Annotated in this window: 112 protein-coding genes and 2 tRNA genes (2 of these 114 running past the window's edge); 81 read left to right on the top strand and 33 right to left on the bottom strand. The window is 42.0% G+C overall.

Annotated features, from left to right (window positions below; translation table 11 throughout):
* From cmk to KFK88_RS06560, 7 genes are all read left to right on the top strand, one after another.
* Positions 1-477, top strand: the 3' portion of a protein-coding gene (gene cmk, locus KFK88_RS06590) for a (d)CMP kinase (RefSeq protein ID WP_223577982.1). 210 nt of this gene lie to the left of the window's left edge; only the last 477 of its 687 coding nucleotides appear in the window; its start codon lies beyond the left edge, outside the window; its stop codon occupies positions 475-477.
* A 132-nt stretch (positions 478-609) separates the two neighbouring features.
* Positions 610-2,283 (top strand): 30S ribosomal protein S1, encoded by a 1,674-nt coding sequence (gene rpsA / locus KFK88_RS06585; RefSeq protein ID WP_223577981.1) that lies wholly within the window; start codon positions 610-612, stop codon positions 2,281-2,283.
* 174 nt (positions 2,284-2,457) lie between these two features.
* Positions 2,458-2,760: an integration host factor subunit beta gene (locus KFK88_RS06580; protein WP_223577980.1), complete on the top strand. Its 303-nt coding sequence runs from the start codon at positions 2,458-2,460 to the stop codon at positions 2,758-2,760.
* 75 nt (positions 2,761-2,835) lie between these two features.
* Entirely contained in the window at positions 2,836-3,135 is a 300-nt protein-coding gene (locus tag KFK88_RS06575; protein WP_223577979.1) for a LapA family protein, read from the top strand.
* A complete protein-coding gene (gene lapB, locus KFK88_RS06570; RefSeq protein ID WP_223577978.1) occupies positions 3,136-4,305 on the top strand; it encodes a lipopolysaccharide assembly protein LapB in 1,170 nt (389 codons plus the stop codon).
* Between the two features lie 14 nt (positions 4,306-4,319).
* On the top strand, positions 4,320-5,021 hold the full coding sequence (gene pyrF, locus KFK88_RS06565; RefSeq protein WP_223577977.1) for an orotidine-5'-phosphate decarboxylase: 702 nt from the start codon (positions 4,320-4,322) through the stop codon (positions 5,019-5,021).
* A 78-nt stretch (positions 5,022-5,099) separates the two neighbouring features.
* A complete protein-coding gene (locus KFK88_RS06560; RefSeq protein ID WP_223577975.1) occupies positions 5,100-5,405 on the top strand; it encodes a ComEA family DNA-binding protein in 306 nt (101 codons plus the stop codon).
* Here KFK88_RS06560 and rrtA read toward each other — a convergent pair.
* Positions 5,402-6,022, bottom strand: coding sequence for a rhombosortase (rrtA, locus tag KFK88_RS06555; protein WP_223577973.1), 621 nt, complete (start codon positions 6,020-6,022; stop codon positions 5,402-5,404). The two genes, KFK88_RS06560 and rrtA, sit on opposite strands and share 4 nt — an antisense overlap.
* A 224-nt stretch (positions 6,023-6,246) precedes the next feature.
* On the opposite strand from rrtA, the gene KFK88_RS06550 reads away from it, so the two are divergent.
* The 4 genes from KFK88_RS06550 (at position 6,247) to KFK88_RS06535 (ending at position 8,563) form a co-directional block, all read left to right on the top strand.
* A complete protein-coding gene (locus KFK88_RS06550) occupies positions 6,247-6,405 on the top strand; it encodes a hypothetical protein (RefSeq protein WP_223577972.1) in 159 nt (52 codons plus the stop codon).
* 120 nt (positions 6,406-6,525) lie between these two features.
* Complete coding sequence (locus KFK88_RS06545) at positions 6,526-7,008, top strand: hypothetical protein (RefSeq protein WP_223577970.1); 483 nt, start codon at positions 6,526-6,528, stop codon at positions 7,006-7,008.
* Between the two features lie 677 nt (positions 7,009-7,685).
* A complete protein-coding gene (locus KFK88_RS06540; RefSeq protein WP_223577968.1) occupies positions 7,686-7,844 on the top strand; it encodes a hypothetical protein in 159 nt (52 codons plus the stop codon).
* A gap of 125 nt (positions 7,845-7,969) precedes the next feature.
* The gene (locus tag KFK88_RS06535) at positions 7,970-8,563 is read left to right on the top strand and encodes a hypothetical protein (protein WP_223577966.1); all 594 of its coding nucleotides are present in this window, start codon (positions 7,970-7,972) and stop codon (positions 8,561-8,563) included.
* Positions 8,564-8,912: 349 nt separating this feature from the next.
* Here the strand turns inward: KFK88_RS06535 and KFK88_RS06530 are convergent, their stop codons facing one another.
* From KFK88_RS06530 to KFK88_RS06515, 4 genes are all read right to left on the bottom strand, one after another.
* Positions 8,913-9,302 carry a helix-turn-helix domain-containing protein gene (locus KFK88_RS06530; protein WP_223577964.1) on the bottom strand — a complete coding sequence of 130 codons (390 nt, stop codon included), beginning with the start codon at positions 9,300-9,302 and terminating at the stop codon, positions 8,913-8,915.
* Positions 9,303-9,541: 239 nt separating this feature from the next.
* On the bottom strand, positions 9,542-10,306 hold the full coding sequence (locus tag KFK88_RS06525) for a hypothetical protein (RefSeq protein ID WP_223577963.1): 765 nt from the start codon (positions 10,304-10,306) through the stop codon (positions 9,542-9,544).
* 80 nt (positions 10,307-10,386) lie between these two features.
* Positions 10,387-10,462, bottom strand: a tRNA-Asn gene (locus KFK88_RS06520).
* 85 nt (positions 10,463-10,547) lie between these two features.
* Entirely contained in the window at positions 10,548-11,729 is a 1,182-nt protein-coding gene (locus tag KFK88_RS06515; RefSeq protein ID WP_223577962.1) for a pyridoxal phosphate-dependent aminotransferase, read from the bottom strand.
* Positions 11,730-11,853: 124 nt separating this feature from the next.
* Here KFK88_RS06515 and uvrB point away from each other — a divergent pair, with 124 nt between their 5' ends.
* The 32 genes from uvrB (at position 11,854) to KFK88_RS06355 (ending at position 48,441) form a co-directional block, all read left to right on the top strand.
* A complete protein-coding gene (gene uvrB / locus KFK88_RS06510; protein ID WP_223577961.1) occupies positions 11,854-13,842 on the top strand; it encodes an excinuclease ABC subunit UvrB in 1,989 nt (662 codons plus the stop codon).
* A gap of 170 nt (positions 13,843-14,012) precedes the next feature.
* Positions 14,013-14,648, top strand: coding sequence for an MlaC/ttg2D family ABC transporter substrate-binding protein (locus KFK88_RS06505; protein WP_223577960.1), 636 nt, complete (start codon positions 14,013-14,015; stop codon positions 14,646-14,648).
* Positions 14,641-15,147, top strand: a complete 507-nt coding sequence (gene rfaH, locus KFK88_RS06500; protein ID WP_223577959.1) for a transcription/translation regulatory transformer protein RfaH — start codon at positions 14,641-14,643, stop codon at positions 15,145-15,147. Before KFK88_RS06505 ends, rfaH begins: the two co-directional genes overlap by 8 nt.
* A 217-nt stretch (positions 15,148-15,364) precedes the next feature.
* Positions 15,365-16,147 (top strand): 3'(2'),5'-bisphosphate nucleotidase CysQ, encoded by a 783-nt coding sequence (gene cysQ / locus KFK88_RS06495; RefSeq protein ID WP_223577958.1) that lies wholly within the window; start codon positions 15,365-15,367, stop codon positions 16,145-16,147.
* A complete protein-coding gene (locus KFK88_RS06490; protein ID WP_223577957.1) occupies positions 16,144-18,855 on the top strand; it encodes an SLBB domain-containing protein in 2,712 nt (903 codons plus the stop codon). The genes cysQ and KFK88_RS06490 overlap by 4 nt, the downstream gene beginning before the upstream one ends.
* Positions 18,855-20,324, top strand: a complete 1,470-nt coding sequence (locus KFK88_RS06485; RefSeq protein ID WP_223577955.1) for a capsule assembly Wzi family protein — start codon at positions 18,855-18,857, stop codon at positions 20,322-20,324. The genes KFK88_RS06490 and KFK88_RS06485 overlap by 1 nt, the downstream gene beginning before the upstream one ends.
* A 75-nt stretch (positions 20,325-20,399) precedes the next feature.
* Positions 20,400-21,353 carry a Wzz/FepE/Etk N-terminal domain-containing protein gene (locus tag KFK88_RS06480; protein WP_223577953.1) on the top strand — a complete coding sequence of 318 codons (954 nt, stop codon included), beginning with the start codon at positions 20,400-20,402 and terminating at the stop codon, positions 21,351-21,353.
* A gap of 10 nt (positions 21,354-21,363) precedes the next feature.
* Positions 21,364-22,389: a UDP-N-acetylglucosamine--undecaprenyl-phosphate N-acetylglucosaminephosphotransferase gene (gene wecA, locus KFK88_RS06475; protein WP_223577951.1), complete on the top strand. Its 1,026-nt coding sequence runs from the start codon at positions 21,364-21,366 to the stop codon at positions 22,387-22,389.
* 8 nt (positions 22,390-22,397) lie between these two features.
* Positions 22,398-23,696, top strand: a complete 1,299-nt coding sequence (gene tviB, locus KFK88_RS06470; protein ID WP_223577949.1) for a Vi polysaccharide biosynthesis UDP-N-acetylglucosamine C-6 dehydrogenase TviB — start codon at positions 22,398-22,400, stop codon at positions 23,694-23,696.
* 39 nt (positions 23,697-23,735) lie between these two features.
* Positions 23,736-24,761: an NAD-dependent epimerase/dehydratase family protein gene (locus KFK88_RS06465; protein ID WP_223577947.1), complete on the top strand. Its 1,026-nt coding sequence runs from the start codon at positions 23,736-23,738 to the stop codon at positions 24,759-24,761.
* A gap of 155 nt (positions 24,762-24,916) precedes the next feature.
* A complete protein-coding gene (locus KFK88_RS06460; RefSeq protein WP_223577945.1) occupies positions 24,917-25,369 on the top strand; it encodes an acyltransferase in 453 nt (150 codons plus the stop codon).
* Positions 25,366-27,066: an N-acetylneuraminate synthase family protein gene (locus tag KFK88_RS12020; RefSeq protein ID WP_223577943.1), complete on the top strand. Its 1,701-nt coding sequence runs from the start codon at positions 25,366-25,368 to the stop codon at positions 27,064-27,066. The genes KFK88_RS06460 and KFK88_RS12020 overlap by 4 nt, the downstream gene beginning before the upstream one ends.
* An 11-nt stretch (positions 27,067-27,077) precedes the next feature.
* Positions 27,078-27,671, top strand: a complete 594-nt coding sequence (locus KFK88_RS06450) for an acyltransferase (protein ID WP_223577941.1) — start codon at positions 27,078-27,080, stop codon at positions 27,669-27,671.
* Between the two features lie 172 nt (positions 27,672-27,843).
* Positions 27,844-29,223 (top strand): glycosyltransferase family 2 protein, encoded by a 1,380-nt coding sequence (locus KFK88_RS06445; RefSeq protein WP_223577939.1) that lies wholly within the window; start codon positions 27,844-27,846, stop codon positions 29,221-29,223.
* A 9-nt stretch (positions 29,224-29,232) separates the two neighbouring features.
* Complete coding sequence (locus KFK88_RS06440; protein WP_223577938.1) at positions 29,233-30,504, top strand: lipopolysaccharide biosynthesis protein; 1,272 nt, start codon at positions 29,233-29,235, stop codon at positions 30,502-30,504.
* The gene (locus KFK88_RS06435; RefSeq protein WP_223577936.1) at positions 30,486-31,448 is read left to right on the top strand and encodes a polysialyltransferase family glycosyltransferase; all 963 of its coding nucleotides are present in this window, start codon (positions 30,486-30,488) and stop codon (positions 31,446-31,448) included. Before KFK88_RS06440 ends, KFK88_RS06435 begins: the two co-directional genes overlap by 19 nt.
* A gap of 290 nt (positions 31,449-31,738) precedes the next feature.
* The gene (locus tag KFK88_RS06430; RefSeq protein ID WP_223577934.1) at positions 31,739-32,926 is read left to right on the top strand and encodes an O-antigen ligase family protein; all 1,188 of its coding nucleotides are present in this window, start codon (positions 31,739-31,741) and stop codon (positions 32,924-32,926) included.
* Positions 32,927-33,032: 106 nt separating this feature from the next.
* Entirely contained in the window at positions 33,033-34,136 is a 1,104-nt protein-coding gene (locus tag KFK88_RS12015) for a DUF1972 domain-containing protein (RefSeq protein ID WP_223577933.1), read from the top strand.
* Positions 34,133-34,894 (top strand): methionyl-tRNA formyltransferase, encoded by a 762-nt coding sequence (locus KFK88_RS06420; protein WP_223577931.1) that lies wholly within the window; start codon positions 34,133-34,135, stop codon positions 34,892-34,894. Before KFK88_RS12015 ends, KFK88_RS06420 begins: the two co-directional genes overlap by 4 nt.
* The gene (locus KFK88_RS06415) at positions 34,894-35,745 is read left to right on the top strand and encodes a polysaccharide deacetylase family protein (RefSeq protein WP_223577920.1); all 852 of its coding nucleotides are present in this window, start codon (positions 34,894-34,896) and stop codon (positions 35,743-35,745) included. The genes KFK88_RS06420 and KFK88_RS06415 overlap by 1 nt, the downstream gene beginning before the upstream one ends.
* A 9-nt stretch (positions 35,746-35,754) precedes the next feature.
* On the top strand, positions 35,755-36,819 hold the full coding sequence (rfbB, locus tag KFK88_RS06410; RefSeq protein WP_223577918.1) for a dTDP-glucose 4,6-dehydratase: 1,065 nt from the start codon (positions 35,755-35,757) through the stop codon (positions 36,817-36,819).
* A complete protein-coding gene (rfbA, locus tag KFK88_RS06405; protein WP_223577916.1) occupies positions 36,816-37,688 on the top strand; it encodes a glucose-1-phosphate thymidylyltransferase RfbA in 873 nt (290 codons plus the stop codon). The genes rfbB and rfbA overlap by 4 nt, the downstream gene beginning before the upstream one ends.
* A 3-nt stretch (positions 37,689-37,691) precedes the next feature.
* Entirely contained in the window at positions 37,692-38,231 is a 540-nt protein-coding gene (gene rfbC, locus KFK88_RS06400) for a dTDP-4-dehydrorhamnose 3,5-epimerase (RefSeq protein WP_223577914.1), read from the top strand.
* Positions 38,228-39,127, top strand: coding sequence for a dTDP-4-dehydrorhamnose reductase (gene rfbD, locus KFK88_RS06395; protein WP_223577912.1), 900 nt, complete (start codon positions 38,228-38,230; stop codon positions 39,125-39,127). The genes rfbC and rfbD overlap by 4 nt, the downstream gene beginning before the upstream one ends.
* A 1-nt stretch (position 39,128) precedes the next feature.
* Entirely contained in the window at positions 39,129-40,775 is a 1,647-nt protein-coding gene (gene pgi, locus KFK88_RS06390) for a glucose-6-phosphate isomerase (protein WP_223577910.1), read from the top strand.
* A complete protein-coding gene (locus KFK88_RS06385) occupies positions 40,759-42,078 on the top strand; it encodes a UDP binding domain-containing protein (protein ID WP_223577908.1) in 1,320 nt (439 codons plus the stop codon). The genes pgi and KFK88_RS06385 overlap by 17 nt, the downstream gene beginning before the upstream one ends.
* A gap of 10 nt (positions 42,079-42,088) precedes the next feature.
* The gene (locus tag KFK88_RS06380) at positions 42,089-43,447 is read left to right on the top strand and encodes a phosphohexomutase domain-containing protein (RefSeq protein WP_223577906.1); all 1,359 of its coding nucleotides are present in this window, start codon (positions 42,089-42,091) and stop codon (positions 43,445-43,447) included.
* Positions 43,448-43,597: 150 nt separating this feature from the next.
* Positions 43,598-44,503, top strand: coding sequence for a sulfate adenylyltransferase subunit CysD (cysD, locus tag KFK88_RS06375; RefSeq protein WP_223577904.1), 906 nt, complete (start codon positions 43,598-43,600; stop codon positions 44,501-44,503).
* Positions 44,503-45,921 carry a sulfate adenylyltransferase subunit CysN gene (gene cysN / locus KFK88_RS06370; RefSeq protein ID WP_223577902.1) on the top strand — a complete coding sequence of 473 codons (1,419 nt, stop codon included), beginning with the start codon at positions 44,503-44,505 and terminating at the stop codon, positions 45,919-45,921. The genes cysD and cysN overlap by 1 nt, the downstream gene beginning before the upstream one ends.
* 3 nt (positions 45,922-45,924) lie before the next feature.
* Positions 45,925-47,673, top strand: a complete 1,749-nt coding sequence (locus KFK88_RS06365) for an SLC13 family permease (RefSeq protein WP_223577900.1) — start codon at positions 45,925-45,927, stop codon at positions 47,671-47,673.
* A gap of 19 nt (positions 47,674-47,692) precedes the next feature.
* Positions 47,693-48,289: an adenylyl-sulfate kinase gene (cysC, locus tag KFK88_RS06360; protein ID WP_223577898.1), complete on the top strand. Its 597-nt coding sequence runs from the start codon at positions 47,693-47,695 to the stop codon at positions 48,287-48,289.
* Between the two features lie 75 nt (positions 48,290-48,364).
* Positions 48,365-48,441: transfer RNA gene (locus tag KFK88_RS06355), tRNA-Val, on the top strand.
* Positions 48,442-48,666: 225 nt separating this feature from the next.
* On the opposite strand, the gene KFK88_RS06350 is transcribed toward KFK88_RS06355, so the two are convergent.
* From KFK88_RS06350 to rsxA, 8 genes are all read right to left on the bottom strand, one after another.
* Entirely contained in the window at positions 48,667-50,556 is a 1,890-nt protein-coding gene (locus KFK88_RS06350; RefSeq protein WP_223577896.1) for a M6 family metalloprotease domain-containing protein, read from the bottom strand.
* A gap of 216 nt (positions 50,557-50,772) precedes the next feature.
* Positions 50,773-51,408 (bottom strand): endonuclease III, encoded by a 636-nt coding sequence (gene nth / locus KFK88_RS06345; RefSeq protein WP_223577894.1) that lies wholly within the window; start codon positions 51,406-51,408, stop codon positions 50,773-50,775.
* Positions 51,401-52,102, bottom strand: a complete 702-nt coding sequence (locus KFK88_RS06340) for an electron transport complex subunit E (protein WP_223577892.1) — start codon at positions 52,100-52,102, stop codon at positions 51,401-51,403. Before KFK88_RS06340 ends, nth begins: the two co-directional genes overlap by 8 nt.
* Positions 52,099-52,758, bottom strand: coding sequence for an electron transport complex subunit RsxG (gene rsxG / locus KFK88_RS06335; RefSeq protein ID WP_223577891.1), 660 nt, complete (start codon positions 52,756-52,758; stop codon positions 52,099-52,101). Before rsxG ends, KFK88_RS06340 begins: the two co-directional genes overlap by 4 nt.
* Positions 52,758-53,834, bottom strand: coding sequence for an electron transport complex subunit RsxD (gene rsxD, locus KFK88_RS06330; RefSeq protein ID WP_223577890.1), 1,077 nt, complete (start codon positions 53,832-53,834; stop codon positions 52,758-52,760). The genes rsxG and rsxD overlap by 1 nt, the downstream gene beginning before the upstream one ends.
* A complete protein-coding gene (gene rsxC, locus KFK88_RS06325; RefSeq protein ID WP_223577889.1) occupies positions 53,834-55,444 on the bottom strand; it encodes an electron transport complex subunit RsxC in 1,611 nt (536 codons plus the stop codon). The genes rsxD and rsxC overlap by 1 nt, the downstream gene beginning before the upstream one ends.
* The gene (gene rsxB / locus KFK88_RS06320) at positions 55,444-56,010 is read right to left on the bottom strand and encodes an electron transport complex subunit RsxB (protein ID WP_223577888.1); all 567 of its coding nucleotides are present in this window, start codon (positions 56,008-56,010) and stop codon (positions 55,444-55,446) included. The genes rsxC and rsxB overlap by 1 nt, the downstream gene beginning before the upstream one ends.
* Positions 56,011-56,018: 8 nt before the next feature.
* The gene (gene rsxA / locus KFK88_RS06315) at positions 56,019-56,600 is read right to left on the bottom strand and encodes an electron transport complex subunit RsxA (protein ID WP_223577887.1); all 582 of its coding nucleotides are present in this window, start codon (positions 56,598-56,600) and stop codon (positions 56,019-56,021) included.
* Positions 56,601-56,814: 214 nt separating this feature from the next.
* Here rsxA and ggt point away from each other — a divergent pair, with 214 nt between their 5' ends.
* Positions 56,815-58,539 carry a gamma-glutamyltransferase gene (gene ggt / locus KFK88_RS06310; RefSeq protein ID WP_223577886.1) on the top strand — a complete coding sequence of 575 codons (1,725 nt, stop codon included), beginning with the start codon at positions 56,815-56,817 and terminating at the stop codon, positions 58,537-58,539.
* A gap of 3 nt (positions 58,540-58,542) precedes the next feature.
* Here ggt and KFK88_RS06305 read toward each other — a convergent pair whose 3' ends face one another.
* Together KFK88_RS06305 and metG are read right to left on the bottom strand one after the other, a co-directional pair.
* Positions 58,543-59,061 (bottom strand): signal peptidase II, encoded by a 519-nt coding sequence (locus tag KFK88_RS06305; protein WP_223577885.1) that lies wholly within the window; start codon positions 59,059-59,061, stop codon positions 58,543-58,545.
* Positions 59,062-59,109: 48 nt separating this feature from the next.
* Positions 59,110-61,182, bottom strand: a complete 2,073-nt coding sequence (gene metG, locus KFK88_RS06300; protein ID WP_223577884.1) for a methionine--tRNA ligase — start codon at positions 61,180-61,182, stop codon at positions 59,110-59,112.
* Positions 61,183-61,593: 411 nt separating this feature from the next.
* Between metG and apbC the strand changes: the two genes are divergently transcribed.
* From apbC to KFK88_RS06285, 3 genes are all read left to right on the top strand, one after another.
* A complete protein-coding gene (gene apbC / locus KFK88_RS06295) occupies positions 61,594-62,682 on the top strand; it encodes an iron-sulfur cluster carrier protein ApbC (RefSeq protein WP_223577883.1) in 1,089 nt (362 codons plus the stop codon).
* Between the two features lie 168 nt (positions 62,683-62,850).
* On the top strand, positions 62,851-63,417 hold the full coding sequence (gene dcd, locus KFK88_RS06290; RefSeq protein ID WP_223577881.1) for a dCTP deaminase: 567 nt from the start codon (positions 62,851-62,853) through the stop codon (positions 63,415-63,417).
* An 88-nt stretch (positions 63,418-63,505) separates the two neighbouring features.
* Positions 63,506-64,093: an outer membrane beta-barrel protein gene (locus KFK88_RS06285; protein WP_223577879.1), complete on the top strand. Its 588-nt coding sequence runs from the start codon at positions 63,506-63,508 to the stop codon at positions 64,091-64,093.
* Between the two features lie 72 nt (positions 64,094-64,165).
* Here KFK88_RS06285 and KFK88_RS06280 read toward each other — a convergent pair whose 3' ends face one another.
* The 8 genes from KFK88_RS06280 to KFK88_RS06245 form a co-directional block, all read right to left on the bottom strand.
* Entirely contained in the window at positions 64,166-65,917 is a 1,752-nt protein-coding gene (locus KFK88_RS06280) for a DUF2207 domain-containing protein (protein WP_223577877.1), read from the bottom strand.
* On the bottom strand, positions 65,910-66,458 hold the full coding sequence (locus KFK88_RS06275) for a LemA family protein (RefSeq protein WP_223577875.1): 549 nt from the start codon (positions 66,456-66,458) through the stop codon (positions 65,910-65,912). The genes KFK88_RS06280 and KFK88_RS06275 overlap by 8 nt, the downstream gene beginning before the upstream one ends.
* Before the next feature lie 86 nt (positions 66,459-66,544).
* On the bottom strand, positions 66,545-66,955 hold the full coding sequence (locus tag KFK88_RS06270; protein ID WP_223577873.1) for a hypothetical protein: 411 nt from the start codon (positions 66,953-66,955) through the stop codon (positions 66,545-66,547).
* 26 nt (positions 66,956-66,981) lie between these two features.
* A complete protein-coding gene (locus KFK88_RS06265; protein ID WP_223577871.1) occupies positions 66,982-67,770 on the bottom strand; it encodes a DUF3108 domain-containing protein in 789 nt (262 codons plus the stop codon).
* The gene (gene purN, locus KFK88_RS06260) at positions 67,712-68,359 is read right to left on the bottom strand and encodes a phosphoribosylglycinamide formyltransferase (protein ID WP_223577869.1); all 648 of its coding nucleotides are present in this window, start codon (positions 68,357-68,359) and stop codon (positions 67,712-67,714) included. Before purN ends, KFK88_RS06265 begins: the two co-directional genes overlap by 59 nt.
* A 14-nt stretch (positions 68,360-68,373) precedes the next feature.
* On the bottom strand, positions 68,374-69,411 hold the full coding sequence (purM, locus tag KFK88_RS06255; RefSeq protein ID WP_223577867.1) for a phosphoribosylformylglycinamidine cyclo-ligase: 1,038 nt from the start codon (positions 69,409-69,411) through the stop codon (positions 68,374-68,376).
* Positions 69,412-69,600: 189 nt separating this feature from the next.
* On the bottom strand, positions 69,601-70,266 hold the full coding sequence (locus tag KFK88_RS06250) for an OmpA family protein (protein ID WP_223577865.1): 666 nt from the start codon (positions 70,264-70,266) through the stop codon (positions 69,601-69,603).
* A 172-nt stretch (positions 70,267-70,438) separates the two neighbouring features.
* Positions 70,439-71,011, bottom strand: a complete 573-nt coding sequence (locus KFK88_RS06245) for a hypoxanthine-guanine phosphoribosyltransferase (protein ID WP_223577863.1) — start codon at positions 71,009-71,011, stop codon at positions 70,439-70,441.
* Positions 71,012-71,251: 240 nt separating this feature from the next.
* On the opposite strand from KFK88_RS06245, the gene KFK88_RS06240 reads away from it, so the two are divergent.
* From KFK88_RS06240 to hda, 3 genes are read left to right on the top strand one after another with little or no spacing between them, the layout of a single operon-like run.
* The gene (locus tag KFK88_RS06240; RefSeq protein ID WP_223577861.1) at positions 71,252-72,355 is read left to right on the top strand and encodes a DUF2066 domain-containing protein; all 1,104 of its coding nucleotides are present in this window, start codon (positions 71,252-71,254) and stop codon (positions 72,353-72,355) included.
* Positions 72,356-72,373: 18 nt separating this feature from the next.
* Positions 72,374-72,988 carry a CDP-alcohol phosphatidyltransferase family protein gene (locus tag KFK88_RS06235; RefSeq protein WP_223577859.1) on the top strand — a complete coding sequence of 205 codons (615 nt, stop codon included), beginning with the start codon at positions 72,374-72,376 and terminating at the stop codon, positions 72,986-72,988.
* 9 nt (positions 72,989-72,997) lie between these two features.
* On the top strand, positions 72,998-73,693 hold the full coding sequence (gene hda, locus KFK88_RS06230) for a DnaA regulatory inactivator Hda (RefSeq protein WP_223577857.1): 696 nt from the start codon (positions 72,998-73,000) through the stop codon (positions 73,691-73,693).
* Here hda and KFK88_RS06225 read toward each other — a convergent pair.
* A complete protein-coding gene (locus KFK88_RS06225; protein ID WP_223577856.1) occupies positions 73,690-74,064 on the bottom strand; it encodes a carboxymuconolactone decarboxylase family protein in 375 nt (124 codons plus the stop codon). The genes hda and KFK88_RS06225 overlap by 4 nt on opposite strands.
* A gap of 144 nt (positions 74,065-74,208) precedes the next feature.
* On the opposite strand from KFK88_RS06225, the gene KFK88_RS06220 reads away from it, so the two are divergent.
* Together KFK88_RS06220 and KFK88_RS06215 are read left to right on the top strand one after the other, a co-directional pair.
* Positions 74,209-75,939 carry a pentapeptide repeat-containing protein gene (locus KFK88_RS06220; RefSeq protein ID WP_223577855.1) on the top strand — a complete coding sequence of 577 codons (1,731 nt, stop codon included), beginning with the start codon at positions 74,209-74,211 and terminating at the stop codon, positions 75,937-75,939.
* Between the two features lie 2 nt (positions 75,940-75,941).
* Positions 75,942-76,850, top strand: a complete 909-nt coding sequence (locus KFK88_RS06215) for a TolB family protein (RefSeq protein ID WP_223577854.1) — start codon at positions 75,942-75,944, stop codon at positions 76,848-76,850.
* Between the two features lie 83 nt (positions 76,851-76,933).
* On the opposite strand, the gene pckA is transcribed toward KFK88_RS06215, so the two are convergent.
* On the bottom strand, positions 76,934-78,535 hold the full coding sequence (gene pckA / locus KFK88_RS06210; RefSeq protein ID WP_223577853.1) for a phosphoenolpyruvate carboxykinase (ATP): 1,602 nt from the start codon (positions 78,533-78,535) through the stop codon (positions 76,934-76,936).
* 286 nt (positions 78,536-78,821) lie between these two features.
* Positions 78,822-79,790: a polyprenyl synthetase family protein gene (locus KFK88_RS06205; RefSeq protein WP_223577852.1), complete on the bottom strand. Its 969-nt coding sequence runs from the start codon at positions 79,788-79,790 to the stop codon at positions 78,822-78,824.
* 370 nt (positions 79,791-80,160) lie between these two features.
* On the opposite strand from KFK88_RS06205, the gene rplU reads away from it, so the two are divergent.
* From rplU to cgtA, 3 genes are all read left to right on the top strand, one after another.
* Positions 80,161-80,745 (top strand): 50S ribosomal protein L21, encoded by a 585-nt coding sequence (gene rplU, locus KFK88_RS12060; protein ID WP_046561389.1) that lies wholly within the window; start codon positions 80,161-80,163, stop codon positions 80,743-80,745.
* Positions 80,746-80,748: 3 nt separating this feature from the next.
* The gene (rpmA, locus tag KFK88_RS06195) at positions 80,749-81,003 is read left to right on the top strand and encodes a 50S ribosomal protein L27 (protein ID WP_223577851.1); all 255 of its coding nucleotides are present in this window, start codon (positions 80,749-80,751) and stop codon (positions 81,001-81,003) included.
* A 106-nt stretch (positions 81,004-81,109) separates the two neighbouring features.
* A complete protein-coding gene (gene cgtA, locus KFK88_RS06190) occupies positions 81,110-82,315 on the top strand; it encodes an Obg family GTPase CgtA (RefSeq protein ID WP_223577849.1) in 1,206 nt (401 codons plus the stop codon).
* A 72-nt stretch (positions 82,316-82,387) separates the two neighbouring features.
* On the opposite strand, the gene KFK88_RS06185 is transcribed toward cgtA, so the two are convergent.
* A complete protein-coding gene (locus KFK88_RS06185; protein ID WP_345252437.1) occupies positions 82,388-83,734 on the bottom strand; it encodes a DUF1329 domain-containing protein in 1,347 nt (448 codons plus the stop codon).
* A 203-nt stretch (positions 83,735-83,937) separates the two neighbouring features.
* Between KFK88_RS06185 and KFK88_RS06180 the strand changes: the two genes are divergently transcribed.
* Positions 83,938-84,345, top strand: coding sequence for a MarR family winged helix-turn-helix transcriptional regulator (locus KFK88_RS06180; protein ID WP_223577847.1), 408 nt, complete (start codon positions 83,938-83,940; stop codon positions 84,343-84,345).
* A 114-nt stretch (positions 84,346-84,459) separates the two neighbouring features.
* Here KFK88_RS06180 and rpsT read toward each other — a convergent pair whose 3' ends face one another.
* Complete coding sequence (rpsT, locus tag KFK88_RS06175) at positions 84,460-84,720, bottom strand: 30S ribosomal protein S20 (protein ID WP_223577845.1); 261 nt, start codon at positions 84,718-84,720, stop codon at positions 84,460-84,462.
* Positions 84,721-84,943: 223 nt separating this feature from the next.
* Between rpsT and murJ the strand changes: the two genes are divergently transcribed.
* On the top strand, positions 84,944-86,479 hold the full coding sequence (gene murJ / locus KFK88_RS06170; protein ID WP_223577843.1) for a murein biosynthesis integral membrane protein MurJ: 1,536 nt from the start codon (positions 84,944-84,946) through the stop codon (positions 86,477-86,479).
* 8 nt (positions 86,480-86,487) lie between these two features.
* Here murJ and KFK88_RS06165 read toward each other — a convergent pair whose 3' ends face one another.
* Complete coding sequence (locus KFK88_RS06165; protein ID WP_223577841.1) at positions 86,488-87,075, bottom strand: hypothetical protein; 588 nt, start codon at positions 87,073-87,075, stop codon at positions 86,488-86,490.
* 210 nt (positions 87,076-87,285) lie between these two features.
* On the opposite strand from KFK88_RS06165, the gene ribF reads away from it, so the two are divergent.
* The 22 genes from ribF to aroC all read left to right on the top strand — a co-directional run bounded on the left by ribF (position 87,286) and on the right by aroC (position 110,883).
* On the top strand, positions 87,286-88,260 hold the full coding sequence (ribF, locus tag KFK88_RS06160) for a bifunctional riboflavin kinase/FAD synthetase (RefSeq protein WP_223577839.1): 975 nt from the start codon (positions 87,286-87,288) through the stop codon (positions 88,258-88,260).
* Positions 88,261-88,287: 27 nt separating this feature from the next.
* Positions 88,288-91,095 carry an isoleucine--tRNA ligase gene (ileS, locus tag KFK88_RS06155; RefSeq protein WP_223577837.1) on the top strand — a complete coding sequence of 936 codons (2,808 nt, stop codon included), beginning with the start codon at positions 88,288-88,290 and terminating at the stop codon, positions 91,093-91,095.
* Between the two features lie 53 nt (positions 91,096-91,148).
* Entirely contained in the window at positions 91,149-91,673 is a 525-nt protein-coding gene (gene lspA, locus KFK88_RS06150; protein ID WP_223577835.1) for a signal peptidase II, read from the top strand.
* 25 nt (positions 91,674-91,698) lie between these two features.
* Positions 91,699-92,142: an FKBP-type peptidyl-prolyl cis-trans isomerase gene (gene fkpB / locus KFK88_RS06145; protein ID WP_223577833.1), complete on the top strand. Its 444-nt coding sequence runs from the start codon at positions 91,699-91,701 to the stop codon at positions 92,140-92,142.
* A 61-nt stretch (positions 92,143-92,203) separates the two neighbouring features.
* Complete coding sequence (ispH, locus tag KFK88_RS06140; RefSeq protein ID WP_223577831.1) at positions 92,204-93,139, top strand: 4-hydroxy-3-methylbut-2-enyl diphosphate reductase; 936 nt, start codon at positions 92,204-92,206, stop codon at positions 93,137-93,139.
* 154 nt (positions 93,140-93,293) lie between these two features.
* The gene (locus tag KFK88_RS06135; RefSeq protein WP_223577829.1) at positions 93,294-93,773 is read left to right on the top strand and encodes a GspH/FimT family pseudopilin; all 480 of its coding nucleotides are present in this window, start codon (positions 93,294-93,296) and stop codon (positions 93,771-93,773) included.
* Between the two features lie 2 nt (positions 93,774-93,775).
* Positions 93,776-94,378 (top strand): type IV pilus modification protein PilV, encoded by a 603-nt coding sequence (gene pilV / locus KFK88_RS06130; RefSeq protein WP_223577827.1) that lies wholly within the window; start codon positions 93,776-93,778, stop codon positions 94,376-94,378.
* A 13-nt stretch (positions 94,379-94,391) separates the two neighbouring features.
* Complete coding sequence (locus KFK88_RS06125; RefSeq protein ID WP_223577825.1) at positions 94,392-95,126, top strand: PilW family protein; 735 nt, start codon at positions 94,392-94,394, stop codon at positions 95,124-95,126.
* Between the two features lies 1 nt (position 95,127).
* The gene (locus tag KFK88_RS06120) at positions 95,128-95,673 is read left to right on the top strand and encodes a pilus assembly PilX family protein (protein ID WP_223577823.1); all 546 of its coding nucleotides are present in this window, start codon (positions 95,128-95,130) and stop codon (positions 95,671-95,673) included.
* A gap of 15 nt (positions 95,674-95,688) precedes the next feature.
* Entirely contained in the window at positions 95,689-98,820 is a 3,132-nt protein-coding gene (locus tag KFK88_RS12010) for a PilC/PilY family type IV pilus protein (RefSeq protein WP_223577821.1), read from the top strand.
* Positions 98,821-98,823: 3 nt separating this feature from the next.
* Positions 98,824-99,243: a type IV pilin protein gene (locus tag KFK88_RS06105; RefSeq protein ID WP_317851546.1), complete on the top strand. Its 420-nt coding sequence runs from the start codon at positions 98,824-98,826 to the stop codon at positions 99,241-99,243.
* Between the two features lie 124 nt (positions 99,244-99,367).
* Positions 99,368-100,078, top strand: coding sequence for a ParA family protein (locus tag KFK88_RS06100; protein WP_223577819.1), 711 nt, complete (start codon positions 99,368-99,370; stop codon positions 100,076-100,078).
* 393 nt (positions 100,079-100,471) lie between these two features.
* Positions 100,472-101,506 (top strand): 3-deoxy-7-phosphoheptulonate synthase, encoded by a 1,035-nt coding sequence (aroF, locus tag KFK88_RS06095; RefSeq protein ID WP_223577817.1) that lies wholly within the window; start codon positions 100,472-100,474, stop codon positions 101,504-101,506.
* On the top strand, positions 101,496-103,064 hold the full coding sequence (locus KFK88_RS06090) for an anthranilate synthase component 1 (protein ID WP_263296380.1): 1,569 nt from the start codon (positions 101,496-101,498) through the stop codon (positions 103,062-103,064). Before aroF ends, KFK88_RS06090 begins: the two co-directional genes overlap by 11 nt.
* Complete coding sequence (locus tag KFK88_RS06085; protein ID WP_223577813.1) at positions 103,061-103,675, top strand: anthranilate synthase component II; 615 nt, start codon at positions 103,061-103,063, stop codon at positions 103,673-103,675. Before KFK88_RS06090 ends, KFK88_RS06085 begins: the two co-directional genes overlap by 4 nt.
* Positions 103,659-104,666, top strand: coding sequence for an anthranilate phosphoribosyltransferase (gene trpD, locus KFK88_RS06080; RefSeq protein WP_223577811.1), 1,008 nt, complete (start codon positions 103,659-103,661; stop codon positions 104,664-104,666). Before KFK88_RS06085 ends, trpD begins: the two co-directional genes overlap by 17 nt.
* A complete protein-coding gene (trpCF, locus tag KFK88_RS06075) occupies positions 104,659-106,020 on the top strand; it encodes a bifunctional indole-3-glycerol-phosphate synthase TrpC/phosphoribosylanthranilate isomerase TrpF (RefSeq protein ID WP_223577809.1) in 1,362 nt (453 codons plus the stop codon). Before trpD ends, trpCF begins: the two co-directional genes overlap by 8 nt.
* A 22-nt stretch (positions 106,021-106,042) precedes the next feature.
* Positions 106,043-107,281: a tryptophan synthase subunit beta gene (gene trpB, locus KFK88_RS06070; RefSeq protein WP_223577808.1), complete on the top strand. Its 1,239-nt coding sequence runs from the start codon at positions 106,043-106,045 to the stop codon at positions 107,279-107,281.
* Position 107,282: 1 nt separating this feature from the next.
* Positions 107,283-108,116 (top strand): tryptophan synthase subunit alpha, encoded by an 834-nt coding sequence (trpA, locus tag KFK88_RS06065; protein WP_223577807.1) that lies wholly within the window; start codon positions 107,283-107,285, stop codon positions 108,114-108,116.
* A 39-nt stretch (positions 108,117-108,155) separates the two neighbouring features.
* Positions 108,156-108,434 (top strand): hypothetical protein, encoded by a 279-nt coding sequence (locus KFK88_RS06060; protein WP_223577806.1) that lies wholly within the window; start codon positions 108,156-108,158, stop codon positions 108,432-108,434.
* Between the two features lie 45 nt (positions 108,435-108,479).
* Positions 108,480-109,757: a 3-phosphoshikimate 1-carboxyvinyltransferase gene (gene aroA, locus KFK88_RS06055; protein ID WP_223577805.1), complete on the top strand. Its 1,278-nt coding sequence runs from the start codon at positions 108,480-108,482 to the stop codon at positions 109,755-109,757.
* A gap of 31 nt (positions 109,758-109,788) precedes the next feature.
* Positions 109,789-110,883, top strand: coding sequence for a chorismate synthase (aroC, locus tag KFK88_RS06050; protein WP_223577804.1), 1,095 nt, complete (start codon positions 109,789-109,791; stop codon positions 110,881-110,883).
* 69 nt (positions 110,884-110,952) lie between these two features.
* Here aroC and KFK88_RS06045 read toward each other — a convergent pair whose 3' ends face one another.
* From KFK88_RS06045 to arsC, 3 genes are read right to left on the bottom strand one after another with little or no spacing between them, the layout of a single operon-like run.
* A complete protein-coding gene (locus tag KFK88_RS06045; RefSeq protein WP_223577803.1) occupies positions 110,953-111,354 on the bottom strand; it encodes a DUF2069 domain-containing protein in 402 nt (133 codons plus the stop codon).
* 9 nt (positions 111,355-111,363) lie between these two features.
* Positions 111,364-111,966, bottom strand: a complete 603-nt coding sequence (wrbA, locus tag KFK88_RS06040) for an NAD(P)H:quinone oxidoreductase (protein WP_223577802.1) — start codon at positions 111,964-111,966, stop codon at positions 111,364-111,366.
* A gap of 5 nt (positions 111,967-111,971) precedes the next feature.
* On the bottom strand, positions 111,972-112,325 hold the full coding sequence (gene arsC, locus KFK88_RS06035) for an arsenate reductase (glutaredoxin) (RefSeq protein ID WP_223577800.1): 354 nt from the start codon (positions 112,323-112,325) through the stop codon (positions 111,972-111,974).
* A gap of 46 nt (positions 112,326-112,371) precedes the next feature.
* On the opposite strand from arsC, the gene KFK88_RS06030 reads away from it, so the two are divergent.
* The gene (locus KFK88_RS06030) at positions 112,372-113,577 is read left to right on the top strand and encodes a YihY family inner membrane protein (RefSeq protein WP_223577799.1); all 1,206 of its coding nucleotides are present in this window, start codon (positions 112,372-112,374) and stop codon (positions 113,575-113,577) included.
* Here the strand turns inward: KFK88_RS06030 and KFK88_RS06025 are convergent.
* Positions 113,545-115,125 (bottom strand): hypothetical protein, encoded by a 1,581-nt coding sequence (locus tag KFK88_RS06025; protein WP_223577798.1) that lies wholly within the window; start codon positions 115,123-115,125, stop codon positions 113,545-113,547. The genes KFK88_RS06030 and KFK88_RS06025 overlap by 33 nt on opposite strands.
* Positions 115,126-115,267: 142 nt before the next feature.
* Between KFK88_RS06025 and KFK88_RS06020 the strand changes: the two genes are divergently transcribed.
* Positions 115,268-115,343: the 5' end (the start) of a TlpA family protein disulfide reductase gene (locus KFK88_RS06020; RefSeq protein ID WP_223577797.1), read on the top strand. The gene runs 398 nt beyond the window's last position; the window shows 76 of its 474 coding nt (coding positions 1-76); the start codon lies at positions 115,268-115,270; its stop codon lies beyond the right edge, outside the window.

The following is a 115,343-nucleotide window of genomic DNA, read 5'->3' as shown; positions in this document are numbered from 1 at the left end:
GTGGTATTTGATCCGCAACCCGATGGTGAGCAAAAAGTGCTACTAAATGGTGAAGATGTTGGCGTTCAATTGCGCTTAGACGAAACCAGCGCCATGGCCTCACAAGTGGCGGCGATTCCTGAAGTTCGTGAGGCGCTGCTGATACGTCAGAAACAATTCAGGCAGAAGCCTGGTCTTGTTGCCGATGGTCGTGACATGGGGACGGTGGTTTTTCCTGATGCCGAGCACAAGGTGTTTTTGACTGCAAGCCCCGAAATACGGGCAGAAAGACGCCATAAACAGTTGATCGAAAAGGGCGTAGATGCTAATATTTCGCACCTTCTAAAAAGCATCATCGATAGAGATGAGCGTGATCGCACTCGTACTGTGGCCCCATTGGTGCCAGCAGAGGGTGCTTTTGTTATTGATAGCTCAGATTTAACGATTGATGAAGTGGTTCAGCAAATCCTTGATTTTATAGGCTTTTCTGAACAGTGATTGGAAAAGTTAGTTCGCACGGATGATGAACTAATAAAACTCATTGACCCATGGCAACGGGAAAGTCGCATGGTGATTTTAACTAAGTCTCTGTCTAAGAAAGTCTTAGCAGAGTGTATCAGGTACTAACGAATGAGCGAAAATTTCGCAGAACTATTTGAACAGAGCCTACAGAACGTAGAAATGCGTCCAGGCGCTATCATCACCGGTACGGTTGTTGATATTGATAATGAAGTTGTTGTTGTTAACGCTGGCTTAAAGTCAGAAGGCGTTATCCCTCGTAGCCAATTCATGAGCGACAAGGGTGAGCTAGAAGTTAACGTTGGCGACGAAGTCGAAGTAGCATTAGACGCAGTAGAAGACGGTTTCGGTGAAACTCGTCTATCACGTGAGCGTGCTAAGCGTATCGCTGCTTGGGGTGTGCTTGAAGCTGCACATGAAGCAGACGAAACAGTTACAGGTGTTATCACGGGTAAAGTTAAAGGTGGTTTCACTGTTGAAGTTAAGTCAATTCGTGCTTTCCTTCCTGGTTCATTGGTTGACGTTCGTCCAGTACGTGATACTTCACACCTTGAAGGTGTTGATCTTGAATTTAAAGTTATCAAACTTGACCAAAAACGTAACAACGTAGTGGTTTCTCGTCGTGCTGTTATCGAGTCTGAAAACAGTGCAGAGCGTGAAGAGCTTCTTGCTAACCTTGAGGAAGGTGCAGAGCTTAAAGGTATCGTTAAGAACCTTACTGATTACGGTGCATTCGTTGATTTGGGTGGTGTTGACGGTCTTCTACACATTACAGATATGGCGTGGAAGCGTATTAAGCACCCAAGCGAAGTGGTACAAGTTGGTGACGAAATCGACGTTAAAGTATTGAAGTTTGACCGTGAGCGTAACCGTGTTTCTCTAGGTATCAAGCAGCTTGGTTCTGACCCATGGGTTGATATCAATGACCGTTACCCAGAAGGCGCACGTCTACAAGGTCGTGTAACTAACCTAACTGATTATGGTTGTTTCGTAGAGATTGAAGACGGTGTTGAAGGTCTAGTACACGTTTCTGAAATGGATTGGACTAACAAAAACATCCACCCATCTAAAGTTGTTAACTTAGGTGACGAAGTGGAAGTTATGGTTCTTGACATTGATGAAGAGCGTCGTCGTATTTCTCTAGGTATTAAGCAATGTGTGCCTAATCCTTGGAACGAATTCGCTGCAACTCACAACAAGAACGACAAAGTGACTGGTAAAATCAAATCAATCACTGACTTCGGTATCTTCATCGGTCTTGACGGTGGTATCGACGGTCTTGTACACCTTTCTGATATTTCATGGACAGTTTCTGGTGAAGAAGCGGTACGTGACTTCAAGAAAGGCGACGAAGTTGAAGCAGTTGTATTGTCTGTAGACGCAGAGCGTGAGCGTATCTCTCTAGGTATTAAGCAAGTTGATTCAGATCCATTTGCTGAGTACTTAAGCGAGCACCCTAAAGGTTCTGTAGTTAAAGGTAAAATCATCGATGTTGACGCTAAAGGCGCAACAGTTGAGCTAGCAGAGAACATTGAAGGTTATGTTCGTGCTTCTGATATCGCTCCTGAGCGTATTGAAGATGCAAGCAAGCACCTAAGCATTGGTGATGACATCGAAGCGAAATTCGTTGGCGTAGACAAGAAAAACCGTAACTTAACCTTGTCTATCAAAGCGAAAGACGCTGCAGAAGAAGCTGAAGCAATCAAAGAATTCAGCAACGAGCAGAGCTCTTCTCCTGCAACTCTAGGTGATTTATTGAAAGAGCAGCTAGGTGATGACGAGTAATCTCACTGCTGATTTTTCTTAAAATCATGAAAGCCCAGCGTTTGCTGGGCTTTTTTTTGCCTGTTGCTAATGTGGAAATTTGTAAAAAATACCATATAATTAAAATAGTTAGATGATTTTTGCAGTGAAATACCCCATACTAATGGGTATTCAATTAAATGGAGGTCTAGACCAATGACAAAATCACAATTGATTGAGTGTCTAGTGGATAAAAATCCTCAGCTATCGGTTCGTGATGTGGAACTGGTAGTGAAGTCACTGATTGACCAGATGTCTGAAACGCTATCAGATGGTGGGCGAATTGAGATCCGTGGCTTTGGAAGCTTTTCGCTTCATTACCGAGCTCCTCGTGTCGGCAGAAACCCGAAAACAGGTGAGTCAGTCACTTTACAAGGGAAGCATGTACCTCACTTCAAGCCTGGTAAAGAGTTGCGCGAGAGAGTTGATGAGGGTAAGGACAAGCCCATTAAACCATAGAAATACACCCAAAATACTGTCCGTGTCCTTATTTGATAAGGCACGTACAAGCACAATGAACAGCTTGGAGCGAGTTTGCGTAAGATTATAGCCATTATTCTATTTGTGGTTGTGTTAGTGATCAGCACAGTGTTTGCACTAAATAATGACCAAGCGATTACCGTTAATTATCTGTTTGGTACCACTGAACTTGCTTTATCGTTGGTCGTTTTCTGGTCAGGGCTTTGTGGTCTGGTGCTTGGTATTCTTGGTATGCTCTTTGCTGTTTATAAGTATAGACATCGTTTCAGCCGAACCAAAAAGAAACTTGAAAAGGCAGAGAAGGAATTACAGCAACTCCGTCAACAATCTATTGCTGCGAAGGATCCATTTTAAATGAACCAGTGGTTACTGTATGGGGTGTTAGCGTTACTACCCCTTGCTGCACTGTCTGGTTTCCTCATGGGGCGTAAAAGTCGCAAAGGCAAGCAAGGTAACAGTCTCTCCAGTAACTATATCAAAGGCCTCAATTACTTATTGAACGAGCAACCCGATAAGGCTGTCGATACATTTATTGACCTGCTCAAAGTTGACACTGATACTGTAGAAACCCACTTGGCTTTGGGTAATTTGTTTCGAAAGCGGGGTGAGGTTGATCGAGCGATTCGATTGCACCAAAATCTCATCGCACGCCCTCAATTGTCATCAAAAGATCGAAATACAGCCTTATTCCAGCTTGGTTTAGATTACAATGCGGTTGGTATGTATGACCGTTCGGAAAAGCTGTTTAATGAATTGCTGGCTGATCCGGTGCATAAAAATGAGTCTTTGGTTCAATTACTAAATATTCACCAGCTCACACGCGACTGGGATGATGCTGCGAAAATCGCTGAGCAGTTACAATCAAGTATTGGTGTGGAACAAACCAAGCCCATTGCACACTTTTATTGTGAGCTAGCAAGCCAAAAGCGCCAAGAAGGTGATATCAAGGCTGCTTTAGCGAACGTTAAGAAAGCTCTTAGCATCAATTCAGATTCCGTTCGCGCCAGTCTGTTGCAAGGTGATATTCATTTGCAGCAAAAAAATTATAAGCAAGCCATTAAGTCTTACCAACGGATATTGCAACAAGATATTGCGTTCTTACCAGAAGCTTTACCCAGTATTTCTGAAGCGTACCACCACACTAAAGACCGCACAGGTTATAAGAATTTTTTAGATAAGAGCCTTGAGCTGGGTGCTGGCGTTTCTGTTCTAGTGGAGCTATCTAAAATTATTCAGCACGACAAAGATGATAGAGCAGCTGCCGAGTTAATCGGTGGGTTTTTACAAGACCGGCCGTCGTTAAAAGGTCTTCAACGACTGATTGCATTGCATATCGAGCATGCACAAGATTCAGCCAAACCCAGCCTGCAGTTGTTGGATGATATTGTAGAGAAGTTAATTGCTCGTAAACCACGTTATGCCTGCCATAATTGTGGTTTTGAGACAAAAGCCATTTATTGGCAGTGTCCGAGCTGTAAAGAGTGGAGTTCCGTCAAGCCAATCAAGGGCATTGAGGGTGAATAGTAAATAGGTAAGTCATGTCTGAACCAAAAATTTTAGTCGCACTTGATTATAATGATAAAAAGGAAGCTCTCGCGCTTGTAGAGCAGTTAAATCCAAAGCTTTGCGGACTTAAAGTCGGCAAAGAAATGTTTACGTTATTTGGTCCTGATTTTGTCAAAGAGTTGGTAGCCAAAGGCTATAATGTGTTTCTTGATTTAAAGTTTCACGATATCCCGAACACGGTTGCCAAAGCTTGCCAAGCAGCAGCAAAGCTTGGGGTATGGATGATTAATGTCCATGCGTCGGGTGGCAGAGTGATGATGGAAAAGGCAAGAGAAGCACTTGAGCACGAAGAAAACAAACCGCTATTAATTGCAGTAACCATGTTAACAAGCATGAATGAACAAGTTTTTAGCGAGTTAGGTTATCAACGTGGCTTAGCGGAGCAAGTTGCGCACCTGGCCCAAATGAGCAGAGATTCAGGTCTGGATGGAGTGGTGTGTTCCTCATGGGAAGCTAAGCAACTCAAGCAGCAATGCGGGAAAGATTTTAAGTTGATAACGCCAGGCATTCGTCCAGAGGGAAGTGATAAGGGCGATCAGAGCCGTATCATGACACCGTCACAAGCATTAAATGCAGGTTCTGATTACTTAGTTATCGGCCGCCCCATCACCCAAGCAAACAATCCTTACCAAGCCTTGTGCGATATCTCTGATTCTATCGTAAGCCACTTGTAACAGTTATCCGTCTCGATTAATCTCCCCTTGTTGGCGGTTGTCGCCAACAAGGGATTGTTCTAATAAGGAGATTAAAGAATGAAATTTTTTGCATCACTTGCAATCGTACTTACCTGTTTGTTCAGTCAAAACCTAGTAGCTCAAGATAAGGTTGAGAGAACTCCAAAAAGTCAAAGCCAGCAGAAACTGTCTCAGGTCAATATTAATACGGCGAGTTCTAGTCAGCTTGCAGCTGTGTTAAAAGGTGTTGGTCTGAAAAAAGCTCAGGCAATCATTGACTACCGACAAAAGTTCGGTCCATTTAAGTCGATTGACGAATTAACAGCGGTTAAGGGTATTGGTGCTAAAACACTTGAAAAAAACCGTGCCAAGATAAGCATTTAGGCGGGTTTATTATCATTGTTTAGTTTGGCCTTTATTGAGTTCGGTTTGTTAAGGCGACTCTTTGGCCAAACTAAACCCAATATTAAACCTTGAATAAAGCCTATGATATGGGCTTCCTCAATAACATTGCCACCCAACCACTCGTTGTAGCTACTTTCCTCACCAATAAATTGAGGAATGAAAATCTTCAAGCCAACTATGATCAGTAAAAGGCCGCTCAGTTTTATTCCTAGACGCAACTCAGCTACAGCTGCGCCAGCGATTAAGCCATAAAGGGCTCCTGACATTCCAACATATTGCTCTAATGAGGGAACCCACAAATGCAGCCCAAGGATATTCCCAACAAAAAGAAGAGTGAACCAAATTAACCAATCAGTATTCTTGAGCAAGTTTATAAATAGCGCCATGGTAAACCACAACCCGGCTAAATTGAGAAGAGTATGACGGACTCCTAAATGAACAAAGTTGGGTGTCACCAAGCGCCAAAATTCACCTGAGTTTACTGCCGAGCGATTGTACTCCATCCATGAATTTAACTGGGGTAATGCAAATATGAGAATAATGCAAATATGACTTAAAATCAAAGGGATAGCGTATCTATAAAAAAAATTTCTCATAACTATTATTTATCAAATGTAAAATTTACTTCACGTTTTTATTAAACTATATTGATTAATATTTATACAAAGAAACCCATAACGCCCGTTCTTTAAAATAATAATATCGTTAAAAAGCAATAAGTTATGGTAACGACTAGGCGGATGCGCATTTTGCTATCCATTATTAATTTTGTTTTATATCGTATTTTTTCCTAAATAACTACTGTTAGAGGTACTTAATTATGTTTGAATCTATCGCAATGATCTGCTATTTATCTATGGTACAACCTCAAGAAATTCAACAACCTTTGTTTGAACCGAAGGAAGTTGCGCTTGAAGTATACACAGGAGGCTCTGGTGGAGAGCCAGAAGAAGATCCTACGACAAGTAAGAAGGATTGATATTTGATCACAAACTTCGTAAATGAATTAAACTTAACTGGCTTCATTACAAACACTTTTACTTTATGTTTGGTTGGATGCTTGTTTTTGCATTTACTCTTCACCAAGCGGAAACGCTTGGTGAGCTTTTGTGCATTCTTGGTAGTGGTTCAATTCCTCAATTGGAATTTGTCCCCGTGGCTGATGGAGCATGGAGAGGGTAAGTACATTTGGTATATTACTTGGATGATTACAGACATATTGATTTTACTGTATGTCGCATTTCAGGCTGTAGTAACCAACAAAATTACAAAAGAAGAAATGGCGGTGAGTATATTCACAACGATAGCCATTGCATTTTATATAGGTCGCTTTGTAGAGAGACACTTTACAGAGTTTAGCCTGATTAAAGGTTTGCAAGCGTATGCGTTACCGGCGGTAAACATCTGTATTATTATTGTTCTTACTGCCCCAGTGATTAAACAACTAGTATTATTAGCAGGGAAACACCTAAATGGCATTACTATTTTTGGCCTACGGTTTAGTGTTAGCAGCGTTCGCAGTAGCGTTGTTCTGGCTGATTCTAAAGGCTTATCGAAACAAAAACGCCGAATCCCTAGATAGCGGATTTTCAGGCGAGTCACTCTTCAGTGGTGAAGAGAACATTGTTGATCTGTCTGCATATCGTAGAGCAGATATAACCGCTTTGCGTCTACTCCAAGAGTACTCACAAATTGAAACCAGCAACCTTTCAGAAAAGGATAAACTCAGAGAAATACTTGTCTGGAACCAAAAACTGGAGGAGTTCGAGCGCAAAAACAGAAAAATTATACAGTCCAGAGGCTTCCTACGCCCCGTGCAAGGCAAAGTAAGCCCCTCTAGCGTTTCCCCCTTGACACGCATTTAGCACCCCCCCACACACTGGCAATGAAAAGGCGCTTACTAAAGGCGCTTTTTTTTGTTTCTTAAAAAAACTTATTAAAGATAATACTTTTAAGGGGTTTGCGCATTGCGGGTAATGCATAAATGACTATTTATTTCAATGGGTTAGCTAAATACAAAATCGAAATATAATAATAAGTAACATTTATCAAATGTAAAATTTACTTCACGCTTTTATTTAATTATATTGATTAATATTTAATCAGCAAAACCCATAACACTTGTTCTTTATCATAATAATAGTGTTACAAACCAATAAGTTATGGTAACCAAATCTGGATAACGCCTTTCGTGATCCATGAATTATTTTATTTCAAATCACTTTTTATTGATGTAACTACTGTTGGAGGCATTTAATTATGTTTGAATCTATCGCAATGATCTGTTATTTATCTATGGTACAACCTCAAGAAATTCAACAACCTATACTTTTTGAGCAAGAAGTTGCGCTTGAAGTCTACACTGGTAACGGTGGAGGGGAGCCGGAAGAGGATCCTGACAAAACTAAGCGTGACTAACGATGTAGAGACCAGTTAAACAGTTAGATATTGTACAAATTGCTGTTTCCTCTTTTGTTTAAAACTTTGTGTTTGTTAGGATTTGTTGAAGACTAAACCTACGTAGAGTAGAGGAACACAGGTAATTGTTTAACTTTGTCTTAGACCTAAATCTTTGGCAGCCACTGAAGGATATTTTTACTTTATCTTTGGTGGGGTGTTTATTTATGCACTTAATGCTCACTAAGCAGAAGCGCTTAGTGAGCTTTTGCATGTTTTTAGTGATCGTTCAGTTTGTTAACTGGGCGATCAGTCCAGCATTAAGGTCTCATGAAATTGCTATCTATATCTGGTACATCACCTGGATGATTACAGATATTTTAATTTTGTTATATGTGGCAACTAGGGCCGTGATTTCAGGGAGAGTATTAAAAGAAGAATTTGCCATTTGTGTTTTAACGCTCGTAGCAATTTCTTTCAGTTTAGGCCGTTATGTTGAGCGGCATTTTACTGAATTCAATCTCGTCGGCAATACTCAAGCCTATGCCTTACAGGCGGTAAACTTTTGTATTGTGATGGTTCTTTTAATACCGATTTTAAAACAACTTGTCTTTCTTATAGGTAAGCAGCTCAATGGCATCACTATTTTTGGCCTACGGTTTAGTGTTAGCAGCGTTCGCAGCAGCGCTGTTTTGGCTAATTCTAAAGGCTTATCGAAACAAAAGCGAAGAACTCTCTAGTTCAGAGTTTTCTAGTAGTTCCCTTTTTGAAGAAGAGGGGAATATAGTGGACCTGTCTGCTTTTCGTAGAGCGGACATTATGGCTTTGCGTTTGTTGCAAGAGTACTCACAGATTGAGACAAGTAATTTAAGCGAGAAAGATAAACTGCGAGAAATTCTAGTTTGGAATCAGAAACTAGAAGAGTTCGAGCGTAAGAATAGAAAGATTATACAGTCTAAAGGCTTTTTGAGGCCTGTACGCGCTAAAAGCTCAGGGAGTAGTGATATTACGTCGCTAACAAGAATTTAGCGGTATACAAAAAAATAGCGCCATTCAGGCGCTATTTTTTAATACTAAGAGTTTAACTCTTTACTTCAAGTTAACTATCCGCATCCCAAGCTCTTCTTTTGAACTATTGGCTTGATAGTTGGATAAAATCATTTCAGCTTTTTCTTCTGGCGTCAGTTCAATACCACGTGCATTTGCTAGAGACTCCACCAGAGTAATGATACGCTTTAAAGTGTCTACCTCAGATGAATAGTCTATTTGGCTTGTGGTTTCATTAATTGGTACGAGCGACAGTCTGAAGCCTAAAGCCCTTGCTAGTGTATCGATCTTGTGAACACCGGGGTCGGTCGTCTTTCGCTCTAAAATTCTGTATATCGTCGATTGACTTATATTGGATTTACGCTGCATCGAATAATCAGTTTCACCAAAATTATTCATAAGTTGCTTAAGTTGATCAATTATTTCACTCATATTGTATCCCAGCAATGCAATTTTGACTTGATTTCAATGCATTCATGCATTAATATATATCCAAGATGAACTTTAATCTAGTAACTTATTTTTACCACAGTCTTGCCAACAAATAAAGCAAACTTGAAAAAATAGGTAAACTCTTAAGATTAAAGTGAAAATCAGATACGTTCTGATACAGTTTTCCTTCAGCTATATGGTGGGATTTGGCCGAGAATCATTTCTCGGCTTTTTTTTGCCTAATGATAAAGAATTGTACGATTTTCAATCACATAGCCACTTTTATCAGACATCATCAACTTTCTCTTGAGCCAGTTACCCTCCGAGTCACTTTTGAGGTATTCATAAGTTAATACTGACTTGTCATCATTGATATTATGAGTTTCTGACTTAATCCAGCTCTCAGAGTTATATACCTTGGTTGTGGTCGAGTGGTAAGTTTCCCCGAATAAACGCTTTGCTTCTACGAGTTGATCGTCTGAATTGTATGTGGCGTAGTATTCAGACTTAGCCTCAGTATCGCTTGAAATGGTGATTGCAGAGATTAAATTACCACGCTCATCATATTTTAGGTTGGTCATTTGACCTTGGCTGCCATCATGAGTTGTTGAGGCGTAGGGTAAAACTTCTGTGTCTTTATATAAAAAATTGATAACACTTGGGTGTTCGCTATCAAACCTTTCGTATTGGGTGATGAGCCTATGACTGTCATCGTACAAGTATTGGCTTGCGATTACTGTAGGAGCACTCTCTGGATTCGTTTGATCAACATAGTGACTAACCATTTCAGTTAACATTCCTTGTTCATTAAAGACTGCGCGCATTGATTGATTTGCGAATATATTGCTTTGGTCGTCGAGTTCACTATAGTCGAACACATGATGGACTGATTTAACGTCTCCTAGCAAATTATAGAAGCTGGTATCTTGCTTTTTATTGGGGCGGTCTTGACAGGCTAGTAGTGAAAGCAGAGCGACAAAAATTAGAACAGACATGCGTATCATGATTAAAAATCCCTTTAGTGTTATATCAATTATATTTAAGCACAAAAAAGGCCTTGTATCGCTACAAGGCCTCTAAAATATGGCTCCCCCTGCTGGATTCGAACCAGCGACATATGGATTAACAGTCCACCGTTCTACCGACTGAACTAAGGGGGAATTGTGTGTTCAACGTTGTGCGTTGAACGGGGCGAGATAATAGACATATTTCGCCCCTTGGTCAACACCTAAATCGAAAAAAGTTTTAATTTGCTATTTTTTTAAGCCTTTCAATCGCTTTTTCTAACGTTTCCATACTGGCTGCATAGGATAAACGCATGTGGCCTGGCGCGCCGAAAGCGGAGCCTGGAACCAGTGCTAAATCAACTTTTTCGATTAGCAATTCTGCTAAGTCTAAATCTGACTCGCAACCATGCTTGTTGATGAGTCCTTGAACATTAGGGAAGGCATAAAATGTACCGTCGCTTGGTAGGCAAGTGATACCTTCAATGGCGTTGAGTTCATTAAGAAGATAGTCGTGACGCTTTTTAAAGGCATCCAGCATCGGTTTAATACAACTTTGGTCACCATTGAGCGCTTCGGTCGCGGCAGCTTGGCTCGGTGCTGCTGGGTTCGATGTGCTCTGCGATTGAATTTTTTTCATCGCTGCAATCAAGTTTGCAGGACCTCCGGCATAACCGATACGCCAGCCAGTCATGGAGTAAGCTTTTGAGACGCCGTTGAGAACAATCGTGCGATCATAAAGCTCAGGGCATGCATTTAAAATATTGCAGAATGAACCTTCTTCCCAAAGTATATGCTCGTACATATCATCAGTGGCGATCACGATGTTCGGATGTTTTTTAAGAACATCGCCTAGGGCTTTGAGTTCGTCTTTAGAGTAGGCGACACCAGTAGGGTTACTCGGGCTGTTAATGACGAACAAGCGTGTACGCTCAGAAATAGCGTTTTGTAGTTGCTCTGGGGTGATTTTTAAGTGCTGCTCAATATCGGTCTCAATGATGACAGGTTGAGCTTCCGCTAATAATGCCATGTCAGGATATGAAACCCAGTAGGGGGCTGGAATAATGACTTCATCGCCTGGGTTTAATAGTGCTTGGCATAAATTATAAAAGCTTTGTTTGCCGCCTGAAGAAACCAAGATTTGGTTCGGCTCATAGTCCAGGCCATTGTCTCGCTTGAATTTGTTGATGACCGCTTCTTTCAGTTCAGGCGTACCATCGACAGCTGTATATTTAGTCGCGCCTTCGTTAATCGCCTTAATAGCCGCTTGCTTAATGTGGTCAGGCGTGTCGAAGTCTGGCTCGCCTGTGCCAAGGCCGACGATGTCACGACCTTGTGCTTTCAGTTCTTTGGCTTTCGCGGCTACGGCCAGCGTTGGTGATGGTTGAATCAGCTGTACTCTTTTAGATAATTCGATTGTCACGTGTTCCCTCGATTTTTTTGCAAAGTATGAGACAATAAGCGTCAATCATACTCCAAGTTATATCGCTACCCAAGCAGTTCTGGCGATCTGGAAACCAACTTATCTAACTAAATGATATAAGTGCATGAGCCAAATATTTGATTTGAAATCTCAGTTTCAACCTGCCGGAGATCAACCCAAAGCCATCCAAGGACTGTTAGAGGGGCTTGATGATGGTTTGTCACACCAAACGTTGCTCGGTGTGACCGGTTCTGGAAAAACCTACACCATGGCAAATGTTATTGCTCAAAGCGGTAGACCAGCAATCATCATGGCGCACAATAAAACGTTGGCAGCTCAGCTCTACGGAGAGATGAAAGAGTTCTTCCCGAATAATTCAGTTGAATACTTTGTGTCGTATTACGACTACTATCAGCCCGAAGCCTACGTCCCTGCGTCTGATACTTTTATCGAAAAAGACGCCTCGATTAATGAGCACATTGAGCAGATGAGGCTGTCTGCAACACGGGCATTGTTAGAGCGTCGTGATGCTATTATCGTTGCGTCGGTTTCGGCAATCTATGGTTTGGGTGACCCCAAAGCGTTTCATAGCATGGTGATGCATCTCAAAGTTGGTGATGCGATTGACCAGCGTTATATTTTAAGGCGTCTGGCTGAACTTCAATATACCCGCAACGATATGGAACTTCAGCGTGCGACCTACCGAGTTCGCGGAGACCTGATTGATATTTATCCTGCTGAATCTGATAAAAATGCTATCCGCATTGAATTATTTGATGATGAAGTGGAGACGATTCAGACATTCGACCCTCTTACTGGCGAGGTGATTAAAAATCTCACGAGGGCGACTATCTTCCCTAAAAGTCACTATGTTACATCGCGTCAGACGATTCTTGATGCCATTGAGCAGATAAAAGAAGAGTTGAAGGAGCGACTGGCGCAGTTGTATGAGATGAATAAGCTGGTTGAAGCACAACGTCTTGAGCAGCGAGTCAAGTTTGATATCGAAATGATGCAGGAGCTGGGTTATTGCTCAGGCATTGAAAATTATTCGCGTTACTTATCAGGGGCACAACCTGGCGAGCCGCCTCCTTGTTTATTAGACTATTTGCCGCCTGATGCATTGATGATCATTGACGAATCACACGTTACTGTGTCGCAAATCGGCGCTATGTACAAAGGTGACCGTTCGAGGAAAGAAACGTTAGTAGAGTTTGGTTTCCGCCTACCGTCGGCGCTTGATAACAGACCTTTAAAGTTTGATGAATTCGAACGTATTCAGCCGCAAACGATCTTTATTTCTGCAACTCCTGGTAATTATGAAGAAGAACATTCTGGGCAAGTGGTAGAGCAGGTGGTTCGCCCAACCGGCTTAGTGGACCCCGAGATTGAAGTGCGCCCAGTCGGGACGCAGGTTGATGATTTGTTGTCTGAGATCAATAAGCGGGTAGCTGTTAACGAGAGGGTATTGGTTACTACTTTAACTAAGAAAATGTCCGAAGACTTAACTGACTACCTCGCCGAGCATGGTATACGGGTTAGGTATCTTCACTCGGATATTGATACGGTTGAAAGAATGGAGATTATTCGTGATTTGCGACTAGGTGAGTTTGATGTCCTGGTGGGCATTAACTTGTTAAGAGAAGGGCTGGATATGCCAGAAGTTTCTTTAGTTGCTATTTTAGATGCAGATAAAGAAGGGTTTTTACGATCGGAGCGCTCTTTGATTCAAACCATTGGCCGTGCTGCGCGTAACCTCAATGGTAAAGCGATTCTTTATGGTGACCGAATAACGGGTTCAATGAAGCGTGCGATTGATGAGACTGAGCGACGCCGCGCTATCCAGCAAGCGTTTAATAAAGAGCATGGTATTACACCACAAGGGATTAAGAAGAAAATTAGTGATGTTATGGATACAGGAGGTTCAAGTCGGGGTAAGAAGCGTATTGCTGAGAAGAAAGGCAAATATGAAGTCCGTAGCTTAGCCGATAGTGTTGAAATGATTGAAACACTAGAAAAAGAAATGCTAGACCATGCAAAAAATTTAGAATTTGAAAAAGCAGCAGAAGTTCGCGACAGAATTGAAAAAATTCGTGAGCAAAGTATTGCTTAGGTCACAAAATTAACAAAACTGTGGAATTTATTGGTTAGTGGTCGCTCTGATGGTAAAATTCGGTGGTCTCTAGCCAATCAGGCTCCTTAGAACCACCGGTAAACATTAAGTTTGTATTAAGCTGATTCACTTATGATGTGGTTTTATCGAGGAGCGGAGTAAAAATAATAATGACATATTGTGTTAGACCTTTCATCACAGTCTTTTTGCTATGCCTATCGTCTGCCACTCTGGCTGATGTCTCTATTTCTCAATATTTCGGCAAGAAACTCAATAAAATCAACAGCTTTTTAGAGCAAAACCATGAAAAAGCTCATCAAGAACCTAAACTACTGATGGATTTTGTGGATAGTGAGTTATTGCAGGTCTGGTCCGCAAAAAATACGCTCAGAGCAATGTTAGGTAGTCAGCGCTGGAGTCAGTTGTCTAAAGGCGATACTCAGCGGCTTATTTTGGCTTATGAAGATACTATACGACGATATTTGTTTGAGATTTTGGATCAATACCAAGATCAAGTCGCAACAGTAGAAGATGTGAGACTTAACTCTAAAGGCAACAAAGGCTGGTTAAGAGTTAATTTGAAGAGCCAATCTTTTCCCGATTTTAATATTGACCTCAAGATTTACAAGGATGTTGCTCAATGGTCAGTATATGATTTTAGCTTCCAAGGCATTAGCTTTGTGAAAATGAAACGAGCTTTCTTTAGGCAAACTTATGATTCGAAGGGTGTTGAAGGTGTGATCGAGATACTTAACCAAAAAAATCAAAAGTTTAAGCAAGTGGTCATGGAAGCTAGTGATGAGTAAAGAGCAGGTCGCATGGTACCTAGTGCACTGTAAGCCCAAACAAGAAGTACGGGCGCAGGAAAACTTGAATAATCAGCTGATTAATAGCTTTTTACCGACTATTTCTGTCGAGAAGGTTATTCGCGGTAAGCGCCAGAGTGTCGAAGAGGTTATGTTCCCCGGCTACTTATTCGTTGAGTTGGCGATAACAGGCGAGTATTGGTCTAAAATTCGCTCTACTAGAGGGGTACGAGATTTTGTGCGGTTTGGTGGCGTTCCAGCGAAGATTTCACTTGAGTTGTTAGAGCAGCTTAAAGTGATTGATAGCAATCTTGTCACAAATGTTGCTGCTGAGACGCCTAAAGCTGGTGACCGGGTTCGTATCATGTCAGGTCCTTTTAAAGATCTTGAGGGCGTATTCCAAATGCCAGACGGTGAGCAGCGTTCTATCGTTTTGCTTAACATCCTTGGTAAAGAAAGCAAATTGGAAGTGATGAATAGAGATATTGAAAAGTTATGAGTTAACGGCTGTCAAATGCTTAGGACGATTTTCCTAAATATTACAAGTAGAGGCTTTCGATAGTCTGGTGGAATCTATATAATAGCGCTCGCTCAAGCGGGCATTAATATAAAGAAATTATAATAAAAACAGTAAAGTAGGCACTTTGGGAGCCAAAACCCAAGGGCGGTAGCATACCTAGCCTATAATTTCATAATAGCGTTAGATGGAAACTTTAATGGATAAGAAACTACTAACGGAAGAATTCGTTAGCAAAATCAATAATATAGCTGTAGATGCAGGCCACAAGATCATGGCAATTTATGAACAAGACTTTGATATCCAAGAGAAGTCTGACAGCTCACCTTTAACTGAAGCCGATCTGGCTTCGCATCGCTGTATTGTCGATGCTTTATCCTCGCTAACCCCTGAAATACCAATTCTTTCTGAGGAATCAGCCGATATCCCATGGTCACAAAGGTCGCAGTGGCAAACTTATTGGTTGATTGATCCTTTAGATGGCACCAAAGAATTCATCAAAAGAAATGGTGAGTTCACTATTAACATCGCCTTAATTAATGAAGGCAAGCCAGTATTTGGCAGTGTCTACGCGCCAGTTCTTGAGCAGCTTTATTTTGGAGGAGAAGGTCTTGGTGCTTGGAAGCAATCTAAATCTGGTAAAAACAATATCGGAGTTTCAAGTTCTCCAGAGGAGCCAATCCGAGTTGTTGGCAGCCGCTCACACCAGTCAGACGATATGAAAGGTTACTTGGAGCAGTTTTCCTCCTTTGAGTTAGTGCCAATGGGTAGCTCGCTCAAAATTTGTCTTGTCGCAGAGGGCTCCGCTGATATCTACCCTCGTTTAGGGCCCACATCAGAGTGGGACACTGCTGCTGCTCATGCTGTATTGACTGCGGCAGGTGGTAGTTGCTTTATTTATGAGAACGATGAAGAATTAATGTATAACACTAAAGAGTCGTTGTTAAATCCTTATTTTATAGCACAAGGTCCACAATTATGATGAAAAAATCTCTTGGCTTGCTTCTCGGAGCTTTAACTTTAGCTCTTTCTACTAAGCTTCTAGCTGCAACTGATATGTCGCAGGCAAAGCAATTATGTCAAAATGCCACAGAACAACAGAGACAGATGGCGAGAGCTGCAGGTTATGATGTGGATTCCATGTGTACTTCTCTGCAGCAGCAAGGCAGTGCTTCATCTTCGGAGCAACCATCAGGCTCCTCAGTTTTACCAAGAGAACTAGCTGGCTTCCCAATGCAAAGGGAACAGAAAGTGGAGCAGGAAAAAGAATCAGAACAAGAAAAGCTACCGAGAGTTGAGCGTGAGCTTAAAAAGTTTGGCTATGACCTATTTGCTGGAGTTCCTACAACCTATACTCCAGTAAATAATATTCCTGTCCCTTCTAATTATATTGTTGGACCTGGCGACACCATTAAAGTACAGCTTTACGGTAAAGAGAATAAGAGCCATGAGCTGACCGTTGAGCGTGACGGCACAATACAGTTTCCTGAGTTGGGCCCAATCAACGTTTCAGGCTTGTCTTATACAGAGTTAAAAGAATCGTTATCACAAAGGATTAGTGAGCAGTATATAGGTGTTCAATCTAATGTTAGTTTAGGAGAGCTTCGCTCTATTCAAGTTTTTGTGCTCGGGGAGTCATTTAAACCTGGGGCTTACACTGTGTCTTCTTTATCGACTGTTATGAATGCACTTTATGTCAGTGGTGGCTTAACTGATATCGGTTCATTGAGAAATATTCAGTTGAAACGTAATGGAGAATTGGTTTCTACGATTGACCTGTATGACCTTTTGCTAAAAGGTGATACGAGTGATGACCAGCGTCTCCGTTCTGGGGATGTCATTTATATACCATCAGCTAAGAAAACAGCTTCGATTGCTGGAGAGGTAGTTCGTCCTGCTATTTATGAACTTAAAAATGAAAATACGATTAATGAAGTAATAGAACTCGCAGGAGGCTTATTACCAAGCGCTTATAAAAGTGATGTTCGAATTGAGCGTTATAGTGACTCAGGGCAGCAGACTGTAGTTGATGTTGATCTTAAAACGGCAGCAGGCCTGAAATCTAAAATTCAAAATGGCGATATGGTTAAAGTTTACCCTGCTGTAGAGCGAAAAGAAAATGTCGTTGAGTTGCTAGGGCATGTGTATCGCCCAGGTTTGGTAAAATGGGAAAAAAGCTTGAGCTTAACGGATGTTATTAAAAGCCAAGTTCATCTTAAACCTCATGCAAATATTGATGCGGTACTAGTCTTTAGGGAGACAGATGACTTAGGTAGTATTAAGCCTTATATTGTGAATCTAAGAAAATTATGGTCGTCGAATAATATTTTTGAGTTAGAGCCTCGAGATAAGTTACTTGTTTTGTCTAATCAAGTGTCAGATGAGGATGTTGAAGATTTTATTGCTGTTGAACAAGAGCAGTATGTGCAGCGATTAAAGGAACGTATAGAGTTTGAGAGCTTAACTAAAGATGTGAAGGATTCAAACAATATTTATCAGTTTTCAGATTTGTCTAACAAAATTAAAAAGCGTCAGCAGGAAGAGGTTTTGAAAAGTCGTGTTTTAGATAGAGAGTCTGAAGAATACGATATCTTAAAGTTCCAGCAAATAAAACAAGAGATCCGTAATGCTGAGTTGCAACCATTCATCAAGCAGTTAGAAGCTCAAGCATCCAATAATAAAGTTGCTCAACTCGTTAAAATTAGTGGTGGTGTTAAGTATCCAGGTGAATATCCATATCAATCCGGAATGAAGCCCAGCGAGTTAATCCACTTGGCAGGAGGTTTAACTGAAACTGCCTATATGACAAATGCCGAAATCACGTCGAGGACTTTTACCGTTGACGGTGGGGTTAATATCAGACACAGAGACCTAAATCTACAAGAAGTGTTTTTAGGAAGTGAAGATTTATCTTTATCCCCTTTTGATGAAGTTAACATTAAAGTTTCTCCAAATAGTGCTGAAGAAATTTATGTAGAAGTCCAGGGTGAGGTTAAGTTTCCTGGGCGGTACAAAGTGGCAAAAGGTGAAACATTGTCACAACTTGTCCAGCGAGTGGGTGGGTTTAGTAAATACGCCCACCCCAAAGCAAGTGTTTTTTCAAGAAAAGCATTAAGGGAGCATGAGCAGAAGAAGTTAGATGAGTTGCAATCAAGGCTTCGTCAGGATATCGCTATTTCAGAGTTAGAGGATGCGAATATAGGTAAAATGGCAGATGTTTCATCTGCCAAGTCACTTCTTGAAGTTTTAGATACTACTGAAGCGACAGGTAGGTTGGTGATTAATATAAACTCGATTTTAAGTGGGGACTCACAAGACGTTATTTTAAAAGCAGGCGATCGGTTGATTGTACCGAGTTTCCGTCAAGAGGTGACGGTTGTAGGAGAAGTGCAAGTAGCAACATCTCATCTCTATAGTGAAAACTTTGACTACCAAGATTACATTGATAGAAGTGGTGGTAAAAAAGACACTGCAAATGAAGGTGCGATTTATATAGTTAAAGCTGACGGTTCAGTAGTATTACCAAATGAATCTTCTTGGTTGACTCATAATGCAAACAACATAGAGCCGGGCGACACTATTGTTGTGCCGCTTGATACAACTCGTGTTGATGGCTTAGAGCTTTGGACGAAAGTGAGTCAGATAGTCTATCAGTTAGCACTTGGTGCCGCAGCGGTTAATAGTTTCTAATGAGACAATCAGTTGCTTTAATTTTCGGCTGTTACCTTGCGGTTGGTGCACTCACAACTCAAGCAGAACCATGGCTAGACACAAGAGATGCTTGGTTAAGAGCGGATGTGGAGGCTTTATCGGGACATGGCATTATTAACACGCCTATAACTACTTGGCCACTTCCTTGGGCTAGGATAGTTAAAGACATAGATAAGGCCAGCTTGATAGATGTGCCTGATGAGCTCATGCCTGCTTTGATGCGTTTAAAAAGAAAAGCTCGGATTGAAACGTCAAAAGGCTCGCGCAGCGAACTAGCTTTACGAGCAGGAACCCAAGGCAGAGTTTTACGTGATTTTGGAGATTCTAGAAGAGAAAAGGCTGAGATAACCTCTCGAAATATGGGAGTGACTCAAAGTCTCGCATGGAATATTGAAGCAACAAAAGCTTTTGACCCCCTTGATGGTGAAGAGGAGCGTTTAGACAATAGTTACGTTGCGGCTGTTTGGGATAACTGGATATTCTCAGCAGGAGCTCAAGAACGTTGGTATGGACCTGGTTGGGATAGCTCTCTAATTCTTAGCAATAATGCTCGACCAATTCCCGCTTTATCCGTGCAACGTAATTATGCAGATCCCTTTGAAAGTGATTGGCTTTCTTGGATTGGTCCGTGGTCAGTTTCAGCATTTGCAGGACAGTTAGAAAGTGACCGCTTTATCCCTCACGCAAAACTTCTAGGAATGTCCGTGACGTTTAAGCCCTTCCAGTCACTAGAGATTGGTTTAAGACGAACCGCACAATGGGGCGGAGAAGGAAGACCGGAGTCCTTATCGAGTTTAATAGATTTGGCAATTGGTCGGACTAACTGTGATGAGATAGAAGATGGCTGTGAAGACCGGTTAAACTCCAATGAGGCGGGTAACCAATTGGCAGCTATAGACTTTAATTGGCGTTTACCGACAGAGCGATATGTTGGTTCACTATATGGACAAATGGTTGGTGAAGATGAGGCCGGGTATGCTCCGTCGAGAAAGTTTTACCAGTTAGGATATAAAAATAGTTTTAGTTACGGTGATAGCTTAATAACTAGTTATATTGAATATGCAGACACCGAAAATGAATTTGCTAAAAACTTAACGTATGAACATTCAATATATCAAACGGGTTATAGAACCGAAGGCCGAAGTATCGGTTCGACTTACGATGCAGATACCGAAAGTATTACTATAGGTCTGCTTGCCTCCACAAAAGGCGGGCAACGCTATAAAGTATCAGTATCTAGTGTTGATATGAATAAATATGGTACTGGAGATAATCACAGTATTTCTAGCAACCAAACTAGCTTCTATAAAGCCGAAATTAGTTTCGAAAAACCGTTAAGCCAAGGTCTATTGTCATTGAATATGACCTATCAAGACAAGGCTTTTGAAGGCTTATTAGGAGCAGAAGATAAACTTAATGTAGGTTTATCATGGAAAATGGAACTATAAGTCTAAGAAAGAGGTGCATAATGACTGCAAAAAAACTCTCGTTAGACATGAATTCTTAACAAAAGCATAGAAACTATGAATACTCAAAATACACAAGAAAATGAGACAACCTATAGAGAAGACGAAATTGATCTGCGTGAATTGTTCTCTATTTTATGGAAAGGCAAGTGGATCATTATTGGAGTAACTTTTTTGTTTGCTATTGCTTCAGTTGCTTACGCCTTGTATTTACCGAATGAATACAAGGCTACAGCAGTAGTGCAGCCAAATGAAAGTGGAAGTGGTGGAAAGTTAAGTCAATTAGCTGGTCAGTTTGGTGGCCTAGCATCGCTTGCTGGTATCAACATAGGTGGAGGTGAGTCCTCTGATGCTATCATTGCTATGGAAGTAATGAAGAGCTGGGGTTTTGCAGAAATATTCATAGAAAGATACAACCTGGCTGTACCAATATTCGCCGCGAAAGGGTGGAGACAAAGCTCAAATGAACTAGTTATTGATGAAGACCTTTACGATACACATACAAAAAAATGGGTTCGCGAGGCCCCTAAAGGTAAGACGGTAGAGCCAACTAGCTGGGAGCTTTATGAAAAATTTAAAGAACATGTTTCGGTTAGCCAGGATAAAGAAACTGGTTTAGTGACAGTCTCAGTGACTTACTTCTCTCCAGAAATGTCAAAACAGTGGGCTGAGTGGTTAGTTGAGGATATTAACCAATATATGAAAGAACGTGCCTTAAAAGAAGCTAATGAAAGTATTAAGTATCTCGAAGAACAAATACGGCAAACCTCAGTAGCTGATATTAGAACTGTATTCAGTGAGCTAATTCAAGAACAACATAAGACAAAAATGTTGGCTCAGGTTTCAGAAGAATATATTTTTAAAAAAATTAGCCAAGTTAAACAGCCAGAAGAAAAAGATAAGCCCAAAAGAGCGTTAATTGTCATACTTGGCTCAATATTAGGTGGAATAATCTCGATATTTTTAGTTTTAGTTGGCTTCTTCTTTAGAAAGGATAGCGAAAAACAATAGGAACTTGGTTATGCATATTAGTTGGATGGTCGCATTCTTTGTCTGTTTTGCCGCAGTTCTGGTTTTAAAACCAGCTGCGGTTAATTGGGGGCTAGTTGATACTCCTGATAAGCGAAAGAGGCATATAGGTAGTATCCCATTAGTTGGGGGGTTAGCAATTTATTTATCAACGCTGACTTCGGTCAGTTTATTTGTAGAAAATAGCCATCAAATCAATTTAATTTTAGTTTCTATTTCTTTGATCGTTTTTATAGGTGCTTTAGATGATCGTTATGATTTGAGTGCTAAATTGCGTTTAATTGCACAGATACTGACAGCTTCTGTTTTAACATTTGGAACGGATATTCATATATATAGTTTAGGTAATCTTTTAGGAGCTGGAGAGGTGGTGACTGGCTCTTTTTCTGGCGTGGTGACAGTTTTAGCGATTGTAGCAGGCATCAATGCATTTAATATGGTTGATGGAATTGATGGGCTAGCAGGAACTCTTGCATTATTAAGCTTGTTAGCAATTGGTTATTTGGTTGCTGGAGCAGACCTTCAGTTATTAATAGGTGTATTTTCTGCATCGCTTATAGTTTTCTTATTGTTTAACTTGGGGCTCTTCTCAAAAAAGAACAAAATCTTTATGGGTGATGCAGGAAGTATGATGCTGGGGTTGGTAGTGTCCTGGTTATTGATTGTCAGTAGTCAAGCTGAGAATGCTAGAGTTGCTCCAGTAAATGTCTTATGGTTTATTGCTGTCCCATTAATAGATATGGTTGCAGTGATGTACAGAAGGGTTAGAAGAGGGCAGTCCCCATTAGTAGCTGATAGAGAGCATCTACATCATGTATTTATGGATGTTGGGTTGAGCTCTCGACTTGCCCTGCTATTTATAACGTGCATTAGTGTATTTTTTTCATGTATTGGTCTAATTTTTACTATCTATAATGGTAGTGAGTTTTATTCATTATTACTATTTGTCTTCATGTTTTGTATTTATAATACATTATTGGATAAAAGGCATAAGTTAAAAGAATGGTTGAATAGATAGGATTATAAATGAGTTTTAAAACCATTAATCAGTTTGACAAAACGCAAAAAAAAATAGCTGTAATTGGGTTAGGCTACGTGGGCTTACCTCTTGCAGTAGAGTTTGGGAAAAAATATCCAGTACTTGGCTTTGACATTGATAAAGATAGAGTTAAAGAGCTGAATAGCGGGGTTGACTCGACATTAGAAGTCGGAGCTGAAGAGCTTAAGAGTACTGAGCAATTAAGATACTCTTCAGAGGTTGAAGAACTTAGGGACTGTAACGTCTTTGTTGTCACCGTGCCGACACCTATTGACGAGCATCGCCAACCTGATTTAACTCCTTTGATAAAAGCGAGTGAAATGCTTGGGTCACTACTAAAAAAAGGCGATATTATTATTTATGAATCAACGGTTTACCCTGGAGCTACAGAGGAAAACTGTGTACCTGTCATTGAGAGAGTATCAGGCTTAACTTTTAACTCTGATTTCTATGTAGGTTATTCTCCAGAGCGCATTAATCCTGGAGATAAAAAGCATAGATTAACTGGTATAGTAAAAGTTACATCTGGCTCTACTTCCGAGGTTGCAGAGTTTGTTGATCAGCTTTATGGTTCTATAATTACAGCAGGAACCCATAAAGCAAGTTCCATCAAAGTGGCAGAGGCGGCTAAGGTAATTGAAAATACGCAGAGAGATGTGAATATTGCACTGATTAATGAGCTTTCTATTATTTTTAATAAACTGGGTATTGATACTCTAGATGTTTTAGAAGCCGCTGGGACGAAGTGGAACTTTTTACCATTCCGCCCTGGGTTAGTAGGAGGTCATTGTATCGGTGTTGATCCTTATTATCTAACCCATAAAGCACAGTCTGTTGGGTATCATCCTGAAATGATTTTAGCTGGTCGCCGTCTTAACGATGCTATGGGGCAGTATGTCGTAGCTCAATTGGTAAAAACTATGCTGAAAAAACGTATCCATGTTGAAGGTGCGAATGTTCTTGTTATGGGGTTAACTTTCAAAGAGAACTGCCCAGATCTGCGAAATACTAAAGTTGTCGATATGATTAGGGAGCTTGAGGAGTATAACATTAATGTGGATGTTGTAGACCCCTGGGTTTCTAGAGATGAGGCGTTAAATGATTACAGACTTACTGTAAAAACTGAGGTAAAGCATCAATATTATGATGCAATTATACTAGCTGTAGCGCATGAGGAATTTAGGGCTATGGGCGCTGAAGCTATTCGTGCATATGGTAAAACTAATCATGTTTTATATGATCTCAAGTTTATTTTACCTAAAAATGATTCTGATATTAGATTATAGCTGAGCAACTATTATAAAGAATAATGTAAAGGCTGACTTATGACGCTATACGATAATGTAAAAAAAGACTTACAAACATCTCCAAAAAAATGGTTAATAACTGGCTGCGCTGGTTTTATAGGCTCAAACCTTTTGGAACATCTACTAAGGTTAGACCAACAAGTAGTGGGTTTAGATAACTTTTCGACTGGCTTTCAGCACAACCTTGATGAAGTAAGAAGTTTAGTTTCGGCGGAGCAGTGGAGTAGATTTAGTTTTATAGAAGGGGATATCTGTAATCTGAATGATTGTGCAAAAGCTTCTGAAGAAGTTGATTATGTTCTTCATCAAGCTGCTCTGGGCTCAGTCCCCAGATCTATAGATGACCCTATAAGTACTAATAACACTAATGTTAGTGGCTTTCTTAATATGTTAGTTGCTGCGAGAGACGCGGGAGTCGATAGTTTTACTTATGCCGCTTCAAGTTCGACCTATGGTGATCATCCCGCATTACCAAAACGAGAAGAGTGTATAGGAAAACCTCTTTCACCATATGCAGTTACTAAATATGTTAATGAATTATATGCAGATGTATTCGCTAAAAGTTACAACTTTAGATCTATAGGGCTCAGGTATTTTAATGTATTTGGAAAACGGCAGAACCCAAATGGAGCTTATGCTGCTGTAATTCCCAAGTGGGTATCTGCGATGATCAAAGGAGATGATGTTTATATTAATGGTGATGGTGAGACGAGTCGTGATTTCTGTTATATAGAAAATACAGTACAAATGAATATTTTGGCTGCAGTTGCGCCAAACGAAGCTCGGAATGAGGTTTATAATGTTGCTGTTGGTGATAGAACATCTTTAAAAGAACTTTTTAATAACATTAAAGCCTCTTTAATTGCTAATAGTATTGATATAAATGTAGAGCCAAAATATCGTGATTTTAGGATTGGTGATGTTAAACATTCACAAGCTAGTATTGATAAAGCAACGAGTAAATTAGGTTATAAACCTGCCTATAAAATAGGTGCGGGAATAGATGAGGCAATGTCTTGGTATGTGAAACTGCTCAGTAAATAAATTCTATTATGAACTTTAAAGTTTAACTAAACCTTGAGTAATCAATTGAGTAGCATATAAGTATGAGTCAATTCAGAAAAAATAATAAAAGAAGTCTTATTTCTAAGCTTATGACACTGTACTATCGAAGGAGAGTAGGTAAATGTGGCGCAGCAGTGAACTTTGATAGTATTGTTTATTTGATGCGATTTCCACGAAATATTCAGTTTGGAGATGGTGTTTATGTCAAGAGTGGAGCTAAGCTTTGCCCATGTAATGAGAAAGCTAAAATTACGGTTGGGGAAAATACTACGATAGGATACAACACACTGATCTTTTCATCCGTAAATATTCAAATTGGTGCTAACTGCATGATTGCACCAAATGTGTACGTTGTAGATAGTGACCACGGTACGGATAGGTCGTTACAGATGAATCTACAGGAAAATACGGTATCTAAGGTCTATATTGGGGATGACGTTTGGTTAGCGACAGGGGTTGTTGTACTCAAAGGGGCGGTTATACCAGAGGGGTGTATTGTTGCAGCTAATTCTGTAGTTAAAGGTGAGTTAGAGGCTTATGGTATTTACGCTGGAGTGCCAGCTAGAAAAGTCGGTGAGCGAAAGTGAGGTTTGGAGCTATAATTCTTGCTCGCCTAACGTCCTCAAGGCTCCCTGGTAAGGGGCTAAAAAAAATTGCTGGCAAGGAAGTATTGTTAAGGATAGTTGAGCTTTTGAATCTTTCAGAAAAAATAGATGAAATAGTCATTGCTACATCTAACTTACCATCTGATGATCCAATTGAGGCTTTCTGCCATAAATATAATATAAAAATTTATCGAGGTGACTTAGATAATGTCGCTCAACGATTTTTGAACGCTGCTGTTTTCTACAATTTAGATGCGGTAATAAGAGTGAATGGTGACAACTTATTCGTAAATACAGAGCTTGTAGACGATGCTTGTGAACAAATAGAAAAAGGCTTTGACTTTGTGTCTAATGTAGCCGGTAGGACTTTCCCTAAAGGAATGAGTGTCGAGGGTATAAGGACAAAAATTTATCAAGAATATTATGAAGAATTCAATTCCGCTGAAGATTATGAGCATGTGATGTCTTTCTTTTACAAGAATAAACAAAACTTAAAAACAAAATTTATAAAAAATATTAGTTGCCCAGAAGCAGAAGGAAAACAAATTGCTATAGACACACAAAGAGATTTTTTGATAGCTAGTAAAGTTTTTGAGAATTATGGTTGGAACGATTATTCGATCGATTTAAGTAGACTGATGACAGAGTATAACTTACAGGAGACACAGATGAGTTTTGTCGGACAGCATGGTCCATTATTGATAGCTGAAATTGGTGGTAATCACGAAGGTGATTTTGAGTATGCAAAAAAACTAACGCGATTAGCTATAGAAAGTGATGCTGACTATATAAAATTTCAAATGTATTCAGGAGATACACTTGTTAATCCAGTTGAATCACCTGATAGGTTTAAGCACTTTAAAAAATTTGAATTGTCTCGGGAGCAGTATATCGAGCTTGCAAAAACTATTTCTGACTCAGGCAAGCGTTTCATGGCATCTATTTGGAATGAGGAAATGCTTGATTGGATTGATGAATACAATACAGTTTATAAAATTGGTTCTGGAGATCTGCTAGCATGGCCTTTGCTCAAAAAAATTGCAGAAAGAAGTAAACCAATGATTTTATCTACAGGCCTAGCTACAGAGCAAGAAGTGGTAGATACAGTTAATTATATCCGTGACTGCAACCCTCTATACAATGATGCTAACTACCTAGCAGTAATGCAGTGTACTTCAATGTACCCTATTCCCAATGAAGCTGCTAATTTGAATGTAATGCCAAAGTTGCACCGACTTACAGGGGCTACAATGGGTTACTCTGATCATACAGAAGGAACTGATGCTTTGAAACTTGCAGTTGCAAAAGGTGCTCAAGTTTTGGAGTTTCACTTTACAGATAAAAGAGAAGGAAAAGAGTTTAGAGATCATAAAGTTTCATTAACTAAAAGTGAAACGCTGGATTTAATAGAGTATATAAAACTTGTAAATGTTTTAAATGGTAGCGCAGTTAAAGAACCAGTAGAAATAGAGATTGACAATGGTCATGTCGAAAGCTTTCGGAGAGCCATTTACCCTACACGTGATATTTCCAAAGGGACAGTCATTAAAGAATCAGATTTGGTAATATTGCGACCATCACATGGTCTTTCATCCCGTTATTATGATGAAATAATAGGCAAAACAACTAATAAGGATTTAAAAAAAGGTCAAAAATTAAAGTTTGATTACTTTAGTTAGGTGTTGATTTTATGTTTAGCTTTATAATTCATTTATATCTAAAGCTTCGCTTTGGTAAACGCCTAGTAATAGGTAAGAAAGTTGTATTTAAGTCCTTGCCGACTCTAATTATATCGAAAGACTCTTCTATAGTTTTATCGGAAGAGGTTATTATTGGTAAGATGGTAGAGCTTAGGGCTACTAGAGGGTCAACTCTCATTTTAGGTAAGTTTGTAAAGCTTGATACTCTCGTGAGAGTGATAGCTACTAATAAAGCCGATATAGTAATAGGCGATTTTACAAGAGTAGGAATTGGTAGTGTATTTAATGGAGGGGGTAAGATCAATATTGGAAACAATACACTCATTTCAGGTTACGTTTATATACAAACAAGCATGCATAACTATTTGGGAGACGATAAAATTCAAAATCAAGGATATTCATACGGTGATATAATCATCGGTGATGATTCATGGATAGGAGTGCATGCTGTTATTTTTCCTGATGTAGTGCTTGGTGAAAAAGTCATTGTTGGAAGTAACTCTGTTGTAAACAAAAGCTTTTCAAAGCATTGTGTCATTGCCGGTGCTCCTGCTGAAAGAATAAGAATATTAAAACAGAAGTAGAACAAAGAGCTACAAGAAAAAGAATTACTTTTTATAAATTGTAAGACAAAACATAAACTCATAACTAACTAATTTATACCTTGGTATAAATAATACTGAGTGAACTTAATTAATTGGCAATAATATATAAGCTAAGAAGGCAAAAGTATATAAAGCTCACCGAGGTAACCAAATGAAGAATAAGCCATTAATAACTGTTTATATAGTTAATCACAACTATGGTAAGTACATAGAGCAGGCTATTGAAAGTACGGTTAATCAGTCATATCCAAATATTGAGATATTAATTATAGACGACGGCTCAACGGATAATTCAAGAGAAATATTAACTAAATATATTGGACAAGAGAAAATTGAAGTCATATTTCAAGAAAATAAAGGGCTGACAAAGACTAACAATACTGCCTTAAGGTTAGCTGAGGGGGAATACATTGTTAGACTTGACGCAGATGACACATTTAAACCAAATGCATTGCAAAATTTACTTGATGGTTTTACAGATAAAGATGTTGCAATGGTGTTCGGAAACTGGGATGTTGTTGATGAGTCTGGTAACCATTTATATACCTTTAAAAGGCATGATTTTGAAAATGATGTGACATTACTAGACTGTCCTGCTCACGGGGCATGTACGATGTTTTACACAAAGTACTTAAAAGCAGTGGGTGGATATGACGAGGAGCTACAATGCCAGGATGGTTTTGAGCTATGGTTTCGAGTTGTTGATAACTTTAAGGTTAAAAGTTTAGACAAATTGATTTTTAATTATCGGAGACATGGGAGTAACCTTACGGGTAACGAAGAAAAAATCTTATATACAAGATCAAATATATTGAGAAAAGTAGCCGAGAAGAAGGGAAGTGTTGATAGCTCATTTGTGGTTATTCCTATTCGAGGTGGAAGTTTAGACTCAAGAAGTAATCCATTCGAAAAAATAAATGGTAAGTTCTTAATTGATTTGATAGTTGAAGATTTATTAAATTATAACCTTTTCGAAAAAATCATAATTACAACGCCTGATAAAAGTCTGAGAGAATATATATTATCCAATTATGAAAACATTATAGTGCACGCAAGAGGAGTAGATATATCTCTTATCAATTCTAAGTTAGACGCTGTGGTACAGGATGTGTATGAAACTTATAATGAGCTAGGTAGTTTTGAGTATGGAGTGATACTTGGACTTGATAGACCGTTTAACAAAAAGTACCTTATTCAGTCCGCACTCGATATTGCTAGTATATTTGATGTAGATAATGTTATCGGAGTTAGACCTTCTGATGATTTTTATTTCACTCATAATGGTCAAAGTTTATATGGAATAAACTTTGATAAGACATCTGTGCGATTAGAAAGAGATGAAATATATCAAATGGTGAATGGTTTTCTGGTATTTAAGTGTGAAAAGCTAAGTAAAGATGGAGAAATATGGGGCGAAACTATTGGGCATGTGGTTTTCGATCAGATAAGTGCACACTCTATTTCTTCAAGGTTAGATCTTGATATAGCTGAATTATATTCTAACAAGTTAGAAGAAAGAAAAACTAAATAATAATAGAGTTTGAAATTGATATCAAAGTTCACATCTAGAATAATAAATCAAGAAATAAAGTTTGCTCTATTTAGAATATTTAATGCAGGATGCGTTCTAATCACTTCCTACTATGCTGCGTTAATAATAGGACCACAAGGCTGGGGGGATGTATCTATTTTTCAAACATTAGTAATATATGCCTCTGTTTTTATGCTTGGCTTACCAGAAGGGTATGGGCAGTTACAGGCTCGTTCTGAAGATATACTTTGTGATACATACAAACGGATATTACTTATCTGCTTATACTTAAGCTTAACAGTTTTTTTTCTGGTATGTCTTTACTTTATTTTCCTGAATGATCGTTCAAATGATAAAAATAATATTGCGTATATATTTCCTTTTGCCCTTTTTTCGTTGTTGGTTTTTGCTTTAGAAAGGTTTAGGTTGAGAGGCTTGGGTAATTTTAAGAGTTTGAGTTCTGTATATAAAGTTAATGCTTTTTCACTATTAACTTCAGTCATTATTATAAGCTTATTTCCATCCGCCAATACGTTCTTAATATTGTTTTATTTGGCTTATTTTATTTCGGTATTGTTTAGCTGCACAAATAACAAGCCTTTTGCAAAGAAAAAAATGAAGAGTTGTGATGACAATTTTAAAAGCGCTTCTTCATTAATAAAGCTAGGCTTTCCTATAGTGCTATCAGGCATTGTTTTTGAAGCAATAATTTCATTAGACAGATTCTATATACTATTAAAGTTTTCTAAAGAGGATGTTGGCTTAAGCGGATTGTCATTTATGTTAATTAAAGGACATATTATGCTTTTAAGTATTGTAAATACTTTGAATTTTCAAAAGATTGCCCAAATGTATGAGCATGGAGAGCATTTAGGTTTAATGAAGAACGTAAAAAAACAAGCTTGTTTGGGTTTGGCCATTACAGTAGGATCTGCGTTGTTTATATATTTGACAATTCAGAGTGACTTATTTATAGATATGTTTCCACGTTATTCAAAACTGTACTTAGTATTTGCTTATCAGTCTTTGATTTTGTTGCCTTTGTGCTTTATCTTCCCACTAAGTATTGCTTCAAATTTCAATTTTGGTGGGAAGTTATATTTAAAGATTAACATATTGATTTTGTGTGTTTACTTCATAACCTTGTTTTTACTAACACTTTCCCTTGATACATTAGACTATAAAAAATTATACGTAATAGTTTCCATAATATTCACTTTTAGCGCTTTATACCTTTACTCTAAAAATAGAGAATACTATAAATGCAAAAATGTAACTTAATAATCTTATTTACTAATGCTCAGTATTTGCACTTTAAAAATATTTTAAAAATAAATAATGATTTGAAAAAGAATACAATCATTTTCACAAGAGTAAAAATAAACTTTAATGAGGCTGAAGACAAAAGTTTTGTGGTTTATGAACTTAATAGTTTCAGGAAAATTCTACAGTTGAAGAAAACTCTCAAAAGACTTTGCTTGAATTATGAGCAGTTTGATTTATATGTGCCACATTTTTTGAATGTTTTTGCTCAAGATGTATATTGGCGACTAAAAAATAGTCGTAAGAAAATCTTAATTTCCATCATCCCAGATGGTACTTTGTTATTTAATGATTATAAAGTTAAACCTTTTTCTTCAGATAATTGGAAAAGAAAACTAAAGTCTCTACTATTTGGTTTAAAGTACAAACTTATTAAAGGTAGTATCATAAGTCCTTATCAGCAGATAAATACAGTTTATTCGTATTTTGAAAATGTTGTATGTGAAGCTAGAAACATTAAAAAAATATGTTTTGAAATGAAGGACCATATTTATAAAAATGATAATCTACTAGTTCTAGGCCATAGAAATCAAAAAATAATATCGAGCGATAAAGTTACTTTCATTGTTAAGAACCTTGTGCAGTCTGAAAGGTTTAATTCGATATATTATAAAGCTCACCCAAGAAAGGAATTATCAAAAGACAACTTTCGAAGAAGTCTAAGCAGGTCTGTTGACTGCAATGTTATTAATATCGAGTCTGAAGAGGCTATTGAAGGTTTAATTGAACGTTATGAATTTTCAGCTGTATTCGCTGTCGCATCCTCTGCATTAATATCAATTAAATTGATTAAACCGAGTATTGATTGCTACTCATATGGCTATAAAGAGTATTTCGGGGAGAATTATAATAAGAATATTCATGACGTATTTAATTCCTTGAATATTAAAACATTGGGTTGATTATGAGTACAAAAAAACTTGCTCAACTCTCAATGTTCTCGTTGTTTATGCTATATGTAGTAGTAATTCTACTTTCATTTGCATCATACCTTTATAATATATATACATCGGATATACCTATTGATTTTCGACATGATAGGCCGATAACAATTGCTTCTGTCTGTTATTTCTTTGCTTTATGCATATTCCTATTTTGTAAAAGAAACCTTTTTTGGTTTCTATTCCCTGTAGTAATCTTAACGGTACCTAATGCATTTAACTCATTATTTCCCGGCGTTTTCCTTTCTCCCATGTCTGATAAAACAAATGCATCATTTTCGTTTATTTCACACATTGATATATTTGTTATCTTTTACCTCTTTTTAAAGAAAAAAATTAATCTTGAATGTTCTCATGTTCCGTACAGGTACTATAGTTTCCTAATATATGTTTCTTTATTAATGATTGTTCCGCTAATTTTGTTGTGTGTAAAACATGTTCTCAAGGGCGGAGATTATATTCATATAATTAATGGCGCGTATCAATTCAGGTATGTAGTTTTATTACTGCTAATAGGAGCAGAACTTTATACAAAAAGAAATGTGAAACTATTCTTAACTGGATGTATGGTGGCTATTCCATTGCTATTTTTTGAAGGTGCGATTTCTACTATTCTAGCAGGAAAGAATATTGTAGGAGAGATGTTTAGTGGTAACTTCGCAAATAATGTGTTTGGAAATTCAGCCTCGATGTTATTTATACTGTTTTTATGTTTGGCTCGTCAGAATCAAGGTCTGGTAAGCAGGGTATCTTTAATTGTTACTTCTTTACTTTGCTTGGTTATAGTTTTAATGACAGATGTGAGAGCAGCTCTTCTTGCTTCTATTATAGGGTCTATTATTGTTCTGGTTTATAATTACTTAACGGCATTTAGAGTTTTAGTCGCAACTGGGGTATTGGTAACATGCTTAGGTTTTTTCCTATTTCATGATAAGGAAATATTGGGTTATATGTATACAACATATAACTCTGTTGAGATAATAATAAATGCTGGATATGCAAACAATGATCTTGCTATAGATCCTACTAATAGCTCTATGCTCACCAGAATTGCTATTTGGAAAGGGACTATTATGATGATTTTAGATAACAATTTATTAGGTATTGGGACAGGTCAGTGGAACTACTTAAAATCAGAATATGGGATCCCTTTTAATGTACTTCTAGATACTCATAATGATTATTTAAATTACTTGGTACAGTATGGTGTAATATCAGGCAGTGTTTTAATATTTATGTTTTTTCTTTTACCAATAATCAAGATGTTAAATTTTAAATCTAAAATAAATTATGCAAACGAATATTATATAGCACTGATGGTGTTTGGAGTAACGTGTCTAACTAATGCGAATACCAATAAACATCAGGTAATGATGTTGTTTTTAGTTTTGCTTTTACTCGGTAGAATGAAAGAAGAGAAGACTAAACAAATTACTTAAAAAATCATTTAAAACAAGGTATTAGATGATGGTTTTTTAAACTAAGTAATCACTTATTAATTACTTAGTTAAAATACTAAAATTTCATGATACAAGAGAGCTTAGTGTGAAAATAGCAATTATAGGTACAAGAGGAATTCCTAACAGGTACGGTGGGTTTGAGCAATTTGCAGAGATGGTCAGTAAGCAATGGATAGAAGATGGACATGAAGTTATTTGCTATAACCCAAAGGATCACGAATACCAAGAAAATATCTATCAAGGAGTTGAAATAAGACATATTTATTGTCCCGAAAATAGAATTGGTGCGGCCGCAAACTTTATTTATGATTACCTTTGTTTAAGAGATGCCGTCCGATCAAAATGTGATATTTATTTGGAGTTAGGGTATCAAAGTTCAGCTTTCTCATTTTACCTGATTAATAAAAAAGAAAGAAAAAAGCTTGTAACTAATATGGATGGCATGGAATGGATGCGTTCAAAGTGGTCATCTACTACTAAAAGAATAACAAAGTTCGCTGAAAAGTGCGCTGTAAAATTAAGTGCCTGTTTAGTAAGCGATAATGATGGAATCGCCGACTATTACAAATCTGAATATGGAAGAGAGTCTAGTGTTATTGCGTATGGCTGTGATGCAGATATAGTGATTAATAAGGCTTTGATAGGAGATGTTATTGAGGATGCTATGAATTTTGACTTGGTTATCGCAAGGCTTGAGCCAGAAAACAATGTAGAGATGATCATTGATGGTTTTCTGAACTCCCGAGTAGACCGAACATTAATTATCGTAGGTGGCTTAATGACAAAGCATGCTCAATACCTGACTAATAAATTTAGGTCATATGAGCGCGTAAAATTTGTTGGTGCGATTTATAAAAAGCCTACACTAGACGCTTTGAGACATTATTGCTCTCTATATTATCATGGGCACTCTGTAGGTGGTACCAATCCATCTCTTCTTGAAGCAATGGCTGTAAAAGCTCGTATAGTTGCCCATAATAATCAGTTTAATAAGGCAGTGCTTTCCGATAATGCATTTTATTTTGAGGACGTTGAGTCTGTTGCAAAAATTTCAAAAAGCTTTGAGCAGCAGGAAAACGCATTAAATGAGTTTAAAGATAAAAATTATGAATTAATTAAAGTAGAATACACTTGGAAAAAGATCGCTGATAAATACATCAAACTCTTTAACAAAGTCGCCGAGTCATGAGAATTACATTAATTACGCAAGATGAACCATTTTATCTGGCAGAGAATATTAACCATCTAATTAAAACATTACCTGAGCACTCAAAAGTTATAAGCTGTGTGCTGTTACCTCCTTCACCTTACGGTAAAAAAGAGTCCCTGATTAACAAGGCTTTGAAAACAAGAAAGCTGTTTGGAAATCGTTTTTTTATAAGGTACTGCTTTAAGTATTTAAGAAGTAAGTTAAGCAGTAGAAATGTTAGGCGGGTTTTAATCAATCATGGCATTAATATAATTGAACTTTCACACTCTATAAATCATCAGGTTTCATTAGAAATTATTCGTTCCTACAATCCTGATTTACTTATATCTATAGCTGGTAATGAAATTTTCAAAAAACAACTTATAGAGCTGGCACCCAAGGGGTGCTTAAATTTACATACCGCATTATTGCCAAAGTATAGGGGCTTGATGCCAAGCTTTTGGGTTTTAAAGAATAGAGAGAAACAAACTGGTGTGTCTGTATTTTTCGTGGATGAAGGCATAGATAGCGGACCAATTCTCGTTCAAAAGAATATTGTAATTACTAAACCAAACTTAGAAGATTTGATAATTAAATCAAAAAAAGTTGGAATGATGGCAATCTGTGAAGCTGTAGATTTGATCAATCGTGGAAATTATAAATGTATTCCTAATAATGATGATGAAATGACTTACTTCCATTTTCCGAGTAAGAGTGATGTCAAAGAGTTTATACAGAATGGGGCTAAGTTTTATTAATGAAGATATTGAGCTTTGATATAGAAGATTGGTTTCACTTATTGGATGTAGAACAAACAAGTGATATAGGTAAGTGGGGTAACTTTGAATCAAGAATACACCAGGGAGTTCATAGAATTCTCGACCTTTTAGATGAATGTGACCAAAAGGCAACATTCTTTATATTAGGTTGGGTAGCAGAAGTGTATCCAACACTGGTTCAAGAAATTTCGAAGAGAGGGCATGATTTAGGAAGTCATTCGTATGCTCATAAGCTTGTATATGAAATGAGCAAAAAGGACTTTAAAGAAGACCTTGCTCGATCTAAGCATGTTTTGGAGGACACTATTTCAAAAAGTGTTGTTTCTTATCGAGCTCCTGGATTTTCTATTGTGCGTGATAGTTTATGGGCTTATGAGATATTGTATGAACTTGGTTTTAGAGTCGATAGCAGCATATTTCCAGCTAGCAGAGCCCATGGCGGCATAAGCAGTTTTCCATTTGCTGAACCCGTTATAGGAGAGACTCTTAGCGGTAATATAAAGCTATTTCCGTTAAATTCAATACGTTTATTAGGTAATGATTTTGTGTTTTCTGGAGGGGGATATTTTAGACTATTACCAAAGGCGCTGCTTGAGCATTGGTTTAATAAAGAAAACTACATAATGACATACTTTCATCCTCGCGACTTCGATCCTGAGCAACCGGTAGTTCCTGGATTATCTATTAATCGTAAATTTAAAAGTTATGTTGGTTTAAAAAGCTCGCTTAATAAGTTGTCAGCTATACTTAAAAGTAATGATTTTATTACTTTGAAACAGGCCTGCAATAGAGTTGACTGGTCTAATGTGTCCACTGTAAAGATTAAATAAGGAGTAGTAGTGAGGATTTTAGTTACTGGAGGAGCAGGTTTTATCGGAAGCGCTGTTATTCGTCATATTATTTCCAATACAGAGCATTCAGTGTGTAATGTAGATAAGCTAACTTATGCAGGTAATTTAGACACTCTTGAAGCTGTTTCTAGGTCTAAAAAATATCAATTTAAGCAGGTGGATATTTGTAATAAAGCGGGCTTAGAAAAGGTTTTTAATGATTTTCAGCCTGATATTGTGATGCATTTGGCTGCAGAGAGTCATGTTGACCGCTCAATTGACGGGCCCGCGGAATTTATTCAGACAAATATTGTTGGTACCTTTAACTTGTTGGATATAGCAAGAGCTTATTGGGTGTCTTTAGATTCAGTTAGAAAGAATAGCTTCAGGTTTCATCATATTTCTACAGATGAGGTGTATGGAGACCTTGAAGGTACAGTCGATTTATTTAAAGAAACAACCTCGTATGCTCCAAGCTCGCCATACTCGGCTAGTAAAGCCAGCTCTGATCACTTAGTTAGGGCGTGGAATAGAACTTATGGATTACCGACTATAATAACAAACTGCTCAAACAATTATGGCCCATACCACTTTCCTGAAAAACTCATACCTCATATGGTGCTTAATGCAATTCAAGGAAAGGCTCTTCCGATATATGGTGACGGAAGCCAAATAAGAGATTGGCTATATGTAGATGATCATGCTCGGGCTTTATATTTAGTAGCTACAGAGGGAAAAGTCGGCGAAACGTATAATATTGGTGGGCATAATGAAGTAACTAATCTAGATGTTGTTAAATCAATTTGCTCAATACTTGAAACCCATGCACCCGAAAAGCCAATAGGGGTTGCTAAGTATGAAGATTTAATCACATTTGTTTCAGATCGTCCCGGTCATGATGCTCGATATGCTATTGACGCAACTAAAATTCAAAATGAACTTGGCTGGACTCCTAAGGAAACATTTAAAACTGGATTGGAAAAAACAGTTTTATGGTATCTATCTAACAGTGACTGGTGGCAAAGAGTAATATCTGGTGAATACAAGCTCAACAGGTTAGGTGAGTTAGCATGAATAAATATAAAGGTATAATTTTAGCCGGAGGTTCTGGCACTAGGCTTCACCCCATTACTCAGGGTATGTCTAAGCAGTTGTTACCTATTTACGATAAACCGATGATCTACTACCCTCTATCCGTTTTAATGCTGTCTGGCATACGAGAGATATTGATAATATCTACACCTGAAGATATTTCTGGTTATCAAAGGCTATTAGGAAGCGGTGGTGATTTTGGTTTGGTTTTAACTTATAAGGTACAACCAAGTCCGGATGGCCTGGCACAGGCGTTTATTCTAGGTGAGGAATTTATAGGTAATGATAATGTAGCTTTAGTATTGGGGGACAATATATTCTATGGAGAGAGTTTTTCAAGCAAGTTAAAACAAGCGACGTCTATAGAAACAGGAGCTACAGTTTTTGGATATCATGTGAATGATCCAGAACGGTTTGGAGTCGTTGAGTTCAATGATGAAGGAAAGGTTCTTAGTCTTGAAGAAAAACCAGTCAAGCCTAAATCTAATTACGCAGTAACAGGCTTATACTTTTATGATAATAAAGTTATTGATATTGCAAAAAACGTAAAGCCTTCTGAACGTGGTGAACTAGAAATTACAGATGTTAATAAAGCCTACTTAGATGCTGGATTGTTAAATGTAAACTTACTGGGTAGAGGTTTTGCGTGGTTAGATACAGGTACACATGATTCGTTGTTGGAAGCGGGACATTTTGTTCAAACCGTAGAGCATAGACAAGGTTTGAAAATTGCTTGTTTAGAAGAGATTGCCTTCAACAATGGTTGGATATCTAAAGACTTGCTAAAGCAAAGAGGTGCTTTATTAAGTAAAACTGGTTATGGGAAGTATCTTCAAGGGTTAATAAGTTAATTTATGAACGTTATCAGCACTAAGTTGGATGGTTGTTTTATACTTGAACCAAAGGTTTTCAGTGATAAAAGAGGTTTTTTCTTAGAAACCTTTCAGAAGAAACGGTATGAGGAAGCTGGAATAGACTATGAATTTGTGCAGGATAATCATTCTCGCTCTACTAAGGGAGTATTGAGAGGATTGCATTTTCAAAAAAATAAACCACAAGGTAAGTTAGTAAGAGTGGTACGAGGAGAGGTCTTAGATATCGCTGTAGATTTAAGACGAGGGTCAGGCACTTTGGGGCAGTGGGAGTCAGTACACCTTTCTGAGGACAATAAGAAGCAGTTTTGGGTTCCACCAGGCTTTGCTCATGGCTTTTTGGTGCTTTCTGATATAGCTGACTTTGAGTACAAGTGCACAGACTACTATGACCCTACGGATGAAGGGAGCATAATTTGGAATGACCCAGATCTAAATATAAAGTGGCCTTCAGGTATGGAGTTTTTTCTGTCTGATAAGGACAAAGCAGCTGGCACCTTTAAGGAGTATTTAGCTAAGTGAAAGTAATTATCTCTGGGGCCGATGGACAGCTTGGTTTATGTTTGAGAGATGTTCTTGAGGAGCAGGATATTACTGCTTTATTCTTCAATAGAGGGAGGCTAGACGTTACTAAATTAAGTGATTGTTATGAGGCAGTAAGAAGCACAGGGGCTAATATCTGGATAAACTGTTCGGCTTACACAGCAGTTGATAATGCCGAAACGGACATAGATGCGGCTAACGCAGTCAATTATTCTGGTGTTGAAAATATCTCAAAGGCTTGTGATAAGCACCAAGTTCCACTTATTCATATCTCAACTGATTATGTATTTGATGGTTCAGCAGATACTCCCTATGCTGAAACTATCAATCCAAATCCCAAAAGTATATATGGTATATCTAAACTTAAGGGTGAAAGATCTATACAACAGCTTTTAGCAAACTATGTAATTGTAAGAACTTCTTGGCTTTATAGTGAGTATAAAAGTAATTTTGTTAAGACTATGTTATCACTGGCTGAAAATAGGGATAACCTAACTGTTGTGAATGATCAAGTGGGCTCTCCCACATATGCACGCGATTTAGCAGAATCACTTATTAGCATCGCTAAAAAACTAAGTGATAATATTGAAGGTTATAGTGGGGTCTATCACTTCGCAAACAAAGGTTGTTGCTCATGGTTCGAGTTTTCGAAAGAAATTTTCTCTAAGTCTTTAGATTTAGGTCTAATACATAAAATACCTTCGGTGGAACCTGTTCCAAGCACTCAATTTAAAACTGTTGCCCCTAGGCCGCTGTATTCAGTATTAGATAGCTCTAAGGCTGAATTAGAGTTTGATCTTTTCAATAGACCATGGGATTCGGCTTTAATTGATATGCTATCAAGGCTTAAGCAATTGAACTTTAAAACTCATTAATATGGAAAAAATTATAGAAGCTCTCAAAGAAGAAGCCATCCTCGCAAGAAAGCGAAGTATAAAAAGTCTTTTTAATTCAGGTGCTGATAGGATTGATTTGTTTACTGCCGAGCATGGCTCTTTCAAAATTGACTACTCAAAACAAAATATTAGTAGTCAAGGATGGAGTCTACTCTTAGATTATTACTATAAAAGTAAAATAGATCATAAAATACATGCGCTTTTTAGTGGTAAGCCGGTTAATGTTACTGAAAATCGGCCGGCTCTACATTTCGCTTTAAGAGCACCCAAGGATGTAAGGTCACTCCCCAAACACTCCTCTATTGTGGCTGATGTTCATGATGAACTGGAAGCAATGGCTTTAATAGTCAGAAAAATTCGTAAACGCAAATGGAGAGGCTATTCAGGTAAGGCTATAACTAATATTGTAAGTTTAGGGGTTGGAGGTTCAGAGCTAGGTCCTTTACTGGTATGTGATGCACTACAGGAAATCGGCTCAAGTATTGGAGATAGTATCAAGCTCCACTTTGTTTCGAGCATGGATGGAACTCAAATTTCTCAGTTACTTGAGGTTCTAGACCCTGAAAGGACTCTTTTCATAATATCATCTAAATCTTTTACCACTGTCGATACATTTTATAATGTGAATACGGCATTGAAGTGGCTGACTAGTTATTCAGGAAGTATTGAGTTAGCAAAGAATCACCACTTTATAGGTGTCTCTGCAAGTCAAGAGAAAATGGAAGCATGGGGTATCAGGAAAGAAAATCAACTTATATTTTGGAATTGGGTCGGTGGTCGTTTTTCACTGTGGTCAACCATAGGCCTACCAATTGCAATCAAATACGGTATGGATGTTTTTTATGAGTTGCTTGAAGGCGGTTACGAAATGGATTTTCATTTTAAAAACTCTACTCCTGAAAGCTGCTTACCGACAGTCTTGGCTTTAATAAGCTTTTGGAACTCTTCTTTTCTAGAGATAAGTGCAAATGCCGTACTCCCGTATGATGGTAGGCTTAAACTTCTACCCAATTATCTCTCTCAGCTGGAGATGGAAAGTAATGGAAAGGCTGTATCCGTAAACGGGACTGAAGTCAGGTTTAAAACTTCACCTATAATATGGGGGGAGTTGGGACCAAATGCTCAGCATGCTTTCTATCAACTATTACATCAAGGCACACAAGATGTAAGTTGTGACTTTATTTCAACAGTGAAGAGGTATCACAACGGAGCACGCCCGGACGTTGAGGCTGATTTTTTGTATCAACAGCAAAGCTTATCTCTTGCGAACTGCTTTGCTCAGTCAAGTGTACTAGCTTTCGGGGATATCTTCGCAGAAAAAGAAGAAATTAACCCACATAAAAGATATAGAGGTAACCAACCCTCTACAACCCTGCTAATAGAAGAGTTAACTCCAAGGATTTTAGGCAGTTTAATAGCGCTATATGAACATAAGACTTATGTTCTTTCTTGTTTGTGGGATATAAACCCTTTTGACCAATGGGGGGTTGAGCTTGGTAAATCTATATCTGAAGAAGCCCTTAGAGCCATCCATGAGCCGAATTATCGTAATAAATTTGATGATTCTACAAAGTGGCTGTTAACTCAGGTAAGCGACTGGAGTAGTAAAGATGACACTAACAAGTAGCTCTCATAAAGTTAATGTCTATGGTGAGTCTCTAGAGGCAAAAACTATTGCTGCATGCCTGGCTAAAAGCGGATTTTTTGTTGGAATAACTGAAGGGCTGTCCTGTGATATTAATTACCATGAAAAGTATCTTGCTTCTGAACCTGGTTTAAATCAATTACTTGAAGATATGAGCGCAGTGGGACAATTAAACCATTACTCAAGAAAAAGAAGTGATGCTAATATCCACTGGGTAGTATATAAGGGAAAAAGTTCTGATTCTTTGATAAAGTTCATACTCAGTCTTGTAAGAGGAAAAACGGAAAAGCAACATATAATATTAACTACCAGCCTGGGCATAGGAACCCATGAGACTATAAAGTTGGAAGTAGATTTGCTCTTATCTAGGAGTGAAAGTAATGAGCGGCATGAAATTATTACAATCCCGACTTTTTTTAGAGAAGGGACTGCCATTAGTGACTTTTACGCTCCGCAGCTACTACTAATTGGAACAGAAGAAGTCCCTTCTAACACCATTGTCTCAACGTTGCTTAGTGATACTTTAGGTAATGCACGTGAAACTCGCTTTATGGAAGGGGTTGATGTGGAAGTGGTTAATAATGCCATTTCTGCTTTCTTGGCTATGAGAGTAAGTTTTATTAATGAGCTTTCTACTTTATTAGAAAGTAGGAATGCTAATTTCATGTCTATTATAGATGCAATGTCTTGTGACCCAAGGTTTGGCAAGAATTATAATCAGGCTGGCTGTGGGTTCGGTGGAGTAGCTTTGCAGGAAGCTGTAGTTAATATCCAGAATCTTTTCAAGGGTTTTGATTCTGGTTCACTAATGATGCAAGCAACTTTAGACATAAATGAAGACCAAAAAGATATTTTGTTTAGAAAGTTTTGGCGTTATTTCGAAAGTGATTTATCAAATAAAAAAGTAGCTATCTGGGGAGCTACATTCAGGCCAGATACTTCCTCATTGATCAACTCGCCAGCTATTAATTTAGTCAATGCTTTAATTTCTGAATCTGTAGAAGTAAACTTATATGACCCAATGATAAAGTCCAGCAAATTAGATGCTGAGCTATTTGATGGCTCTATTAATGTGTCTTTCTCTAAATATGAAGCAATCAAGGGTGTTGATGCATTATTTATTGTGACTGATTGGGATGAGTTTAAGGATGTAGATTTTGAGCTTATTAAAAGTAATTTGAACAACCCTGTAATCTTTGATGGTAGGAATATCTATGAGATCCAAAAAATGAATCAAGTCGGCATCACATATTTTGGTATCGGTTGTAATAACTATAGTAATTAAAGGGTTAAAAATGACTAGTTGCTTCAAAGCATACGATATAAGAGGGAGACTTGGGGATGATATCAATCAAGATATCGCATACAAAATCGGTAGGGCTTTCGCAAAGGAGTTTAGACCTGAAACAATCATCGTTGGAGGAGATATTCGGCTAACTTCAGAATCACTGAAGCAAGCAGTTGCCAAGGGGCTAATGGATGAAGGTGTTAATATTATAGATATTGGCATGACTGGCACTGAAGAGGTTTATTTCGCAACTCAACACCTTGAAACCGACGGTGGTATAGAAGTCACAGCAAGTCATAATCCTATTGATTACAATGGGTTCAAACTTGTTAGGGAAAAAGCTCGACCGATAAGCTCTGAAACGGGGCTAAAGTATATTGAAGCTTTAGTTTATAGTGATTTATTAAACTCGTATGAGACAGAGCGAAAGGGATCTTTTCGGGAATATGATATCTCTAATGAATTTGTAGAGCATTTGCTGAACTACATCAAGACCAGCAGTTTAAAGCCCCTTAAAATTGTAGCAAATAGTGGTAACGGTGCGGCAGGGCATATACTTGATGCAATTGAAGCTCAATTTCAGTTAAAAGATATACCTGTTGAATTTATAAAAGTTCACCATGAGCCTGACGGAACTTTTCCTAATGGAATCCCAAATCCGATTTTAGAGGAAAACCGCCAAGTAACTTCGGATGCTGTATTGGAAAATAACGCAGATATAGGTATAGCTTGGGATGGGGATTTTGACCGCTGTTTCTTATTTGACGAGAAAGGTCAGTTCATTGAAGGTTACTATATTGTTGGTTTATTAGCAGAAGCATTCTTGAAAAAGAATCCAGGGGCAAAAATAGTACATGACCCAAGACTGACGTGGAATACAGTTGATATTGTAGAAGAGAATGGTGGAACTCCTGTACAGTCGAAGTGCGGCCATGCTTTCATCAAAGATGTGATGAGAACTGAAGATGCAGTTTATGGGGGAGAGATGTCTGCTCATCACTATTTTAAAGACTTCGGTTATTGCGACAGTGGCATGATACCTTGGTTATTGATAGCTGAGTTGATCTCTGTAAAAAGCTGCTCTCTATCCTCCTTAGTGCAGGACCGAATAGCAAAGTTTCCTTCTTCTGGCGAGATAAATAAGCAAATAGCGGATCCAAATGAAACTATTGATAGAGTCCTTTCACATTATAAAGACTCTGCAAAAAAGATTGACACTACTGATGGGGTTAGTATTGAATTTGAAAGTTGGCGCTTTAATTTAAGGAAATCTAATACAGAGCCAGTAGTCAGGCTAAATGTTGAGTCTAGGGGTGACAAGGCTCTTATGGAAGAGAAGACTCAAGAACTTATATCACTGCTCTGATGATTAAGAATTGTGATTATATTTCTTTCTATCACACCCTTATCTTTTCTAGTTATTTAATCTAAATAACTTCCTTCCTCTATACTTTAATGATTGTTGAGTGCCTCTTTTGGGGCACTGTGATACTATTTTTTTATGAAAACAATCATTATGCACACATCTATTTCTTTTCTGCGTCAATTAGAAGCGGAATCTATCCATATTATTCGTGAAGTTATCGCTGAGTTCGATAAACCAGTGATGCTTTATTCCGTAGGCAAGGACTCATCTGTGCTTCTTCATCTGGCGCGCAAAGCGTTTGCGCCAGCGACATTGCCATTTCCTCTACTTCATGTTGATACAACGTGGAAGTTTAAGGAGATGATTGAGTTTCGTGATCAAATGGCTAAGGACTACGGTTTTGAGCTACTAGTCCATCAGAACCCTGAAGGTTTGGCGATGAATGTTGGTCCTTTTACTCATGGCAGTGCGACGCATACTGATATCATGAAAACACAAGGGCTGAAACAGGCCTTGGACCAGCACCAGTTTGATGCTGCGTTTGGTGGGGCTCGTCGTGATGAAGAGAAAACACGAGCTAAAGAGCGTGTTTATTCTTTCCGTGATAAGAAACATCGCTGGGACCCTAAAAATCAGCGCCCAGAGTTATGGAATATTTTCAATGGTAAAGTTCATAAAGGCGAGAGCATTCGTGTATTCCCTTTGTCAAACTGGACCGAACTTGATATCTGGCAATATATTTATCTTGAGAAGATTCCTATTCCTGACTTGTATTTCGCCAAAGAGCGACCAGTCGTGGAGCGTGATGGAACCTTGATCATGGTAGATGATGAGCGTATGCCATTAGAAGATGGCGAGAAACCTATGATGAAGAAGGTGCGCTTCCGTACTTTAGGCTGCTACCCATTAACGGGCGCCGTTGAGTCTGAGGCTGATACACTACCAGCAATTATTCAAGAAATGCTACTGACTAAGACGTCTGAGCGTCAAGGTCGTGTCATTGACCATGACAGCGCTGGCTCCATGGAAAAGAAAAAAATTGAGGGGTATTTCTAATGTCGCACGCATCACCTCTAATTGAGAACGATATTCTTGCTTATCTTGAGCAGCATGAAAATAAAGAGCTTTTGCGCTTTATCACATGTGGTAGTGTTGATGATGGAAAAAGTACGCTCATCGGTCGGCTGCTACATGATAGTAAGATGATCTTTGAAGACCAGCTCGCTGCCGTAACTGCTGATAGCAAAAAGTCCGGCACAACCGGCGATAAAGTTGACTTAGCTTTGTTGGTTGATGGACTACAGTCTGAACGCGAACAAGGCATCACGATTGATGTTGCTTACCGTTACTTCTCTACAGATAAGCGTAAGTTCATCATTGCAGATACACCTGGGCATGAGCAATATACGCGCAATATGGCTACAGGGGCCTCCACTTCTGATTTGGCCATTATTCTTGTCGATGCGCGACACGGCGTACAAACACAAACACGACGACACAGTTTCTTATGCTCACTGTTGGGCATTAAGCATGTCATCGTAGCCGTAAACAAAATGGATTTGGTTGATTATTCGCAAGAAAGGTACAAAGAAATTCAGGCACAGTACCTCGAGTTGGCAGGTTCATTAGATATTCCAGATATCCGCTTTGTACCAATTTCGGCACTTGATGGGGATAACGTGGTAAACCCGAGTGAGAACATGACATGGTTCCGCGGTTCGCCATTGATGCACTATCTAGAAACTACGGAAATAGCCAGTGATATTAACCTGACCGATTTTAGATTCCCTGTTCAATATGTGAATAGACCGAACCTAGATTTCCGCGGCTATGCTGGCACAATCGCTTCAGGAACTATTGCTAAGGGCGATACAATTCGCGCTTTACCATCGGGCAAGTTAGCTAAAATTGAATCAATCGTAACGTTTGACGGTGAGTTAGAAGAAGCTTCTGCACCTATGGCGGTCACCTTGACCTTAAACGATGAGATAGACATCAGCCGTGGTGATATGATCGTGAAGAAGGACAACCTTCCTAACGTATCAAACCGCATGCGCGCTAAAGTTATTTGGATGCACGAGTCACCATTAAGTACTAAGCGCGAATATTATGTAAAGTTTAACAGTAAGTTAACAACCGCAGAGTTCGATGAAATACATCACCGAATTGATGTTAATACGATGGCAGAACATGAGGCTGGGCAGCTTGAGTTAAACGAAATCGGGTTAGTCGATGTCTCGGTTAATGAAAAAGTTATGTTTGATGATTATCGTACGAATCATAAAACAGGTGCGTTTATTGTGATTGACCGCTTAAGCAATGTTACTGTTGGTGCAGGCATGATTGAGACTGCTTTGACAGACTCAAGTGACGAAGTTAGTCCACATGAGTACAGTGACTTTGAGCTTGAATTCAATCAACTTGTACGCAAGCATTTCCCGCACTGGGGCGCTAAAGACATTACTAAGTGTTAGTCAATGGATTTCGCACAACTGTACGTTGTGGCGGTGATATTAGCCATGCTCGGTGGGCTTATTTTTAATATTGCTCGTCCCGCATGGCTTTTTTCATTGGCTGCTTTGGCATTATACTTTCCAGGTTTTGTTGAGCCTGGCAGAATGTTTAGCCATGCAGTGAATCCAGCTGTTTTAACGTTAGTTTTATTATTAATCAGCTCCTTAGCCTTGGAGCGAACTCGTTTTCTTGGTTGGATCAGTAGAAAGCTGTTTGTCAAAAGTCAGTCACTCACGTTACTGAGAATGGGGGGGTTAGTTGCATTCAGCTCAGCATTACTTAACAACACAGCTGTTGTAGCGTCTTTAATGAGTGCTGTGCGTAAAACGACTAGCCATCCCTCAAAGCGTCTTCTTATCCCTTTGTCTTATTTTGCGATTCTCGGTGGTACATTAACATTAATCGGTACCTCGACTAACTTGATCGTTAATAGCTTCTTAGTGGATTATGGGGAGCCCAGCTTACAGTTTTTTGACTTCCTCCCCGTAGGGTTATGTATTTTATTTGTGGCTGGCGTTGCTGTTATCGTTAGTAGCTATTGGATTACTGGCTCTGAGTTGCCTAAAGAAATCAGTAAAGATTACTTTCTTGAGGCCAGTGTTTCTCAAGAAGGAGGGCTCGACGGTTTATCATTGCAACAGGCAGGCTTAGCAAGCATAAAAGGCCTGACTCTGGTGGAACTTATTCGCGAAGATCGCGTGATTTCGATGCCTGCGTCCGGTGAAAAGTTAAAAGCTGGTGACCAACTCATCTTTGCGGGTGAGGTGGCTCAAGCCAAGCAGTTAGCTGATATCAAAGGTTTAAGTGTTTTTGCGGACACTACAGGGCTTCTGGATAAGTACCTGACAGAAGTGATTGTCAGCCCAAACTCGACATTGGTTGGACGTTCATTAAAGCAAAGCAGTTTTAGAGCGCATTTTGACGCAGCGGTTGTGGCTATTGGTAGGAATGGTATGCGCTTGTCGGGTTCGATTTCTAACGTCGAGTTGAGAGCTGGTGATAAACTGGTATTAGCGATCGGGTTAGATTTTTATAAGCGCCCCAATATTGACCGAAACTTTATTCTGCTGGATAAAAAGGAGTTGCACCCACCACTAGCACGTCACCAAGAGGTTCTAGCCATTTCAGGATTTCTTGGAGTGGTTGGCTTAGCTGCAACGGGTGTCATAACGCTCCTTACAGGTTTGTTGGTTTTCTTAATGGGACTGTTTGTTTTTAGAATTTTAACGCCGACCGAAGTCCGCCGACGATTACCCTTGGAAATCTGGTTGGTAGTTTCAGCCGCTTTGGCGATTGCCGATGTCTTCAACCAAGTGGGCGCAGCAGAGTTGTTAGCTAGTTTGGTTCAAAGTCTACTATCGGTTGAGTCTCCGAATGATTACTCGGGTATTTACTGGGCCTTTATTGTTTGCTACTTGTTGACTTGGTTAATTACTGAAGTAGTCACCAATAACGCCGCGGCAGCACTAATGTTTCCAATGGCCTACGGTTTAGCTGAGTCGCTGGGCGTGAACTACATGCCTTTCGTAATGGCCGTAGCTTATGGTGCTTCGGCAAGCTTCATTAGTCCTTTTGGTTATCAAACTAACTTGATGGTAATGAACGCTGGAAACTTGAAGTTTTCAGACTTTGCCAAAGTAGGTTGGTTAGTTTCTATGTCTTTCAGTATCGTTGCTTTGATTATGATACCGTTAGTATTTCCGTTTAATTGATACAGTGTAGAGGTTATTTGTGAGCGAGAACATCGTTTGGCACCAACATAATGTAAGTCATCAAGACCGTTGTCAGCAAAAATCTCAAAAACCTTGTGTTTTATGGTTTACAGGGCTTTCTGGCTCAGGCAAATCAACCGTAGCAAATGCCGTAGAGGCTTTGTTATTTAAGAATAATAATCATAGTTACCTGCTTGATGGCGATAATGTTCGACACGGGCTTAACAAAGACTTGTCATTTAACGATGAAGATCGAGTTGAAAATATTCGCAGAATAGGTGAGGTAGCGAAACTATTTGCTGATTCGGGCTTAATTGTCTTATCTGCCTTTATTTCTCCTTTCCGTACGGACAGACAGCAAGTGCGTGAGTTGTTAAATGAGGGTGAGTTTATTGAGGTTTTCGTTGATACACCGCTCGAAGTGTGCGAACAGCGGGATCCTAAGGGGTTGTATAAGAAAGCTAGAGCAGGGGACATTCAAAACTTTACCGGACTAGACTCTCCATATGAGACTCCAGAAAGCCCTGAAATTCACTTACAGGCCGGCTCTAAGCCTGTGGATGAACTTGCTCAAGAAGTCATCAGCTATTTGAAAACACATGGATTTATTGGTTAAAGGAATTGACCCTAGGTTAGGTAATTTTCCCTTGCAACTCAATAAAGTAATCGGTAGAATTCCCGCACTCAAAATAGTCGCGTAGCTCAGTTGGTTAGAGCACCACCTTGACATGGTGGGGGTCGGTGGTTCGAATCCACTCGCGACTACCAAATATGAAAAAGCCGCGCTTGTCGCGGCTTTTTTGTATTCAATAGATCTGGATGAGAATCACCGAAGGTGGTTTGACAAAACGCGTAGCGTTTTGAACAGACTTTAGTCTGGCCCTTTAGGGCAAGGGTTTTAGCCCGAAGTAATCCACTCGCGACTACCAAATACGAAAAAATGCCGCTTAATGCGGCATTTTTTTTGTTTCTGAGTGTTTTGCTGCCCGAGAATCAATAGACCTTAAGCTCGTAATAACCTGAGCCGTAGTAAGAATAAACGATGGCTCTGTAGTAGCCTTGACTCATCGTGTATTGGATCGTCTCAGACGAGCTAAGAGATTGAGAAGCTGCTACATAAACCCACTGATTACCATTCCACTCTTGTAAGTACAAATCAAAGTCCGCATGACTAGGGCCTTCAAGAGTAAAGGTGAAAGTACCTCCCTCTGTGTAGAACCAGCCACCATTGGGCTCGACTCTGAGTTCATTGTGATACAAATAGTTGGTGTACTGATAACTCGCAGTTGGCTGTGTTCCCGCATTTTCTTCCTGACCCACAGTAAATTGCATGGTAGGTGCCGCTAGGCTCATGCCATGAATATAGAGTCCCGACTCAGTGCCGTCTGACCATAGAGAGTTTGTTTGCCCAGAGCCACTAGCAGGTGCACTGTAATCAAAGGTTCCGCCTTCGAATAAGTCTGTATCATCACCTTGGTTTGTAGCATTTTCTGGGTCTCGATTGCCATCAGCATGCTCCATTTGAATAAAGGGAGTTGCTTCATCATTGTTGTTGCCGTCGGGATCAACATGCCAAATAGCTAAGCCTGAGTCAGGCTGGAATTCATTCAGGCCACTTTGGTGAATGTTTTCAATATAAAATGCTTCGCCGAGTCGGTTTGAGTTTGACCAGCGATAGATAGTATCGGCACCTGACGTGTGACTCAACTGGCCTGATGCCGCATCAGGGTTTGAGTCTGGATTAAGTTCAATTGCGTCCACCCAACCCGCTAAATAGCGGAAATAGCCATTTGGAGCTACAGGGTTGTGTTTGGTCTCTGTTTTAGCGGCTCCAAGCCCCATTAAGCCAAAGTCAGCGATTGAACCAAATGATGATTCATCGTAGTCATACAAGTCAGGCCAACGGAATAAGAGGTGTGCTGTCTCGTGTACAATTGGACCCAGCTCCAGTTCATTGCCCATGTTTTGAATTTGGTAGCGGTCCGTACAGACGCCGTCAGCACAGAATCGTGGTGTCAGTTTACCCATGTGTGGCCATAAGCCGCGAGACCAGGCGCTGTCTGTTTCTCCAGCGTAAAATACGTTCAGTCCCATAATCTCGTTATTTGCGTCCGTTGTCAGAGTCGAAAAGTCAAAGCCTTCGCTCGTCTCAAGCCAGTTTAACGCTTCGATGATGAGCTCTCTCGAGCGTACTGTTGAACTATAGTCGTCGTCGGTGTAATACGATTTATTGTTTTGGGCAGTGTAGTAGCGAGTAACAGTGTTGCTGTAAGTTAGTCGGCCATTAGAGGCTTCCTCAAAATAGGCTTTCACTGATGAGCGATTGCCAAACTCTGAGTAATTACTGCCGTTCATGAAGTTTTCGATTTGGGTTTTACTTAAGCTACCTTGCTCGTCAGGGAATTGAATAATGATGGTGAGGCCTGACACGTTACCTGTGGCGTAAGATGCTCGCTCCCTAAGCTCTTGCTCACGAGTCTTAATAATCAGCTCTTGTGTTTTTTGCTCTTCGCCTAATTTTTCTTCTTTATTTTCTTCGGTCTCTTCACCTTTGCCACCTGAGCTTAACCCACCACGACGAACGTAACGGTTTGCGTAAGGGTTGAAGTCGCTTGAGCTAACGAGTTCACCGGTCGAGATAAGTTGGGTTTTGTCTTCATTTACCGTAGCGTAAGCTAAGCCACCCAAGGTTTCGTCGTATATAACGAGCTCGCCTGTGCGACTGTGTTGCTCACCAAAGTAATCATGACCATTCAGGTAAATAGTGACAACATCACCATTAGGTTGAAGGTATTCATACTCATGTTCTATATAAGGTTTGCCAGCTAACGCTCCCGTGCTCCATGCCAGAACGCCTACCCCTAGTAGCAATCGATTCATCATCTTGACTTCCTATATTTACAATGTGTTTGTTGCTTAATTGGCGGCTTTTTTATAATGAGTGCCTACTAACTTTTGTGGCTAGTATGCAAAGAAAGTCGCGCCAATTTATGTGATATTTTTCACATACAGCGTCTGAGTATATCAAAAGTGAGGCAAAGATCACTTATTGATCAAAATTTAGGCATCTGATAAGAGCAGTAAGCGCGATTTTGTCGACTAATCAGTGGTTTTTTCTTTAAATTCGCACAAATCTTCGATAATGCAGGAGCCACATCGAGGCTTTCTGGCTACACAAGTATAGCGGCCGTGCAGGATGAGCCAGTGATGAGCGTCTAGTAGAAATTCTTTGGGTACAAACTTTAATAAAGCATCTTCGACCTTTCTGACCGTTTTACCGGGAGCGATCTTGGTGCGGTTAGATACTCTGAAAATGTGGGTGTCAACCGCCATGGCGGGTTGGCTAAACGCTGTATTAAGGACCACATTAGCTGTTTTGCGGCCAACTCCAGCCAAAGCTTCAAGATCTTTGCGGTTATCAGGAACAATTGAGTCGTGCTTTTCTATCAAGTCTTTGCAACAGGAGATAACGTTTTTAGCTTTACTGTTAAATAACCCGATCGTTTTAATGTATTCCTTTAAGCCTTCTTCCCCTAGGGCATAGATAGATTCTGGAGTGTTAGCAACGGGATAGAGTTTGCGAGTTGCTTTGTTGACACCAACATCGGTAGCCTGCGCTGACAAAATGACGGCAATGAGTAACTCAAACGTCGAGTTATATTCGAGTTCGGTTTGCGGGTTGGGGTTTTGTTCACGTAGGCGTTCGAAAATTTCCTGGCGTTTGGCTTTATTCATTAGTAATGACATCCCCACTGATATTCTGGTTGTTCGTTCTTTGTTTTGTTTTTTCTGCAGCTCTACTGTCGATGATGTTCTTAACGGCAATGAGAACACCGAGTGCGACAAATGCTCCGGGCGGCAATATGGCAAAGAGAAACTTGGCGTCGGTTAAGTAAAAAGAAATCTCCAGACTAGTGGCCCAACTGCCCAGTAACTGCTCAGCACCAGCGAAAAGTGTACCTTGACCAATCATTTCTCTAAGTGCGCCTAGGGTGCAGAGCACCGCGGTAAAACCCAAGCCTTGCATTACGCCATCGAGCAAAGAGGGTAAGAAGCGATTTTTAGAGGCAAAAGCTTCAGCGCGACCAATAATCGCGCAATTAGTCACGATAAGCGGAATGAAAATACCAAGCGTTAGGTATAAATCATAGGTAAAAGCATTCATCAGCAGGCCAATATTGGTCACAAAGCTAGCAATCATCATGACAAAGATAGGAATTCGGATATCTTTGGGGATGAAATTCCTGACGAGTGATACTGAGGCGTTGGAACCTGCGAGTACTAGCAGCGTCGCTAAGCCAAGGCCAAGTCCATTAATAAACGTATTGCTCACTGCCAACAAGGGGCATAGACCGAGTAACTGGACTAATGCGGGATTGTTATCCCATAGGCCGTTCTTAACGATGGTTTTGTTATCAAGATCACTCATGACTGACTTTCCGCTTGAGTTGATTGAGCACTGCAATTTTTCGGCGCACTAAACAGCAAATCCTTATTGTCATTAAAGTACTCTAACGTTTTTGCAACTTGTGACACAACTGCACGCGGTGTAATAGTGGCTCCTGTGAAGGCATCAAAGGTGCCGCCATCTTTTTTGACTTTCCACTGCTCAACGTCAGGGTTACCCAATGATTTTCCTTCAAATGTCGTTACCCAGTCACTTTTATTGATGTCCACTTTATCGCCAAGGCCTGGGGTTTCTTTATGGTCGGTGACACGAAGTCCGGCAATGGAGCCGTCATAATAAATACCAAGCACCATACGAATTTTTCCGCTATAACCATTAGGGGCAACAGTTTCCATAACTAAAGCTACTGGCGTTTGGTCATAGAACATTCGGTAGACCTGCCTTGGGTTCGAATTTCCTAGCTCTGAGTTAGCGGGAATTAGTGTGCAGTCGTGGTGAACGTCGTTATTGTATTCATTAGCGGGTACCAACTGATCAAGCGTCCGAGCTAAAGCAGCCTTCATCTCGCCAGCGATAGTGTCGCGTGTGATGAAGTAGGTTGCGGCGATTAAGCCGACACAAACTGCGGCAAATGCGGCTAAGATGAGGGCGTTTTTACTGATGACTTTTCTCAGCATTACTTTACTCCCTCGCTAGCTTTACGCTTTTTATCGGCATGACCGTAAGTTCTTGGTTTGGTGTAATAATCAATCATCGGCACTGCCATATTCATGAGCAATACGGCAAAGGCGATAGCGTCAGGGTAACCGCCAAAGGTTCGAATAAGAACCGTAATTGCGCCAATGCCAATGCCGAATATCCAGCGTCCTTTAGCTGTAGTCGATGCAGTCACAGGATCGGTAGCGATAAAAAAGGCACCGAGCATGGTGGCTCCAGCAAAACCATGAAACATTGGAAATAGATAGTAGTCACTGTTGGCGAAGAATAGCGGCAGAGCGATCAGCCCCATCCCGAGCAGTACAGCAATCGGGATTTGCCAACCAATCACCTTTTTCGCCATTAATACCAAGCCACCCGCTAGGAAAGCCAGATTGACCCACTGCCAACCTGCGCCTGATAGGCCTTTGATAATCGGTGCTGTTTCAGCTTCAGGAATACGGTAACCTTGTGCTAGTTCGGTTTTGATATGATCCAGCGGTGTGGCCATGGTATATCCGTCGACACCTTGCTTGAGCATGTCAATGGTTGTTTCGTTTGAGGCAGCTCCAGTAAAGATGATGCTGACAGCTTCGATGGCACCAACGGGGTTCTCTGCTAACGATTGCGGTGGTAACCATGTTGTCATCTCTAAAGGAAACGAAATGAGCAATAACACGTAACCCACCATGGCAGGGTTAAAAATGTTGTTACCAAGACCACCGTAAACATGTTTTGCGAAGACGATGGCAAAAGCTGTACCCAATACCGTCATCCACCAAGGAAGTAGTGGCGGCAACGCTAACGCTAACAACCAAGCGGTAACAAAGGCGCTACCATCCCACAGTATGGGCATAACAGGGCGGTTTCTGAGTTTAAGGATTAATGCTTCGGCGACCAGCGCTGTGGTGCAGGCGATAACCAAGTTAACCAGTACGCCAACACCGAAAAAATACATCAACACAAACAGTCCAGGCAAAGTCGCGCCAACCACCCAAAGCATCATTTGAGTGACAGAGTTTGTTTTCTTAGCAAATGGCGATGACAGTAAGGCCATTAGTTATTTCCTTCTGAATGATTGTCGTCAGACTGGTTCTTATCAGCTGCGCTTTCGTCAGACTGTTGAGCTTTTTTCTTTGCTTGTACGCGAGCTAAGGCCGCTTGCACCGCGGCTTTTTTAGCATCTTTTTTTCCTGCTTCTTCAGCGGCTTTTTTACGAGCCTCTGCAGCCTTGCGGTGGCGTTCTGCTTTTTCTCGTTTGACGCGCTCGAGTCGTTCTTGTCTGGCTTCATAGCGCTCACGTGCTTTCTCTGCTTTGAGTTTTTCCACACGATTATTGCGAATCGTCGACTTCGCATAGCGATAATGTTGTACCAGCGGAATATGGCTGGGGCAGACATAGGCACAGGCGCCGCACTCGATGCAGTCAAAAAGATCATACTCTTCGGCTTTATCAAACTCGTCCGCCTGGGCGTGCCAGTACAGCTGCTGTGGCAAGAGTGATGCAGGACAAGCATCCATGCAAGCGCCACAGCGAATGCAGGGCAGGGCTGTCTGATCCATACCTAATTCGCCATCTGCTGACATGATGATGCAGTTGGTGGCTTTGACAATGCCCACATGAGCATGAGGCAGTTCATAACCCATCATGGGGCCGCCCATGATCAGTCGCTTTGGCGTGTCTGATTGTGTGGCCTTGATCAGATGGTCAACAGGAGTGCCAAAAGGAATCCAGTAGTTGCCCGGTTCTTTGCAGTTATCACCAGTTAAAGTGACTAATCGCTCGACTAATGGCTTACCTTCGGTCAATGCTAGGTGGATGGCATAGCAGGTACCAACGTTATGCATGATTAAACCCAGGTCAGCTGGCAATTTACCATGCGGAACTTCTTTACCTGTCAGCAGTTGAATCAATTGTTTTTCGCCGCCGCTTGGGTATTTTGTCGGCACCACGCCTAACTTGATGTTGCTCAGTTCAAGTTCTTTTCGAGCTTGCTGAATGGCGTCGATGGCTTGCGGCTTGTTATCTTCGATGCCAATAACAATATTAATATCTTGGTACAGCTTGCTGATAATTTCGGCACCTAGCAGCACTTCTTTTGCATGCTCCTGTAACAGCTTATCGTCGCAGGTAATGTAGGGCTCACACTCGGCGGCGTTGATGATGAGCGTGTGAACCCCCTCGTGTTGCTTGAGTTTGATGTGGCTTGGAAACGAAGCACCCCCAAGGCCAACGACGCCTTTTTCAAAGATTTGAGCGAGTACCGCTTCACGATCCATTTCCTCAATGTTGGACGAGGACGTTAACTCGCACCACTGATCGTCACCATCAGGCTTGAGCACGATACAAAGGTCGTCTAAGCCCGAGGGGTGTGCAATCGTTCGCTTTTCAATGGCAATGATAGTGCCTGAAGTGGGTGCGTGTTGATAAGCACTAAAGATCCCGTCACATTCAGCGATAACTTGCCCTTTAAGAACTGCCTCACCAACCTCAACGATTGGAATAGAACGATTTCCTGCTTGGCCCTTAAGGTTAATCACCAGCTCATTAGCTAGCGGTAAGCGCCTGATGTTCGTCTGATTCGAACGGGTTTTATGCTCCTCAGGGTGAATGCCGCCCGGAATTTCATAAATCGGTATTTCTGAGACAAAACTCGATCGTTCCATTAGCTCGCCTCTAATTCTTTAACAGGGATCATTTGATCGGGCTGTTGCCACTTCCAACTTGAAATAGTCTGAGGCAGCTCAACCATATCGATGCAGTCTACAGGGCAGGGCTCGACACACAAATCACAGCCGGTACACTCGTCAATAATGACGGTGTGCATTAATTTGGGTGCGCCAAGAATTGCGTCGACCGGACAGGCCTGAATACATTTAGTACAGCCAATGCACTCATCTTCACGAATGTAAGCGACGCTTGGTGGTTTTTCTTCGCCACGCTCTTCGTCCAAAGGAATGACTTCACGCCCTAACAAATCGGCCAACGCTTTGACGCCAGCTTCTCCGCCCGGTGGGCATTTATTAATTTCGTCGCCATTGGCAATCGCTTCAGCGTAGGGTTTACAACCAGGATAGCCGCACTGACCGCACTGAGTTTGAGGTAAAATTTCGTCAATTTGCTCAACAATCGGATCGCCATCAACTTTAAACTTGATGGAGGCGAAACCCAGTAGCCCACCAAAGACAAGCCCTAGCACTGCGAGGATAATAACCGCGGTAATCAAGTCCATAGTAAGCCCTACAACTTAACCAAGCCAGAGAAGCCCATGAAGGCTAATGACATCAAGCCCGCTGTAATCATGGCGATGGATGCGCCTTTAAACGGTACCGGCACATCAGCTGCAGCCAAACGTTCGCGCATGGCAGCGAATAAAATTAGTACCAACGAAAAGCCAACGGCTGCGCCAAAACCATAGACTACGGACTGTACAAAATTATGCTGCTCATTAATGTTTAATAAAGCAACGCCTAGTACTGCGCAGTTGGTGGTAATCAGTGGTAAAAATATACCGAGCAAGCGATAGAGAATAGGACTGGTTTTATGAATGATCATTTCAGTCAATTGGACCATGACAGCAATGACCAAAATAAAGGATAAGGTTTGCAGGTACTCCATTCCCATGGGCGCGAGAATGTAGGTATTAACGATGTAGCTCAGGGCAGAAGCAAGTGTCAGAACAAAAGTGGTCGCGACCGACATGCCAATAGCCGTCTCAAGTTTTCCGGACACACCCATAAAAGGGCAGAGTCCTAAAAACTTTACCAACACAAAATTGTTGACTAAAACGGTACCAATAAAGAGCAGTAAGTAATCGCCCATGAAAAGTAAAAGCCTTGTTTTTGCTAGACTTTTTGCAAAATCTAAGTAGGTCTCAAAAGTCCTTATATTATGCTAGATAGCGTCGCACGAAACAACCGCCACTGTATGCTCGGCCCTTATTTGGAAAGTGAATAAGCATAATCCAAATAATGAGGATGAATTTTACAGTGTGGCTGGTTAGACTAATGCAAAAGTTGAACACTTGTATTTATATATGAAGAAGTTATTACTCGCTATTAGTAGCGCTGCATTGATGGCGCTGAGCTCACAGGCAGTCGCTGACACCAGTCTGCCCAGCATTATCGACTATAAAAGCAGCCATCACCCCACGGTTGCCGAAAACGGTATGGTGGTGACCCGTCAATATTTAGCCAGTCGTGTTGGACGTGATATCTTGCAACAAGGTGGTAATGCGGTCGACGCGACCATTGCATCGGGCTTTGCACTGGCAGTGGTGTTGCCTGTGGCGGGAAATATCGGTGGTGGTGGCTTCATGCTGGTACACGATGCAGAAAGCGGCGAGACGGTCGCAATCGATTATCGTGAAAAAGCACCGGCGAAAGCACACAAAGACATGTATTTGGATGCCGATGGTAATGTTGACCGCCAAAAAGCTCGCTTCAGTTATTTATCGGTCGGCGTGCCGGGAACTGTAGCGGGATTCGAGTTAGCGCATAAAAAGTATGGCAAACTGCCTTGGAAAGACCTTGTCGAGCCTGCGATTCGTTTAGCTGAAGATGGCTTCGTTATGAATTGGGACTTGGCTTCAAAGCTGGATACTCGGCGAACGCATTTAAGCCAGTCAGAGGCCACCAAAGAGGTATTTTACAAAGAAGACGGCTCGATCTATAAGTTGGGTGAGCGTTTCATACAGAAGGATTTAGCCTGGTCGCTTAAACAAATTCAAAAGCATGGCGCGAAAGCTTTTTATCAAGGCGAAGTTGGCGAAAAGTTAGTCGCAGCGATGGAAAAGCACGGTGGAATCATCACGTCACAAGATTTGCTCGACTATCAACCCAGCATTCGCGAGGTGGTTAGAGGAAGTTACCGTGGTCACGATATTGTTGCCATGCCTCTGCCGAGCTCAGGCGGTGTGCATATTGTCCAAATGCTCAATGTGTTGGAGCACTTCCCACTGGCTGAGTTAGGCTCAAACACGGCTAAAACCATACACCTCATGGCTGAAGCGATGAAGTATGCTTATGCCGATAGAAGCAAACATCTCGGTGATAGCGACTTTTATGATGTTCCTGCCGAATGGCTCACCAGCAAAGAATACGGCAGTAAAATCGCCAAGAAGATCAATTTAGATAAAGTAACTCCGTCAACCGATATTCAGCCAGGAGTTCCTGCCGCGCCAGAAAGCCCTGAAACTACTCAAATATCCGTGGTCGATCAGTGGGGGAATGCGGTTTCTAATACTTACACGCTGAACTATTCGTTCGGGACTGGCCTAGTCGCAGATGGCACTGGCATTCTTCTGAATAACGAGATGGATGACTTTTCTGCGAAACCTGGCACGCCAAATGGCTATGGACTGATTGGTGGTGAGGCAAACGCTATTGAACCGAATAAGCGCCCACTCAGCTCAATGACGCCAGTCATGGTGTTTAAGGATGGTAAATTGAAATTGCTCACGGGCAGTCCGGGCGGAAGCCGCATCATCACGGCGGTGCTGCAAATTATCAGTAATGTGATTGATCATGATATGAATATTGCTTCAGCGACTCATACACCACGTTTTCACCATCAGTGGCTACCAGACGTATTATTTGTCGAAAGGGAGTTAAATCAAGATACCGTCGATTTACTGGAAGCAATGGGCTATAAAGTCAAACGTAGTAGCACCATCGGTGCCACTCAGTCGATACAGATTGAAGATTATATTTACGGTGCTGCAGATCCGAGAAGACCTAACGCTGAAGCGGCGGGGTTCTAATAATTAGACGTCATCGCCGATGGTTGGCTCCACAGGAGTCGCCATCGGCTTATCTTTATTCGATGCTTCTTTTGAGGCTTTTTCTTGTTTATCTTTCGCTGGCTTTCGTGGCTGCTTTTCAGCTTTTCCAGCGTCGTCTTTATTCTTACGAAGGTAACGAACCAGTAACCAAGCGCCAACACCAACAATAAACAATATTCCCCATACCAGTACAATAAACTTGATGTCACTCATGAATTGCTCAGTGTTGCCATCAAACAATTCGACCATGGTGTTGAGGATAAGAGGGGAGTAGGTCTCAATATTTTCAGCAGGATGCCCGAAGCATAAAGCGCCAGCCAAAATCACAGAGGCGAAAAACCACTTTAGCAAGAAATGCTGCTTGCGGAATGCAAACCAAACCAAGCCCGCGAGTAACAGTGTTAAACCAATATATAACCCCCAAGCCATACCGTAGTTTTCGAAAGTCGTGATAACGGTTTCAGCTTCAAGCTGCATTGGTTGAGTAGAATCATTGATCATGGCTATTCTCTTATACTGTTCTCGCTAAGGCTTATACAATTCGGTTGATTACTTGACGCGCATACCCGGCTGCGCACCTTCGTCTGGATTCATGATCCATAAGTCTTTGCCACCCGGGCCTGCGGCTAAAACCATGCCTTCCGACATGCCAAAGCGCATTTTGCGAGGTGTTAGGTTCGCCACCATCACGGTTAATTTGCCTTCTAAGTCTTCAGGGTTATAAGCAGATTTAATTCCCGCGAAGACTTGCTTGGTGACGCCTTTGCCTAGGTCTAATTGAAGTTTTAATAATTTGTCAGCGCCTTCCACGTGTTCCGCTTTGGCAATTTTAGCGATACGCAGATCAATTTTATCGAAATCACCAAACTCAATTTCATCTTTGATTGGGTCATCTAGCTGTGGATCGCCGGCCTGCTTTTCATCAAGTTGGGCCTCTTCCTGCAAATCTTCTTTAGAATCTTCGATCATCGCTTCAACCTGTTTCATGTCGATTCGTTGCATCATTGGTTTGAATTTATTGATTTCGTGGCCAGTGAGTACGTCTTGTGCGCTAGCCCAGTTCAAGTTGTCTACTTTCAGGAAATTCTGCACTTTGCCTGCGAGCTCTGGCAATACTGGTGCCAAATACGTCGTTAGGACTTTAAACATGTTGATACCAAGACTACACACTTGGTGTGCACGTTCTTTGGTGTCGTCGTTCTTAGCCAGTTTCCAAGGTTCTTCATTAGCGATGTAAGCGTTGGCTTTGTCGGCTAATGACATGATGTGTTTTATGGCACGACCAAACTCACGGTTCTCATAGTGTTGCGAGAGTTCTTCCGAAGCGCCTGTGAATTCATTTAATAATTCAGGCTCAATAATGTCGTTGCTTAAAGTACCGTCGAATTGCTTGGTAATAAAGCCAGCGCAGCGACTTGCGATGTTGACCAGCTTACCGACCAAGTCAGAATTGACGCGTTGTACGAAGTCTTCAAGGTTTAAGTCAAAATCGTCAATGCGGCTTGATAGCTTAGCGGCATAATAATAGCGCAAAAATTCAGGGCGGAAGTGCTCTAAGTAAGTTCTGGCTTTAATGAATGTACCTTTCGACTTAGACATTTTATTGCCGTTAACGGTCACAAAGCCGTGCGCCCATACCGCGCTTGGTGTGCGGTAACCTGCACCATTCAGCACCGAAGGCCAGAATAGCGTATGGAAATAGATAATGTCTTTACCGATGAAGTGGTAAACCTCGGCGTCACTATCTTTGCCCCAGAAGTCTTCAAAGTTAAGATCGTCACGCTTGCTGCATAAATTCTTGAAGCTCGCCATGTAACCGATTGGCGCGTCCAACCACACGTAGAAATATTTGCCTTCTTCGCCAGGGATTTCCCAGCCAAAGTAAGGCGCGTCGCGCGAAATATCCCACTTACGCAAGTCGTCTAGCCACTCGTTCATTTTGTTTTGAACTTCGGCTTGAACGTGTGGCACGCCTTCACGTGTCCCCGTGCTTAGCCACTCGCGTAGAAAGCCTTCGAATTCTTTTAAGTCGAAGAAAAAGTGCTCTGACTCTTTGGTGATTGGGGTTGCGCCAGAAACCGCAGACTTAGGGTTTTTAAGCTCGGCAGGCGTATAAGTCGCACCACAGTTATCACAGTTATCACCATACTGGTCTTCGGAGCCACACTTAGGGCAAGTTCCCTTAACAAAACGATCCGGCAAGAACATCTTCTTTTCAGGATCATAAAGCTGATTAATGGTTTTAGAGCTGATATGACCTTTCTCTTTGAGCTTTAGGTAGATGTCTTGAGTCAACTCTTTCGACTCTTCACTGTGAGTTGTGTAGTAATTATCAAAACCAACCAAGGCGTCAGCGAAGTCTTTTTCGTGAGCTGCATGGCTTTCTTGAATGAATTCTTCAGGCGTTTTGCCTTCTTTTTGCGCACGAAGCATGACTGGCGTACCGTGAGTATCATCAGCGCAAACATAGATGCACTGGTGACCACGAGACTTTTGAAAACGCACCCAAATGTCGGTTTGCACGTATTCAAGTAAGTGCCCGATATGGATATCACCGTTAGCGTACGGCAGGGCGCTTGTGACTAAAATTTTTCGTTGCTTCTGTTGGTTTTCAGCAGTCATGAACAATACTTCGTCGATTCAATCGGTTAATTACAGTTATAGCGGTGAATCTTACTGGTTTTAGGTCGATTTTTCATTAACTAATTAGGGCTAGTTTATGGTTATTTCTCCCTCTTGTTCAATAAGGCAGGTGTTAACCCATCATCTACAGCTATGGCTTGCAAATAACCTGTAATAACAAGTAGGTTTGCGGCTGAACCCAAAGGGCAGTGCTTGTTTGGCCTTTCTACGGCGTTATTGTGTTAAGCGTGTAGGTTGGCTACACAGCTAACACAATGCCTTGTATAAAACCCAAACAAACTACTGCAAAAGTGAAAAATAACCATAAACTAGCCCTAGTAGTCTTGGTTTTATGACACAAAAGACTTAGACTTTGACTCAATTATTTAAAACATCGAACACTTCGAGTTTATGGTCACTGAAGAACAAGTCCGCGAATACCTTTCTGAATATCGAGACCCTTTCCTAAAAGAGGATCTGGTTGATGCTAAAGTACTGAAAAGTATAGAGATAGGCGAGAAAACGGTCGAAATTGCCCTGAAGCTGGGTTTCCCGCTCGGTGAGTATGAGCAACGATTGACGACTGAGCTTGGTGAGTTTTTAGCGGCCAAGGAACCTACAGTCTCCTTTAAGCTAGACATCAGTTGGCGTGTGGATGCTCACGTGCACCCAGCAAAAGTACAGGCCATGCCCAATGTGAAGAACATCATCGCTGTGGCATCAGGCAAGGGTGGTGTAGGGAAGTCGACCACATCGGTCAATTTGGCTCTAGCTTTGAGTGCTTTAGGCGCCAATGTTGGTATTCTGGACGCCGATATTTATGGGCCTAGTATGCCGATCATGCTGGGTATGCAAGGCAAGAATCCTGAAACGATTGATAAAAAGTCAATATTGCCGATTGAAAGCCATGGTTTGCAATCCATGTCGATTGGTTACCTAGTCAAACCTGAACAAGCCATGGTATGGCGTGGCCCAATGGCGAGTGGGGCATTGCAGCAGTTGATCAACGATACTCAGTGGAAAGAGCTTGATTACTTGATTATCGACTTGCCGCCGGGAACTGGCGATATTCAGCTGACGATGGCGCAAAAAATACCAGTGACCGCAGCGGTGGTCGTGACCACGCCACAGGATATTGCTTTGGCTGATGCACGCAAAGCCGTGACCATGTTCAATAAAGTTTCCGTTCCGGTGTTAGGTGTGGTAGAAAATATGGCCATGCATACCTGTTCAAACTGTGGTCACCAAGAACATATTTTTGGACAGGGCGGTGGTGACGCGCTGGCAAAAGAGATCGGGGTTGAGCTTCTAGGTAGCTTACCGCTATCGCTTAACATCCGTGAACAGACAGACGCTGGCGAGCCAACGGTGGTGAAAGAGCCTGAGTCAGACGTGACTAAGCGATATGTGGATATTGCGCAGCGTATGACTGCGAAGTTGTCGTTAGAGGCTAAAGATTTTAAGGCGAGTTTTCCCAGCATATCGATAGAAAACACATAGAAAATGACCTTTTTGCGCTATAACTTTGTCAGCTTTCCGTACTCGAGCAGTCATGTATTTCACATACACTCCTGCTCTCCGTGCGTCGCTTTCGCGTTCTAGACGCAAAAATTCACATTTTTTAATAATACAGTTATAGAAAAAGATTAATAATAGAGTAGATAAATTATGAGCATAAAATCAGATAAATGGATCCGTCGTATGGCGGAAAATGAGGGGATGATCGAGCCGTATGAGCCAGGGCAGGTTCGTCATATTAATGATCAAAAGATTGTGTCTTACGGCACATCGAGCTATGGTTACGATGTTCGTTGCTCTGACCATTTTAAAATCTTTACCAACGTCCACTCGAGCGTGGTTGATCCAAAGAACTTTGACGAGAATAGCTTTGTGGATGTTAAGAGCGATGTCTGCATCATTCCCCCGAATTCATTTGCTCTAGCGAGTACGGTTGAGTATTTCCGTATTCCGCGTAGCGTTTTGACTGTATGTTTAGGTAAATCGACTTACGCGCGGTGCGGCATCATCGTTAACGTTACGCCGCTAGAGCCTGAGTGGGAAGGGCATGTGACACTTGAGTTCTCGAATACAACACCACTACCAGCGAAAATTTACGCTAATGAAGGCGTAGCACAAATGCTGTTTTACGAGTCAGACGAGGTGTGTGAAACCTCTTATAAAGATCGCGGTGGAAAGTACCAAGGCCAGCGCGGAGTGACGTTACCAAAAACGTAAAACTCATTGCCAAATTCAGTTTTCATTCATGTAACTTCGCCATAATGGCAACTACTGAATAGTTCAGTTAATTTATGGAGAAAACAATATGAAATTAAAGCTAATTACAGCTGTGGTTGCAGCAACTTTTGCGAGCGGCGTAGCAGCGAAAGACGTGTCTTATAACAACGCTAGCATTGGCTGGAGTCAGTCGACTTTTGATGTAGATGGTGGCTCAGACGTTGATCTTGATGGTATCAGCGGTGGCTTGTCTTTTGACTTGGCCAATAACTGGTATTTGAAGCTTGACGCAAGTCGTCAAAGCGGCGAAGAGTCAGGTATTGACTTAGATATGGATTTAGCAACAGTCAATCTAGGTTTTAAGGCAGGCGTATCAGCTAATACAGATTTTATCGCTGAGCTGGGTTATGCTAAGTCTGACGTTGAAGCAACTTTCGGTGGTATTTCGTCATCAGAAGATGACAGTGCTGCTAACGCGGTACTAGGTTTCCGTGGTATGGCGACTGATAACTTTGAGTGGGGCGCTTCAGTCCAACACATGGACTTTGATGACTCATTAACGTTCTTAAATCTTGAAGGCCGTTATTTCTTCACTGATACTTTCTCGATTGGTTTAGAAGGTAAGTTTGAAGATGATGTTAATATCTACGCATTAGAAGCTCGTTTCGACTTCTAAGCAGGTATAGATTTCAAAAAAAGCAGCTTCGGCTGCTTTTTTTGTGCTCCAACTTTTATTTTAGAGGGGTTCTTACCAGCCACCACCTCCACCACCGCCTCCGCCACCACCAGAGAAACCTCCGCCTCCAGAAAAGCCACTGCTTGAACTAGAGCTGGGTGGTGCTGCTGCGGAAGATACTGTCGCAGAGAAACTATCGGAAAGGCTGTGAGTTAGATTGCCTATGCCAAATCCAGTTGTTGAAGAAGCGAGGTACCATGTTGGAATCATGTCTGTCTTGGCAGTGTCTTTTGCTTCTGGTTGTAATTGTGGTGATAAAACATCATTGAACATGTCGCCCCATGTTTTTTCAACATCAAGCGCGAAGGCGTAGGGCAAATAACGTTCAAATGTTTGCGGGGTTTTATCGAGTGGGTAACGGCTTCTCAAGGCATCAGTTTCCGCAATCGTTAAGTAGTGCTTTAGGCCTTCGGCTTTATCCATAAACTGCCTACCGATAGCCGTTGGGGCTTTAAGTAATATTCCAAAGACGATATTCATTAACATGAGGGTTCCGCCGGTTACGATAAACGATATTGCGATAGAGGCGAAAGGATGCTTAAAGTTAATACCGAGTAAAATAGTGACCGCGGATAAGGCTAACCCCCAAGCGATATACCGACCATTAATTTTGAAGTATGTGGACTTATAGTCTGAAGCTAATGATTTTTTGTGTGCTACCATCGCTTCTCTAAACCCCGCCTTGTCTGTTGATGACTTTGTATTCACTTCGTCGCTTTCACTAAATAAAGCTTTCTCTAAACTTGATTCGCCTGCTGAAAACTTCACGAACGAATTCTTTTTATGTCTTTTGATGACATAGTTGTCATCGTCTAACTCTTGGATTGTGATGTAACCTTTAACGGCAAGAGACAGCAGGCCTGTGGTAAAAGTTTTGGAGTCATAGCCACTATTAAGAATGTAGCGCATTGCCGCGGGAGATTCTTTTTTTGGTGGGTCGTAGAGCGGGATAATCACTCCGGGTTTTGGGTCTCGACCGTGTTTTGACCAAACATAATAGTAATATGCGAAAGTAACCAGCGTTCCTAGTAAGAAAATAATGAGGTGTCTATTTTGTGAAAGAAGCCTGAGAAACTGGTCAAGTCCGCTTGGTTCTGAAATATGCCCTTTGGGTAGTCCTATTTGGATTGTAAAGCCTTGGCTTGGCAGTAGTGCTCTAGTGGTTTCTAAGCTGATGCTAGTTTTGGTCAAAGACTTCAACTGGACATGACTGTCGTTACTGCCGTAATACCCACTGAAAGCTTGGTGTTTTATCGTTTCCTTGGGTAGTTCTGAAGGAAAGTTGACGGTAACCGAGGCGTTAAGTATTTTGAATTTCCAGTCATTACCAGTGACGTTCCAATAGAGTTGGTCAACATCATCATAAAAACCTAATTGATTATTGGTGTTGTATTTAATTCTATAGGTATATATGCCTTCTTTGAGGTATTTATCAGGGTCGCCAATGTACAAGCGCACACCGTTTCGTAAGTCTTTAGTGGACCAATCAACATCTCGGCCATCTTGAGTTACCGAGTCAATATCAAAAGTTACTTGATAGTTATTACCAAACTTGTCTTGATAATTTGTAGGGAACTCGCGGTAAATACCTCGGCGTATGTTCACACCTTCAGCTTTGACAGTAATCGTTTCAGTAACTGTGAGTGTCGAGTCTGCGTGAATATCTATAACACTGTCAAAACGTTTTATTTCTTCGACAGCTTGAGCAGAGTTAAAAAGTAGCCCAAAAATGACAATGATCCATAAGTGTATTTTTCTAGTCATTGAGGCTAACCTTTATGGCTGAGCGTATTTCAGGTGATTTCAGTGTGAAAAACTCTGCCTCTTTGAAGCGAAACAGGTTCGCGATTAGGGTGTCAGGTACTTGCTGAAGTTTGGTGTTATAAACTTTTACGCTGCCGTTGTAGTAGCGGCGGGCATATTGGAGTTTGTCTTCGGTATCAGCTAACGCTTGCATTAACTCGAGAAAAGAGTTGTTGGCTTTGAGCTCGGGGTAGGCTTCTTGAAGCAAGATAAGTTTATCTAGCTTCTGGTTGATTTTACTTTCTAAAGCTTCTTGTGATGAAGGGGAGTTGTTATCTTCCGCACTACGGAGCAGAGTCGTAAGCTCTAGAGTTTCTTGTTCGTAATCCTTATAGGTTTGAACCGTTTTGACCAGTTGTGGAATAAGGTCGTGGCGGCGAGTCAGCTGTACGTCAATATCACTCCACGCCGAGCTCACTTGGTTTTTCAGTGTAATAATTGTGTTGTAAGTCCATAGAGCCCATAGCGCTATTACAACGAGTATGATTATCGTTATTGTCATCTAGATGCATCCCTAAAGTAGTCATCTAGATAATAAAGTGATAGGCGACTGATTTCAATTATAGCAGCCGCCGCTGTTATGTCGCTTTAGTTTCGAGTGTAGACTTTTAGGATAGGGTATTTACTGCTGTTGAAGGTTAGTGTGAGCGTTTGAGTTTCTTTACCCTTGAAGCTCACTTTTTCTTGGTAAGGCGTTACTCTTTCACCATTCGCATAAAGCGCCATGACTTGATCACTGACAAAAATACGGTTTCCGGTTGAGGTGTTGTGTAACGTAATCGTGACTTTGCGCTCACCGTACTCGTTGCTCATAGTGACGTAATTTACCACTTCAAAGTCACTAATCTCTGGGTAAACACTATTGTCGTTTGGAAACTGGAACTCTAGATCTTGGTTAACGCTTTTATCAATGGTTAATGCATCACGCTCATAGTTATTGGCATCTAATGCTGATGCGATCAGTAGGGAGGTTATGGTCAGTACGATGGGCATGTTCATTATTATCTCCTTTTTCAAGTAGTCCACTACCAGTCAGTGGCAATCAACTTCGCTTGCTCTTCTCCTTCTTTGATTCGTTGAACCTGTACGGGAAGCATGTTGTGCTCTAAAGCGAACCAAAAGTTGGTTTGGCGATCTCGCTCTTTTTCATTGAGCTGGACCTTGGCTGTTTTGATATTGCCCTTACGCGTTTTTATCGTTTCCTGTCCGAGGACTTTAAATTCATGGTGGCGAATGCTGCCTCGGTAACTGATATCGATAGCTGGGATAGGTCTTTGCGTTAATAGGTGCTCACGAACTAAAGTGATCTGTGTTAACTGATCAAGGTAACCTATTTTTAGGGGCTGGTTCCATTGGTCGCCTTTGTAAGAGCCTTGCTCAATCATGTTATCCCAATCAAAGTTCTGTAGAAGTGTGCTGTCTGAGCGGAAGCTGGTTTCAGAAAGCCTTTGATACATGATGGGTAATATTTGCTCCCCATCCACTGCGAAACGGCTGGTTTCTTGACGTTTGTCTGATAAAAAGTAATAACTGATGTCAGACTCCATGGCAATTTGCCATTGGCCGTTGCTGAGTTGGGTCAATTGGCGCGAAGCGGTGCCTACATCATCACCATCGTGCACGACTTTATATTTTATTGAGTAAGGTTTTAAAGCTGATAGTACAGGCTTCTCGGAGGTGTTTTCGGCTTGAGAAGTTGCCGAAAATAGTAGTGTCGCTGCAAGAAGTGTAACACTGCTCAGAGCAATTAAGAGTTTATTGAATCGGCTTATCGTCCAAGTAAGCGATGCCGTCTTGGTAGCTGAGACGCTCATTACAGAAGCGCGCGACCACTTCTGGGTAAAGCTGATGTTCTTGTCGCTGGACTTTTTGCTGTAAACTTTGCTCAGTATCACTGTCTTCCACCTTAACTATTCGTTGTGCGATCACTGGCCCGCCATCGAGCTCTGCGGTTACGAAATGAACGCTGACACCATGTTCCTTATCACCATTCTCTAATGCTCGCTTATGAGTTTGCAAGCCCTTATATTTTGGTAAAAGAGAAGGGTGGATATTGAGCATCTTACCTTCGTATGGCTGAACAAACTCTGAATTTAAGATTCGCATAAATCCTGCCAGCACAATCAGGTCAGGAGCGAGCTGATTAATAGCTTTAGATAGTTCAGCTTCAAAAGGTTCACGACCATCAAACTGGCGATGGTCGATGACAATAGAGGGGATACCGGCATTGGCAGCGCGTGTCAGGCCATAAACATCGGGCTTGTTACTGATAACAGCGACGATTTGCCCATTAATAGCGCCTAATTCAATGGCGTCGATTAATGCTTGCAGGTTAGAGCCGCTACCTGAAATCAGAACGACAATACGCTTAGCTGGAACTGAGCCAGTAGGTTGAGCTGCCAATGGAGTATACCGTGTTAAAGGACGACTGAGTCTTCGCCGTCTTCACGTGTTTCAATGTGACCCACGGTGTAAACCGTTTCGCCCATTGATTCAAGCATGTCTTTAGCACGTTCTGCATTATTTTTGTCAATGACAAGGATCATGCCGATACCACAGTTAAAGGTACGGTACATCTCTAGGCGGTCAACATTACCTTCCTGTTGTAACCATTGGAACACTTTCGGCATGCTCCAGGCATTGGTGTTGACCACAGCTTTTGCTTGCTTTGGCAACACGCGTGGTAAGTTTTCTTGCAAGCCGCCGCCTGTGATGTGAGATAGGGCTTTAACTTCAACTTCTTTGAACAAGCGAAGCAGTGGCTTGACGTAAATCTTGGTAGGTTCTAATAAAGTTTCACCCAGTGTTTTGCCGTCATCAAACTCTTGGTTCACATCAGCACCACTGACTTCAAGTATTTTACGGATCAGTGAGTAACCGTTTGAGTGAGGGCCACTAGAGGCTAGGCCCAATAGCACGTCGCCTGACTTTACTTTACTACCATCGATAATCTTCTTTTTATCAACGATACCGACACAGAAGCCAGCCAAGTCGTAATCATCACCTTCATACATGCCTGGCATTTCAGCCGTTTCACCGCCGATTAATGAGCAACCTGATTGGTGGCAGCCTTCAGCAATACCTGTGACCACATCCGCCGCTACGTCGACGTCAAGTTTGCCCGTTGCATAATAATCAAGGAAGAAGAGAGGCTCTGCGCCTTGTACAATAAGGTCGTTAACGCACATGGCGACTAAGTCGATACCTACGGTATCGTGCTTATTTAAGTCTAGTGCTAACCGTAGTTTTGTACCGACACCATCAGTTCCTGCAACCAGAGCTGGCTCTTCGTAGCCACTAGGTAAATCAAATAGAGCACCAAAACCCCCAATGTTGCCTAGTACTTCTGGGCGGTGGGTTTTCTTACAAACGTCTTTGATGCGGTCGACCAGCGCGTTACCTGCGTCGATATCAACACCTGCATCTTTGTAACTTAGAGACTTTTTGTCGCTCATTGGGATTCCTAAAAACTGATGACTGGATATTAAAGACGCAATTTTACTAGAAGCGGGACACTATAGAAAGCCAGATAGGGTAAAAGATGCATAAAAAAAAGCGGCCGAAGCCGCTTTTCAGGGGGTAGTGTCTAAAGAGGTCAGTGAGGATAAGCTCAGTTGACTCACTTTAGACGGAGTTGTTCTTAATTAACGTGGTTCTTGTGGAATAATGGTTAGCTCCACACGGCGGTTTTTCGCACGACCACTTGAACTTTCGTTCGAGGCGATTGGGTAACGTTCACCGAAGCCCTTAACATGTAATCTGCCTGCCTGAATTTCACGCTGACGTAAGTAGCTTGCGACGCTGGCTGCGCGCTTTTCTGACAAGGTTTGGTTGTAAGCATCTGAACCTACTGAGTCAGTGAAACCCGCTACTTCAAGATCCGTATCAACGTACTTGTAAAGAACTTTAGCGACAGAGTCCAATACAGGGTAGAAGTCTGCACTTACGTCATGACGATCAGTATCAAATGTGATGTCGCCAGGCATGATAAGTTGAATTTTGTCGCCGTCACGTTGAACGCCAACGCCTGTGCCTGCAAGTTCTTCGCGAAGCTCAGCTTCTTGATGGTCCATGTAGGCACCAACACCTGCACCAATCGCACCACAACCTAATGCAGCGTTACGAGCGTGCTTACTATTTTCTGTTGCACCAATCAGACCACAGACTACAGCACCAACAGCACCATATTTCACGGCTTTACTGGTTTTCTCTTCACCTGTGTATGGATCAAGTACCGTACAGCCTGACGCAACTAGTGCGGCTAGAGTGGCTGTAGCTAATGTTTTCTTCATAGAGGTCAATTTCTTCATTGGTAATATCCTCGTATTTCCCCAAAGTTTGATTGCATTATAAAAAGATTAAGTGAATGCAAACTGAATTGAATTCACTATATCAATTGAGTGTGAAGATTATGTAATAACAGCCAGCTATCTGTGACGTATGCCACAAAATGAAGGCTTGAATTTACACAATTTCAAGAAGTTAGGGCTTAAGGGCGTAGATCTCGGGCAAGTTTCGGTACAAACCTTGGTAATCCATACCGCAGCCGAAAATGTAGCGGTCATCTACCTCAAGCCCAATGAAATCAGGCTTAAAACCACTCTTAGGTTTGCGTGGGTGCTGCTTATCCGTTAGAACCACTGAGTGAACACTCTTGGCGCCTAACTCTCGGCACTCTTTATCAATGGCTTCTAAGGTTAAGCCTTCATCAAAAATATCATCCATTAACAAAATGTGGGCATTATGGATTGTTTTGGGGTTAGGGCGGGTGTGCCACTTAAGATCCGAACCAGTGGTGTTATTACCGTATCGAGTAGCGTGTAAATAGCTGAGCTGAAGGGGAAAGTCTAAATAGCGCAATAGCTGGCCAGAAAAATACAAACCACCATTCATGATGCAGTACGCGACGATGTTCTGATGACTAAATTGCGACTGACCAAAGTGACGGTTTAATCGAGTGGCAATATCGCGAATTGCGTCATCAATCGTATCTTCATTAATGACCAGATCGGCGTCGGTTCTTAAATTTAAGCTAGGAGAAGGCTCTTGATTCACAGTTGGCTTTATATTGTTGGGTTTGTTTTTCGACAGTATAAACAACCTTGTTTAAAGCTTCGACGGTTATTTTCGTGTCGATAAAGCGTAATAAATTTAAAGATCGTCAAGCATGGCCTAGCGTCAAAGCCAAAAGCTGATAAAATAGCCCTTAAATTAATGCTTGTTGATGAATTTTATTTAATTATTTCAAATGATTAGCGATCATCAACAGAGTGTCAAACCGTTAGGGTATGGGATATGACTGATTCTCGCCTCAAGCTACTGTTAGTGGTTGCGCTGGTATTTTCCGGCCTGATGTTCAGTAGTTCAGTTAAAGCTGAAAGAGTGAATGATTTATACACGGCTACTTGGCCGGTAGAAAGCCAAGCGACGTCTGTTCGAGCTCAGGCTATCCAAAATAGCTTACAACAAGCACTGATCCGTGCCAGTGGAAACTTGAATGTTGCACGCTCTCCTGCTGTTCAATCGGCGCTATCCGATGCAGAAAGTTATCTTCGTCGTTATTCATATCAGCGTTTATCGGCAGAAGAGCAGATGATTTATGAAAAGCCGTTGTTACTTAAAGCGACGTTTGATCGTCAGTCGATTATCAGTCTACTTAAGTCAGCGTCACTGCCAATTTGGGGCGAAGAACGTCCGTCGGGTGTTTTTTGGATAGCTGTTGAACGAGCAGGCGAAAGAAGGGTTGCTAGTGACCAATCGCGTTCGATTAAAGCTGCTTTGGAGATTGCCGCAGGAAGCCGTGGTTTGCCGGTGACCCTTCCGTTAATGGACATGGATGATCAGGCTGCACTTGAGGTATCGGATGTATGGGGACGCTTTGAAGCCCCGCTTCAAGAAGCGACTCAACGCTACGGTACTGATTATTGGGTTGCTGCGAGCTTGCAAGAACGCAACGGCCAGTGGCAGGGTACGTGGAAAGTCAGTTTGCATGGTCGTACTCAGAGCTTTTCGACTACTGGCTTGACGTCTTATGAGGCGATTCAAGGCGCGGTCAATCGTGTGGCGGACTCTTTAGCCTCTAAATTAGCGGTTGTATTGTCAGAGCAAGCCCAAGACGTCACAATTTCTGTTGAAAATATTCAAGACTTTGAGGCTTTCGCCAAAGTACAAAAATTTCTCAACTCTCTAGGAATGGTGCGCTCTGCGAGTGCGGTTGAAGTGTCTGGAGATAGAGTTTTGTTTAAGGTCGAGTCACTTACTTCTCCACAAAACTTGATCGAAGCGATAAAATTAGGGAATAATCTCCAGCGGTCTGAGCCTAGTTTCGGCGGCTTTGAGAACTCTGGTGAGCAATTAAGAGGTGACTTCCACTTTGTTTGGGGACAACCTCAGATATAAGAATAAGTTAATAAAAACATGGGTTTAAATACAATTCCAAACATTATTACAGTGATGCGTGTGGTGCTGATTGCACCATTTGCTTACTTTATGTGGCAACAAGATTATGTCACTGCATTGATTATATTTTTGATCGCTGGCGTGTCTGATGGTTTAGATGGGCTGCTAGCCAAGCGTTTTAATTGGCAAAGCCGTTTCGGCTCCATTACGGATCCTCTTGCAGATAAAGTCCTTCTCTTTGTGGCGTTATTATTATTAGTGATGAAAGGTCAATTATCTTGGACCTTATTTTGGATATCTACCTCACGCGATATTTTCATTGTTGGTGGGGCCACCGCGTACCACTATTTAGTCGAGCCCTATGAAATGCGTCCGACGCTTATTTCGAAGTGGAATACTGCTTTGATGATACTGCTCGTGTTATTAGTATTGGTACATTTAGCGTGGTTCGCACTACCTTTACAGTTGCTAGAGTCACTCGAGATTGCAGTGATTTTAACTTGCGTTATTAGTGGCTTGCACTATATCTGGTTAGGATTTTGTCACTATCGTGCTCGTGGCGACGGCAGTTCGCTCAAGCCTGAGGCTCAAGAAAAAGGGCAAGTATCAAACAAGGCTGTTGAAAAAGGTTAAGTTCTTATCATGCAGCAGCTCCCACTCGACATTGAAATTAAGGCAGACTCGACGTTTGATAATTTTATAGTGGGCGGCGAGGACAATGCGCAGTTAATTGCTGTTCTGCAAGGCCTGGCTCGGGGCGAGCACGATTTTATCTATTTATACGGTGAGCAGGGCACGGGCCGTACACATTTATTGCAGGCTTTTACGCAACACTACTCAGAACAACTTCCTCAAGCTTTAGTGGCTTATATCCCATTGGATAACATGCAGTTGGTACCAGAGATGGTGGAGGGCTTGAGTAGCTTTGATGCCGTATGTATTGACGGTATTGAGCGCTGTTTAGGCGACAAAGCCTGGGAAACTGCTTTGTTCAACCTCTATAACCAACTTAAAGAGCATGATAAAACCTTGGTCATTGCTGGTATTGAGGCACCTCAGCAGCTTGACGTTACCTTAGCAGATCTCAAGTCGCGACTCAGTGCCATGCTAATACATGCCATTCAGCCTTTGTCAGATGATGATAAGCGCGTTCTGATGCAGACTAAAGCTGAGGAGCGAGGGTTAGAGCTGACGGATGATGTTGCGACCTATTTGCTCTCTCGTCAACAGAGAGATTTACCTCATTTACTGGGCATGCTGGAAACGTTGGACCAAGCATCTTTGCAAGCAAAGCGTCGCTTAACGATTCCTTTCGTTAAGCAAGTATTAGAACTCTAAGCGTTCTCTTGAGCTTTTTCGTCAAATAAAAATTCGAGGCTGGTTTTTGCATGTCGCAGATGCGGAATAACAATAGAGCCTCCGACAAGCATCGCCACGCCCATGGCTTCGTCTAACTCTTCTTTGTTCCAGCCCTGTTTAACAGATTGTTCAAGGTGGTAGTCGATACAGTCATTGCAGCGCAGAACCATAGACGCCACTAGACCGAGTAGCTCCTTGGTCTTACTGTCCAAGTGACCCTCGCCATAAGCTGTCTTATCCAACCCAAAAAAGCGCTTTATCAGTAAACTGTCTGTATCCAGAGCTTTTTCATTTCCAGCTTCGCGTTCAGCACGAAACTGTTCAAAAGGATGTTTTGTATTGTCTGACATAAACCCTAATCCAAAGTATAAAAAAGTTATTGTACAAAGTTGATTTATAAGCACAAGTAAAAGGCTTTGCTTAAGCTGTTTTCAAGCAGTTATCTATGGTATAAAAGGGGGTGATCTGGGAGAGCTGTGAGGAAAATTGCTCGTATGAGTGAGGCAAAAGAAGAACTCTATAATATGTTGGTTCAAGGCGCCGATATTTGGAATAAGTGGCGCAAGGACAACCCTAAAACCGAAATTATACTTGATGGGCTGGATTTGAGAGGGTTAGACCTGTCGGATTGTGACCTGTCAGAAGCCAGTTTTGTTGGTACCAATATTGCGTATGCGGATTTGAAAAATGCCGTTTTAATTGCAAGTAATCTAACCGACGCCAATCTTTGTTACTGTAACCTATCGAATGCTAAGTTAATTGCTGCTAACCTAAAGCAGGCAAACTTGAGTCATGCGAATTTACTTCATGCCAATTTATTAACCGCCATTTGCCACCGCACTGACTTGTCGAACGTTGATTTGCGTGATCACGACTTACGTGGTCAGGATTTACGTGAAGCTAACTTGAGTGGCGCGGATTTGCGTGGACAAAACCTTGAAGGGTTAGACATGCATGGTGCTAAATTAATTGGCTCTAAGATGGAGCGAGTTAATTTACGAGATACCAACCTCAATGGTGCTGATTTGTCGGATGTCGATTTATCCAATTGTAATATCGATGGCGTGACCTTTAAGAACGCAAATCTAAGTAATGTAAACTTATCCTCGCAAAATCTGGCGGGTTTTAACCTGTCTAAAGTCAATTTGCAGGGTGCCGATTTACGTAGCGCTAACCTGTGCAAAGCTAATCTTGATGGCGCTAAGCTTAGTTCAACTAAGTTGTGGCAGGTTCAGACTAAAGGTTGGTCGATACGCAATATCGAATGTACGCACGCTAGCTGGGATCAGCGTGGGCGTGACTTTACCCACTATTCACCACATCAATTCGAAAAGCTTTTCTCAGACAAAATCACTTTTACATTGCGCTATCAACGCATGTTGTCTTACCAAGACTTAGCAACGCTTCCATTCTTAATCGAGCATTTAGAAGCGAGCTATTGGGGCTGTAAATTACGAATACGGGATATTCGCAACGAGCCGGGTGATACCCGAGCCATACTGGTGGTAGAAGATACCGGTGGTTTGAATCCTTCAGTGCTGGAGTCTAGCTTGCAGCAAGAGGCGGACAAGTTACAGTCGATACAAATCAGCTTGCAGTCTGAGCGGAAGCTTCAGTTTGAAATCCGCGAATCATTACAAGCGATTAAAGATAAGTATTGGCCAAAGTTGTTAGAGCTTTCTGAAATTGATAGTGATGCCAAAACTCGCCGCTTAGCAGTGCTGTTTACCGATCTCAAAGGCTTTTCTAACTGGAATGAAGAGGAGCGTACGGATAAATTATCTTTGTTCAGAGGGTTATTAAAGCCTGTGCTTAAAAAGTGGAACGCTAGTTACCCCAATATGGAAGGTGACTCTTTGCGCGCCACCTTCCAGTCGGTTGAGCAATCCTTGCACTGTGCTGCGATGATGCAGCGCGTACTAGCAGGCGCTGGCTTCTCATTACGTATTGGCTTGGATATTGGTGAAGTGAAAATTACTCATAATGAAATCACGGAGCAGCTCGATATTGAAGGCGACGCGATTAACTTTGCTGCGCGTCTTGAGGCGATGGCTGACTCTGGACAAGTTCTCGTCTCGGAAAATGTTCGTCATTATGCTATTCAGTCTGACGCACCGTTTAATTTCCAAGAGCACCGCTTGGCTTTGAAGAAAGCCGTGGGCGATAAACAGGCAGGCGACACTATAGTTTGCTATAGCTCAACCAGTGCCCTTGCTGAGGACTAACAATGACAAAGCATTGGATACCTTCTTTTAAACATAAAGCGCTTATGTTTACAGCCTTGGCTTCAGTATTCACGAGTAATGCCGTGGCGCAGTCCCAAGACATTATGATCTTGCCCTTAGTCTATGGGCCGGAAGGAGAGTATATTTCTCTAGAGCCTGAGCACGTAACGCAACGTGAGGGTTATGATAACCAGCCGAAGTTTAGTCCTGACGGGAAAAGTCTTTATTTCACACGGATGCTTGATAAAAAAGAAGGTGATGGCCAGCAGACTGATATTTTCCAATATCAACTGAGCGACGGCTCTGTAACCAACGTGACCCAAAGCGAAGATATTAGCGAATACTCTGCAACCCCGTACTCAGAAGATTTTATCTCTGTTATCGCAGTTAACCCCAATGGTGAGCAGCATCTAAGGTTGGTTAATACCATTAACCGAGAACAAGAGGTGCTACGAGAAGATATCGAGCCTGTGGGTTACTATGGTTGGTTAAGCCCGACGAAAGCTGGGGTGTTTGTTTTGGGCGAGACCATGACATTACAAATATTGGACACAGAATCGAGTAACCCGCCAATAGTTCTGGCTGAAAATATTGGGCGCTGTTTCGAGACTGTTGCGCCAGGGATTGTAACCTTTACCATTGAAGAAGAGGGTGTACACCATTTGCACGCGCTGAACCACGAAGCAGCCTTTAGCTCTATGGAGACAAAACTTCCTGAAGGCGTTCAAGATTACGTTTGGTTTAATCAGACTCATGTTGTCGTCGGGAAAGACTCAAAGTTACTCTTAGTCAATGCCGCGACGACTAAAGAGTTAGTCGATTTAAAAGAATTGGGTGTTTCGGGCATTACAAGATTAGCTCTCAGCCCTGACAAGAAAAACATTGCTATTGTTTACGATAGGGCTGATTAAGCGAATAACTCTGTTATAGGTAGAGATTGAACAAAAAAGCCGCTTCAATGAGCGGCTTTTTCATGTCTGACGTTCTGTGTTGATTAAACTTTAGGGCCTGCTTTCACGAGCTCTTTAGCTTTTTCATTATCAGCAAAGCGATCAAAGTTCTTAACGAAGCGTTTCGCTAAGTCTTGCGCTTTCGTATCCCACTCAGCAGGATCTTTGTAAGTGTCTTTCGGGTTTAAAATACCTGTGTCCACGCCATTGAGTTCTGTTGGGATGGCAAGGTTGAAATATGGAAGCGTCGTGAAATCGCTCTTCTCAATAGAGCCGTCCATAATGGCATCAATAATACCACGAGTATCTTTAATCGAAATACGCTTACCTGAGCCATTCCAGCCAGTATTAACCAAGTAGACCTCTGCACCAGCGTCACGTACACGCTTCTCAAGCACTTCTGCATATTGAGTTGGGTGCAAGCTCAAGAATGCTTCACCAAAACATGATGAGAAGGTTGGCGTTGGTTCTGTCACACCACGCTCAGTGCCTGCTAGTTTCGCTGTAAAACCTGATAGGAAGTAGTACTGAGTTTGTTCTGGCGTTAATTTCGCTACTGGCGGTAATACACCAAAAGCGTCAGCACTCAAGAAAATGACTTTTTTAGCATGACCAGCTTTTGAAACGGGCTTAACGATGTTATCGATGTGATAAATCGGGTAAGACACACGAGTGTTTTCTGTTTTGCTGTTGTCATCAAAGTCGATATTGCCTTTCTTATCGACAACAACGTTTTCAAGTAATGCGTCGCGACGAATTGCGCGATAAATGTCTGGCTCGTTTTCTTCAGATAAGTTAATGGTTTTGGCGTAACAACCACCCTCAAAGTTGAAAACACCGTTATCATCCCAGCCATGCTCATCGTCACCAATCAAAGCACGTTTTGGATCGGTTGAAAGTGTTGTTTTGCCCGTGCCAGACAAGCCGAAGAAGATTGCAACGTCACCGTTTTCACCAACGTTAGCAGAGCAGTGCATAGAAGCGATACCTTTAAGCGGAAGGAGGTAGTTCATCATTGAGAACATGCCTTTCTTCATTTCACCGCCATACCAAGTACCGCCGATTAACTGAATCTTTTCTGTTAGGTTAAATGCAACAAAGTTCTCAGAGTTTAGACCGTGCTCTTCCCACTTGTCATTCACAGCCTTTGAACCATTCATGACCACAAAGTCAGGCTCAAAGTCTTTAAGTTCGTCTTCTGAAGGGCGGATGAACATGTTTTTAACGAAGTGTGCCTGCCAAGCGACTTGCGTAATGAAGCGTACTTTTAGACGAGTATCTTCGTTAGCGCCACAGAAGGTATCAACCACAAACAAGCGACTGCCTGACAGCTGCTCGGTAACGGTTTCTTTAAGATCTTTCCAGATTGCTGGTGTAATTGGCTTATTATCATTCACACCATTTTTAGACCACCACACTGTGTCACGAGTAATGTCGTCTTCTACAATATATTTATCTTTTGGTGAGCGGCCAGTGAAAATACCAGTATCTACGGTAACCGCGCCCATATTAGTGACAGTGCCGCGCTCATAGCCGCTGATGTCATCTCGGGTTTCTTCTTCAAATAAAGTATCGTAGGAAGGGTTGTAAACGATTTCGTGGACTGAATGGATGCCATATTGGCTCAAGTCAACATCGCGAGACATGTGGGGTACTCCTCGTGTGCAAAGCAGGCTTTGCAGTGCAATTGATTAAATAACAATTCGCTATTTGAAAATTGCACGTAATTATGCCAAAAAAAAATGGTACTGGCGAGGCTAAATGAAACTTATTTGCAATATTTCAGCACTTTTTTTCATGGGCTTGATTTTTCTAGTAACGGTGGCTACTTCGGACTACTTTTTCTAATGGTAAGTAGCCCTAATCTAGGAGTTGTTTAAGGAGATTTTAGAGGCTTTTAAAAACTTTTAACCACAGTTAGAAACTTAATACCTAAGAGTTTCGAGAAAGTGATAATTTCGCCAATTCGACTAAAGCAGATTTATACTCGCTGTCAGGGAGCGGTGTTAGAGCGTCAATGGCACGTTTAACGGCTTTTTCCGCAGCTTGGTAGGTATAATCGATAGCGTTGGTTGCTTTAACAATGCTCAGGATCTGGTCAAGGTCATCTAAGCCACCTTGTTCTATCGCTTTGCGAATGACTGCCTGATCATCTTCGTTAGATTGGGTCAAGGCGTAAATTAGTGGCAAGGTCGGCTTACCTTCAGCTAAATCATCACCAACATTCTTGCCCATATCCTCAGCATTAGAGGCGTAATCGAGGGCATCATCAACTAGTTGAAACGCAATACCAAGCTGCAGGCCGTACTGACGTAAGCCGTTTTCAATCTGCTCTGATGCACCCGATAAAACGGCGCCTAACTGAGTCGCGGCCGCAAAAAGAATGGCTGTTTTACGCTCAATCACTTGATAATAGGCGTCTTCGCTAACTTTAGGATCGTTGATGTTCATCAGCTGCAAGACTTCGCCTGCAGCAACTTCATTGGTGGTATCAGCCAGAATGTTCAATACTTTCATATTGTCGACTTCGACCATCATCTGGAAGGAGCGACTATAAAGAAAGTCACCAACAAGGACAGATGCCTGATTACCAAATAATTCATTGGCTGTTTCACGGCCTCGACGCATGCTGGATTCATCAACAACATCATCGTGCAGTAGAGTAGAGGTATGGATTAACTCAATGACCGCTGCTAACTTAGCGTGGTCTTCGCCTTCATAATCAAGCGATTTAGCCGCTAATAGCACTAACATTGGTCTTAGTCGCTTGCCACCAGCTGCAACAATATAATGTCCAACTTGATCGACCAACACCACATCAGACTTGAGGCGGCTTAAGATCATTTGGTTGGTGGCCTGAAAATCAGTTTCTACTAAGGCACGTATATCGTCGAGAGTCATTGTCTACCTTATCACTTATGACATTTGGCATTCAGCTTTACAGTAAAAAAGTGTTAAGATCCCTTGTCTTAAGACTTTGGTCACGCTGAAACTGCCAACTGCTTTAAAATAATTGCTTGGCAATCCTAGTGAGGGTCGGCCTTGGGGTCAAGCTTTTCTGGTGATATTTGGATGACTTAGGGGCGTTTTTTGCTGATTTAGCGCAAATACTGAGCAAATTCCCAATATGTGGGTTTTATTAGCCTCAAGCCCTTGCTTTGCGGGTGGTTTTCGCTTAAAATTCGCGCCCTCAAATTAAGAAAGCCTTAGAGCAATACATATTAACCTTCTTGTTGAGAGATATAAGAGGGTCTATAACCGGAGAATCAATATGTACGCAGTAATCAAAAGTGGTGGTAAGCAACACCGCGTAAAAGAAGGCCAGGTAGTTCGTCTTGAGAAGATCGAGGCAGAAACTGGTGCAACAATCGATTTCGAAGACGTTTTGATGGTCGCTGACGGCGATAACGTAACTTTAGGCACGCCAGTTGTTTCTGGTGCTGTGGTTTCAGGTGAAGTTGTTAACCACGGTCGTGCGAAGAAAGTGAACATCATTAAGTTCAAGCGTCGTAAGCATCACATGAAACGTCAAGGTCACCGTCAATGGTTCACAGAAGTGAAAATCAACGGTATTGCTCTTGATGGCGCTAAAAAGCCTGCGAAGAAAGCAGAAGCTAAAAAAGCTCCAGCGAAGAAAGCTGCAGCGAAAACAGACGGTGATGATTTAACTCAATTATCAGGCGTAGGTCCAGTAATCGTTAAGAAATTAAACGAAGCTGGTATCACTACATTTAAACAAATCGCTGAGTGGACTGCTGAAGACGTAGCACACTTTGACGAAGAATTAAGCTTTAAAGGTCGTATCGAGCGTGAAAACTGGATTGACCAAGCTAAAGAATTGATGAAAGGAGAGTAAACGATGGCTCATAAGAAAGCTGGTGGTAGTACTCGTAACGGCCGCGATTCCGAAAGTAAACGCCTTGGTGTTAAGCGCTTTGGTGGTGAAGAAGTAAGCGCGGGTAGCATCATTGTTCGTCAACGTGGTACTCGTTTCCACGCTGGTAACGGTGTTGGTATTGGTCGCGACCACACAATTTTTGCAAAAGTTGACGGTAAAGTTAAGTTTGAAACTAAAGGTAAAGAGAAGCGTAAATTCGTTTCAATCGAAGCCTAATCAAGCTTGAGTTTTAGAAAAAGCCTCAGCCTTTGCTGGGGCTTTTTTGTATTCTAATCTGAGTAAGTTTTGAACAACTGCTTGGAATATATGGCACAATAGACCTATGAAATTTGTAGATGAAGTAACAATTAAAGTTAAAGCAGGTGATGGCGGTAACGGCATCGTCAGCTTCCGTCGTGAAAAATACGTTGCTCGAGGTGGCCCGGACGGTGGCGATGGCGGTGACGGCGGAAACGTCTACATTGTTGCAGATGAAGAGATGAACACCCTCGTTGACTATCGTTATGTCCGCTTTTACCAAGCAACGCGTGGCGAGAATGGTCAGGGGCGCAATATGACTGGCTCTAAAGGTGAAGACTTAGTATTAAAGGCTCCTATAGGGACCCAAATTACGGATAAAGAGACGGGTGAAATCGTTGGTGATTTGACCAAGCCTGGCGAGCAGTTATTAGTTGCAAAAGGCGGTTTTCATGGCTTAGGCAATACCCGCTTTAAAAGCTCGATCAATCGTGCGCCACGTAAGGCTACTCACGGCACGCCCGGTGAAGTGCGTGAACTGACCATGGAATTGAAAGTATTGGCAGATGTGGGCCTATTGGGTCTGCCTAACGCCGGTAAGTCGACTTTTATTCGTGCGGTGTCATCAGCTAAGCCTAAAGTTGCTGGTTATCCTTTTACAACCCTCATACCGAACCTTGGTGTGGTGCGTATTGATGCTGAATCGAGCTTTGTTGTTGCTGATATTCCTGGTGTGATTGAAGGCGCGGCGGAAGGTGCTGGCTTGGGGATTCGTTTTTTGCGTCACTTAGCTCGTACACGAATTCTGCTGCACATTGTTGACCTCATGCCTTTTGATGAGTCGGATCCCGTCGAAAATTTCAATGGCATTATGAACGAGCTGTATAAGTACAGTGAAAGCAAAGACATTTCACTTAAAGATAAACCTGTGTGGTTAGTATTCAATAAAACTGACTTGATGACTGAAGAAGAAACACAGGCCAAGATGCATGACGTATTGGAGCGCTTAGAGTGGGATGGTCCGGTATTTAAAATGTCAGCCATTAAGAAAGAGGGCACACGAGAAATTAGTAATGCCATTATGGATTACTTAATTGAGCATCCTCAAATTCGTAAGTTTGAAGCAGAGAAAACTCAAGAAGAGTTCAATTGGCCGCAGCCCGGGGCTATGGACGAAGAGGAGCAGGATTCTTTTGATGGTCTTGAACCTGAGTGGGTTGAGGACTTCGAAGACGACGGTGTCGAAGTTGTGTACGTCGATCCTAGTCAGGAATCCGATAATAAAAAATAGCCTTATGTCTATTTAATAAAAAAGCCGCTTCTCAGCGGCTTTTTTGTACTCGTTGGTAATTAAACGACGTAATTAACGGCCTTCGCGACGTAACGCTGACGCTGTGAACTGACGGTAATTCATCTTTTCAGAGAAGTCGTACATGTCTTCTTGGTTATCTAAACCGAAAGCGATGTAGCGCTTTGCTCTAAGGTCATGAATCACATCAAGGGTTGACCACAGTACTGGCACTTCATAGTAGTTTAGAGCATGAGCTTCAGCAACACGCCATAGCTCACCATTTTCATCATAATGATCGACCAGTAATGCTTGCCAGCTGTCTTCATCCAAGTAGAAGGTACGACGGCTGTACACGTTTTCCTTGTTTTCCTTCAATGTTGCTTCAACAACCCAAACACGATGCAGTTCGTAGCGAGCGTGATCTTGATTAATATGACCCGGGCGTACAATATCATCGTAACTTAACTGATCACTGTGCAGGCGATAGGCATTGTAAGGTACGAAGAGTTCTTTCTTACCTTTCAGTTCCCAGTTATAGCGGTCAGGCGAGCCACTGAACATATCGAAGTTATCGATCGTTGATAAACCGTCTGAGGCTAAGGCTGGTGCATCATAAGCAACCGTCGGGGTACGAATCGCACGGCGACGGCCTGGGTCATAACGCCATGCACGACGAGGGTCAATCACTTGGTTTGACGTCTCATGAACCAGTAACACTTCACCAGCCATGCTTGATGGTGATGTAATACGCTGCTTGTATAAGAACAAGAAGTTTTCTTTCTCAGGATGCTCTTGTGCATAATACTGCAGTGATTCTTGCTCAAACTTAACAGGGTTGAAGCTGCCATCTACCTGTGGGGTTACCTGTATATACTCACGTTTGATAGCCTCGCCGCGGAAACGGGTTAAGTGGTTCCAAATCGCTTCCAAACCATTTTGTGGGATTGGAAAAGGGACGCCTACGCCCGCATTGCGTAAACCTGCTCCATCTTGCGTTAATTCTGCACGGGTAGCATTTTTAACACTAAAGTCGTAGATCTTCTGCGGGAATGATGCACTGCGATGAGTTGGGTAAACGTCGAGTTTATAGCTAGGGTATTGCTTCAGAAGAGCGATCTGCCCTTCAGTAAGCTTATCAGCGTATTGTGTGTAATTTTTTGCCGTAATGGTGAGCATCGGCGCCTCGTCCGCGTAAGGGTCGATGTGATGTTCGCCTGGCGTGTAGTCTTGCGGGATTTGTTGAATGCCACCGCTCCATGCAGGAATTGTGCCTTCTTTATTTCCTGCACGTTCAGCGCCCATCGGGGTTAGTTCGACATGCAGTTTTGCGGCTTCTTCGGGACTTACTTTTGCTTGTGATGGCGCACTCAATACACCGGCAAGAATGATTGGGATGATGATACGCTTTTTCATAATCATGGTTCCAAATACATACTCAAGAATTAAGATTGAGCGCATTTTACACATCCGACCATCACTGTCAACTGGTACAACCAGAGTTTACAATTTAATCAATAATAGAACTTATTGGTCTAAATATGATACTTTAGCTTAGTTAATCATTAAGTGGTGTTAACTGATGATTCGAGTTTTAATTCCAGTTAAATGTCGGGCAAATAACCATGAATTTTCAACAAGATAGCTCCCAAAAACTGTTCCATCTCTTGAATAGCTTTCATCAGAAGTCCAAGTCGCTTGAGAAGGCCTCCGGTTTGACACAAGAGAGGCTTGATATATTAAATTTGCTGGTCACTATTGGTCCAAAGACCATCAATCAACTAGCAGAAGAAGAGGGCGTTAGTGCCCCCGCAATCACCCGCACCATCAAGGGTTTAGAAAAGTTGGGTTATGTCATTAAGTCACGCTCTAAAACCGATCAGCGAGTCGTGTTCGTCGCGCCAACGCGAAAAAGCCAGCAGGTCATTGAGTCGCTGAGGTTGCAGCAACAAAAATACATTGACGAGTTGTTACGCGGAGTATCAGAGGACGATTTGGGGCTTTTGTCTGAGCAGATTGGAAAAATCATCTAAAACAAAACGTTAAAGGCTTTTTAACTGTGTTTGAACGTTTCTTCGGGAAGCACAGAAAAGCCGCTACTTTTCAGTAGCGGCTTTAAGAATCTCTGCAGTTACAAGCGGACTAAATTATAGCGCTTGAATTCGAGCGTTAAGACGGCTCTTATGACGTGCAGCTTTATTCTTGTGGATAAGGCCTTTGTTTGCAGCTTTATCGATCACAGAAACAGCACGTTCGAATGCAGCTTGAGCATCCTTCTTGTTGCCTGCTTCAATAGCATAAATAACTTTTTTAATGTAGCTACGCGTCATTGAGCGGCGGCTAGCGTTGTGCTGGCGACGAGCTTCAGCTTGACGAGCACGTTTTTTGGCAGATTTAATGTTAGCCAAGGTGAACTCCTAACAACTGGTTAAAATCAATAATCACAAATTTAAGGTCGCGAAATATACCTGTTTTAGCGTCCTGTATCAAGTGAAAAGGACGAAAAACCGCATAATTCTGTCAATTTCAGGGCTTTTATGGACTTGCTATAGTCGAAAAGCCATTTATCGCTTAAACTTGCGTTCCATTAGAGTCGCATTCTAACACTAACCAAGAAGAATTATTAGCAATATGGGCAGCCTATTACGATCCAGCACAATCGTCAGCTTTTGGACCATGATGTCGCGTTTTATGGGACTTGCCCGAGACGTTGTATTGGCGAACCTGCTCGGTGCCAGTGGTCAGGCGGATGTCTTCCTTGTTGCCCAGAAAATCCCTAACTTTTTGCGACGTTTATTTGGTGAAGGCGCTTTTGCCACAGCTTTTGTTCCTGTTTTTTCAGAGTACCACTCGAATCGAACCAAAGCAGACACAGTAGCCCTTTTAAGTAAGGTTTCAGGGACGTTGGGCGGTGTTTTGGCCATTATTACCATCATTGGTGTTCTTGGCTCTCAGGGCGTCATTGCGTTATTTGGTGCAGGCTTTATTGACGATCCCGAAAAGTTCGTGCTGGGTAGCGATCTGCTAAAAATCACCTTCCCATACATTTTCTTTATATCGCTTGTTGCTATGTACAGTTCGGTGCTCAATACGCTGAACAAATTTGCCGTACCAGCATTTGCACCAATATTGCTTAATTTGTCGATTATCGCTGCGGCCATTATTTGGGCACCTAGTATGGAGCAGCCTACGGTAGCCTTGGCTTGGGCCATTTTTATTGCGGGTGCTTTGCAGCTGTTTTTGCACTTTCCGTTTTTATGGAAAGCAGGGTATTTACCAAAACCACAATGGGCCTGGAAAGATACGGCGGTACAACGCATTATTAAACTCATGGTGCCTGTGATCATTGGTGCTTCCGCGAGTCAAATCAATTTACTGATAGATACGCAAATCGCTTCGTTTCTCGAAGAGGGTAGTATTTCTTGGTTGTATTACTCGGATCGCATGATGGAGTTTCCTTTAGGCATTTTTGGCATCGCCATCGCCACTGTGTTGTTACCGACCCTGTCCAAATTCTTCTCGAAAAAAGATATGGAGCACTTCTCAGGAACGCTCGATTGGGGGCTGCGTATGGTACTAATGATCGGAATTCCTGCGGCTATCGGGCTTTTCTGGTTAGCAGAGCCTATTATGATTGCAGTGTTCCAGCACGGTGCTTTTACCGCGGAAGACTCCTTTAAAGCTAGCCAAAGCCTACAAGCCTACTCAATCGGCTTAATTGGCTTTATGATGGTGAAAGTATTTTTGACTGGCTTTTACTCGCGCCAAGACACGAAAACGCCCGTGAAAATTGCTTTGTTCGCTATCGTTAGCAACATCGTTTTGAATTTGGCGCTATTTAAACCTTTCGGGCATGTTGGTCTTGCGATCGCCACCAGTGTTTCAGCTTTCATCAACGCGATATTTTTATACCGTTATTTACACAAAGAGCAGCATTTACAGTTATCGCGCAAGAGCAAGTTGTGGATATTAAAACTAATCATCGCCAGCGGCTTACTATTGCTTGGCCTTTGGTACACCGACTTTAGTATTGAACAGTGGCAATCCTGGACGCGCTTCGAAGCTATCGGCATGATAAGCGCCATCATTGTTGCCACTGTCGCGGTTTACGCTGTTTTGCTAGTTATGCTCGGCCTGCGCCCGAGAGACTTTAAGATTCAGCGTTAGAGCAACGTCTAATTCTGTAACTTCAAAACCGCTTTATAACGTGGCTTTTGGTGCCTTTCTAAGTAATACACCAGCTCTTTAGTTTCTGGTATAAATTCCATCATCCAGACGTTGCTTTTGGCCTCTGGAATCAGGTTGGCGGTAAAGTCGTCAGCGTGAAAGAATTGCTTGGTTCCAGTGACAGCTTCGCCTTTATAACTTCCAGAAAAGCCACCATAATTAGTGATTCGGTCAGGGGTGCCATCGGCGTGTCGGTGATCATGCTTGAAGAGTAAGCCTTGAGGTGTAGGCGTCAATACCCATGTGCGTGAGGCGTCTTCGCCAACACTGAAAGGTATTCTTATCTCACGATGGTTGCAATGCTTAACAGTGGCGACAAGCTTTTTGCCTGCAAAGTCATGATTGGGGTCGTCTGGATAAACCGTGGAACCGACAAATGTCTTGCCACAAAGGGATGACATTAAGCTGTAAAAGTCGGCTTCGGATTTTGACATCATGTCTTCAAGGTTTGGAGCCGGGGCGCAACTGCTGCAAGCACAGGCAGTGATCAAAGTGGCTAGAAAGAAGCTTGCGATGAACTTAAGTGTTGATTTCATTAATAATTCCTGTGCTTATGGTTTTTGATATAGTCACTGATTTCATTCAAATTGGCAAGTCATGGTGGCTCGATGAGGCCTTCGGTTCTAAGTTGGCGTTAACATTTAGTCATTCTATTAGCTTAATCAAGTATTTGTGGTTAATTCTTAGCCCATAGTCCGCTATAATTGCCGCCTTTGGCAAAAGCCTTTTGGAATTATTGATACGAAATGCGGTTATTGCGTGGCCTTTACAACTGTCCTCAAGCACTGTTTAAGCAGGGCTGCGTGGCGACTATTGGTAATTTTGACGGCGTCCACCTAGGCCATCAAACGATAATCGAGCGCCTGACGCAAAAGGCCAAGGCTTTTGACCTGCCGAGTGTGGTCATCGTTTTTGAGCCTCATCCGCAGGAATACTTTCGTCCCGATAGTGCGCCAGCACGACTGTTCAAACTTACCGATAAGGTTAAAGCCCTAGAGTCGCTGGGTGTGGATTACGTTTTATGCTTCCGCTTCAATAAAGAGTTCGCCGAGTTACAGGCCGAGGACTTTATTCGTCGAGTGCTGATTGACCGTCTAAATGTACAGCACTTGTTCATTGGCGATGACTTTCGATTTGGTTATCGGCGTCAAGGCGACTTCGAGATGTTAAAAGAGCGTGGAGCAGACTACTTTACGGTTGAAGCCAATCAGTCTGTGACCTTAGACGTTGATGGTCAAGACCAGCGAGTCAGCAGCAGCTTGGTACGAGAAGCCATTGCTCAAAGCCAGTTCGACTTGGCTCAGCGCTACTTGAACAAACCTTACCGTATTGAGGGAAAAGTCAGTCATGGCGATAAGCAGGGACGTGGTATTGGCTTTGCGACAGCCAACATTCCCCTAAAGCGCTTGAAAAGTCCGGTAAAAGGGGTGTATGCGGTTTGGGTGTATGGTATAAGTGCTAGTTTGCCGCAGGGCTCAGAGGTTCAGCGCCTGGCTGCCGTTGCCAATGTGGGTAATAAACCGACACTGAAGCAAAGCCCAGAGCGGTTAGAAGTTCATTTGCTGGACTTCGAAGGCGATTTATACGGAAAGCGGCTGGCGATTGAGCCGATCGCTAAAATACGGGATGAACAAAAGTTCACCTCGGTTGATGAATTAAAGGCTCAGATCGCGGCAGATATAGATACTGCGACTGATATTTTTAAAAAACATAACGTTTGAATTAACTAAAATAGAGTAATCATTTCGATGAGTGACTATAAAGACACATTAAACTTACCGAAAACTAAGTTTGAGATGCGCGGCAATCTGCCGAATCGTGAGCCAAAAATGTTGGCTGAATGGGAAAAGAACGATTTGTATGGCGAAATCCGTAAAGCACGTGCTGGCCGTGAGCAATTCATTTTGCATGATGGCCCTCCGTATGCGAACGGTAATATTCACATTGGTCACTCAGTTAATAAAATCTTAAAAGATATCGTGGTTAAGAGTAAAACCATCAGCGGTTTTGACAGCCCTTACGTGCCTGGATGGGATTGCCATGGTTTGCCAATCGAAAATGTTGTCGAGAAGAAAGTCGGTAAAGCTGGCCAGAAAGTGTCTCATGCAGATTTCCGTCAAAAGTGCCGTGACTATGCCGAGAAGCAAGTGGATGGACAAATGAAGGATTTTGTTCGTCTGGGCGTTTTAGGCGAGTGGGACAATCCTTATAAGACCATGAACTTTAGCTTTGAAGCGAATATCGTTCGTGCACTTTCGAAGCTGGTAAAGAACGGTCACATGCACAAAGGCGAGAAGCCTGTGTATTGGAGTGTCGTGGGTGGTTCATCGTTGGCAGAAGCAGAAGTTGAATATCAAGATAAAACCTCCTACTCCATTTATGTGCGCTACCCGTTAGCGGATATTGACGGCTTTGAGAAAGCCTTCAATGGCGCTTCTTGTCAGAATACGTCAGTGGTTATCTGGACAACAACGCCTTGGACATTGCCGTCTAGCCAAGCGGTGACAGTGCATGCAGACTTTCGTTATGTATTGGTAAAGGCGAAAACTGACTCTGGTGAAGAGCAGTTTGTGCTGGCAGAAGACTTGTATAAGCAAGTCATGTCAGAGGCTGAAATTACAGACTATGACGTTGTCGCGACCACGACGGGTGACAAATTAGAGAATTTACAGATTAACCATCCGTTTTATGACAAAACCTTGCCTGTGATCGTTGGTGACCACGTGACGACTGATGCTGGTACTGGCTTAGTCCATACGGCACCTGATCACGGCCCTGATGATTTCCAAGTGGTTAAAAAGTACGGCATTGGTTTATTGAATTACGTTATGGCTAACGGTGTCTTTTCAGATGACACCCCGATTTTTAACGGCCAGCACGTTTATAAAGTTGATCCGCCGATCGTTGAGCACTTGGTTGAGAACGGTAAATTATTGCATCAAGACAAAATTCGTCACAGCTATCCACATTGTTGGAGAACTAAGACGCCATTAATTTATCGTGCGACCCCTCAGTGGTTTATTTCCATGTCGCAAAATGGTTTGCAATCGACTGCGATGCAGGAAATTAAAAAGGTTAAGTGGGTCCCTGATTGGGGCCAAGCTCGAATCGAGTCGATGGTCGAAAACCGTCCAGACTGGTGTATTTCACGTCAGCGCACTTGGGGCGTGCCGTTATGTTTATTCATCGATAAGAAAGATGGTCAGCCGCATCCTGACGCCGCACAGCTGATGGAGAAAGTGGCTGTTTTGATCGAAGAAAAGGGTATCCAAGCTTGGTACGACTTAGATGCGGCCGAGTTTGTTGATGCTGATAAATACGAAAAAATTGATGATACGCTTGATGTTTGGTTTGACTCAGGTGTAACACATTACTGTGTGTTGTCTGCTCGTGATTATTTGCGTCAGCCAGCAGACTTGTACCTAGAAGGTTCAGATCAGCACCGTGGCTGGTTCCAGTCGTCATTACTAACGTCTGTGGGCATCCATGGGCATGCACCTTATAAACACTGCTTAACGCACGGTTTCGTAGTGGACGGTAAAGGCGAGAAAATGTCGAAGTCGAAAGGCAACGTCATGGCGCCAAATGATGTGATCAACAAGCTGGGTGCTGATGTACTGCGCTTGTGGGTTTCATCGGCTGATTATCGCGGTGAAATGGCGGTTTCAGAAGAAATCTTAAAGCGTACAGGCGATACATACCGTCGTTTGCGTAATACGTCGCGCTTCCTTTTGGCGAACCTAGAAGGCTTCGAGCCATCGACAGATTTACTAGCCAAAGATGAATTATTGCCATTAGACCGCTGGGCGGTTGATGCAGCGTATCAGGCTCAGGCGGCCATTATTGATGCATACGATAATTACAACTTCTGGGTCGTGGCGCAGAAGATCCACCATTTCTGCTCGATTGATATGGGCAGTTTCTACTTAGACATTATTAAAGATCGTCAGTACACAGCGAAGCGTGGCTCAAAGGCTCAACGCTCTTGCCAAACAGCTTTGTACCATATCGTTGAAGCACTGGTTCGCTGGATGGCGCCTATCTTGAGCTTCACCGCGAATGAAATTTGGCCGCTACTACCAAAGCCAGCGAGTGGCGAACGTGAGAAGAGTGTCTTCATTTCAGAGTGGTATGACGGTTTATTTGCGATGGAAAATGCAGACATTACAGCAGAAGACTGGGATCGTATCTCTAACGTTAAAGATGCAATCAATAAAGCCATCGAAGTGAAGCGTAAAGACGGTGCTATTGGCGGTTCGTTACAAGCTGAAGTAACGATTCATGCTGATGAGCAGCTTTACGCTGTACTGAGCAAGCTGGAAGATGAGTTGCGTTTTGTTTTCATTACGTCGCAAGCAAAGTTGATTAAAGATGATGCTGGTGAAGAAACTGACATCGAAGGGTTAAAGCTGACCATCGAAGCTTCGGAAGCTGAGAAATGTGAGCGTTGCTGGCACTATCGTGAAGATGTCGGTTCCAATAGTGAACACCCAACGATTTGTAATCGTTGTGTCGACAATGTGGTTGGTGATGGCGAAGTGCGTCATTACGCATAGACTCTTCTTCAAGTTTTAGAGTGGCATGACTGCGATAACATAGAGAAAATATTTTGAACAAAATAAGAGAATCTGGCTTAGTTTGGCTTTGGATCACAGCGATTCTATTAATCATCGATCAGGCCACTAAAATTTGGGCTGATAATAATTTAGCGCCGGTTTATGGTGGCCCCATTGTTGAGGTGATGCCTCACTTTGATTTGAACTTGGCTTATAACTACGGCGCTGCCTTTAGCTTTCTAGGTGATGCTGGGGGCTGGCAACGCTGGCTGTTCACGGCGATTGCTTTCGCCATTAGTATCGCGCTGTTAGTATGGATGTACAAAACACCGAAGCACTACAAGCTATCAAATATTGGCATGGCGTTAATTCTCAGCGGTGCTATTGGTAACTTGTATGACCGTCTAGCTTATGGCTATGTGATTGATTTTATTGATTGGTACGTCTCGAAAGATGGCTATCATTGGCCAACGTTTAATATTGCTGACAGCGTTATTTTAGCGGGCGTTGGGCTGTTAATTATTGATAGTTTTAAGAATCCGGAAAAGAAACCCTCGGATAAGCAACCTTCTAAATAATAGTCTTCAACACTCCTAGGTATTTATGACGACAGAACAAATCATTACTGCTGATTCGAAAGCATTAGTACACTTTAACGTCCTACTCAAAGATGGTTCGGCCGCCGATAGCACTCGCGTTAATGGTAAGCCTGTATGGTTTGTCTTTGGTGATGGTAGCCTGACTGAGGTGATCGAAAAGTCATTGCTGGGGCTAAAAGCCGGTGAAGAGAAAAAGTTAGAGATTCATGGCTCTGACTTTTTTGGCCCAGCAAATCCTGATGATATCCACTTTATGGATATTAACCAGTTTTCTGCTGACGTGAAGCTTGAAGAAGGCTCTATCATTGCTTTTGAGGACATGATGGGTGGCACTGTACCAGGAATGATCCGTGAGATTCAGGGGCATTCCGTAAAAGTTGATTTTAATCACCCCTTAGCCGATCAAGATATAATTCTTGAAATTGAAATTGTCGAAGTGAGACAATAGGGTAAGTATTTAAGGTGTCATTTCCGCCTTGGCGGGAACGACGAATCTAGTAGGTAATCTTTTGGAAATAGTATTAGCAAATCCCCGTGGCTTCTGCGCTGGCGTTGATCGAGCAATTGAGATTGTGAATCGTGCGATTGAGATGTTTGGTGCGCCTATTTATGTTAAGCATGAAGTCGTGCACAACAAATTTGTGGTCGACGGCCTTCGTGAAAAAGGTGCTGTTTTCATTGAAGATTTAAACGATGTACCAAGAGATTCAACGCTGATTTTCAGTGCTCATGGTGTCTCGCAGCAGGTTCGACGTGACGCTGAAGAGCGTAATCTAAAGGTTTTCGATGCTACTTGTCCGCTGGTGACGAAAGTTCACATGGAGGTAGCGCGCCACAGCCGTCGTAACGAAGAATGTATTCTAATTGGCCATAAAGGGCATCCTGAAGTTGAGGGTACAATGGGGCAGTATGATAATGCTGACTCTGGTATTTACCTCGTAGAAGATGAACAAGATGTTGCTCAGCTAGAAGTCAAAAATCCTGAGCAGTTGTTTTATGTTACCCAAACAACACTGTCGGTCGATGATACTCAACGATTGGTTAAAGCTCTACAGAAGAAATTCCCTAAAATTCAAGGGCCTAAGAAAGATGATATCTGCTACGCAACGCAGAATCGTCAAGATGCGGTCAAGCAGTTAGCCGCTGAGTGCGACTTAATTCTTGTTGTCGGAGCTCAAAACAGCTCTAACTCTAGCCGTTTGCAAGAGCTGGCAGAGAATAAAGGCACGCGCTCATTCCTCATTAATAATGCTGGCGAAATAAACCCTGATTGGCTAGAAGGCGTTGAGAAAGTGGGTGTTACTGCAGGTGCATCAGCGCCTGAAGTCCTCGTCAAAGACGTGATTACTTACCTTGAGTCGCAAGGTGGCGTAAATCCTAAAGAGTCAGAAGGGGTCGAAGAAAGTATCGTTTTTGTCTTACCCAGCGAATTACGTCCAAATTAAGTCAGAACTGCATCAAACTTCTTCAAAATTAACCACTTAAAGCCGATAAGTTACCGCTTATCGGCTTTTTTGTACCGCTTGTCTAAGATAATATGCTTTTGACAGTTAAATGTCGTATAAAGTAAAAGTCGACAAATAATAGGTATGTAAGTAAATGTCAAAAATAAAAAGCATGAAAGGGTTCACGCTCGTCGAACTAATGACAGCAATCGCTGTTCTTGGTATCGCAACCGCTATTGCTATACCTTCACTCAGTAATTTCATTGATAGCAATCGCTTAACCGGAGAGGCAAATAACCTAAATGCCAGCTTGGTTTCAGCGAGAAGTGAAGCTGTGAAGCTAAAAACTGATGTCACGGTTGCTCCTGTCAGTGGCTCTTGGGCTAACGGCTGGGTAGTTTCTTATATCGATGGTGGAGCCACGGTCGAGTTGCTCAATCAAGGAAAAATTTCGAGTGCATTATCTTTGGGGGCTAGCTCTTCAAAAGACTCAGTAGTTTTTGATGCTACAGGCTATAGCAAAAACAAGCATTTAGGCGCGAATGGTGTGGTCTTTTGTGGCAAAAACGGTCAGGGTAGAAAAATCGATGTCTCGCCGTCGGGTTCATCTAAAGTTGAAAAGGTGGATTGTTAATTATGTTGGTATCTAAAAAGCAAATTCAGGGTTTAACTTTAATTGAGGTATTAATAACCGTTCTTGTCGTCGCTATTGGCATGTTGGGAATTGCTGCGCTGCAAGTCAAAACGCTTACATCAACTCAAGAGAGTTATGCTCGCTCACAAGCTGTTGCTTGGCTGAGTGATGCTAGTTCACGAATTATGGCCAACAGAGAGTTCTTTGCGGATGATCCTGGTTCGTTTTATACCGGTGGGGCAGCATCTGGGACCTTTGTGCAGTGGTGTGAAGTAACGGGTGTCCCTTATGAAGCAAAAAGTAATTGTGGCGATTCGTGCTCAGGGGAAAGTTTAGCTCAAGCAGATATTGATTCTATTTGCATGAGCCTTGATAGCTCTGGAATTCAAGGAGCGCAAGTTGGTGTCGCTTGTAATGATAGAGTTGCAGATGCCGATGCTTGTAGCACAGGCTCCAAGCTGACTCTTTATGCTGCTTGGCCTCAGGTTGAGCGTTCCGATTTTGGCGATAAACAGGTAACAACTTCTCGATGTGAAGGGGTTTTGCCTGATGGAACGGACCTAACTTTAGGCTATTCATGCGCAGTTGTAGAAATTATCCCATAGGGCTGTTTTTATTATGATTATCAAATACACAAAGCGAGAACGCGGCTTTACATTAGTTGAACTGATGGTCGGAATGCTATTGGGACTGATCCTAATAGCCGGCGTCTTCACAATCTATTTATCGACAAAAAAAACTAATAATACTGCTGAAGGTGTTATTGGTGCCCAAAGTGATGCGCAGCTAGCATTAAGCTTTATGAAAGAAGATATTGCCAGAGCAGGCTGGGTCAATAATTCGTCGATTACTTACACTATGAATAGTCCGGTTCCTACAGACTATAAGACGTATGAGGGTGGTACAGGTATTGACTCTTTAAAAATTCATTACGAGTCATGCGATAGTAGTCAGCCGATAAATGACTGTATTGGAGCTGCGATTGACAGTGCTGACTGTAACGGTACAGCAGTGACTCCTGGTGATGTTATTACGAATACTTATGAAGTCAATGGTGGTGTATTAACCTGTAATGGCCAGCCATTGATCAGTAATGTGGAAGACTTCCAGGTTCTATACGGAGAGCTTAATGGCTCTAGTTTAAATTATGTTACCGCAGATAATATCACTAACGTTTCAAATATCAGAAGCATTCGATTCGGTTTACTACTGACATCAGACAAAAATACATCTGATTCAAACATTTCCCGAAACATTAATTTGTTAGGGAAGGATATTAGTGTGAACGATAAAAAGCTTCATCTAAAGTATGAAACAACGGTTGTTATCCACAATAGACCGAGTGGGATTTAATATGAAAATGAATAAGCAATCAGGATTCTCGTTAGTCATAGCGATGCTCCTATTATTGGTTCTAACAGTGATTGGGCTATCAATTATGCGCTCAGGTGTTTTATCTGAAAAGCAGGCTTCCAATATTCAAGAGAAAAGTGTTTCTTTCCACGGTGCTCAGAGCTCCAACAACAGTGTTATAGAAACGTATAGGTATGATCAAACCATCTTGGCGCAAACACTTAATGCAAAAGATTTAAAAATTAAGACCTGCGTTGATTATACAGGTAAGGTAACCACCGATTGTGCTACAACTCCGACAATTGATAACGCTGGAGGTGTGCTCAAAGGTGGCACTGATACTACTTACAGAGGCTGCCCCAAAGCATTTAAATGCGTTGGCAACTCTGCTGGCATGAATAATGCCAATAGCGTGGGTTGTAATGTATTTCAGCATCAAGGTGAAGCATGGGTTGATGCTAATCGAGATGGTATTGAAGATGCGAATGAAGCCAAAACTCAAATTGAGCAGTGGTCTTTGTTGGTTTCTGCGTGCGGCAACAGTTAATTCGAGGAGATTGATGTGAATATTTTTATGAAAAAGCTAAAAGTTGCTGGTGGTTCTATAGCAATTTCATTAGCGCTTGGTCTTGGGTTGTCATCTGCTCCGAATATCTCATACGCAGATGATACCGAAATTTTCTTTGGTGAAGCCAAAACCGCTAACTTAATGTTGGTGTTAGATGAATCTGGCTCCATGAGTTTTAAAGATAGTGATTCAGCAGCCGACGAGGTTCTTGTTAATTATTGGCAGCAGAATAAAACAGAGAAAGTTGAAAATGTGCGCGCTCGCTTAGTCGGTGTGCCAGAAGATAAAGCACGGTTTGCGACGCTCCAAGCCTATACAAATGATGGATGGACAGATTATGTTCCATACAATACTCAATTTAGAGATAGGCTGTCAGGATGGGATTTAACTCGTGCTTATAGAGATGTGTATTATCGCTGGATCTATAAAGACAATCGGATTACTCGACTTAAGGAAGCGCTTTATCAATTCTTAACGTCAGAGAAAACAAAGGACAATAATCAGATTGGTATCTTAACCTATTCTGGTGGTCGTACCCCTCAGACCAAAGTTATTCAAGAAATTAGACGACTTGATAAAACCACGGCTGGTAAAACGCACCGTCAGCACTTGATTGACTCGCTTGATCAAATTCAGCCACACTTTGGTACTCCAACAGCAGAGGGCTATTATCAAGCAACTCAATACCTAGGTGGTGCTTATACTCAAAATGGTCCGGCACTTCCATCGCCGATTCTAGATGGCGCATGTGGTTATAACAGTTCGATTGTTCTTCTCACCGACGGCTTACCTACGGTGTTTGATGAAGGGACTTATGATGACATTGATAAAGTTGTAGATACTTGCGATGCTTCTGAATCAGGCACGCAAAATGGCACGAATAACGGTAAACAGTGTACAGAAAAATTGTCGGCCTATTACTTTATTAACGACGTTAAAAGTAATTTCCCAGGTTCAACAGTACAAACATCGACAGTAGCTTTTGCTTTAAACGACAAGGTTGCCACTGACTTTTTGAAAAACACAGCTTCAACAGTGAATGGCAAGAAGTTATTCTTTGAGCCAACCAACGTAGAGTCATTAGTGCGTTCTTTCGATGAGTCCCTAAATGCAATTCAAGATACAACATCTTTCGTGGCTCCAAGTATTCCATTAAGTCAGTCTAACCGATTGCGTCATAGTAATAATCTGTACATGGGTATGTTTAAACCTGCTGCGCGTGAATCTTGGTTTGGTAATTTAAAAAAATACCAGCTTTCAGATGGTCGTATTATCGATAAAGACGGAAACCTAGCTGTAAATACTGAAACAGGTACTTTCATTGAAGAGTCGAAAAGTTTCTGGGGTGATGTTGAAGATGGTAATAAAGTAGAAGCGGGTGGAGCCTTGCCTTATATCTCTGTCAGTGCTGAGCCTGTTGTATATACTAACCTTACATCTAACAATTTAGATCAACTGACAGATGATTTTATTAATGACTATATTGCTAAACACGCTTTAAAAATAGACTTCCAAGATCGCTTATTTGGCGAGAATAGAACTACAGCAGTACCGGATATATTGAGCGATCAGTTGAAAAATTATTATCAATGGATCAAACATCGTGTTACTCAACTTGATGGGCAAGACATCAATCGCTTCGGTGATGTTTTACACTCAAAACCTGAAATTTTAGAATATGATGACGGCTCTTCGACAGCGTTCGTTGCGACGAACCAGGGTTATATTCATGCGATTGATATCGCAACAGGTAAAGAGCGTTGGGCATTTTTCCCACGTCAAATGATGAAAAATGTACCTGAGTGGTATGCAAACGCAGCTGTTGATCATGAAACGGACTTCCGTGAGTACGGTATTGATGGCACCATTACAATTCATACGGAAGTCGAAAATGGTGTTAAAAAGCACTACTTATACGTAGGCTCTCGTCGAGGGGGAAGTGAAGTCTTCGCTTTAGATGTTTCGAATGTCAACTCACCGAAAATGATGTTTACTGTTGCTGATGACTTTGAGTTTACCAAAGCTGAACTGGGTTATAGTGACGAGGTAAGAACTGAAATCCCGAATTTGGGTCAAAGTTGGAGTAAGCCATTTGTTGTGAAAATGCACACCATTAATGGTTCTGAAAAAAGGCTCGTTTTGGCGGGTGGTTATGATACTTATTATGATGACCGTGCGAACGCAATAAACCCGGCAGATAATGCTATCAAGGGAGATGGTATTTATTCAGTTCCTTATAAAGGTTCAGCAAGCTACAGTACAATTGCGAGTGAAAGTGACATTTATAACAGTTTTGCTGGAGATCTAACGTTTATTGATCTTGATAACGACGCTGTTGTCGATCACATATACGCGGCTGATGTTGGTGGCAAAATATACCGTATCGATTTCAAGAAAAACTCAAGCGCTAGTAAAGTTGAGCTGTTTGCTGATGTGTATGATGGCACAGTAGACGGTCCGTACCGTTTCTACAGTAAACCAGACGTTGCCTTTGCTATCTATAATGGCATTCCTTTTGCAGTAGTTAATTTAGGCTCTGGTCATCGCTCAAATCCAAAAGCGACTGCTACAAGCGATAGATATTATGCTTTTTATGATTTTGAGATTTCAGAGCATGAAAAAGATGATGATTTTGATCCACTCAAAGCATCATCACTTCTAGATGTTACCAATACAACCACAGACCCAGATACAGGGGAAGTAAGCTTTGCTTCAGTGTCTGATATCTTTGAGGAAGGCAATCAGAAAAAAGGTTGGTATTTTAATCTTCAACCTGCTGAAAAAGTCTTATCTAGCTCAACAACGTTAGACTTTACAACGCTGTTTACTACTTATATTCCTGGACCTCCAGGCTGTGGTGTTACTTCGGGTGTGAACAGGTTATATGGTGTTAACTTACTAGACGGTAAACCTGATGTAGACAACTTCGCTGTGGGTGATATTGCTAATATCCAAGACCGTTATACGAATGTGAAGTATGTTGGTATTGCACCAGGGGCTACTGTATTATTCCCTGAAGATACAGATGCAGCATTATTGGTAGGTACCCAAACGGTTTGTAGCGGTGATGACTGTGATTTCTTCCGAAAAAATGCTAGAACTATCAAATGGAAACAAAAAGAGTAGTTTATGAAAAAAAATCAAGGTTTTACACTTATAGAAGTAATGATTGTGGTGGCTATAGTGGCGATTATCGCTGCTATAGCTATACCATCTTATAATCAGTATGTGGTACGTTCTAAACGTGCTGATGCGATGGGAACTTTAATGTCAGCGACTCAAGCCGTTGAGCGATATAAGTCTAATAATAACTTTAGTTATGCAGGGGCAGATACTGCGAACGTGATCCCGACTCAGGTCCCTTCTGATGGGGGGGATGCTTATTACACAATAGCGTTTCAGGCAGCACCGACGGTTACTACCTATACTTTAGTTGCAACTCCAACAGGCTCACAACCCGCCTCAGATGGAACATTAACCATCAACGAGAAAGGTGAGAAAACGTGGAATGGTAATTCATGTTGGCCGGAGTCAGGAAGCAGTTGCTGATATAAAAAAGTCGCTTTAAGCGGCTTTTTTACTGATATAGTCTTGAAAATCAAGTCACTAGAAACGATCTGTTAGGTCATGTAGAATGCATAAATCAAAATAACGGAATTTGGGGCTGTTTGTTATGCGCGCAAAAGTATTAAGTTTTGTTCAAATGAAAGGTGGTGCTGGGAAGACGACCTTGTGTACTAACATTGCTTCAACTTTGTCTGATTCTGGGAAAGTGCTTGTTATTGACACGGATGTACCACAATGTTCCCTTCAAACATGGTTTGATGTCCGCAATCAGAACTATGTCATTGAAAATCTTGATATCTTAGTCGCCAAAAATGTTGCTCATTTACAGAAACTAGTGCGCGATAACATTAATGACTACGACTATATTCTAATTGATGGTCATCCGAGAATTACAAACCTGACACGAGCCGTTATCCTACTTTCTGACATGGTGTTGATACCTATGGCGCCTTCACAAGTGGAGGTCTGGTCTACCAAACATCTAGCAGAGATAGTTGAGGAAGCTAAACAGGTCAATAAAAGTTTAGAGGCTAGAATATGTTGGAATCGATATCGCGTAAGAACTAACTCTGCTGAAGATGTCGTGTCATTAGCAAAAAGAGAGCTTGGTTTAGAAGATTTCCAAACCAAATTAGGTAACAGAGTGGCTTACTTAGACTCTTTTGCAGAAGGGTTGACGGTTGCTGAGTGGCACGACCCTGCCGCCAAGCTTGAGATCTGGGCATTAACGTCAAGTATTGAGCGAATATTGGCCTCACAAGGTTCTAACCGCTTAAAGACAGAGGCTCAGGTTGATAAGTTCGTTAAAGGTAAATAACTAAATGGTCTAAGAATAACTTGACCTGACTTTGTAATTGGATTAACTTAACACACATGAAAAGTTTATACGTAAAAAACATCTGGTGGTGGCACGTTACATAAGTAGCGGGCTTCGTTGTGTTTTTTATATAAACAAAAACAGATTCCAAAGCCCGCACTATGCGGGCTTTTTTTATGCCTCAATAAATGGCAACTAACTTAGAGAGCAATTTTAGAGATTAATCGAGATGATAATAACTAACTTAACGACAGCAACAACTCAACATCAATGGTGGTGGATCTGCTAGCGCGGGTTATTGTCTAAAAATTATGACAGAACCCGCCTTTGTGCGGGTTTTTTTGTGCCTAAAGAATTTACTTATTGACAACTTTTAAACTACAGGAATACATCATGATTATTATTTTGAAGCCAACAGCAACTGAAGCAGATGCACAAGAAATTCTAAGCCAGATTGAAGAGGCTGGCTTGAAGCCACTGCATATGCCAGGGGTGGAGCGTACGGTGATCGGTGCATTAGGTGATGAGCGAATTCTTCAATCATTGCATTTTGATAACCATCCACAGGTTGAGCACTTAAAACCAGTGTTAAGTAAATACAAATTGGTTAGTCGAGAAATATATCCTCATGACACAGTGATCGATGTTGGTAATACCCCTGTTGGTGGTGATCGCTTCACCATTATGGCTGGTCCATGTGCTATTGAAAGCTATGAGCAGTTATTAGAAACAGCAAAGCAAGTTAAAGCATCAGGAGCCACTGTATTGCGTGGTGGAGCTTTCAAACCTCGCACAAGCCCATACTCGTTCCAAGGCCTTGGCGTAGAAGGTTTGAAAATTATGGAGCAGGTTGGCAAGGAGGTTGGCATGGACACCATTACTGAAATTATGGATGTTAATGACCTTGATGACGTTGCTCGTTATACCTCAGCATTCCAAATCGGTGCTCGTAATATGCAAAATTACACTTTGCTTAAGGCTGTGGGCGAAACCAAACACCCAGTACTTCTGAAGCGTGGTCTATCAGCGACTATTGAAGAGTTATTGCTAGCGGCTGAGTATATCGTCGCAACAGGCAACCCAAACGTTATGATTTGTGAGCGCGGTATTCGCACGTTTGAAACGGCAACTCGTAACACCCTTGATCTTAATGCAGTTGCTTTCATCAAAGAAAAGAGCCACTTACCTGTAATTGTTGATCCATCTCATGGTACAGGCGTCAGAACTTTAGTGGGCCCTATGGCGAAAGCGGGCGTGGCGTGTGGAGCAGACGGTTTGATTATTGAGTCGCACCGCAATCCTCGTGAGTCTGTTTCCGATGCGGCACAAGCATTGTCACCAGATGATTTCTCTCAGCTTATGCAGCAGCTTATCCCGTTCATTAAAGCCAGCGGCAGGACTTATCAGGAGGCACTTCATGCAAGTTAAAACGCTTTCACGAAAGCTTCCTTTAAGCCTAAATCCATTTCAAATATTTGGAGTGCTAGCCGATAAAGGAAGTATTAGTCATACCGCTTTATTAGAAACCGCTGAAGCTGGCACCCACGAGCACCAACGAAGCGTTATGATGGTTTCTGCGGCGCTACAAATTAAAGCTAGCGGTAACAAGGTTACATTAACCGCCTTGAACATTAATGGGCAAGAGATATTAAAGTCAGTTCAAGAGTCTGATTATTTACAGCAGCGATTCGAGATAACGGACAATAAGCAAACAATTGACTTAGTTTTGCGTCAGGCTGAGTTTGTCAGTGATGAGTCACAAAGATTATTCCAGACTACTACGGTTTCTGTGCTGCAGTACTTAAGAGACTTGCTGAAAGATGAAGACAGTATCGATAATGAAACTTCAATGCTCATCGGCGCCTTTAGTTATGAATTAGTGGAACAGTACGAAGCGTTACCAGAGACCTCGAAAAACCAAGAAGACTATTGCTTTTATGTCGCCGATCAGCTGGTAATTCAGCACATGGAAAGCCAGTCAGCGAAAATTGTGGTGAAAGGTTTTGGTGGTAATGCTGATAACACAGTAAGGCTGGGCGTTGAACTTGAGGGTATTTATGAAGTACTTGTCAGTCAATCCTCGAATGAGTTATTGAGTTTTGAGCATAGCGACAATAACTCCACATTGTCGCTAAGTGTTGCAGATAACGAGTATTACCAGTTGGTTGAGAAGGCTAAAGAGCGGATTGTAAAGGGTGATATTTTTCAGGTGGTATTGGCAAGAAGCTTTAATGTGTCTTGCTCCAATGCCTATAAAGCTTATGGCAAGCTGAGACTAACCAACCCATCTCCTTACATGTACTTCATAAACTTTGGTGATAAAGAGTTATTTGGAGCCAGCCCTGAAAGTGCTCTCAAGGTGACTAGACAGCGCGAAGTGTATCTGTACCCCATAGCGGGAACCCGCAAAAGAGCAATTGATACAGTAACAGGGGAGGTTAACCATGACTTGGACTCTAGGGTTGAGTTTGAGTTGATCGAAGATGAAAAAGAGTCAGCAGAGCATATGATGTTAGTCGATCTTGCCCGTAATGATTTGGCAAAAGTTGTTATAGCTGGCACTCGGGAAGTTATCCAGCTCAAACGCATCGTTAAATACTCTCATGTACAGCATATGGTGTCTGAGATCAAGGGCATATTAAAACCTGACATCGACTCACTGATCGCGTATCGAGCATGCGCCAACATGGGCACATTAACTGGTGCACCCAAAATCAAAGCGATGGAAATTATTCGCGAAAACGAAAGCACGGGTCGAGGTTATTACGGCGGGGCCGTTTGTGTGCTGAATGCAAACGACGAGTTTGATAGCGCCATCATCATTCGCTCGGCCGTTGTTGAGGACGGGGTGGCTAAAATTATGGCTGGAGCAGGCATCGTCCATGACTCAGAGCCACACTTAGAAGCACTGGAGACTGTGAATAAGGCGAAAGCTGTGATAGACGCATGCCGCAATAACCCACCTCACTCGGAGTTATTATCATGAAAACGCTGCTAATCGATAATTACGACTCATTCATCTACAACTTGAAGTATGAGCTAGAGCTGGCAGGGGTTGATGTTACTGTGTGTCGAAATGATATTCCCTATGATGAGCTCAAGAGGCTTACTAAAACGGTTGATAACATCGTTTTATCGCCAGGTCCTGGTGCGCCTCGCGAAGCAGGCCACTGCCTGAAATTGGTAAAAGAGCTTTACTCTGAGAAGCCTATATTGGGGGTCTGTCTTGGGCACCAAGTGATCGTCGAAGCATTTGGTGGAAAAGTCAGTACCGCTAAAGCAATTGTACATGGTAAGACTGAGACGCTTTATTCGTACCAATCAGGCTTATTGGATGTGCTGGGGTCAAAGCTGACAGTAGCTCGTTATCATTCGCTCTCGGCCTCTAAGTTAACTGCCGATTTGCGGGTAGATGCGGTGACAGAGGATGATGAAATAATGGCTGTTTCGCACACAGAATACCCTGTATTTGGCTTACAGTTTCACCCTGAAAGTATTATGACTAGGGATGGGACTAAGATTCTTAAGAACTTTATTGAGCTTGCTTTACATAAAAAAAGCAAAAAGGAAGGAGTGTCATATGCTGAGTTTGCTTGAAAATGTTTATCAAGGCCAGCATCTGAACTTTGAACAGGCTAGTGGTTCATTTAGACAAGTGTTACAAGGTGATGTTGAGCTTCCTGTGGTTGCAGCAATGTTAGCGGCTTTGAAAACAAAAGGCGAAACGGTTGAGGAGATTGCTGGTGCGGCGGCAGCCTTGCGCCAAGAGGCTCAGTACTTCCCACCAACAGAGTACTCTGTAAGTGACTGCTGTGGTACAGGTGGCGACGGCTTGAATACGATCAATGTATCAACATTAGTGGCGATAGTTGCTGCATGTGCTGGCGTAAAAATTGTTAAGCATGGAAACCGTTCCGTTTCGTCTAAATGTGGCTCTGCTGATTTAATGGAGCAGTTGGGTGTCAAAATTGATCTAGATGCTGATAGAAGTAAGCGACTTCTTGATGCCGCTAACTTTTGTTTCTTGTATGCACCTGATTATCATCAAGGTGTTAAGCATGTGATGCCTGTTCGTCGTTCATTAAAAACTCGAACCATATTCAACTTAATTGGGCCTTTGGCGAATCCAGCGTTACCTGACACGCAATTATTAGGTGTTTACGATGAGCAGTATCTAGAGCCTTTTGCCAAGATTTTAGATTTACTCGGGACTAAGCGTGCATTGATTGTCCACGGCTCCGGGCTGGATGAAGTTGCCGTTCATGGGTCGACCAAAGCGGTGAAGCTCAATGATGGCGTCATCGAAAGCATTGAGCTAACGCCTGAAGACTTTTCGGCCAAGCGTCACGGTTTAGAAGCGATTCAGGTGACAGAAGGTGTTGATAACAAGACGGCTGCATTGCAGTTATTATCAGGTGAAGCACCTGAAGCTCATGTTGATATGGTTGCTGTGAATTGCTCAGCTTTATTGGTTCTCAATGGTCTTGCTAAAAACTTTAAAGACGGTTATGCCTCGGCTAAAGATATTATTTTAAGCGGTCAAGGGCTTCGTCATTTGGAAAAAATCAAGGAGCTTTCCAATGCTTAATGTTTTGCAAGCTATTGTTGAGCATCGTCGTGAAACTTTAGCGAATAGTGCTGATGTGTCAGAACTGTCTCCAAGTAAGAAGAGTTTTTATGATGCACTTAAAAAACCGCACTTTGGATTTATCATGGAGTGCAAGATGGCCTCACCATCAAAAGGTTTAATTCGTTCGAATTTCGACTTAGAAGAAATTGTACCGATTTATAACCAATATGCGGATGCTATCTCTGTGTTGACTGAAGACCGGTTCTTTAGAGGTAGTTATGCTAATTTAAAGTATGTCAGTCAGAACACCGATAAACCTGTCTTGTGTAAAGATTTTTTCCTTGAACCAAAGCAGGTTCGCCAAGCTCGATATTATGGCGCAGATGCGATTTTATTAATGCTTTCTGTGTTGAATGATCAAGAGTACAGAGCTTGTCAGGAAGAGGCTGAAAAGTATCATTTAGATATCCTGACGGAAGTTCATAACGAAGAAGAGCTAGACCGCGCATTAAATCTTGGCGCGAAAATCATCGGGATTAACAACCGTAATCTAAAAGACTTGAGTATTGATTTAAGCCATACTGCAAGGCTGGTTAACTCAATTCCAAGCGATGTCGTGGTGGTGACTGAGTCAGGTATATCAACGCATGAGGATGTTCTAACCTTATCACCCTTAGCTGATGCTTGCTTAGTTGGAAGTAGCCTAATGGCACAAAAGGATTTAGAGCGAGCTGCGAAACAGTTAGTTTATGGAGACATTAAAGTCTGCGGCGTGAAAGACCAGGCTTCGGCTGACTTAGTTGATGCAGTACCGGCATCTTCTGTAGGTATGATTTTTGTTGATAAGTCACCACGTCGAGCTAGTGAAGAAGGATTTCACTCGAGTAAACCTGTGATTGGTGTTTTCCAAAATCATGGAATAGAAGAGGTGTTGCACTTAGTTAAGAAGCATGGCCTGACTGGTGTACAGCTGCATGGGGATGAAAGTCCCGAGTACGTTGCAGAGCTAAAGCAGCAACTGCCAGAGACGTGCCTGTTATCAAAAGTTATTTCAATCCGAGAAGGGGATAGCCTACCTGAGATTCCTGAGTATTCAGTGAAAGAGATCTTGCTGGATACTCAGGTGGGTAGTGTCAAAGGTGGCACGGGGCAATCATTTGACTGGTCAATCATATCTCAGCTAACACAGCAATATCCGCAGTATAAGTTTCGTGTTGCTGGTGGTGTTAACTCTGATAATGTAGAACAACTCAAGTCGTATGGGGTGAGTGCTGTTGATGTGTGTGGTGGTACTGAGGCATCGCCAGGCGTGAAGTCAGCCGATAAAATTAAGCAGCTATTTGAAAACGCGAGAGCTTTTTCAGGCAGATAGTGACGATAGATAGAGGTTAAGAATGTCATTAAACAATACAAACTCAACACAATTTGAGTACGACGGTGCCTACATTGGGCAATATGGCGGACAATTCGTCCCGCAAATTCTTGTTCCTGCGTTGGAGCAGTTAGAAGGTGCTTTCGAAAGTGCCATCAAGGATGAGGACTTTTTGGCTGAATTAAATGAGCTATTGAATCATTACGCTGGCCGGCCAACTCCTTTGACGGAATGTCAAACGTTTGGACGTACAGAGAACTGTCGAATCTTCTTGAAGCGTGAAGACTTGTTGCACGGTGGTGCACACAAGACTAATCAGGTATTGGCGCAGGCATTACTGGCTAAGCGCATGGGGAAAACGCGGGTTATCGCAGAAACAGGGGCGGGACAGCATGGAGTGGCTACTGCTTTGGCTTGTGCTTTGCTTGGCTTAAAAGCTACGGTTTATATGGGCAAAAAAGACTGTGATCGACAAGCGCCAAATGTTTTTCGTATGCGCTTGATGGGAGCAGAGGTCATTCCTGTCGATAACGGTAGCGCTAGTCTGAAAGACGCAATTAATGAAGCGTTACGCGACTGGGCATCCAGTTATGATGATACGCACTACCTGTTGGGGACTGCTGCAGGGCCTCATCCGTTTCCGAAGATGGTAAAGCGTTTTCAGCAAGTCATTGGCGAGGAAGCAAAAAAACAAATGCTTGAACAGACAGGACAATTACCAGACGCGGTGATAGCGTGTGTTGGTGGTGGCTCCAATGCCATCGGTATTTTTGCTGACTTTATTAAAGAAGAGCAGGTTAAGCTAATCGGTGTCGAGCCAGCAGGGCATGGCTTGGATTCTGATGCCCATGGCGCGACTTTATTAAAAGGCACTGAAGGCATTATTCATGGCTCCAGAACGCACATCCTGCAAACAAAAGAAGGGCAAATTCGTGAATCTCACTCTGTCTCTGCGGGACTTGATTATCCAGCCGTAGGGCCTGAGCACGTGCACTTGATGACCAGTGGCCGTGCGGAGTATGTGGGTATTACCGATGACGAGGCGTTGCAAGCTTTTCAAGACTTATCACATGCCGAAGGGATTATTCCTGCCTTGGAATCCTCTCATGCGCTTGCTTACGCCAAGAAATTAAGCCAGCAAGCTGACAAGCCCACGGTGTTGTTAGTCAATTTGTCCGGACGAGGTGACAAAGATTTAAGCCATGTGATGGCCATTTTAGATGAAGCTAATGCGACAAAAGACAGTAATGGGGAAGCTTAGTATGAGTGTCAGTATGCGTTATCAAAATATGTTCGAAACTGTTTCTGCGAACAATCACTTGGCTTATATTCCTTTTGTCATAGTCGGTGATCCAAATCCCGAATTATCAATACAGATTATCGATAAGTTGGTAGAAAGTGGTGCTGATGGGTTGGAGCTAGGGCTGGCTTTTTCTGACCCTGTTGCCGATGGCCCTGTGATTCAACAGGCGACATTAAGACCATTAGCTAATCAGTTTACGATTGAGTCGGGTTTGAACCTTATCGGCCAAATACGTGAAAAGTACCCAGAATTACCGATAGGCTTACTGACTTATGCTAATTTGGTCTTTGCACAAGGCATTGAAACCTTTTTAAATAAGTGTCGGAACGTTGGTATTGATTCTGTCTTAGTGGCTGATTGCCCAGTAAAAGAGTCTCGGTTATTCGCAAAAACAGCTAAAGACTGTGGTATCCAGTTAGTGTTTATTGCACCGCCTGATGCCAGTGATGACACTTTACAACAGATCGCCCAAAACAGTCAGGGGTATACCTATGTTTTGAGTCGTAAAGGTATTACAGGAACTGAAGTTGCTGCGAGTAAAGCCAAAACCGATTTTTTGCAAAAGCTACGTCAGTACAATAGCCCCCCTTTAGTACAAGGGTTTGGTATTTCAGAGCCACAACATGTGTTTGACGCTGCTAATGCGGGCGTTGACGGAATTATTACTGGCTCAGCCATAGTTAACTTAATCAATCAGCACTATAATAACCCCCAAATCATGCTTGAGCAGATTGGGGACTATGTTCGCTCGATCGCTGAAGCAGCTCACACTGACCACGGCAGCGTTGCTTAACGTTGTCGCGGTCTGTTCTTCTGCATTGCAAAAACCGTAATGCGGAATATTGTTGATAAAGAAAGAGAGAGTGCTATGCCGATTGCTGAACAAATTAAGCAAAAGTTATTACGTCTTGAGCAGGAAGTCGAAGAAGAGAAACTGTTCTTAGTGGGATACTTGATCCCAATGGTCGACCTAATTCCTGTTGATGATTTAACGGATGAACAATGGTTTGCTGAGTTTGCATTGTTCGTTGAGGATGCTGTTGAGTCGGACGGCCTCAGTGATCGCGATGTTGAGTTGCTTTCGGAACTCATTGATGAACTACAACCTTAAGCCAGATAAGGCTTAGAGGAACATTTTTTGTAAGTGGTAAATACTATGCCGAATAGACAAGTCGTTTCCAGTCATATTGAATCGCCCATCGTCACAGTGCCTGGGAGTAAATATTTAGCAAATCGTTACATCGCTTTAGCGGCTTTGTCTTCTGGCACTACTCGCCTGAGCAACTTACCAGAGAACGATGATATCGAAGCGGCACTAGAGGCTGTCAAACAGCTTGGGGCGACAGTAACGTCGGTAGATAACGGAGTTGTGGATATTGAAGGTATCAAAAACTACGAGCTACCACAGACCGCGACCCTTAACTGTCGTGATAGTGGTACCTTAAGCCGTTTCATCACTGCAGTAGCCAGTAATTTAAGATCCCAAGTGGTCGTTGATGCCAGTGAGCAGATGCGACAAAGGCCTATGCAGGAGGTTTCTCAGAGCCTTCGAGATTTAGGTGTTGCAGTCAGTAGTGATGCGCTACCAATTAGTTTGAAAGGGCCAATTCAAGGTGGACGTGTTGAGCTAGACACGAGTCGTAGCAGTCAATATTTGAGTGGTTTATTGATAGCCTGTTTAAAGGCAAAGTCGGATACTTACTTAATTTTGAAAGGTAAGACGGTTTCGTCTAGCTATATTCAGTTAACCAAAAATGCCATTGAGCTTTTTGGCGGCAAGATTGAAGAGGTGTCTGAAACGGAGTTGAAAATACCGGCAAATCAATCGTTAACACCAACTAACATCCATATTGCTAGCGATGTGGTTAGCAGTAGCTATTTTATGGCTGCAGGTCTTTTGGCTGAAACAACAGTTACTCTAACGGCTTTTGACTTTGAATCACCACAGGGCGAGTCTCAGTTTTATCGAGTACTTGAAGCTATGGGCGCAAGTATTAAGGCTGAGTCTGATAAATTGGTGGTGGGGTACACTGATCAACTTCAGGGCATCGATGTAGACATGGGTGATATGCCTGACGTTGTGCCGACATTGGTCGTTTTAGCGCTGTTCGCTAAGGGTGAAACCTACATTCACAATATTGCTCACCTAGCTTTTAAAGAGTCTAACCGAATTGTTGATTTATGTGATGAGCTCAATAAGCTTGGAGTTGATATTGAGTACGATGCCGACAGTATTCGCATTAAGGGTGACCAGCCACTTCGTCCAGCTCACTTGTCCAGCTGTCATGACCACCGCTTAGCCATGAGCTATGCTTTGGTTGGTATCAAACAGCCAGGTATTGTGGTGACGGATGCACAAGCTGTTGAAAAGTCTTTCCCTAAGTATTGGGAGTTCTTAGAAAATATTGGGCTACATACAGAGTTAGTCAATTAATTGTATCGATTAAAGGTTTTGGAGAAACGTCATGGCGGGTGATAGCCTCGGCACATTATTTAAAATTAGTAACTGGGGAGAGTCCCACGGCAAAGGCATTGGTGTAGTAATCGAAGGCTGTCCAGCTGGTATGGCTTTGACTGAAGAGGATATTCAACCTTTTCTTGATAAACGTCGGCCGGGACAAAGTTCAATTACCACCAGGCGTGATGAGGCGGATACCGTTGAAATTATGTCAGGAACGGTTGATGGTATCACGACAGGAACTCCTATTAGTCTATTCATCCGCAACAAAGACCAAAAAAGCAAAGACTACTCAGAAATGGCGAAGTTATATCGACCAAGCCATGCTGATTATACTTACCAAAAGAAGTATGGTATTCGCGATGTCGCTGGTGGGGGGAGAAGCTCGGCACGTGTTACAGCAGGTCATGTTGCTGCGGGTGCTGTTGCCAGAAAAGTTTTGACCGAGGCACTTGGTGTCGATATTTTCGCTTATGTAAAAAGTGTGCAGGATCTGCAGCTAGAGACGGCTCCCGATGCCATCAATGCTGAATTGATTGAAACAAACCTTGTTCGATGCCCTGATCAAGACCTCGCCGAGCGGATGGTGAAAAAGATTGAAGCTGCTCGTAAAGCAGGGGACTCGCTGGGTGGTGTGGTTGAGTGTCAATTACGTGATGTTCCTGTAGGTTTGGGAGAGCCTGTGTTTGATAAGCTAGAAGCCGATTTGGCGAAAGCCATGTTATCCATTAATGCGAGTAAAGGATTTGAGATTGGCTCCGGTTTTGCGGGTACTTTAATGCAAGGCTCGACTCATAATGACGTTTTCTTTGATGATGAGGGATCGGTTAGAACCAAAACCAATTACTCTGGTGGGGTACAAGGCGGAATTTCAAATGGTATGCCGATCGTGTTTAGAGTAGCGTTTAAGCCTACACCGACGATTATTCGAGAGCAAGAAACCGTTAATGTTGATGGAAAAGATGTAGTCTTTCATGGACGTGGGCGTCATGATCCTTGTGTGCTGCCGCGTGCGGTGCCTATTGTAGAGGCTATGGCGGCGCTTGTGTTGTGCGATCACTTTTTGCGCTTTAAAGCATATAAAAACTTATTTGACCTATAATACTCATTCAAATCTAAAAAGGCTGGAGATTCCAGCCTTTTCGCTATTTAGAACCGTGGTGTTTTGACGTCACTCTATTCCCTTGGCTTTCTTTGCTTCTGCGTTAGTTTTAATACCTTGCGATAGTGCATATTGTTTGACGTAGCTGACTGACATCAAAAAGTAAATAACGGATAAGACGACAATAACCGAGGCCCAGACAACCTTTGACGGCTCGGTAATGTAGAAGAAAGCGTAGAAGAAGGGGAGCAGAATAATAAATCCTGTCCAGCCATAAGTATAGGTTCTGCCTTTAAACATGCCCGGAACAGCTAGCAATAAAGGAGCCCACCAGATAGCCAACGATACCCATCGTAGGGCTGGATTTTCGTGATTCAGCCAGATAAATACTGGCAAAATGATGACTATAGCAAGAAAGCTGGCTACAGCGAACAGTCGAGCTCTCAGAGCTTTTTTCAAATGGATATTCATAATGAGTTGTTACGTTAATTTTTTGCTGAGCTTGATACTAAGTTCAGCCATTCGTTTACCTTGAGCGATACACAATGCTTTCTCAGAGTCACTGATCTCATAATTACTGTCAGCACCAGCAACATGAGAAGCTCCGTAAGGTGTGCCACCAGTCTTCGTTTTGACTAAGTCAGTCTCGGAGTAGGGGATACCGGCTATTATCATACCGTGGTGTAGTAAGGGCACCATCATGGTTAGGAGCGTAGACTCTTGGCCGCCGTGCAGAGAGCTGGTCGAGGTAAATACACTGGCTGGCTTACCTGATAGTGTGCCAGAGAGCCACTGTGATGACGTTTTCTCCAAGAAATATTTAAGCGGTGCAGCCATGTTACCAAACCGAGTCGGGCTACCGAGTACTAAGCCGTCGCATTGCTCCAAGTCTTCTAGAGAGACATAGGGTTCTCCATTACTCGGAATCGCCTCTGCGGTGGCTTCATGATCAGCGCTAATGGGTGGAACCGTGCGCAGCAAAGCCTCACAGCCATCGACTTGCTCAATACCACGTGCAATTAATTTTGCCATGGCGCGGGTGTTGCCATGGCGGGAATAGAAGAGCACTAAAACCGTATTCATCAAGATTACTTAATGATGTTCAATACGTTTTCAGGTGGACGTCCTACGGCCGCAGCTTTACCGCTGTACACTATTGGACGCTCAATAACTTTGGGGTACTGGACCATTAGGCTAATCACTTGATCATCGTTCAGATCGGCATTGTCTAGGCCAGCTTCTTTGTACTCAGCTTCTTTTTTACGCAAAATATCTCGTGGGCTGACACCTAGTAACTTAACAATGTTGCGGATTTCGTGCTCAGAAGGTGGTGTTTCCAAGTATTTTACGATGGTAGGTTCCACGCCATTTTCTTGAAGTAATTCCAAAGTTTGACGAGATTTTGAACAACGAGGGTTATGTAAGATGCTAAAATCACTCATAATAGTTACAATTTATAAATTCATGCGACTATTCTAGGCATAATTGATGTTAGAAAAAAGGATTAAATGGCTAAAAGCATTTGCTAAATTTGTTTTCAGCGAATTTGCAAAGAAAAACAGCAGTTCGATGGCCGCTGAGTTAACATTGAATACAATGTTGGCTTTAGTGCCTCTTATGACGGTTGCTGTGAGTTTGATGGCGATCTTCCCGGCATTTGAAAAGCTTAACGTTCAAGTACAAGAACTTATCTTTAAGAACTTCCTCCCAGAAACTGGACTGGCTGTACAGGAGCACTTAAATGAATATGTGGCCAAATCTAAAAACCTTTCTGCGGTAGGGTTTGCCTTTCTATTTTTAACGTCGATGATGTTAATGCGGGCGATTGACCGTGCTATCAATACAGTGTGGGAAACCAAAAATCGACGTCGGGGTATACAAAAATGGGTGTCGTACTGGGCTATGCTCACGATGGCACCCATCCTTATCGCTGCAAGTCTCGCTGCATCTTCGTACTTCGCGGCGCTTCCTTTGGTTTCAAGCATTAGTGGCTTTTTGACCTTTGGTTTACCTTTTATATTAATAGTGTTGGCGTTTACCGCTCTTTATATGGTGGCGCCTTTTAGTCACGTTAAGTTTCGTAAGGCAGTTATTGCAGCGACGATTACTGCGCTGTTATTTGAAATTGCGAAATATGCATTCGCGCTGTTTGTCGCCAAGTTTTCGACTTACGAGGTAATATACGGTGCGATTACAGCCATTCCATTATTTTTCTTATGGGTGTTCTTGTCTTGGTTAATTTTGCTTTTGGGAGCCATGATATGTTTTGCTTTGCATCGTTTTGAAATGAAGCGCGAAAAAACAGAACATGAATTCATCTCAATACTAAAGATATTACAGTCTTTTGCTCAAGCTCAAGACAATGAAAGCTCCTTAACGATTGATCAGTTAAGAAGTAAGTTTTCCTATTTGCACGGACAAACGCTGCGACATTTAGTTGAGCAACTAATGAATCTTAATTATTTGGCTAAGCTTGAAAATAGTCAGTATTGCTTAAAGTTGAACGCTCAGGATTTAACCATTGGTCGTGTCTATCGTGAGGGGCCTTGGCGGTTGCCTAACAACAATCAGGCTTTAGAAGTTGATAAAGGTACTTTCTTTACCAAGTATGTCGAAGATGCTAATGCTGCGATAAATGAAATATTGAATATTTCTATTACTTCAGAGGGTAGTAACCTCAAAAATAGTAATTAATGAGTTTGATTCTTTCGTTGATATAATCTGGTGCTCAACTGGTTTACCGTTGAGTTCCAAGTTCAGCGTTTTGTGGTTACCTATAAGGTGTCTAGGAGCGATGAGTAGTGGCTCTTGATGATCAAAAGGGGTAACCAGTAAAACATTATGTTTCAGTACTTCACCATGATTATTTTTCGTAAGGTAGTGTGCTGGTAGTTTTTGCCCATGCAAATACTCTACACCCATGCTTGCCCCTGTACTCTTATTTCCATTAAGCCAGCGTACTATTCCTAACTGCCATGTTTTCTGAGGTTGCTGGTTTATGTGGCGTTTGAGTAGTACCAAGTTACCAACGTTTAACTGGGTTATGTCTTCTTTCGGTTGGCGAACACAAATACCACCATTACTGTAGTTTACAGCTTGCCACTGTAGAAGGTGTGGGTACTGCGCTCCCAGCATATCGGTTAAACAAGCTTCAAGCTCTTCACTTGTTTCGCTAGGTTGTTTGTCTGACTGTAAAACTTTGACAATGTTGGATAAGCTCCACACCAGGTTGACATCGCTAATGACAGGATAACGAGCATCTTTACGAGCTATATGATGATCACAATAGGCGTAAATTTGTTGTAGTAACTTCTGCCCAATCGAGGGTTCTATTGCTGGGTAAAAACCAGGGTTCGGAAGGCTATTATGCTCAGAAAAGTACCGTAGTTGCTGATTCAACTTTTCTAACAGTGGCGAAGTAATAAGCAGCCGATAAAAAGGATGCTCTTCATACTCATTATCAGTAGCTGCGTACTCTGGTCTTTTTCCGCTCGTCAGGTCAATAACAAAACATTCGCTCTTTGCGAATTTTTTCAGGTCATTTGAGAGCATTGTTAATTGAGACCAGTGGCTGAAATATTTGAACAAGTGCCAATGTTGATTACCTTCAACGTGATATGGGTTGATCACCGACATTAAACAGTTTCGTTTATAGGTATTCTCAACGGTGTCTAAGGCAAGTAAAGCATCTTGATTGTTGTTGACTTTCAGTCGGTGCAGCTTTTCATGTTCAGCAAAGTGATACAATTTATGTAATTCATGCCAAATATAGCTTGGTATCGGGGAGTACTGCTGGTAGTGCTCAATTAAGTGGAGTCCGAGATAGTGCTGGGCTTGGTTGATTGCGTAAGCGAGTCGACCCTGCTTCTTTAATGCTACGCGCTGCTCGGCTAATTCATGAATAACTCGCTTGTGGCCATAGGCCATTTCAGCGGTAAAGCTGCTCAGAAGCTTCGCTTGATGGTCACTTGCTATGACTTGTCTTTGATCATTATGTTGGCGAAAGTGACGGCTCATTTGGAGGTAGCCTTGCTCTAGCGTCGCGAGGTTTTCTTCACGTTGGCTTACCTTCTGCTCGGTACGGTTTAAGGTTCTGATAGCTTGCAGTAAATGGTCAAGAGATTTGTTGATATCGGTAAAGGTTAAGTCGGATAACCAGCGCTTAACAGCACTGGGTTTATGATCCATCATAAACTCTTGGCCATGCTGTGTTGAGGGATATGTGAGCTGTATAGAGTCCATTAAATGTCCTTAACCAATAAATCTTGTTTTAACTACTTCGGCTTACATAGCTTTATCTGTATAATATGCCGAAATTATGTGACATAGTCCACTTTTTTGTGGCCCGTATCTGGTTTAAGTAATTGATTTAAGTTGATATCTCATGAAAAACCTCATTGTCTGCCTTGCTCTTTTAACCTTAAGTTTTCTTACGGCTTGTTCTAATCAAAACAGTTTCC

The sequence above is a fragment of the Kangiella taiwanensis genome (assembly GCF_020005165.1).
GTDB lineage: Bacteria > Pseudomonadota > Gammaproteobacteria > Enterobacterales > Kangiellaceae > Kangiella > Kangiella taiwanensis.
The sequence above is the reverse complement of the archived record's forward strand: the minus strand, read 5'-3'. Positions and strand labels throughout refer to the sequence as shown.

What these genes read in the sequence shown, in the direction of transcription:
- KFK88_RS06090 (WP_263296380.1), top strand. Translation starts at nt 101,496, where the DNA reads ATGCAAGTTAAAACGCTTTCACGAAAGCTTCCTTTAAGCCTAAATCCA.
- KFK88_RS06215 (WP_223577854.1), top strand. Translation starts at nt 75,942, where the DNA reads ATGACAAAGCATTGGATACCTTCTTTTAAACATAAAGCGCTTATGTTT.
- KFK88_RS06185 (WP_345252437.1), bottom strand. Translation starts at nt 83,734, where the DNA reads ATGATTATGAAAAAGCGTATCATCATCCCAATCATTCTTGCCGGTGTA.
- rfbA (WP_223577916.1), top strand. Translation starts at nt 36,816, where the DNA reads ATGAATAAATATAAAGGTATAATTTTAGCCGGAGGTTCTGGCACTAGG.
- KFK88_RS06445 (WP_223577939.1), top strand. Translation starts at nt 27,844, where the DNA reads ATGAAGAATAAGCCATTAATAACTGTTTATATAGTTAATCACAACTAT.
- KFK88_RS06060 (WP_223577806.1), top strand. Translation starts at nt 108,156, where the DNA reads ATGCGGAATATTGTTGATAAAGAAAGAGAGAGTGCTATGCCGATTGCT.
- KFK88_RS06125 (WP_223577825.1), top strand. Translation starts at nt 94,392, where the DNA reads ATGATTATCAAATACACAAAGCGAGAACGCGGCTTTACATTAGTTGAA.
- rrtA (WP_223577973.1), bottom strand. Translation starts at nt 6,022, where the DNA reads ATGAGAAATTTTTTTTATAGATACGCTATCCCTTTGATTTTAAGTCAT.
- trpA (WP_223577807.1), top strand. Translation starts at nt 107,283, where the DNA reads ATGAGTGTCAGTATGCGTTATCAAAATATGTTCGAAACTGTTTCTGCG.
- KFK88_RS06505 (WP_223577960.1), top strand. Translation starts at nt 14,013, where the DNA reads ATGACATATTGTGTTAGACCTTTCATCACAGTCTTTTTGCTATGCCTA.
- rsxG (WP_223577891.1), bottom strand. Translation starts at nt 52,758, where the DNA reads ATGCTGAGAAAAGTCATCAGTAAAAACGCCCTCATCTTAGCCGCATTT.
- cysQ (WP_223577958.1), top strand. Translation starts at nt 15,365, where the DNA reads ATGGATAAGAAACTACTAACGGAAGAATTCGTTAGCAAAATCAATAAT.
- lapB (WP_223577978.1), top strand. Translation starts at nt 3,136, where the DNA reads ATGAACCAGTGGTTACTGTATGGGGTGTTAGCGTTACTACCCCTTGCT.
- KFK88_RS06415 (WP_223577920.1), top strand. Translation starts at nt 34,894, where the DNA reads ATGAAGATATTGAGCTTTGATATAGAAGATTGGTTTCACTTATTGGAT.
- uvrB (WP_223577961.1), top strand. Translation starts at nt 11,854, where the DNA reads ATGAGCCAAATATTTGATTTGAAATCTCAGTTTCAACCTGCCGGAGAT.
- trpD (WP_223577811.1), top strand. Translation starts at nt 103,659, where the DNA reads ATGCTGAGTTTGCTTGAAAATGTTTATCAAGGCCAGCATCTGAACTTT.
- KFK88_RS06365 (WP_223577900.1), top strand. Translation starts at nt 45,925, where the DNA reads ATGGATTTCGCACAACTGTACGTTGTGGCGGTGATATTAGCCATGCTC.
- nth (WP_223577894.1), bottom strand. Translation starts at nt 51,408, where the DNA reads ATGAATAAAGCCAAACGCCAGGAAATTTTCGAACGCCTACGTGAACAA.
- KFK88_RS06580 (WP_223577980.1), top strand. Translation starts at nt 2,458, where the DNA reads ATGACAAAATCACAATTGATTGAGTGTCTAGTGGATAAAAATCCTCAG.
- KFK88_RS06450 (WP_223577941.1), top strand. Translation starts at nt 27,078, where the DNA reads ATGTTTAGCTTTATAATTCATTTATATCTAAAGCTTCGCTTTGGTAAA.
- ggt (WP_223577886.1), top strand. Translation starts at nt 56,815, where the DNA reads ATGAAGAAGTTATTACTCGCTATTAGTAGCGCTGCATTGATGGCGCTG.
- cysD (WP_223577904.1), top strand. Translation starts at nt 43,598, where the DNA reads ATGCACACATCTATTTCTTTTCTGCGTCAATTAGAAGCGGAATCTATC.
- rsxB (WP_223577888.1), bottom strand. Translation starts at nt 56,010, where the DNA reads ATGGACTTGATTACCGCGGTTATTATCCTCGCAGTGCTAGGGCTTGTC.
- KFK88_RS06180 (WP_223577847.1), top strand. Translation starts at nt 83,938, where the DNA reads ATGAATTTTCAACAAGATAGCTCCCAAAAACTGTTCCATCTCTTGAAT.
- KFK88_RS06420 (WP_223577931.1), top strand. Translation starts at nt 34,133, where the DNA reads ATGAGAATTACATTAATTACGCAAGATGAACCATTTTATCTGGCAGAG.
- ileS (WP_223577837.1), top strand. Translation starts at nt 88,288, where the DNA reads ATGAGTGACTATAAAGACACATTAAACTTACCGAAAACTAAGTTTGAG.
- fkpB (WP_223577833.1), top strand. Translation starts at nt 91,699, where the DNA reads ATGACGACAGAACAAATCATTACTGCTGATTCGAAAGCATTAGTACAC.
- KFK88_RS06465 (WP_223577947.1), top strand. Translation starts at nt 23,736, where the DNA reads ATGACGCTATACGATAATGTAAAAAAAGACTTACAAACATCTCCAAAA.
- rfaH (WP_223577959.1), top strand. Translation starts at nt 14,641, where the DNA reads ATGAGTAAAGAGCAGGTCGCATGGTACCTAGTGCACTGTAAGCCCAAA.
- aroF (WP_223577817.1), top strand. Translation starts at nt 100,472, where the DNA reads ATGATTATTATTTTGAAGCCAACAGCAACTGAAGCAGATGCACAAGAA.
- rsxA (WP_223577887.1), bottom strand. Translation starts at nt 56,600, where the DNA reads ATGGGCGATTACTTACTGCTCTTTATTGGTACCGTTTTAGTCAACAAT.
- aroC (WP_223577804.1), top strand. Translation starts at nt 109,789, where the DNA reads ATGGCGGGTGATAGCCTCGGCACATTATTTAAAATTAGTAACTGGGGA.
- KFK88_RS06385 (WP_223577908.1), top strand. Translation starts at nt 40,759, where the DNA reads ATGACACTAACAAGTAGCTCTCATAAAGTTAATGTCTATGGTGAGTCT.
- KFK88_RS06120 (WP_223577823.1), top strand. Translation starts at nt 95,128, where the DNA reads ATGAAAATGAATAAGCAATCAGGATTCTCGTTAGTCATAGCGATGCTC.
- KFK88_RS06485 (WP_223577955.1), top strand. Translation starts at nt 18,855, where the DNA reads ATGAGACAATCAGTTGCTTTAATTTTCGGCTGTTACCTTGCGGTTGGT.
- KFK88_RS06045 (WP_223577803.1), bottom strand. Translation starts at nt 111,354, where the DNA reads ATGAATATCCATTTGAAAAAAGCTCTGAGAGCTCGACTGTTCGCTGTA.
- hda (WP_223577857.1), top strand. Translation starts at nt 72,998, where the DNA reads ATGCAGCAGCTCCCACTCGACATTGAAATTAAGGCAGACTCGACGTTT.
- pyrF (WP_223577977.1), top strand. Translation starts at nt 4,320, where the DNA reads ATGTCTGAACCAAAAATTTTAGTCGCACTTGATTATAATGATAAAAAG.
- KFK88_RS06025 (WP_223577798.1), bottom strand. Translation starts at nt 115,125, where the DNA reads ATGGACTCTATACAGCTCACATATCCCTCAACACAGCATGGCCAAGAG.
- KFK88_RS06340 (WP_223577892.1), bottom strand. Translation starts at nt 52,102, where the DNA reads ATGAGTGATCTTGATAACAAAACCATCGTTAAGAACGGCCTATGGGAT.
- apbC (WP_223577883.1), top strand. Translation starts at nt 61,594, where the DNA reads ATGGTCACTGAAGAACAAGTCCGCGAATACCTTTCTGAATATCGAGAC.
- KFK88_RS06265 (WP_223577871.1), bottom strand. Translation starts at nt 67,770, where the DNA reads ATGAGCGTCTCAGCTACCAAGACGGCATCGCTTACTTGGACGATAAGC.
- KFK88_RS06550 (WP_223577972.1), top strand. Translation starts at nt 6,247, where the DNA reads ATGTTTGAATCTATCGCAATGATCTGCTATTTATCTATGGTACAACCT.
- cysN (WP_223577902.1), top strand. Translation starts at nt 44,503, where the DNA reads ATGTCGCACGCATCACCTCTAATTGAGAACGATATTCTTGCTTATCTT.
- KFK88_RS06270 (WP_223577873.1), bottom strand. Translation starts at nt 66,955, where the DNA reads ATGAACATGCCCATCGTACTGACCATAACCTCCCTACTGATCGCATCA.
- KFK88_RS06280 (WP_223577877.1), bottom strand. Translation starts at nt 65,917, where the DNA reads ATGACTAGAAAAATACACTTATGGATCATTGTCATTTTTGGGCTACTT.
- arsC (WP_223577800.1), bottom strand. Translation starts at nt 112,325, where the DNA reads ATGAGTGATTTTAGCATCTTACATAACCCTCGTTGTTCAAAATCTCGT.
- pckA (WP_223577853.1), bottom strand. Translation starts at nt 78,535, where the DNA reads ATGTCTCGCGATGTTGACTTGAGCCAATATGGCATCCATTCAGTCCAC.
- trpB (WP_223577808.1), top strand. Translation starts at nt 106,043, where the DNA reads ATGTCATTAAACAATACAAACTCAACACAATTTGAGTACGACGGTGCC.
- wrbA (WP_223577802.1), bottom strand. Translation starts at nt 111,966, where the DNA reads ATGAATACGGTTTTAGTGCTCTTCTATTCCCGCCATGGCAACACCCGC.
- tviB (WP_223577949.1), top strand. Translation starts at nt 22,398, where the DNA reads ATGAGTTTTAAAACCATTAATCAGTTTGACAAAACGCAAAAAAAAATA.
- rpmA (WP_223577851.1), top strand. Translation starts at nt 80,749, where the DNA reads ATGGCTCATAAGAAAGCTGGTGGTAGTACTCGTAACGGCCGCGATTCC.
- KFK88_RS06205 (WP_223577852.1), bottom strand. Translation starts at nt 79,790, where the DNA reads ATGACTCTCGACGATATACGTGCCTTAGTAGAAACTGATTTTCAGGCC.
- KFK88_RS06250 (WP_223577865.1), bottom strand. Translation starts at nt 70,266, where the DNA reads ATGAAGAAATTGACCTCTATGAAGAAAACATTAGCTACAGCCACTCTA.
- cgtA (WP_223577849.1), top strand. Translation starts at nt 81,110, where the DNA reads ATGAAATTTGTAGATGAAGTAACAATTAAAGTTAAAGCAGGTGATGGC.
- KFK88_RS06135 (WP_223577829.1), top strand. Translation starts at nt 93,294, where the DNA reads ATGTCAAAAATAAAAAGCATGAAAGGGTTCACGCTCGTCGAACTAATG.
- KFK88_RS06225 (WP_223577856.1), bottom strand. Translation starts at nt 74,064, where the DNA reads ATGTCAGACAATACAAAACATCCTTTTGAACAGTTTCGTGCTGAACGC.
- KFK88_RS06480 (WP_223577953.1), top strand. Translation starts at nt 20,400, where the DNA reads ATGAATACTCAAAATACACAAGAAAATGAGACAACCTATAGAGAAGAC.
- KFK88_RS06435 (WP_223577936.1), top strand. Translation starts at nt 30,486, where the DNA reads ATGCAAAAATGTAACTTAATAATCTTATTTACTAATGCTCAGTATTTG.
- rfbC (WP_223577914.1), top strand. Translation starts at nt 37,692, where the DNA reads ATGAACGTTATCAGCACTAAGTTGGATGGTTGTTTTATACTTGAACCA.
- KFK88_RS06490 (WP_223577957.1), top strand. Translation starts at nt 16,144, where the DNA reads ATGATGAAAAAATCTCTTGGCTTGCTTCTCGGAGCTTTAACTTTAGCT.
- KFK88_RS06285 (WP_223577879.1), top strand. Translation starts at nt 63,506, where the DNA reads ATGAAATTAAAGCTAATTACAGCTGTGGTTGCAGCAACTTTTGCGAGC.
- KFK88_RS06525 (WP_223577963.1), bottom strand. Translation starts at nt 10,306, where the DNA reads ATGATACGCATGTCTGTTCTAATTTTTGTCGCTCTGCTTTCACTACTA.
- ribF (WP_223577839.1), top strand. Translation starts at nt 87,286, where the DNA reads ATGCGGTTATTGCGTGGCCTTTACAACTGTCCTCAAGCACTGTTTAAG.
- trpCF (WP_223577809.1), top strand. Translation starts at nt 104,659, where the DNA reads ATGCTTAATGTTTTGCAAGCTATTGTTGAGCATCGTCGTGAAACTTTA.
- KFK88_RS06540 (WP_223577968.1), top strand. Translation starts at nt 7,686, where the DNA reads ATGTTTGAATCTATCGCAATGATCTGTTATTTATCTATGGTACAACCT.
- purM (WP_223577867.1), bottom strand. Translation starts at nt 69,411, where the DNA reads ATGAGCGACAAAAAGTCTCTAAGTTACAAAGATGCAGGTGTTGATATC.
- KFK88_RS06085 (WP_223577813.1), top strand. Translation starts at nt 103,061, where the DNA reads ATGAAAACGCTGCTAATCGATAATTACGACTCATTCATCTACAACTTG.
- rplU (WP_046561389.1), top strand. Translation starts at nt 80,161, where the DNA reads ATGTACGCAGTAATCAAAAGTGGTGGTAAGCAACACCGCGTAAAAGAA.
- pgi (WP_223577910.1), top strand. Translation starts at nt 39,129, where the DNA reads ATGGAAAAAATTATAGAAGCTCTCAAAGAAGAAGCCATCCTCGCAAGA.
- KFK88_RS06350 (WP_223577896.1), bottom strand. Translation starts at nt 50,556, where the DNA reads ATGATGAATCGATTGCTACTAGGGGTAGGCGTTCTGGCATGGAGCACG.
- aroA (WP_223577805.1), top strand. Translation starts at nt 108,480, where the DNA reads ATGCCGAATAGACAAGTCGTTTCCAGTCATATTGAATCGCCCATCGTC.
- KFK88_RS06100 (WP_223577819.1), top strand. Translation starts at nt 99,368, where the DNA reads ATGCGCGCAAAAGTATTAAGTTTTGTTCAAATGAAAGGTGGTGCTGGG.
- KFK88_RS06430 (WP_223577934.1), top strand. Translation starts at nt 31,739, where the DNA reads ATGTCTGATAAAACAAATGCATCATTTTCGTTTATTTCACACATTGAT.
- KFK88_RS06240 (WP_223577861.1), top strand. Translation starts at nt 71,252, where the DNA reads ATGACTGATTCTCGCCTCAAGCTACTGTTAGTGGTTGCGCTGGTATTT.
- KFK88_RS06305 (WP_223577885.1), bottom strand. Translation starts at nt 59,061, where the DNA reads ATGATCAATGATTCTACTCAACCAATGCAGCTTGAAGCTGAAACCGTT.
- KFK88_RS06105 (WP_317851546.1), top strand. Translation starts at nt 98,824, where the DNA reads ATGAAAAAAAATCAAGGTTTTACACTTATAGAAGTAATGATTGTGGTG.
- KFK88_RS06165 (WP_223577841.1), bottom strand. Translation starts at nt 87,075, where the DNA reads ATGAAATCAACACTTAAGTTCATCGCAAGCTTCTTTCTAGCCACTTTG.
- metG (WP_223577884.1), bottom strand. Translation starts at nt 61,182, where the DNA reads ATGACTGCTGAAAACCAACAGAAGCAACGAAAAATTTTAGTCACAAGC.
- rsxC (WP_223577889.1), bottom strand. Translation starts at nt 55,444, where the DNA reads ATGGAACGATCGAGTTTTGTCTCAGAAATACCGATTTATGAAATTCCG.
- wecA (WP_223577951.1), top strand. Translation starts at nt 21,364, where the DNA reads ATGCATATTAGTTGGATGGTCGCATTCTTTGTCTGTTTTGCCGCAGTT.
- murJ (WP_223577843.1), top strand. Translation starts at nt 84,944, where the DNA reads ATGGGCAGCCTATTACGATCCAGCACAATCGTCAGCTTTTGGACCATG.
- KFK88_RS06275 (WP_223577875.1), bottom strand. Translation starts at nt 66,458, where the DNA reads ATGACAATAACGATAATCATACTCGTTGTAATAGCGCTATGGGCTCTA.
- KFK88_RS06560 (WP_223577975.1), top strand. Translation starts at nt 5,100, where the DNA reads ATGAAATTTTTTGCATCACTTGCAATCGTACTTACCTGTTTGTTCAGT.
- pilV (WP_223577827.1), top strand. Translation starts at nt 93,776, where the DNA reads ATGTTGGTATCTAAAAAGCAAATTCAGGGTTTAACTTTAATTGAGGTA.
- KFK88_RS06030 (WP_223577799.1), top strand. Translation starts at nt 112,372, where the DNA reads ATGTTAGAAAAAAGGATTAAATGGCTAAAAGCATTTGCTAAATTTGTT.
- KFK88_RS06380 (WP_223577906.1), top strand. Translation starts at nt 42,089, where the DNA reads ATGACTAGTTGCTTCAAAGCATACGATATAAGAGGGAGACTTGGGGAT.
- KFK88_RS06530 (WP_223577964.1), bottom strand. Translation starts at nt 9,302, where the DNA reads ATGAGTGAAATAATTGATCAACTTAAGCAACTTATGAATAATTTTGGT.
- dcd (WP_223577881.1), top strand. Translation starts at nt 62,851, where the DNA reads ATGAGCATAAAATCAGATAAATGGATCCGTCGTATGGCGGAAAATGAG.
- rsxD (WP_223577890.1), bottom strand. Translation starts at nt 53,834, where the DNA reads ATGGCCTTACTGTCATCGCCATTTGCTAAGAAAACAAACTCTGTCACT.
- KFK88_RS06235 (WP_223577859.1), top strand. Translation starts at nt 72,374, where the DNA reads ATGGGTTTAAATACAATTCCAAACATTATTACAGTGATGCGTGTGGTG.
- rpsA (WP_223577981.1), top strand. Translation starts at nt 610, where the DNA reads ATGAGCGAAAATTTCGCAGAACTATTTGAACAGAGCCTACAGAACGTA.
- KFK88_RS06220 (WP_223577855.1), top strand. Translation starts at nt 74,209, where the DNA reads ATGAGTGAGGCAAAAGAAGAACTCTATAATATGTTGGTTCAAGGCGCC.